The sequence below is a fragment of the Bacillus sp. JAS24-2 genome, from assembly GCF_008274905.1.
GTDB classification, from domain to species: domain Bacteria; phylum Bacillota; class Bacilli; order Bacillales; family Bacillaceae_G; genus Bacillus_A; species Bacillus_A cereus.
On the sequence record NZ_CP031068.1, the window covers coordinates 4060970 to 4176312 of the forward strand.

A 115343-nucleotide genomic window follows, 5' to 3' on the forward strand; every position below is an offset into this window, starting at 1 on the left:
ATCTAGAGAGGTAGAGGGACTGGCCCTGTGACGCCTCAGCAACCATTAACATTTTGTTAATAAGGTGCTAATTCCAGCAAATTGTGAAAGATTTGACAGATGAGAAGAAGACTCTATTCAAACCGAAAGCCTTCTTCTTAGAAGGCTTTTTTTATTTTATATTCACTTAATGTTTCAATTTAAAAAGGAGGAATTTTCACATGTCAACAATCGAAACAAAACTAGCACAAATCGGAAATCGTAGTGAAACTACAACTGGAACGGTTAATCCACCAGTTTATTTCTCAACCGCTTATCGCCACGAAGGAATTGGTAAATCTACTGGCTTTGACTATTCACGAACTGGCAATCCAACTCGCGGTCTTTTAGAACAGGCGATCGCAGACTTAGAATATGGCGAACAAGGTTATGCCTGTAGTTCAGGGATGGCGGCTGTTCTCCTCGTCCTTTCTCTATTCCGCTCTGGAGACGAACTTATTGTATCTGAAGATTTATACGGGGGAACGTATCGATTATTTTCTGAGCATGAAAAAAAGTGGAATGTTCGATGTAGATACGTAAATACACAGTCTATTAAACAAATTGAGCAAGCTATCACAACTGAAACGAAGGCTATTTTCATAGAAACTCCAACTAATCCATTAATGCAAGTTACTGATATTGCTGCTGTCGCAACTGTAGCGAAAAGGCACGGACTACTTCTTATTGTAGACAACACATTCTACACACCTTATATACAGCAACCATTAACAGAAGGTGCTGACATTGTACTTCATAGCGCAACGAAATATTTAGGGGGACATAACGATGTACTAAGCGGGCTTGTCGTTGCAAAAGGAAAGGAACTTTGCGAGGAAATCGCTCATTATCATAATGCATCAGGTGCAGTTTTAAGCCCATTTGACTCATGGTTATTAATTCGCGGTATGAAAACGTTAGCGCTTCGCATGAGACAACATGAAGAAAATGCGAAAGCAGTTGTTGCGTATTTAAATGATGAAGACGGGGTGACAGATGTATTTTATCCAGGAAGAGGCGGCATGATTTCATTCCGCCTTAAAGATGAAGCTTGGATTAATCCATTCTTACAATCTTTATCCTTAATTACATTTGCCGAAAGTCTTGGTGGTGTAGAAAGTTTAATGACTTATCCAGCAACGCAAACACATGCTGATATTCCTGAAGAAATTAGAACAGCAAACGGCGTATGCAATCGTCTTCTTCGATTCTCAGTTGGCATTGAAAATAGTAACGATTTAATTCAAGACTTAAAGCAAGCCATTAAACTCGTAAAAGAAGGTGTAAGAATATGAGCTATTCTATAGATACACTCTTACTACACAACCAATATAAACATGACTCGCAAACAGGCGCTGTGAACGTTCCTATTTATAACACATCAACTTTTCACCAGTTTGATGTAGATACGTTCGGAAAATATGACTATAGCAGGTCAGGAAATCCAACTCGTGAAGCTCTTGAAGATATCATTGCTTTATTAGAAGGCGGAACAAAAGGATTCGCCTTTGCATCAGGCATTGCAGCGATTTCCACTGCATTCCTCCTTCTTTCACAAGGTGATCACGTACTCATTTCAGAAGATGTGTACGGAGGCACTTACCGAGTGATAACTGAGGTACTCTCCCGTTACGGTGTTTCACATACATTTGTTGATATGACCAATTTAGAAGAAATAAAACAAAACATGAAACCAAATACAAAGCTCTTTTATGTAGAAACACCTTCTAACCCACTTTTAAAAGTGACAGATATTCGCGAGGTTTCTAAACTCGCAAAATCTATTGGCGCTCTTACTTTTGTTGATAATACATTTTTGACACCACTATTCCAAAAACCACTTGAACTTGGAGCTGATGTCGTTCTTCATAGTGCTACAAAATTTATTGCTGGTCATAGTGATGTTACTGCCGGATTAGCAGTAGTAAAAGATGCAGAACTCGCTCAAAAGCTTGGATTTTTACAAAATGCATTCGGTGCTATTTTAGGACCTCAAGATTGTTCTCTCGTACTTCGCGGTCTAAAAACATTGCACGTACGCCTCGAGCATTCAGCTAAAAATGCCAATAAAATCGCACATTATTTACAAGAGCACGCTAAAGTACAAAATGTCTATTATCCGGGATTACAAACACATCTCGGATTTGATATTCAACAATCTCAAGCAACATCAGCTGGAGCGGTCTTATCGTTTACTTTGCAGTCAGAAGATGCACTCCGCCAATTTTTATCAAAAGTAAAATTACCTGTTTTTGCAGTTAGTTTAGGAGCTGTAGAGTCAATTCTTTCTTATCCAGCAAAAATGTCACATGCAGCACTGTCGCAAGAAGCTCGTGATGAAAGAGGAATCTCTAATTCATTACTTCGGTTATCAGTCGGTCTTGAAAATGTTAACGATTTAATATCCGATTTTGAAAATGCCCTTTCTTATGTAGAAGAACCTGTAAATGCATAGAGAAAAAGAAGATATGAGATTAGGTTTTCATATCTTCTTTTTCTGCGTTTTAGTTATATTCATTTGAATTTCTTCTTTTCTTATAGTCCATAAAAAAATAAAAGTATATCATCTATTTCTAAATAATGGATTAATTGATATATTAAGAAATAAAAAGGGGTGAAAATAATGGATATTTGTTCAGATATTTTAATCGTTATCGATTTACAAAATGGCGTATGTTATAGCGAGGAGCATTTATTTGATTTACAGAACTTACTAACAAAAGTAAATAAAAGAATTTATTCATACAGAAAATTAAATAAACCAATCCTTTTTGTTCAACATTGTGATGATGATTTAGTACCCGAGAAAGAACTTTGGGCTATTCATACCGATCTAGATGTTCAAGAACAAGATTTTTTTGTAAGAAAAACACATGCAAATTCATTTTATAAAACAAACTTAAAAGAAATTTTAGATCAATTATCTGTAAATTGCATTGAATTTTGTGGCGCCCAAACAGAGTACTGTATGGATGCTACGATTAAGTTTGCCCACGGACTAGGATACGAAAACTTTATGGTACAGAAAACAACCTCTACGTTGAATAATCCTTTTATGTCCGCAAAAGAGACAATTGATTTTTATGAGAACATATGGAATCACAGGTTTTTAACGTTGCTAAAAGATGAATTTTAGAATAAATGACTAATGACTTGATCATCCTAAGATTTATCAGCCGTAAGCAAATATTTCATTATCACCATAAAGAAGCGAATTACATTCAGCTTCTTTTCTTTTAACCTGTTTTATATTCTATATATATCATTATAATTCCTTTGTCATATTATTTTAAAAATTTCGTATATTCATTTGAAAGAATAAGAAAATCATGATAAAATTGTGTTACAAATATATCTATATCTTTCAATTTTTAAAACGCATCGAAATTTTCACCCAAAAATGTCATTTTACAAAAACATGCTAATTTACCTATTTTATTTACATCAGGGTCTCTTTTCTTACAATTTCTTTACTTTAGGACTTTTTTTCTGCAACAACTATTTTCTTTTCTTTAAATTTTTGGTATGTATAGTATGGTATAATAGCTCACACGGAGGTGGAAAAGAACATGTTAGAAACCTTTCAAAAAGAATTAGAACTATATGAAAGTAATGCAGAATTATTAAAAGTGCTAGCTCATCCTGTTCGTTTATGTATCGTAAAAGGATTAATCGAGCGCGGTCCAAGCAACGTTTCTACAATGTATACTGGCTTAAACATGCCACAATCTACAATTTCACAGCATTTAGCAAAATTAAAAAGCGCTAAAATCGTTTCTAGTGAAAGAAAAGGATTGGAAATTTATTACAAAGTAGAGAATGAAACAATCATTCAACTCGTTCGCGTATTATTAGGTTAGGGACTAATAATCGAAGAAAAAGAACGTATTCTATATTTTTCATCTCATATCTTTAATATAAATATATATCATGAGAGGAAATATATAATACTACATAAGTCGTATTAAAAAACAAGACACAGTATATACTGTGTCTTGTTTTTTATATTGTTACATATCGATCCAAATGTAAATGTTGCATATCTTTTGTATGTATAACAACATCAAATGCACTCCCTACTCCTCCATTCAAAATCATAGAACGAACGGCTCGATTTTGTTTTTGCGTTTCAGAAAAAGGATTCATATCTTGATGGCTCGTAAGCTGTTCTAATATCCCTGCAGCTAACAAGAACTCAGATTGTTTCTTATGCCATACTGCACTCATTCCTTGCATACTAAACATCTCCTTTAGCTCGTCCCAATGAATATGAGTAGTAAGATCCATTTCACCTGGATGCGCTAGTGGGTTACGTATTAGCTTATGCTGATAATACCCTCGCAAACTTCCTTCACGGTGTGCTGGATGCATCCATTCTTCTTTTGTGTATCCGTAATCAACTGTAATACATATACCTTTTTGAAACCATTTCGCAATTTCTTTTATATACTCCTCCATCACAATTGGTACTTCAAAACGTTGCCCTTCAGCAATATGAATATTATATTTCAATAAATAGCGACCAATTCTTTTATCTAACGGCCTACATACTTCTGAAAGGTTTCCTTCCTCTGTATATGTAATACGTACTTCATACAACATACCATTTCTTTTCTCAATTATTTCAACAGGAAATGCATCAAACAACTCATTCGAAAAAAGAATTCCCTCGAAAGAATCTCCCATTTCACTATAGGAGGTATAGTACGATACATTAGAAAATGAGCCAAGGTGCTCCTGCTGTAATTTTCTATGAAAAGGGCTCACTTCAATCATTGAATAGTTTAAATCAATAAAGGTTTTTGGAGATAATTGCTTCCATTCTTGTAAAACATCATAGGCAAACTTCCCTGTTCCTCCGCCAATTTCACAAATATTCGGAGCAACTTCACCATTTTCAACAAGACGAATAAAAAGTTTAGCAAAAGTTTTTGCAAACACAGAGGATACGTTGCTACTTGTAAAAAAATCCCCTTGTCTTCCAATCTTTTCACGTTCTTTCATATAATATCCATGACCTTCTGTATACAATACAAGGTTCATATACGTACTATATGAAATTGAATAATCCTTTTCTTTCCCCATCCATTCTCTTAAAATGAGCTCCATTCCCATAATGACTCCTTATTGTAAAAACGGATTATTTTCTTTTTCAAAGCCAATGCTTGTTTCTGGACCATGTCCACATAAAACCGCTGTTTCATCTGGTAATACAAATAATTTCTCTTCAATACTTCCAATTAATTCAGCGAAACTTCCACCAGGTAAATCTGTTCTTCCAATGCTCATTTGGAACAATACATCTCCTGAGAATACAGCATTCGCCTCTTTACTATAATAAGAAATACTTCCTGGAGAATGTCCTGGTGTCTCAAAAATTTCAAAATTAAATGATCCAATTGTTAATGTACCTTCTGCATCAATAATATGATCCGCTGGTTTTGCTGTAATACTGCGGTTCATCATAAAAATTTGAGAGCCGTTTACAGTTGCATCTCCTAACCAATCTGCTTCTTCTTTATGTACGTACACAGGAATATGAAAAGTGTCTCTTACCGCATCAACAGCACCGATATGATCAAAGTGAGCATGTGTTAATAAAACAGCTAATGGTTTTAATTGTTCTTCTTGTAAATATGTAACGAGCTTTTCACCTTCATGACCAGGGTCAAAGATAATGCACTCTTTTTGATCGTTCATTAAAATATAAGCATTTGTTTGTAATGGGCCTAACGGCATTTGTATCCATTTCATATGAAAATCTCCTCCAGTTATTAAACTTACTTTTAATGATACAACATTTCTTTCTCTGAGGAAAAGAAAGGATGCTATCTCGACAATCATTTTTAAAACATGTACAATATAAAAGAGTAAATATTCCAAAAACTCATAATAAGAAATGGGTAGACAGAGGAGGATATTGTATGGGCCTTGTTATTATTTTTACACTTGTCACTCTGTTAGCTGTATTTGCTACGCTTAGAACACTTCGTGAAAAAAACTTTTTCGCGAGCGGCTTTGCAATTGCAACTGTACTCGTTTTCGGATGGTTTACGATCATGACTGTTCTATATAACGGGTATCCACCAGCAGCTTAATTCGTTTACACTTTATTCTTCATCGAGATTTCACACAAAAAGAGGAAGGGTTCCCCCTTCCTCTTTTCATATTTCACAACTTATATCATCTTCGCTTCGTATTTGTGCTTTTTTACAAGCCAAGCTCCTCCGATAACACCTGCATCATTACCAAGTGTTGCAATAGCTAACTTCGTGCTCTTTACAGCACGTGAGAAAGCGTATTGCTCGAAATAGCGTTGAATTGGTTCTAATAGCGCATCTCCAGCTTTAGACACGCCTCCACCAATAACAATTTTCTCTGGGTTCAATGTACTAGAAAGGTTCGCTACAGCTAATCCTAAATAAGAGGCTACTTTTTCTACTACTTCACCTGCTAATTCATCACCTTGTCCAAGTGCTTCAAAGACATCTTTTGATGTAATACGTCCTTCTTCAGCTAACATAGAACGCAACATGCTCTCTTTATTAGTCTCTTGTATTTTTTGCATAGCAACACGTACAATACCTGTCGCAGATGCTACTGTTTCTAAGCAACCAGACTTCCCGCAATTACATGGGAAAGCATTTTCTGTAACGACTGTAATATGTCCAATCTCACCAGCAGCACCACTCACGCCGTGTACAATCTCACCATTGGCGATTACACCACCACCAACGCCCGTACCAAGTGTCATACAGATTAAATCTTTTGCACCTTCACCAGCACCTTTCCACATTTCACCAAGCGCTGCTAAGTTTGCATCATTATCAATAACAACAGGTAATCCTGTTTCTACTTCTAATAAATCTTTTAGCGGATAGTTTTTCCATCCTAAATTAACCGCTTCATAAATCATTCCAGACGCCACATGTACAGGACCAGGAGCTCCCATACCAATACCAATTAACTTGCTCTTCAATTCGCCTAATTCTTCTAGCTTTTTATCAATTGCTTTCGCAACATCAAGTGTAATATGTTTTCCTTGCTCACCTGTATTCGTAGGGATTTCCCACTTATGTAAAATTTCACCGTACACATTAATAAATGCTAATTTAATCGTTGTACCACCAAGGTCAACACCAACTAACCATTTCTCTTCCATGTTGCTTACCTACCTTTATCTAATTCTTATTTAGCTCTTTTTGAATTTCTTGCTTCAATAAAAATAAAGCTGTTTGATAGTCTTGTGGATCGATTAGCTGTGATTGATTTAATTCACGCAATTCATCTTGCATTAATTGTAAATCTGCAATTCGATCTCCCGTATAAATAATCGTACCAAATTTCTTTAGCAATTGCTGAATATCATAAATAGATACCATTTCATCACCCTCTATGCTCACTTACTATAAAAAATTATAATAAGAAAACGTTCACATATTTTATTATAATCAAGAAGAAAAAGTCTCGTCAATTTTTATTTGTCTATACAAGCTTATTTGTAAGCAGTGTTCCTTTTTCTGTAATAATTTTTTCTATGTTTTTATCAAATGGCTCTACCGGAATGTGTTTTACCATTTGAAAATCATACGCTAATGACAGCGTTTTCCCTTTATAATGCACGAGATAACGATCATAATAGCCACCGCCGTACCCAATTCGCTCTCCTCGTTCTGTATAAGCTACGCCTGGGACAATTTGAAGATCAATTTCATCCATATTCACTTCTTCCGTAAGCCCGGGAATCGGTTCACGTAAATTCATATACACCGTTTCTAATTGATCAAAATTATTAATTTGCCGGAAGGACATCGTTCTTGTTCCTTTATTACACTTAGGAACTACAACTTTCTTTCCTTCTTCCCAAGCTTTTTCGATAATAGGATATGTATTCACTTCATTTTCCATTGAAAGAGTAATTCCAATTGTTTTAGCTTCAACCCACTCTTTTTGCGCATACAACGAAAATGCAATCTGTTCTGATAAAGTTGTATACTGTTCTTCTGATAAAGAATTCATGTGTTCTATTATTTGTTTACGCAAACGTACTTTCTCTGCTTTCACACATTCTCCCCCTTACAGTGACACTTTACTCTATGCTGATAGTGTATCACTTTTAACATAGGAATCGAATAAAAAAAGAAACAGTAGGAAAATATTCCTACTGCTTACTTTGTTTCACGGTGTAACGTAGACTTCTTGTCACGCTTGCAATACTTTTTAAGCTCGATACGCTCAGCGTTGTTACGTTTATTTTTCTTTGAGATATAGTTACGATCTCCGCATTCTGTACATGCTAGAGTAATATTCACACGCATTCTTATTTCCCTCCAGTACTAATAACTTAAATCAGACTATACTATAATACCACTTTTAAAATAAAAATTCTACACCTTTTGATATTGTCTAATTTTTTCTATAAGATTTTTCATATTTTCCCTTGCTATTACTGGGTTTCTAGCATGTGAATACACCAAAAATTTTGGTTGTTTTATGTCAGAAACGATATAAGACCACTCTTTTTCAGTATATTTGAACTGCACTCCTTCAAATATCCCTTCTCCCTTCCTTTCTATATCATCCAATAATTTCCTCATAATTTCCCCTTTTTCATTCCATGAACATACCACTTCATCATAAAGTAAATAGAGCGGAGGTGATTGCTCTACTATGCTGAGAAACGTTTTTCCTTGCAATGCTATTAGCTCGAATAATTTTCCAATCCGATATAAAATATCTCGCTTCCACCTCACTTGAAACGATTTTCTTTCATCCTGCGTATAAAATAGAAGATAACATTCTCCTAACTTCAAAGACATTGGGTAAATATTTCCTGTCGATTCGAGCAAGAAATCTGGAATATCTACCTCTTCAAAATCTGTACCTTGGTAAATATTACTATGTTTATCGTATAACTCGAAATGATTTCCTTTCTCCGAAAACATAAGAGCCATATTCGCTTTACTTGATTTCATCAAAGCTTTCACATGATCTTTTTGTTCGCTTGCATAAATCCATGTAACTGTACAACCAAGTCTTTGCAGAAAGAGCATAAGTAAATGTTGCAACGTATCATTTCTCTTATTAATAAGAAGATGAAACTTCTGCATCTGTATTTTCTCGATATCAATATGCTCCAATATAACTTCTATATACTCATTCATAGAAACATGAACGAGCTTATTACGCCCCATTTCTTTCTCCTGCACGTAATAAAACAATTCGGACATATATATTTGTTCTATCTCTTTTTGCTGCTTATACGTTAACGGCATGCCAGCTTGACCGTATAACTTTATAACAATCTCATTCTCATTCTCCACTTGAATGAAAACACCACCTGCACATTGCAAATGATGAACACTATATTGAAAAAGTGACTCGTTCATTTCTTTACATTCCATCGTATGAATCCCTATACCATGAATAGCATGTAAAAATAAATTTTTATAAGAGGTTGTTTCTATATTTTCTTGACTTCCAATTAATATACTTTCTCCTTTTTCAAAAAGAGAACCATACGCCATCGCAATCTTCACGATAAACTGGGGAGTAATTTCAACATTCCCTCTTCCTACAATGCGGCTTTTTTGTAACCACCCTGCACTCATTTCACTCTCTTGAATACCAGCCGCTCCTACTATCGAATGACTATCAATCGCCTTATAAGGCCATAGTTTTCCTTTTTGCTTAATTACCGTACTTCTCCCGATATGACAGTGATCCGCTACAACACTTTTTTGAAACAGTGTAACATCATCTTCAACTATTGTACGCTCTCCTATTGTCGTTTCTAATAGTTCACAATACTTCCCAATGTGGGCATTCGCAAAAACAATACTTTTTTGAAGATGAGAATAACTTGAAACGATACTATTTTTCCCAATAATAGAATATGGCTCAATTACAGCTCCTGTACCAATCTTTGCTCCTTCTCCAATAAAAGAGGGGCCATGAATTTTCGTCCCTTTACCAATCGTCACCCCTTCCCCCATCCATACCATAGGTAATACTTCTGTATAAGGAATAGGTACTTGTAACTTTTTCGTTAACAAATCAAATTGTGCTTGTCGATATTGATTAAATGTGCCGATATCTAACCAATAACCTTCTGACAAATATGCGAATAACAAATTTTTGTTTGCCAATAACGGAAACACATCATGACTGAAATCAAAAAATTGCCTAGGCGGTATGTAAGAAAAGATTTCTGGCTCCATAATATATATGCCTGTATTCACAACATTAGATACTACCTCATTCCAGCCCGGCTTTTCTATATATCGTGTAACCTCCTGGTTTTTATTCATTACAACCAATCCAAATGAGAGTGGATTTTCTACTTCTTTCACAAACATTGTTACCATTCTTTTCTTTTGTTCATGAAACCTAATTCCTTCTGATAATTGAAAGTCAGTTAATGCATCCCCGCTTATCACAACAAATGTTTCATCTAAAAATTGTTCTGCTTGTTTAATACTCCCTGCTGTGCCAAGCGGAGGAGAGTCTTCAAAATAATACAAGTTAACTCCCCATTTACTACCGTCACCAAAATATTGCTTAATGGTCGTACTCATATATTGAACAGTAATTGCAATTTCACGAATACCATGCTGACGTAATAACTCAATATTATATTCTAAAACTGGTTTTTCTAATAATGGTAACATCGGCTTTGGAGTATTACATGTTAATGGTCTAAGGCGTCTTCCTTTTCCTCCAGCTAAAATAACCCCCTTCATATACTTCAGCCTCCACTTATATAATGTTCAGTAACTCCATATACCATATGTATATTCCCTATCCCACATGAACTAGCAGCATAAACTTGATTAGTTAAACAAATCCTCATTTAGAAGACCATATAATTAAATTTCTCACCTATAAAAACGTATGTTTCAAACAACAAGAAAGCGCTTACTATAAATTGGTAAATAATACTTATTAACGACAAACATATATACTAATTTTTCCATTACATTATGATACATCTTATCATCATAAACTAAAGGAAACAACGAGCTTTTTTTGTCATGTTTTGACTAAAAAAAGCAGGTGATTTCTCATCACCTGCTTTTATTCCTACTCATTCAATAAATAATGCTTTCCTTTTACTAAATAAAAGACATTTTCAGCAATATTTGTAATATGATCTGCTACACGCTCAATATATCTCGCGACAAATGATAATTGTGTAATTTGCGTAATTGCTTCTGGTTGTTCCGGAACCGACGATATAAACTCACGAATTGCTTTTCCATATATTTCATCAACGGAATCATCCATTTCAGCAATTTGTTTCGCAAAAGTTAAATTTTCTTGTTCATATGCTTCTAACGCTAAATGCAACATCTCATTTGCAACCGCAAACATTTCATCCAGGTTGTGCAAACTAACAGCCACTTCTTTTTCCCCAAGACGAATTGTAGCCTTTGCAATATTAACAGCATGATCTGCAATACGCTCTAAATCTGTCGCTGTTTTAATTGAAATAAAAATCCTTCTTAAGTCACTTGCTACAGGTTGCTGCTTCGTAATGAGCATAAGCGCAAGATCGTTTATTTCCTCTTCTAAATTATCCATGCGGTAATCACCATCAATGACCTCTAACGCTTTCTCTACATCCCTTGTATGCAGACCTTCCATAGCCATCAATAAAGCCGCATTTGCTAATTCTCCAAGCTCGATCACCTTTTGCTGTAACGCTTTTAAATCACCTTGAAACTGTTCTCTTACCATTTTTCTTCCCCCTCAATATTATGTGCCATTATATAAAAGTGAAACTTTAATCAACCCTCATCAATCGGGATTTGATAGGCAGCAAGATCCCCTCCCTAACTTCTTTGCTTTCGCTAAATTTTAAGGTGGGGGTCTTACTGCCCGCAAATAGCGGGGTAAATCTCCTACATAGCCTCTTGCGCTTGTAATAAACCTTAAGATAAGGAGAAGTATTAGTTCTCTATTAACAGTAAGATAAAATAAGAAATGCCCTCTGTTAAGAGGGCATTTGCTCTTAGCTTTGAAACGATATCAACCAAAGCGACCTGTAATATAATCTTCTGTACGCTTATCTGAAGGAGTCGTAAATAATTTGTTTGTATCTGTATACTCCACAACTTCCCCGCTTAAGAAGAAAGCTGTTTTGTCTGAAATACGCGCTGCTTGTTGCATATTATGCGTTACGATAACAATACTAAAATCTTTCTTTAGCTCTTGAATTAATTCTTCTACTTTTAATGTTGAAATTGGGTCTAATGCCGATGTTGGCTCATCCATTAAAATAACGTCTGGCTCAATAGCTAAGCAGCGTGCGATGCATAGACGCTGTTGCTGTCCACCAGATAAACCGTATGCATTATCGTGCAAACGATCTTTTAACTCATCCCAAATCGCTGCTCCACGTAAACTTTTTTCAACAATTTCATCTAATGTCTTTTTGTCACGAATACCATGGATTTTTGGACCGTATGCTACATTCTCATAAATAGATTTTGGAAATGGATTTGGCTTTTGGAACACCATTCCTACATGCGTTCTTAATTCTTCAACTGGATATGATTTATCAAATATATTGCGTTCTCTATATTCAATTACACCTGTAGTTCGAACAATCGGTACTAATTCTACCATGCGATTTAATGTTTTTAAGTAAGTTGATTTACCACAGCCACTTGGACCGATAATGGCTGTAACTTCATTCTCATGAATACTTAAATTAATATCTTTTAAAGCATGGTCTTCCCCATACCATAAATTTAAGTTTTTCGTATCAAATACTACCTTCTTTGGCGCAGTCTCGATTTTCTCTTCGTTTTTCACCTGTACATTTACTACTGTTGCTACCATTTGAATTCCCCTTTCATCCACTTCCAACTTATTTTCGATTTCGTAACCATAAAACAAATATATTAATAAATAGCAACAAACCTAACAAAACAATCATCCCAGCTGCTGCTACATACTGAAATTCTTCTTGTGGCCTACTCATCCAATTAAAAATTTGAATTGGTAGAACTGTAAATCTATCAAACATACTAAATGGAACATAATTTGCAAACGCAAGTGCCCCAATAACTAATAGTGGTGCAGCTTCTCCAATTGCTCTTGATATCGCTAACGTACAGCCCGTTATAATCCCTGGGAAAGCATATGGCAATACAATTTGATACATCGTTTGCCACTTCGTAGCACCTAATCCGTAAGAACCCTCTAATAATACACTTGGTACTGATCGAATTGCTTCTTGACTCGCCACAACAACTGTTGGTAAAACGAGTAGACTCATCGTCAGTGCTGCTGCAACTATACTCTCTCCTAAATGAAGAGCATATACAAAAATAGTTAAACCAAGCAATCCAAATACAACGGATGGTACTCCTGCTAACGTTTGATTATTAATCTCTATTATTTTTTTAAATAGAGATTCCTTCGCATATTGCTCTAAATAAAGTGCTGTTCCAACTCCAAATATAAAAGAAACAGGTATAACAATACTCATAAATAATATTGTCCCTGACAAAGCTGCAGCAATACCAGCTTCTTTCGGATTACGTGAAGCGAAATTTGTAAAGAAATTTATTGAAAGATAACTTATACCTTTTTCAACAATTTGAAACAGTAACAAAAACAAAATTACCATTGAAAATAAAATTGCTATATAAAATAACAATTTGTAAATTCGATCTTTTAAAAAGCGTGATGCCATGTTTTTTTGTATTTTTTTATGATTCAACATTCGCATATTATGTCATCCTCCTAAAACGGCGCATAATAGACTGCGAAATGATGTTCATAATAAAGGTAAACAAAAATAACGTTGCACCTACAGCATACATGCTGTAATACGTAATCGTTCCATGCGGAGCATCACCTAAACTTACTTGCACAATATAGGCTGTTAACGTTTGAATAGAATGTGTCGGATCAAGCGATACATTCGGTGTGGATCCTGCTGCAATTACAACAATCATCGTTTCACCAATTGCACGAGAAGCCGCTAATATAATTGCTGCCATAATCCCTGTAAAAGCGGACGGAAACACCACTTGTTTTACCATTTCAAACCGCGTCGCTCCGAGTGCTAATGAAGCTTCTTTCGTCCCTTTCGCCACAGCTCTCATCGCGTCTTCAGATAGAGATGCAACTGTAGGCATCATCATAAATCCGATAACGATTCCTGGACTAATCGCATTAAAAAACTGCAAATCTGGTATAAGCCTTTGTAAAAGCGGCGTAACAATTGTTAATGCAAAAAAACCATATACAATTGTCGGGATACCTGCTAATAGCTCTAACATCGGCTTTAATATTTTCCGTGCACTATTTGAAGCATATTCGCTTAAAAATACGGCACACGCTAAACCGATAGGAATTGCTACAAACATAGCAATTGCAGTTATAAGGAACGTTCCACATATGAGTGGTAATATACCGAATTTAGGGTCTTCAAAAAATGGTAACCATTCTTTCTCCGTCAAAAAGGAGTATAATGATATTTTTTGAAAAAACATGATTGTTTCATTAGAGAGCGTAAAAACAATTCCAAGTGTCGTCACAATAGAAACGCTAGCAATTATTTTTAGTAATAAAGGCACTATTCGATTGATTCGCTGCGTTTTTTTTCTTTGTTTTGTATTTCTTTCAATCAAATGTTGTACAGAAAATGTAATTTGACTTTTGTCATTATGAGCCAAAGATGAAAACCCCTTTCCACCCTGACATTACCTTTTTATTTCTGTTAACATACGCAGCTGTTCATTGTATTTTTCTTTTCGTAATTTTACATACCCGACCTCTTCAGCGAGGTTACCGACATGCTGAATCATAAACTCAACATAGTTTGCTACATTCATTTTATTTCGGATAGATGCATTATTCACATAAGCAAGTAGCGGCCTAGATAACGGCTTATACTTACCTGATTGAATGGTCTCTTTCGTCGGAAATACACCATTTACTTTTATTGCTTTCACCTTATCTCGATTAGCCATATAATAAGCATATCCTACAAAAGCAATGGCATGTTTATCATTCATTACCCCTTGCATAATAACTTGATCATCTTCAGACAAAGAGACTTTTTTTACAATGCGATGATTTTGTAAGATGACATTTTGAAAATAATCATACGTACCAGAGTCTACGCCTGGTGCATAAAACTTCACTTGTTCACGTGGCCATGTTGAATGAATTTGTGACCATCGCTTCTCTCTTCCATCTTCACTCCAAAGTAGTCGTAACTCGTCTACTGACATATCGTCTACCCATGTATTATGGCGATTCACAACAATCGTAAGACCGTCGTTAGCAACCTCAAAAGGTGTGAACTGAATAGAGTTTTTCTTCATTTCATTTTTCTCGACTTGTTTCATTACTCTCGAAGCATTATTTATATCTACTTCTCCTTTACTGAAACGATTAAATCCTCCCCCAGTTCCAGAAATACTGATGGAAATTTTCACGTCTGGATGCACCTTTGTATATTCCTCCGCTACTGCTTCTATAATAGGAAAAACCGTTGAGGATCCATCAACTCTCACTTCTCCCTTATCATTTAAAGCAAATGCAGTAGACATTTCAAAACAGAGGAACCATATTGATAATACGAAAATCTTAATCGGTGTACGCATCCATTTCACGTGTTCTTCCTCCTAGAAGTAACCGAAAATAACAGGATTACAGATATAAGAATACTGCTAAACTATTAATTCGGTTTTAATTGTTTGTAAAAGTTTTGTAAAGTTCCACAAAAATCAACATACGATACAATTTTAATTCAGTAGTAGCTATTCATTTCCTCTGATGATTTCCCTATAAAATATTTATCCCCTATCCCACCATATACAAGTATCATTTATAGGGCCGCGTTTTTTAAATGTTGTATACTTGTCCACATTTATTACACGATATGCATAAACCATAAAAAAAAGCACACTATCTTTTCATATAGTGTGCTTTTTTACAACTTTTTTATTCATCATCTTGATCTTTGTTTTTATTGTCTTTATCATCTTTTGGAGCTTCACCATTTACTTCTTTGTTTTTCAAATCAAAGTAAGCGTCCATAATTTCACGACCAATATATCCATTAATACCAGTCTTATCATCATGTACCCATGGAACGACAACAGAGAATGCTACTTCTGGATCTTCAAGTGGCGCATAACCTACTAATGTTAAGTTATATGTTTCCACACGTTCACCTTTTGCATTTCTACCAATCTCTTTATCTCCACCATACACAGTTTGAGCTGTACCAGTTTTCCCAGCAGCTTTATATTTTGCACCTGTAAAGTACTTTGTAGCTGTACCACCTGAATCATTATACACTTGTCTAAATCCTTCTTGAACACGTTTAATTTGCGATTCTGGCATATCAATACGATTTAATACTTTCGGTTCCATAGATTGAACAACTTTCCCAACTTCATCTGGTTTCACTGCCGGTTGACGAATTTCTTTTACAACTTGTGGTTGCATACGATATCCACCATTGGCAATCGTCGAAATATATTGCGCTAATTGAAGCGGTGTATACGTATCATACTGTCCAATTGATAAATCTAGTAAGAAACCTGGTTGACTACTCTTACCCATCTGACCAGCAGATTCATTCGGTAAATCAATTCCTGTTTTTACACCAAGTCCAAACTGTCCGAAATAATAACGCATCGTATCAAATGCTTTTTGAGGTATATCTAACGTACCACCTCTCACATATGGAACACCGGCGATATTCATCGCTGTTTTAAACATATAAACGTTAGAAGACATTTTTAAAGCTGTAAGGTCATTAATGTATCCCATCGTTTTCCAAGACGACTTCGTAGGTGTACCTTTTAATTTAATTGGTTCATCCAATTGTACTGCCCCTGGTTGAATCGCACCAGTTTGATATCCAGTAAGTACTGTTGCACCTTTTACAGTTGACCCCATCGGATAAGAACTTGTCATGGTACCTAATGCAAAGTCATTTACTTTCGTTTGACCATCTTCGTTAACTAATTGTTTCCCCGCCATAGATAAAACTTCACCATTTTTTGGGTTCATCATTACAACAAATGCGCGATCTAAAAGAGGTTCACTTCCTTTAAACCTCATTAAATTCTTCGCAAGAATATCTTCCACGCGCTTTTGTAATTCCATATCAATTGTTAAGTTCAGGTCATTACCACTTTGTCCTTTTGATACATTAATCGTTTCTAAAATATTACCGTTTTTATCTGTAACATTTCTAACTTCTGCTTTCGTACCATGCAGGCTATCTTCATACTGTTGTTCAAGATAACTTTTTCCTACTCGGTCATTTCGATTGTAATCACGAACAAGATAGTAATCTAGTCTTTCTCTCGGTAAGCCTTCATCAGATGTCGACACCCCACCAAGTACACTTCGGAATAAATCATCGTACGTATATTTTCGCTCCCAATCAACATTCGTATCTACACCTGGTAATGCTGCTAGGTTTTCACTAATAATCGAATATTCCTTTTCTGTAGCATCCTTTTTAATAACTTGAGGTGTCATTGCATATCCGCCGTCCATCTTACTCTTAATCGCTAGTATTTCTAGATCTTTGGCGGATAATTGATTAATCTCTTCTTCTGTCACACGACTTCGCTGACGCTCGTCTAATTCTTTATCATCAATTTTTTTATCTTTAAACTCTTGACGATCTTTATTCGTAATTTTTTCTTTAGCTTCCTCTTTATGCATAGCAAGCCAATAATCTTTTTTATCGCGATCTGTTAATTTATCTGTCGGTACTTCAATCAAATCTGCTAGCTTTTTCGCTGTTTCTAAGCGATCCTCTGCAGTTGATCCTTTCATTTTTGTAAATGTAATAGTACGAATGGCTGCATTATCTACTACAGGTCGCCCATAACGGTCAAATATTTTCCCACGCGGTACAGGATTACTTATCGTTGAGTTTTCTTTCTTCTCCACTTCATTCTTATATTCTTCACCGCGAACAATTTGTACATATCCGAGCCTTACAATAACCGCGGAGAACATTAAAAACACGCAGAAAAACAACACGTTTAATCGAAAAGGAACGTGGGTCTTTTTCTTATTTTGCTTCTGCTTCTTGCTCATACAAACCCCCTCTACCAACAGCTATGTAATGTGAAAGGGACACCTTCATACAGGTGTCCTCACTGCTGTCTTACATCTTTTTCTATTCTAGCATAAAACAAACGAGAAGTTAACCTTCTGGTTCAGTTTGGTTTTGCGCGTTCCCTTGCGTTACAACACTTGTTTTACTCGCATTTCCCTCATCATATTTGACATTTTTAACTGCAAAATAAATAAGAAAATGTCCAGCACCTAAAATACATAATAAGTAAGGTAAACTTTTTTCAGGTGGAAAGAATAGTACAGCACATAAAAAACTTAAAATGGAACAGATTCTTCCGGCGTTTAACCATAACTCCCGAACAACGACATATTCCACACGCCATTCTCTCGCATTTTTTGCTCTACCAATTACGTCATATGTCATTGATCCGTACGGAACAAGTAAAATAGGGTATGCAATCGCAATACATGCTGCATAAATAAGTAATTTCGTGTATGTAACATTGAAAATAACTAAAAAGACGACAGCATATAAAATAATGCCTCCAAGTAAAATTGCTTTTTTTCGCCACTCTTTCTTTAACATACGAGCAACTAAGTAATAACATACAAAGGATACAGCAGAGTTCACTAAACTGTATTTCCCTAATGCGAACTCACTATTAGTTGCTAAATAAACATATACTGAAATGACAAAAATAAACGTTCCTTCTCTCAATCCTTGGAAAAAATGAGCTCGTGTAATCTTTCCCCAATTTTTATCAATCCGTCGTTCTTTCAATACTTGCACGATTTCATAACGCCCTTCACATTCTCTTTTAGATAAAAAGAAGCTTAAGACGATAGCAATTGCAAATAGAACTAATGAAAGAAAGAATATAACAGTATAACCACTCCATTTCTCCATACGTGAAATTGTGTATCCTGCTGCTATTGGTCCGATCATCCCAGAGAAGGATGTAAGAAGTCCAAGAAACCCATTAAAGAAATCTCTTGTTTCTGGTTCTGTAATTTCAAATGTCAATAAGTTAAAAGCCAACCAGTAAAAACCGTATCCTACTCCTAAAAGAGCCCCCATTAATAAAATATACTGAGAAGCACTTTTTCCTGCTACTAAGACAACGATAAAAAAAATTGCGAGCGTTCCTACCCCTATTCGTAATAAAATCGAGCGATCGATACGTTTCGCTAATTTCCCCCCTACAAGAAATGTGAGAGGCTGTAATACCACGCTTGCTAAATTATACAAGCCAAGATTCACATAATTTTGTGTTTGTTTCCATAAATAAATATTTACAAACGTATTCGATAAAGAAATTGCGAGCGTGTATAAACCTCCTATAAGGAGCAATAACACTAAATCCCGATTCACTTCAACGTCACCAATTATATGTTTCCATTTCATACACAACTCTCCTTTACTTCATGTTCTAGTCTTCCAAAGACAAGCCCAATTATGTAAAAGGAAAGCATAGAAAAAAGCTAGGGGCTCTCCCCTAGCTTTTTCTATATTTATTACAATTATTTTGCTTCTTGGTAACGTTTTTCAGCAGCGTTCCAATCTACAACGTTCCAGAATGCACCGATGTAGTCTGGACGACGGTTTTGGTAGTTTAAGTAGTAAGCATGCTCCCAAACATCTAAACCGATAACTGGCGTTTTACCTTCAGTTAAAGGAGAATCTTGGTTTGGAGTGCTTGTTACTTCTAACTCACCATTGTTTACTACTAACCAAGCCCAACCAGAACCGAAGCGAGTTGCGCCAGCTTTTGCGAATTCTTCTTTGAATGCATCGAAGCTACCGAATTTTGCTTCAATTGCAGTTGCAAGTTCACCTACAGGTTGTCCTCCGCCATTTGGAGATAGGATTGTCCAGAAGAATGTATGGTTAGCATGTCCGCCACCATTGTTACGTACTGCTGTACGGATTCCTTCTGGTACTTCGTTTAAGTTTGCAACTAATTCTTCTACGCTTTTGTCAGCTAATTCTGCATGACCTTCTAAAGCAGCGTTTAAGTTTGTAATGTACGTGTTGTGATGTTTTGTATGATGGATGTTCATTGTTTCTTTGTCAAAGTGAGGCTCTAAAGCATCATACGCATAAGGTAAATTTGGTAATTCGTGTTTTGCCATTGTTATATTCCTCCCAGTTTATGTATTGCCACTTAAGTGACATACAACTTCATTCTACCCTAATTGCCATAGGGTGCAAACAAATAAATCACATTGTCTTGCTATCATTAAAGTAGCAAAATTCCCACTTCTTTTCAATTAAAATGCTCATATATTCCGTAAAAAAAGCTTCCTTCTACAAGGAAGCTTCCTGCTAACATAATAAACATGTGAAATGGATATGGACCCTGTAGGACTCGAACCTACGACCGGACGGTTATGAGCCGTCTGCTCTAACCAGCTGAGCTAAGGGTCCACAATTATGTATGTAACAATATATCAAATAAAGGAATTCCTATCGGATATGCTCTTTAAGAAATGTAAGATAAATTTACCATATAGAAAAGAAAAGTGTCAATTGTATTTTTCTTATTTAAAAGAAGAAAGTTAATAAAAGAAATTTAGTTATCTCCACTATATGTAAATATAATATATCTTGAGATTCTCTAGATTACTACGTTACAATGATTTTATACATACATAAAGGAAGTGAATCTATGTCCATATTTACCCAATTCGTAAAAAGCATATACTCGCCTAAAGATATGGCGCTATTCCGTTTTCAAAAAATCGGTAAAACCATTTTGTATATTATGCTACTTTGCTTAATTACTACTATTCCAAGAACTTTTTTGTACGGTAGTTTTATCCAAGATGGTGTAAGCATGGTAAATCAAGTCATCGATAAAGATTTACCTGATTTTAAAATTGAAAATGGCGAACTAAAAGCCGATATTGATCAACCTATTGAAAAAGAAGAAGGAAATGCACTTTTCGTATTTGATCCAAATTCAACAGACCTAGAAAAATATCAAAATAAAACAGGTTTATTTGTTTTAAAAGATAAAGTAGTCTCTATGGGAAATGGTCAAATACAAACGTATTCTTATAACGATTTGTTAGGTGCATCTCTTGAGAAAAAAGATCTACAAGAATTTATTTCTTTATTCGATAATATTTATCCAATTTTATTATTTGTTATTGGATTCTTAGTGTACCTATTCCAATTATTCATCACTTTTGTAGGTGTGACTTTACTTGCGTTCATCGGTTCTGCTATGAGCGGTCAACGTAAACTATCCTATAAACAAGTTTGGACACTAACTGCATACAGCTACACAATCCCAACAATCTTCTTTATGATTATGGATGCATGTAAGATTGTCGTACCTGGATCAACATTCATCTATATCGCAGTTGTTTTAATTGTTCTGTACTTAACGATTAAAGAAGTTCCAAAACCGAAAGAAAAATAAGAACGAAAAAAAAATGCCTAAATAGGCATTTTTTTTTTGGACAAGCATATATTCCTAGCAAAGGAGTGAAGAATATGAAGAGATTAGGTATATTCCTATTCGTGCTTGTTCTCGGTTATATATTTTATTACGATATAAAAATCGGTACTTTACCGATGTTAAGTTCATATAAAAAAACAACTGCTGCTCAAACGATTAAAAAAGAAAACACAGACAGTCAACAAAATAAAGAGAACAAAACAGAAAAAGAAACGGATGTATCTTATAAAACAATTGAAGTAAAAACTGGTGAGACAGTTCTTTCTATTACAGAACAAATTAACAAGAAAAAAATTCCTTCCATAGAAAAAGTCATTGACGACTTTAAACAATTAAACAAAAGTACATCTGCTACAAAAATACAAATTGGAAAGTCTTATAAATTCCCCTTATATCGATAAGCTATCACTTAATCCTTGTCAATTACATAAAGGCGCTGATACAATAGTAAAAGTGAAACCGAGTACTTCGGTTTCTATAGCCCTATATCACGTATACTATCATTGATATGAGGGACTAAATAAGAAACTTCTTTTATAAGGAGAGCGATCTATTCGTGAATGAAATGACTCATCGTACAAAAACACGTCCAGTTAAAGTCGGTAATTTAACAATCGGCGGTAATAATGAATTAATTATACAAAGTATGACAACAACAAAAACACATGATGTTGAAGCAACAGTTGCTGAAATTAAGCGTTTAGAAGAAGCCGGCTGTCAAGTCGTCCGCGTTGCCGTTCCAGATGAACGCGCAGCAGATGCTATTGCTGATATAAAAAAACAAATCAACATTCCACTTGTTGCTGATATTCATTTTGATTATCGCCTTGCTTTAAAAGCAATTGAAGGCGGCATTGATAAAGTACGTATCAATCCAGGTAACATTGGTCGTCGCCATAAAGTAGAAGCTGTTGTAAATGCAGCAAAAGAGCGCGGTATTCCAATCCGTATTGGTGTAAACGCTGGTTCATTAGAGCGTCATATTTTAGAAAAGTATGGGTACCCAACTGCAGATGGTATGGTTGAGAGCGCGCTACATCATATTAAAATTTTAGAGGACCTAGATTTCCACGATATTATCGTATCTATGAAAGCCTCTGATGTTAACTTAGCAATTGAAGCATACGAGAAAGCTGCTCGTGCTTTTGATTATCCATTACATTTAGGTATTACAGAATCTGGAACATTGTTTGCCGGAACTGTAAAAAGTGCTGCTGGTCTTGGAGCAATCTTAAATAAAGGCATCGGAAATACACTACGTATTTCATTAAGTGCTGATCCAGTTGAAGAAGTAAAAGTTGCTCGTGAACTATTAAAATCATTCGGTCTTGCGTCTAACGCAGCAACACTTATCTCTTGTCCAACTTGTGGTCGTATTGAAATTGATTTAATTAGCATCGCTAACGAAGTGGAAGAATACATCTCTACACTTCAAGTACCAATTAAAGTTGCAGTACTTGGTTGCGCTGTAAATGGCCCTGGTGAAGCTCGTGAAGCTGATATCGGTATTGCCGGTGCACGTGGAGAGGGATTATTATTCCGTAAAGGGCAAGTCGTTCGTAAAGTACCAGAAGAAACAATGGTAGAAGAACTGAAAAAAGAAATCGACGTAATTGCTGCTGAAATGGCTGCTGAACGAGAAAAAGAAAAAGAGACACAAGAACAATAAAAAGAAGGTTGCCACAATATTTGTGAGCAACCTTCTTTTCTACGTAAAAAAGCTCGTCAGTTTAACCGACGAGCTTTTACTTTGCACATTTTGGACAACGACCATATATTTCAAACTTATGACCCGTTACTTCATAACCGGTAAAATCTTTATTCATAAAATCCATTGGGCAGGAAGTAATCTCTTTCGTTCCCCCACAATCCAAACAAATAAAATGATGATGATGTTCCATAATAGAACAAGTAAAACGAAAATGTTTTTCACCATTTAATTCCGTTTGTTCTAAAACACCAATCTCAGCAAAAACTGTTAAGTTACGATAAATCGTATCAAAACTAAGCCCCGGATAATCGTCCTTCATATGCTCTAAAACGTCTTTCGCAGTTAAATAACGATTATGTGCTGCAAATAATCTGAGCATCTCTTCTCTTTTTCCAGTATGTTTGTATCCTTTTTCTTTCATTAGGCGTAAAGCTTCTGTTAGATTCATACCTATCCCTACTTTATGCAGTTTTTTTCTTCTTCCATAAAATCGCACCGATTAAAATAAGAACTGCTATCATAACAATTGTACCACCTGGCGCTAGATCAAGTTGATACGAAGCAAACATTCCACCAATTACTGCAATTTCACCAAATAAAATGGAAAAGAAAATTGTTTGTTTAAATCCTTTAGCAATACGAATACTTGCTGCAACTGGTAACGTCATTAATGATGATACAAGAAGAACCCCCACTACACGCATTGATACTGCAATGACAAGAGCAACTAATATAATGAAAATAAAGTGAATCCATTTCGCTCTTAAACCAGTTGATACTGCGTATTCCTCATCAAATGATAATAGAAACAGCTCTTTATATAATAAAATAATTGTCGCAACAACAACAATTGCTACAATCCCAATAATAATTAAATCTGTACTTGTTACAGCACTGACACTACCAAATAAATAACTAAATAAGTCTGTGTTAAATCCATTTGCAAGTGAAATGAAAATAACTCCAACCCCCATACCTGCCGAAAGGATAATTGGAATTGCTAATTCTTGATAGTGCTTATATACAGTTCGTAACTTTTCGATTAGTAGCGCTCCACCAATCGAGAAAATCATCCCCATATATAAGGGGTTTAAAAACCCACCTGTAAAAATGGTTTTTTCAAGTAATAAACTTGCTGCAATACCCGATAACGTCACGTGACTTAATGCATCCGCAATAAGAGATAAACGACGAATAACAACAAACACACCAATTAGCGGTGCAACAAGTCCAATTAAAATACCTGCGTATAAAGAATTACGTAAAAAGTCATATTGTAAAAAATCTTGTATCATTATATCCTCCCGTGATGCTCATGTTCGTGTTCTAAACGATGAACATGATGTCCATATAAGACGGACATTTCTGCATCTTCTAACTCTCGGAACTTCTCTACATTTCCATGGAAATGTAGATGTTGGTTTAGGCATGCAACATGTGTTACTTTTTCAGTAACAGCTCCCATATCATGAGTAACAAGAATTAATGTGATCCCGAGCCTTTTGTTTAAATCCTCTAATATTTCGTAAAAACTTTCCACATTTTTCACATCGATTCCAACAGTAGGCTCGTCCAAAATAAGCAATTCAGGATCACTAACGAGCGCACGAGCAATAAATACACGCTGTTGCTGTCCACCAGAAAGCTCTCCAATGTTACGACCTTGAAACTCACTCATCCCTACATCAGCAATTGCTTTTTCTACCTTTTTCTTATCCTCTTTTGTGAAAAAGCGAAAAAGCCCTTTTTTCGAAACAAGTCCCATTGACACAACTTCAGAAACAGTTGCTGGAAAACCAGAATTGAAACTATTTGCCTTTTGGGATACATAACCAACTTTGTTCCATTCCTTAAACTTCTTACTATCAACGCCAAACACGCGAATGCTTCCTTCTTTTGGCTTTAAAACACCTAATAAACACTTAAGTAAAGTTGATTTACCTGAACCATTCGGTCCCACTAAACCTAAAAAAGCTCCCTTCGGAACTTGCAAATTAATATTTTCTAACACATTCCGATCTTCGTATCGGAATGTTAAACCTTCAATTTCTAATATATTATTCATAGCATCTCACCTATTTTAATTCAGAATGATTCCGATTTATATCTATTTGAATTATAGTACAGCTTATTATAGTTGTAAACCAATCTGCCTAAAATATATCTATTTTTTCAAGAAACCTTACTATTATAACAAAAAGCAGAGAAAAATTCTCTGCTTTCGAAAAATATTCCTATAAACTTTTTAGTGAATAGCCGATTTAAACTTACCACCATTTGTCTCTTGCGTGCTCATAATCGTAACAAACGCATTTTCATCAATTTCATGCACAATTGATTTTAACTTCGTCACTTCTAGACGCGTTACAACTGCATAAATAACTTCTTTTTCTTTATCCGTGTAACCACCTTTCGCTACAAGCTTTGTAGTTCCACGGCCAAGACGATGCAAAATCGCGTTTGATACTTCCTCATATTGATCAGATACAATTAAAACCGCCTTCGTTTCATCTAGCCCTTGAATTACTGTATCGATCGTTTTAAATGCGATATAGTACGTCATAACAGAATACATCGCTTGTTCCACACCAAACACAAATGCTGCCCATGCAAAAATAAATAAGTTCACAAACATTACGAATTCACCAACAGAGAACGGTAATTTCTTCGTTAATAAAATCCCCATAATTTCAGTTCCATCTAGCGATCCACCATGACGAATTACAAGTCCTACACCAAGACCTAAAATAAGACCACCAAACACTGTCGCTAAAATAGGTTCTGTTGTAAATGGTGGTACCGCATGTAACGTTGACTCAATGAAAGCTAATGCTACAATACCAAATGTCGAAGATAACATAAATGTTTTTCCAATTTGCTTATAACCGGAATACATAAATGGGATATTGAGAACAACGACTAAAGTAGAAAAACTTAACCACCAAATGTTAGGAGTAAGATAATCTAATATAAGAGAAATACCAATAATTCCACCATCAATAATTTTATTTGGCATTAAAAATAGTTCAATTGCTACCGCCGCGCATGCTGCTCCAAAAATAATCATAACTAAACGATAAATGAGATGAATAACACTTTCTTTTCGATGTTGCTTTTGCTCCATAAGTCCTCCCTTTACTCTTTTTCTGTAGTTTTGTCCTTATATTATAACATACGCTTCTTTTCCTCATGAAAAAAGAAACTCCATACGAATATGTACAAGCTATATGCTCATATATTTCGATAGAAGAACGCGTGAAGGAGGATAATAAGATGAACCTCATTAAACAAATTGTTAATAAAAAATTAAATCATATTTCTACAAAAGAGTTATTAAAATATAGCAAAGAATATGAAGTTCCCATTACAGCCGCACAAGCTGATCAAATCGTTTTACTTATGAAGGGTAAAAATATTAATATTTACGATAACAACGAGCGACTAGAGCTCTTAAAACAAATCGCAAAAGTAACTTCCCCTGCCACTGCCCAACAAGTAAATACATTATTTCAGCAACTACTAAAATAAGGAGGGGATTTCCCCCTCCTTATTGCGCTTTAATTTTTTCAAGAAGCCCTTCATCAAAAGTGCCGTTTTTCAGCATTTCGATTTCCAATTTGTATGGCGGCTTCTTATCTTTTTTATCTTCCCCTACATACGGTGTTTCAAGAATTTTTGGTACATGCATTAACTGTGGATGATGTACAATGTGATGCAATGCTTTATACCCAATGTGACCAAATCCAATGTTTTCATGACGGTCTTTTCCTGCTCCGCGTATATTTTTACTATCATTAATATGAAGTACTTGTAAACGATCTATACCAACGATCTTATCAAATTCGTTTAATACGCCGTCAAAGTCATTTACAATATCATATCCTGCATCGTGCGTATGACATGTATCAAAGCATACAGATAGCTTTTCATTATATTTTACACCATCAATAATTTTTGCAATTTCTTCAAAGCTACGACCGCATTCTGTTCCCTTTCCTGCCATCGTCTCTAACGCAATGTTAACCGTCTGTTCTGGCGTTAATACTTCATTAAGCCCTTTAATAATTTGTTGAATACCAGCATCCGCTCCAGCACCAACGTGCGCTCCTGGGTGAAGAACAATTTGTTTCGCTACACCTAATGCCGATGTTCTTTCAATTTCCATGCGAAGAAAGTCTACGCCTAATTGGAATGTTTCTGGCTTCGTCGTATTCCCAACATTAATAATATACGGCGCATGGACGATAATTTCCTCAATTCCGTTCAGCTCCATATGTGTTCTTCCTGCTTCTATGTTCAATTCTTCAATTGGTTTTCTTCGTGTATTTTGCGGTGCACCTGTATAAATCATAAACGTTGTTGCACCGTATGAAACAGCCTCTTCACTTGCTGCTAATAACATTTTCTTACCACTCATGGAAACATGAGATCCAATCTTTAACATACAATCACCTCTTCAATATACAATAGATATAATGATAGCATAATTTGTAGAAATATGTAGTGAATTGTTTGTTCACAAAAGATGCACTACACAAATTTATATGACTATTTATACAGACTATACTTTTCATTTAAATTAGCTGGATTAAGTGAAACTTTAATCAATACTTTTCTATCCATATTGATTACACCTCCCACAAATAGCGGGATAAAAAAAAGATAAGGGAAACCCCTTATCTTTTTTTATTGCCATATTTTTTCTTCACTTTGTCACGTTCTGTTGCAAGTTTACGTTTATAGTTTGGTTTTACTTTTTTCGGTTTTTTAATAACTTTCGTTGCCATAACATCAAGTTCGTCATTTGGTTTTTTACGGCTCTTACGACGACGACGCTCACCTAAATCGGCCCACTCATCTCCGCGTAAATCTACATGCTTGAACTCAATATGACGTTGTTTTTCTAAACTATCTAACGCTTCTTCGTTTGCTGGATCATATATCGTCACTGCAATACCAGAATGCCCCGCACGTGCTGTTCTTCCAACGCGGTGAACGAAGAAATCTAAATCTGATGGTAGCTCATAGTTAATAACATGGCTAATCCCTTCAATATCAATACCACGTGCTGCTAAATCAGTCGCAACAATATATTGGAATTCAAGGTCACGAATTTGTTTCATCATTTTTTTACGATCACGTGGTGATAAATCCCCGTGAATTCGTCCAACTTTTAAGCCGCGTTCCATTAATCCATCAGCAACTTGGTCTGCCATCTTTTTCGTATTCGTGAAAACAACTGCTAAATACGGTTTAAATTGAAGTAGCATTTTATGCACTAAATCAATTTTATTACGATGTTTAGAAGGCACTAAATAGTGTTCAATGTTTCCAGCTGCAACTTGTTTTGGATTGATATGAATATGCTCTGGATTCTCCATATACTTCTTCAGAAACGGTTTTAGTTTTTGAGGAATTGTTGCAGAGAAAACTAACATTTGCAAGTTTTTAGGCATGCGTGCTGCAATTTTATCTACATCATGAATGAATCCCATATCAAGCATTAAGTCTGCTTCATCGACAATAATCGTATTTGCTTTATGAACAAATAATGCTTGCTCTTCTACTAAATCTTTAATACGTCCTGGTGTTCCAACTACGATATGAGGTTGTTTTTTCAACTTTTCAATTGAGCGTTGTTTATCAGTTCCACCAATTAAACAACGTGCTGTAATCATTTGGTCTTCCGCACAAAACTTTGTTAATTTCACGATTTCTTCGTAAATTTGTTGTGCTAACTCACGAGTAGGCGCTGTAATAACAAGTTGTACTTCTTCACGACTTGCATTAATTCTGTTTAATGTAGGAAGTAAGTATGCATGTGTTTTCCCAGAACCTGTTTGGGATTGTCCAATTACACTTACACCTTTTTTCACGACCGGGAAAATTTTCTGCTGAATTCCTGTCGGCTCTGTAAAGCGTAGTTCACGAACTGCATCTATTAAAAATGGTTTAAAATCATACTGTGTAAAAGTTTGTTGTGTCATAAGTTACACCTTCTTTCTAAAATTTCTACTGCGCGCACAAATCAGTCAAGTCTACATTATATCGAAATCTACAAGTAAAATCCATCTTTAGTTTAGGTTTTCACTTCAAAAACTAACCTTCTTCCCTTTTATTGCATATTGTATGTGTATATACCTAACTGAAGAAAGGAGGATTTCTCACATGTTTCCGAAATCCCCTACAAGGCAAATGTATCCGAATCCAGGGCAACAACCTTATACACCATATCCAATTCCACAACTACCACCAATGGCACAAAAAAAGAAAGGTTTTCTTGCTAAGCTTTTTAAAAAACACGATCCAACCGAGCCTTTTATGCAAATGGTTCCACCTTACCGACAAATGGAAGGGCAACCGATGATGCATCAGCAACCACCACCGCCACAATATCAACAGCAATATCAGCAGCAATACCACCAACAATATCAGCAGCAACATCCACAATATCAACCATACATGCAGCAACACCCTGAGCAAATGATACCGCCTCAAATGTATGAATCAAATGAAACGCGCGGCGGCGCAACTACAGCTGCGGCAACAGCAAGCAGTGGCATCGGCAGTTTCTTTTCGAACTTAATTTCAAATCCCACTAATATGATAAACAACATCGAAAAAGTATCCCAAGTCGTTCAATCTGTAGGTCCTGTCGTCGAACAGTATGGTCCTATTATGCGTAGTCTACCAAGCATTGTTAAAATCCTCACCTCTGGAAAAAGTACGGAAGAAAATCAAACGGAAAATGTAACAGAGCCAGTTGAGGTAGAAAGTCCGCCTCCTGCACCTCAAAAAAAGAAACGAAAACGAAAGAAAATAGTGATTGAACCTGTAATAGAAAAAGAGTTACCGAAAGAACCAGTTCAACAAACAGCAACAAAACCAAAACTATATGTGTAACAATCCTTTGTTTTCTATCCACTCCTCCTTTATAATGTAAAAGACTATGCACAAAAGTATCCCTTGTTTAGAAGGAGAGGATTACTCATATGAAAATTGTTAAAATTTCCCCTCGTGGTTATTGCTACGGTGTTGTCGATGCAATGGTAATTGCACGTAATGCTGCATTAGATAAATCATTGCCGAGACCCATTTATATTTTAGGTATGATTGTTCACAATAAACATGTTACAGACGCTTTTGAAGAAGATGGAATCATCACATTAGACGGTCCAAGTCGCTTAGAAATTTTAGATAAAATTGATTCTGGTACTGTTATTTTCACAGCACACGGTGTTTCTCCAGAAGTTAAACAACGCGCAAAAGAAAAAGGTTTAACAACAATCGATGCCACTTGCCCAGATGTTACCAAGACGCATGACCTTATCGAAGCTAAGAAAGCGGAAGGGTATCATGTCATTTATATCGGTAAAAAAAATCATCCAGAGCCAGAAGGCGCAGTTGGTATTGCACCTGACATCGTTCACCTTATCGAAAGAGCCGATGATTTAAAAACATTAGAAATCCCAACAGATAAAATTTTAGTAACAAATCAAACAACGATGAGTCAATGGGATGTTCAACATTTAATGGAGGACATTCAAAAAAAATTCCCAACAGCAGAATTCCATAAAGAAATTTGTTTAGCTACTCAAGTTCGCCAAGAAGCTGTCGCTAAACAAGCTGATGTTGCAGACTTAACAATTGTTGTTGGTGATCCGAAAAGTAACAATTCAAATCGCTTAGCACAAGTATCACAAGAAATCGCGGGTACAAAAGCATATCGAGTTGCTGATGTAAGCGAAATTCAATTAGAGTGGCTACAAGGTGTAGAAAACGTAGCTGTTACAGCAGGTGCTTCTACTCCAACGCCAATTACGAAAGAAGTTATCGCTTTCTTAGAGCAATATGACCCAATGAATCCCGCTACATGGGAAAGAGTTCGAAAAGTACCGTTACAAAAAATATTACCTCGCGTGAAAGTGAAAAAAGAACAATAATAAAAACCGTTGCTTACATGAGCAACGGTTTTTATTTTTCTTATACAAATATAAATGGATCTGTATGTAACTGCGAAGCATGAATGTGTACATTGAGTTTCTTTGCATCCACTTTTTCTTGTAATTGCTTTTGCACACCTTGTTTCATTACTTTTTCAACATTATGTCCCGGGTCAACTATATTTAAACCGAGCATCATCGCATCATGAGCAACATGATAGTACATGTCACCAGTTACATATACATCTGCTCCTTTAAATTTCGCTTGGTTTATATATTTATTACCATCTCCACCAAGTACAGCTACTTTACGCACTTTATCATCTAACTTACCGACAACTCTTGCCCCATTCACGTCTAATGATTCTTTCACATGTTCTGCAAATTGACCAAGCGTCATTTCTTCTTGTAAGTATCCTATTTTCCCCAGGCCTAACATTTCACCTTTATTATCAAGCGGGTACACATCGTATGCTACTTCTTCATATGGATGTGCCGTTACCATTGCTTTAATCACTTTCCGCTGTAATGAAACTGGAATAATCGTTTCGATTCGCACTTCTTCTACACGTTCTAACTGTCCAGTTTCCCCGATATAAGGGTTTGTCCCCTCTTGAGGTACAAATGTGCCTGTACCCTCGCTACTAAACGTACAGTGGCTATAATTGCCGATATGACCAGCACCTGCGTCTCCTAATGCTTTCCTTACTTCTTCTGCATGAGTGACTGGCACAAACACAACAACTTTTTTCATTTCTTCTGCATATGTCGGTGCTAGAACTTCTGTATTTTGCAATCCTAACGCCTCAGCAAGTAAATCATTTACCCCGCCCTTAGCAACATCCACATTTGTATGCGCTGCATAGATTGCAATATCATTTTTAATACACTTTTCAATAATTTTCCCATACGCCTTATCTGTATGAATCGCTTTTAACGGGTTAAAAATTAAAGGATGATGAGCAATAATGACATTTGCCCCTAATTGAATTGCTTCATCCACAACTTCTTCCGTTACATCTAACGCAATCAATACGTGCTGCACGGGTTTATTAAGCGCTCCAATCTGCAGGCCAATCTTATCTCCTTCCATCGCCAAATGCTTCGGATACATACTTTCAAATAAAGAAATAATTTCATGGCCGTTTGGAATTTTACTCATGATAAAACCTCCCCTATCATTTTCATTTTCGCTTCTACTTCCCCACGCTTCGCTTTTGTTTCTTCAGAATCAGCCGCACGTTCCAACTGTTTTAAAATATTTTGGAAGTTTTTTAATTCTCCTTCCCATTTTTCAACGAAAGCCTCACTTTTTTCTTTTATTAAAAATGGTCCCATAAACAATTCAGCTTGTTTATTTTCAGAGTAAGGCGCTACAACATTTCCGCGCTCCCCTACTAAAATTTCGTAAATTTTCCCATCTTCTTTTACGATTTTTTCATGGATAAGCTCCCAACCATTCTCAATAAACCATTCACGAATATGATGCGCTGCAATATTCGGCTGTAAAATTAAACGTGTTACACCTTCTAATTTTTCTTTACCACTTTCTAAAATGTCACGAATTAACGCTCCGCCCATTCCGGCAACCGTAATTACATCTACTTCTCCTGGCGCTATAACAGCTAATCCATTCCCTTTACGCACATCTACTTTATCTTGTAAACCACTTTCAGCTACAGTTGCTTGCGCAGAGCGAAATGGTCCATCTACAACCTCTCCTGCAACTGCTTTTGTAGCAATATTATTTATAATTGTATAACACGGTAAATACGCATGATCCGATCCAATATCAGCAACTGTAGATCCTACTGGTATTTCACGTACAACTTCTTCTAATCGTTTTGAAAGCTTTACTTCATTCATGTATTTCCATTACTCCTTCTCTTGTCAGTCTGTCTCCATGATAATGAATTTACAGTAGTTGTTGCAAGCCCATAACAACAATTCACCGCTCTATCATTCATCGTATTTTAGAAAATATAGAAAAACAAGCCCTTTGCATAAGCAAAAGGCTTGTCATACGGAACTTTATTTTTTCTTCGATAACCAATCAGCTACTTTAGCGGCTTGATCAGCTGGAACTATATTGGCAGGCATATTGCCTTTTCCTTTCGAAAGAATTTCTTTAATTTCATCCTTTGAAAGTTTCCCACCAATTTTTTGTAAGTTAGGTCCAACTGCCCCTTGTAACTGATCACCATGGCAGCTCGTACAGCTTTGCTTCACAATATCCTCTGGCTTTGATGCTGTTTGTGCTGGCTTCCCGCCATTTTTTGCATCAGCTAACTCTTTAGATTTATTTAGCCCCTGAAATGAAAATACAAACATAACGATAATACCCAATGCTGCAATAAGAGCGAACGGAATCAGCGGATTACGTTTCATATCTCTTCTCCCCCCTCTATACCCCTAAATAGTTAGATGATTCAGTCATTTCCATTGTACTTGAAAACGCTCTATCAGAAAAGAGTAAACTACCACTTGTTAAAAATATTCCATAAATTCAGTTTATTGTTTTTTATTGTCATATCGCTTATTATTTCGATAATTATTAACGTTTCTCATCATATTTTTCGCTTTTCTACATATATTTTTGTATATAATAAACAAAATTAATCGAAAAATCGAAAAATGAGCATTTGCAAATCAAAAGACAATTCTGTAAAATAAATTACAAGAAATTGTAATCGTTGCCCATAGCTAAATTTTAACAAAAATTAACAAAATAAAAAAGTTTACTTCACAAAAGTGAAGTAAACTTAAAAAATAACCTATTCTAAGAAATCCTTAAGACGCTTACTACGGCTTGGATGTCTTAATTTGCGAAGTGCTTTTGCTTCAATTTGACGAATACGCTCTCTCGTTACGCCGAATACTTTCCCAACTTCTTCAAGCGTACGAGTTCGTCCATCATCTAAACCGAAACGAAGACGTAGAACATTTTCTTCACGATCTGTTAGTGTATCTAACACATCTTCTAATTGTTCTTTTAGCAATTCATAGGCTGCATGGTCCGCAGGCGATGTTGCTTCTTGGTCTTCAATAAAGTCACCTAAATGAGAGTCATCTTCTTCACCAATTGGTGTTTCAAGAGAAACTGGCTCCTGTGCAATTTTTAAGATTTCACGTACTTTTTCTGGAGCAAGATCCATTTCCTCACCAATCTCTTCAGGAGATGGTTCGCGACCTAAATCTTGTAATAATTGACGTTGTACACGAATTAACTTATTAATCGTTTCAACCATATGAACTGGAATACGAATTGTTCGCGCTTGGTCTGCAATGGCACGTGTAATAGCTTGGCGAATCCACCAAGTTGCATACGTACTAAATTTGAAACCTTTACGATAATCGAACTTTTCAACAGCTTTAATTAGACCCATATTACCTTCTTGAATTAAGTCTAAGAAAAGCATACCACGGCCTACATAGCGCTTTGCAATACTTACTACAAGACGTAAGTTTGCTTCTGCAAGACGACGTTTCGCTTCTTCATCGCCTTCTTCAATACGCGTTGCAAGTCGAATTTCTTCTTCTGCAGATAGTAAGTCTACACGACCAATTTCTTTTAAATACATACGAACAGGATCGTTGATTTTAACCCCAGGTGGTACACTTAAATCATTGAGGTCAAACTCTTCTTCTGTTTTTGTAATTTGGCGATTATTAGGGCCTTCTTCGTTGTCATTATCACCAACTAAATCAATGCCTTGTTCACCTAAATATTCATAGTATTCATCCATTTGATCGGATTCAATTTCAAATCCATTCATGCGTTCTGCAATCTCTTCATATGTAAGAACGCCACGTTTTTTTCCGAGCTCAGTGAGTTGTTCTTTCACTTGCTCAAGGGTCATTTCAGTTTCAATTTGTTTAGAACGAGCTGGTTTGTCAGCCATCTGTTCCCCTCCTTACGCGAGATACAAACATTCATTATACTAAAACTTTATCAAAAAAGCTATTTTCTCGCTTTTTGATTTTGTAAATATGCTACATAATATTTAGCAGCCTCTACAGGATCTGTTTTTTCCATTTGTTTCACTTTAAAGATAATTTCCATCTTTTCAAGTTTTTCCTGATGCCGTCTAAGCGTCTCCAAATGGCCTTGCAACACTTCTTCTGTGTATTCTGGATTAATAAATTCATCCGTCGAAATATCAGTGATAATATTTTTCAACTTTTCATCAGAGAGCCAACTTAAAAATGTTCCAACTGAAGGTTCATTTCCCTTTTCATAATATGCGTATAGTTCATATAAAATCCCTTTATGTTCTTCTGTATGAAAATCTTCTATATGGGATTCCATACGAACAGCTACTTCTGCACTTTGCAACATATGGTAAATAATTTCTCTTTCCGCTCTTTCAAAACCTGTTAACTTCGGTTTTGTTTGAACGACTTGAGACGGTTTAGCAACCTGCTTTATTTGTTTTTGCTGTACCTTTTGTTCTTTGCGATATTGGTGCAATTGGTTCAAAAGTGTTTCCATTGAATACGAAAATTCTTGCGATAATGACTTCAAATATGACTCTGCCTGCATCGCATCTTGTAACAACGATAACTCTTTTAAAACACTCTTCACATATTCTTCTTTGCCAGACTCATCTTGCAAATTTTTCCCTAAACGCAAATAATTTATTTTAAAACCAACAAAACTCACACTTGATTTCACAAGATTTTCAAAAGCAGTAGTCCCATATTGTTGCACATATTCATCAGGATCAAGCTTATCTGGCAAGGATGTGACTTTCACTTGGCAACCAACTTTTAGCAATAATTGCCCTGCTTTCATCGTCGCTTCTCGCCCTGCTTTATCACCATCATAGCAAAGAACAACAGTTTCAACGTTACGTCGCAGAAGTTTTGCTTGTTCTTCAGTTAAAGCTGTTCCCATTGTCGCAACAGCTTCTTCCACACCACTTTTTACCGCAGCTAGTACATCGGCATATCCTTCGAAAAGAACCACTTGCCCACGCTTTCTAATAAACGGTCTTGCTTGGTGGAAGTTATACAACAATTTACTTTTGTGAAAAATCGGTGTTTCAGGGCTATTTAAATATTTCGGAGTGTCATCTCCTAACGCCCTTCCACTAAACGCTATCACCTTACCTTGTAACGTATAGATCGGGAACATAACTCTTCCACGGAAGCGATCATAATGACTACCATCCTTCTCACTTCTTATTAGAAGGCCAGCTTGTTCCATACTAGACAGCGATAAACCTCTTTTTTGTAAAATTTTCGTCGCTGCATCCCAAGCAGGTGATGCATAACCAATTTCAAACTTCTCAATCATCTCTTTCGTAATACCACGGTTTAATAAATATGAAAGTGCTTCATTTCCCTCTTCCGTATTTACTAATAAATGATGATAATACTTTTTCAATAATTCATGAGCTTGTTGCATGATGACAGTGTCATCAGATATGTCTTCTTGTTGTCCTTGCCCTGATGTATACTCTGCAACCGCAATTCCATTTCTTTCGCCTAGCTTTTGAACAGCCTCGGTAAAAGCCAGTCCTTCCATTTTCATTAGAAAGGAAAATACATTTCCACCTTCTCCACATCCGAAGCAATGAAAAATTTGCTTATCAGATGAAACAGAGAATGAAGGAGAATTCTCACCATGAAATGGACAAAGGCCGAAATAGTTACGCCCCTGTTTTCTAAGTTGAACGTATTCACCAATGACTTCTACAATATCGGATGATGTCCGAATCTGTTCAACAACTTCTTCGGGAATTCTGTTCCCCATAACTCCATCTCCGTGTCGTATTTTGTATTCGATATAAATTAAAAAATTCCTTTATAATTCGACAATATTTTTCTAAACTTGTTAGAAAGTGTTGCCGATTACATTGTATAAACGATTTTGAACCTTTCCTATAGGTCCTTTATCTGCATAAATCGCATATACATACTTGCTATATAAAATTGTATACATTTGCTCATCTGTTACAAATGTATCTCTTAGAAACAATACATATACACCTTTTTATAAGAAGAGTAGCAAGCCACATATACTGTTTGATCTTGAGATTTGTAACTTTTTCATGTTGATCCATATAACGATCAACTCCATTTTGTTCAGTATCTACAAAGATCCAATTGCCTTGCTATTTCCTTAAAGGATGAGCATATGATGCGACAAACAAAATTCCGACATGAAATTCCGCTCCAACTTGCACAATTTCAGCCTTCACGGGATATACATCTACACCAACTAATATGTTGTTGATGCTTTGCATATTTCTGTATTCTACATCCCTTCTGCGAATCCTTCCATAATGTGCGTTTTCTTGTATAGATTTTGTCGATTTAACGTAATTACATGTCTTTTTCGTAAATCCTATCCCTAGTTTATTCTGAAAAATTAAAGTCTAAACGTAAAATATAGGTTTTTATCACAATTTTTTATTATAATATATTTTCTTCAACTACGCTACATATCCCTTTATTTTTTCATCTTACATTTCAGGATGACAAACTCACACCTTGAATATACTAAAAGACAAAGGAGTATAAGTATAACCATTACACTACAATCTATTACAAAATCCATAGGTATCATATTTCACACGAGCGAAAAAAGCACATTCACCTTTGGTAAATGTGCTAAAACATTTTTTGGTTTTGCACTGCATTCACAATAATATTTGCTGTTTCTTCAATCGCTTTATTCGATACATCGATTACTTGGCAATTTATTTTACTAATTACTTCCTCAAAATGATTAATTTCTTCTTGAATACGATTAATATTTGCATATGTTGCTCCATCACTTAATCCAAGTGATTTTAATCGTTCTTTTCGAATATGATTTAACTTATCTGGCGTAATTTTCAAACCGAAACATTTTTCTTTTGCCACTTGATATAGTTCTTCAGGTGGGTCAACTTCTGGCACGAGTGGTACATTCGCAACTTTCAAGCGTTTGTTATGAGCTAAATATTGGGAAAGTGGTGTTTTTGATGTACGCGAAACACCAATCAACACGATATCCGCTTTTAAAATACCTCGTGCATCTCTGCCGTCATCATACTTCACAGCAAACTCAATCGCTTCAATCTTTTTAAAGTATTCTTCATCTAACCTACGGACAACGCCTGGCTCATATCTCGGCACTTGCCCCGTAATTTCTTCAATTTGATCAATAAGAGGGCCGATAATATCGTATGCCTCTACCCCTTCTTTTGCAGCCTCTGTTACTAAATATTTGCGCATATCAGGCTTAACTAACGTAAAACATATAAGTGCTTGATTACTCTTAGCAATCGAAATCACTTCTTTTAGTGTCCCTGTATCTTCTACATATGGTACACGTCTAATATCAGGAGCAAACGGGAATTGCCCCATTGCTGCTCGAACAACCAAATCAGCCGTTTCCCCTACAGAGTCAGATACGACATATACGATTTTATTATCCATTACATTACCTCACTTTAAACAAATTACACTTATTCGTTATTTACTAAATTTACAAACGCACGTGTAATATTTGTTTTTGTAATTCGCCCAATCACTTCTAAACCTTGTTTCGTATCTTTTACAACTGGCATTGCATCAATCTGTCTTTCTATTAATTCCATCGCAATATCATATAAAGAATCCTCTCTACGACACATCGCAATGTTTGGCATCCTTGTCATGATAATATTAACCGGAAGAGAGGTTAAATCCTGCTTTCCTAAGCTCGCTCTTAATAAATCTTTACGAGACACAACACCAACTAATAGAGTCATCTGATCTACAACGAACAATGTACCAACGTCCTCTAAAAACATCGTACAAATTGCATCGTATACGGAAACATTTTTATCAATTACAACCGGTCTAGATTGATAATCTTGTACTTTAATTTTCTTAACAGCTTCAGATAATAGCTGCCCCCCAGTTTTACCCGTATAAAAATAACCTACGCGTGGACGTGCTTCTAAATAACCAGCCATCGTTAAAATTGCTAAGTCTGGTCTTAGCGTCGCACGTGTTAGACCCAATTGCGCTGCAATTGATTCCCCTGTAATAGGACCGTGATCTTTTACAATCTGAATGATATGTTCTTGCCGTTTATTCAGCTCTATGATAATCACCACCTTTAATGCACAACGAAAAAAGTTATACTATCTCTTAAATATTATATACTAAATATGCTATTCGAAAAAGAAAGTATGTAAAAAGGACCGTATACGGCCCAAAATTATATTTGAAACTTATCAAGTTGTTCTAAAAAACGTCTTGATTTCAAATAAATTCCGCAATATTCATCATAATATGTATTCAATACTAAACGCATTTGTTTTTTTGTGCTATCCTTTACCGATACATTTCCGAGCCTATGTAAATCGAAATGGAAGAAAAGACGTAATAATTTATGAACAGCTTCTCCTACCGGTATACGATACGGGTCTTGCTCTGCATGACGTGAGCACAGAAAACCGCCTTCCCTAACGGAGAAGGCGACAAAGTCTGTTTCTTGATGACAAATCGCACATGTATCAAAGTACGGGCGCATCCCTAATACCGGAAGCATTTTCGTTTGATAAATTAATGATAATACTTCTGGATCAACACCCTCACACATATAATGCAACGTTTGATATAACATTTCAAATAAATACGGATTATGTTTTTTATCTTCTGTTGCTTTATCAGTTAATTCAACAATAAATGATGCATAAGCAGTTAAAAATATGTCCTCGCGAATTTCTTTCATAGTTGAAATAATCTCGCCTTGTTGCAATGTTCCAAGCCCAGATCCCATTTGAATAAGAAACTGGCCATGTGTCATTAATTGCGACACAGATGCTAATCGGCTTTTCGGTTTTTTTGCCCCTCTTGCCATTGCACTTACCTTACCAAGTTCTCTTGAGAATATTGTAACAATCTTGTTCGTTTCTCCGTAATCTGTCGTACGGATAACGATGCCCTCAACTTTTTGAAACATGTTCGTCACCATCCAAGGTTTGAACAAAACGGGTCAAGAAATTGGAGAGTCTAGATGCGCTAGCTCCTCTTCATGTTGATCCATCTCATCGTTTACGTCTTTTTCCATTTCTTTCAAAAGCAAGTACGTTTCAATGCTTCCTGTTTTGGAGAAAAACTTCCAGGTAAAATCTAGCATAAGAATCCACCTTTCTCAATAAGCGTAGCCTATAAACCAATTTCCTTTGTTGTTATTAAATTGACCCATTTTGTCCATTTTCATGTGAGAAAAATTTTTCCTAATTTATCAAAGTTCATAAAAACCAATAATCAGTGGATGAACCAACCATCCACTGATTACAGCTTGACTCTATTTTAGTACTCATCCTCGCGGAAACCTAGGTCACGAAGCTGAGACATTTTATTACGCCAATCTTTTTGCACTTTTACCCATACTTCTAAAAATACTTTAGAACCAAGTAGCGCTTCAATATCAAAACGAGCTCGCTTACCAACTTCTTTTAACATTTTCCCTTGTTTTCCGATGATGATTCCTTTTTGTGATGCACGTTCAACAACAATCGTTGCATTTATATAAACTGCCCCGCCCTCACGCTTTTGAATCGCATCGATAACAACAGCCACAGAATGCGGCACTTCTTCACGTGTTAAATGTAGTACTTTCTCACGAATAAGCTCTGCAATAATAAATCTCTCCGGATGATCCGTTACTTGATTATCTGGATAGTATTGTGGTCCTTCTGGTAAATACTTTTTAATTGTTCCAATTAAAGCGTCCACATTATTACCGTCTAACGCAGAAATTGGTACAATTTCTGCAAACTCATGTAGTTTACGATATTGATCAATTAACTCTAGTAATTGCTCTGGATGAAGTTGGTCAATTTTATTAATAACTAAAAATACTGGTTGTTTCGTTTCTTTTAACTTCTCGATGATGAATTCTTCACCACGACCAAAGCCTTCGACAGCATTAACCATAAACAGAACGATATCAACTTCTTTTAATGTCGTTTGCGCCATCTTCACCATGAAGTCGCCTAGTTTATGTTTAGGTTTATGTATTCCTGGTGTATCAATGAAAATAACTTGTGCATCATTTTCTGTATATACACCTTGAATTTTATTACGAGTCGTTTGTGGCTTATCACTCATAATAGCAATTTTCTGGCCGATAATACGATTTAAAAATGTAGATTTCCCAACATTCGGTCTGCCAATAATAGAGACAAAACCTGATTTATAACCTTTTCTATTCATGTAAATCCTCCGCTAAAAATGCTCCTGGTAACAATTCTCCGACTGTCGTCTCTTGAACGTCACCATGTAAATTTGTTAAGTATACTTTCGTATCCTGTTTACATAATTCTACCATAACTTGTCGACATGCTCCACAAGGAGGTACTGGGCGCTTTGTATCTGCTACAACCGCAATGGCTACAAATTCTTTATCTCCTTCAGAAACCGCCTTAAATAAAGCTGTTCTTTCAGCACAATTACATAAGCCATATGATGCATTCTCAACATTACATCCACGATATACTTTTCCATCGCGCGTTAATAGTGCTGCACCTACTTGAAATTTAGAATATGGTACGTACGCTTGTTTACGCGCTTCGATTGCTTCTAGAATTAATTGTTTACTATTCATATTCCCGCATCCTTCCTGTTCACAGCTATGAAGAGGTACACTCTCTCATTAAAGCCCCTTACGGCACTTCCAAAGCTTAATAAAAGCTTCGGAATGCAACTATACCATATACGGTAAAAAGATAATAGCACCAATTATAACAGCTATAATTGCAAACAATAAAACCGCTCCTGCGGCAACATCCTTTGCAATTTTTGCAAATGGATGAATATCGGCAGTCGCTAAATCTACTGTTTTTTCCACAGCCGTATTTACCATTTCTAAACTCATTACACTCCCTATTACAATAAGTAATATCATCCACTCTGTTCTCGTAATATGGAAATAAAAGCCGCAGCATATAACAATGACTGCGGCTAAATAATGGATTTTCATATTTCGCTCATGACGAAAACAAAAGAATATACCAGCTATAGCATATCCAAAACTATCTATAAGTTTTCCTTTTTTCATCGTCCTAATCCAAAAGCTTCTAAAATTTCTTTTTGTCTTCCGAACATTTCTTTTTCATCTTCTTCTGTCATGTGATCATAACCAAGTAAATGTAAAAAGCCATGTAACGCCAAAAATCCAAGTTCACGATCGAAAGAATGTCCGTACTCTTCAGCTTGCTCTTTCGCCCTTGGAATAGAGATAATAAGATCACCTAACATGCGCGGCATCTCTGCACCAACAATCTCCATTTCTCCTTCTCCCATTTCTTCCATCGCAAAGGATATTACATCTGTAGGTTGATCTTTATCTCGGTAATCACGATTAATTTCTCTAATGCGCTCATTATCTACAAATGTCACCGATACCTCCGCACCATCCTCGATATTTTCCATTTGAGCTGCTTTTTCTAACACTTCACGAATTAAACTCATATACGCTTCTTTTACTTCTTCTGTTTCATCAATAAAATCAATTAACAAACTCATTCTTTCTCCTTTTCTTCCGGAAGTTCCGGATATGTAATACGCGAATGGAAAATACCATTTAACGTTTCACACAACGTTTTTCCAACGATTTGTAGTTCCTTAAACGTCAAATCACATTCACTAAATTGACCGTCTTGTAGTCGATCTTTAATAATACTTTGCACCAAATTATTAATTTGTTCTGGCGTTGGGTGATTCATAGAACGTACCGCAGCTTCTACACTATCAGCAATACCAACAATTGCCGATTCTTTCGAAGTTGCTTTTGAACCTGGATAACGGAACATCTCTTCTGTATATTTTTCTTTATCTTCTTTAATAGCTTTATAATAAAAATATTTCAGTAACGTTGTACCGTGATGTTGCCCAGCGATATCAATAATTTCTTGTGGAATATGATATTCTTCGAGCATTCTTACTCCATCCGTTACGTGAGCAATTATAATATCTTTACTTGTTACAGGATCTAATTTATCATGCGGGTTTTCAATTCCCATTTGGTTTTCAATAAAAAATTGCGGTTGTACTGTTTTTCCTACATCATGATAATATGCCCCTACACGCGCTAATACACCATTTGCCCCGACTGCTTCACAAGCAGCCTCAGAAAGATTCGCTACCATTACACTATGATGATATGTCCCTGGCGCTTCTAACAAAATTCTGCGTAAAAGCGGATGATTTGGACTTGATAGTTCCATAAGCTTCATGCTTGATACGATTCCAAGTCCACTTTCTAAATATGGTAAAATCCCCATAGCCAAAACGGATGATATAATCCCTGAAAGTGAAGCCATTAATAATTGCGTACCAATTTCAAGAGGCGAAAAATTCCCATTACGTAATAATAAGAGCGCCGCCAATACGACTACATTTAATACAGAAACGAGTATACCAGCTTGTAAAATCATTGTACGACGATTTTTTTCTCGCAAGAAAATACTAACCGATAATGAACTTAACAATACGTAAATCCCTACACTATAATTTAATGTACTCGTTACTCCTTCATTAAACATAATACTTCCGCATACAGAAAAAATCATACTCGTTAAAAAGACAAATCGATCACCAATCATTAGTTTTACAAGTATTGTTCCCATCGCAACTGGGACAACATATGCAATCCCCGCGTATTCAAGTTTTTGAAACAAACTAATGATTTTCATTAAGACGATTGTGATAGACAAAATTGTAATATACGCTAAAACATACGGTCTATCTTCTCTTTTTCTCTTTAAAAATAATTCAAATTGTTTATGCATAAAGTATAGTAACACACCAATGAGTACCGCTAATCCAACATAAGGTTGAAAGCCGTTCCCTTTTTCTAACAAACCAACTAATTTCAACTGATTATACACATCACTTGAAATTGTTTCACCTTCTCTAACAAGAACTTGTCCTTGAAGAATATAAACAGGTGGAACTAAATCTTCCTCTGCTTTTCTCTTCTCTTTCGTTAAGATCGGGTCATAAAAATAGTTTGCTGAAATTGCATATCTTCCTAGCGCCTTAATTGACTCTTTTAAACCATTATCAACATTAACACTATTCATCTCACTTACATATCGTTCTTTCGCATCTTTCAATTCGTCCATTTTAATATGCTCAGTCATGATACTATTAATCGCTGTGACCGCAGCATCTTTCGCTAATACTAATTGGCTCGAATCTGCATTAATCAAACTTAGTAAGTTTGAATCAGATAATTCTTTCGTTAAGTCAGCGGGTAGTTTCTTTTTTAACTTCTCCACTTTCTCAGCATCAGTCATCTTTTTTTGATCATCCGGTCCAACAGCTTTAATCTCTTGCACCACTTCATCCACTTTAGCAAAGACGTCATTCACAATATCAACTTTGTTTTGTTTATACTCACTTTTATATGTATATTGATCTTCAACTTTTGTAGCGGCTTCTTTTTTCTTTTTATCCGTTGTAACTTTATCTTCAATTTTTATAGGAGAATGGATTGTCTTTTTCGCAATAGAATACATATTAACATCTAATTGCTCTGGTTTTACATTATTCATAAGCGCAAAAAACAGCACTGCTCCTAATACAACGTAAGAAATCCAACTTAGTTTTTTCGAATGTTGTAAATTACGAAACCACTTAGAAATTTCTTGAGATCTTGACATGATTTCAATACCTTCTCCTCTCCAGAAATAAAGTGAAACTATTTATAGCTTTCATTTCTTCTACCAAACGATACTTTGAGGCAACATTTTATACACTAGTACCTATAGTTTATTTTCCTTATCTTTCATGATAGTAAAAAATATGACGTTCGCCAACCTTATCATACAAAAAGAAATGATCCTGACAAATAGGATCATTCCATTTTATCATATGCCTCAATAATACGTTGCACCAATGGATGTCTCACAACGTCCGTTTGTTCTAATGTAATAAATGACAGACCTGATACACCAGATAAAATATTAGCAGCTATAGATAGCCCTGATTTTACCCCTTTTGGCAAGTCTACTTGTGAAGGGTCCCCTGTAATAACCATTTTAGAACTAAAACCTAATCTTGTTAAAAACATTTTTATTTGAGCACCCGTTGTATTTTGAGCCTCATCTAAAATAACAAATGAATCATCAAGCGTACGCCCCCTCATATAAGCAAGCGGCGCGATTTCAATTACTCCTCGCTCCATCATACGCTGCGTATATTCTTGTCCAAGAATATCATGTAAGGCATCATATAATGGGCGTAAGTATGGATCTACCTTCTCTTTCAAATCCCCTGGTAAAAAACCTAAATTTTCTCCAGCTTCTACAGCAGGTCTTGTTAAAATAATTTTCTTTACATACCCTTGTTTTAAAGCCCTCACAGCCATTACTACAGCTAAGTATGTTTTTCCAGTTCCTGCAGGCCCTATCCCAAAGACAATATCATTCTTCTTCATCGCATGAATATATCGTCTTTGCCCCATTGTTTTTACACGAATGGATTTACCTTTTGCAGTCTTGAAAATTTCTTCTTCATATAACTCTTCAAATTGAGCAATTTTCCCTTGTTGTGCAAGCTGAATTGCATACGCAACATCTCTCTCTGAAATTGATATACTTTTACGAATTACAACAAGTAATTGCTGTAAGATTTTTTCTACGAGTGTCACCGTTTCAACTGCCCCAGATACATGAACAGTTTCTCCTCTAGTTACGATCGATACATTCAGTTCTCGTTCAATTACTTTTAAATGTGCATCATTGACTCCAAAAAGAGCGATTGCTTCGTTAGTATTTTCCAATTGTTGGTTCATTTCTACTAATTGTTCTGCCATTACTCAGTCTCCTTGAATATCGGATTCGGATATTGGTTGTGGCTCTGCAATATTTTCAACCACAGTATAATGCAATGTGACCTTTAGTTGACCCGCCTCAACCTCTTTACTCAAAATCTTATCACTTACAATCATAGCATGTTCATCCAATTTTTTCTTTAGTTCTTTTTCGGCCATCTCTTTCGCTACTTTCAGCGCTTGCTTTTCTGTATATTCTCGATTCGCTTCTTCCTCTTCTCTCACAACATCTTTTTCATATGCAATCGGCAGTGTAAAACCAAATAATTTCACATCATGCTTTACACTTTCAGTACGAGAGCGTTTATACTTATCATGCTGAAATCCCCATATTTTTATTTTCGTATCCCCAAATTTAAGAAAATGTTCATTGTATACATTACCAGTATACACTTGGAATTGCGTCTTTAACGGGACATCCACCTTAGATGTATACCACGTTTCTCCATACACAATACCTTTCGCTGAAACAATCGTCGGACTTTCCTCATTACCATATATTCCTGATACGAGAATCTGCCCTTTTTCTACATGATCATTTTTCAGTACAACCGGCTTTCCAACTTCTACGAACGTCTTTGTAATAATCGCTTCTTTTTTTGCTACTAAATTTTGCGGCCTTTGTTCCTTTTCTTTCTTCGGTTCGTTTTTTTCAACAATTTTAAAATGATACGTCGTTCCTCTTACTTCTAGTCCCGCCCAAGTAATGGCATTAATATTATCTGTCAAATGGCGTTGTACATCTTCTACATTCGGCATTTGAAATTGTAGTTTCCCTTTTTTAATACCCATTTTATCCAATTCTTTCATCAATATATATTCCGTTTCAGGTTTTGCTCCTGTAATTTCAATTTTCCAAACCATATTTGACATTGCAATCACACCAAAAAAGAAAATTAAAAAACCAATTAAAAATCCACTATTTTTAATTAAACGCTTATTCCAAAAAGGAAAACCATAACGTCCAATAAAATATAATTTACATTCATTTTTTCTATAAATTGGTTTTATTTTTTTCACATCGCGTAACAACATACAAAAAACTAACGTTTCATCAGCTATCTTTTTAACATCCCAAACTAATAAATTCCTCCGTACACATTCATTAACAAACCGTTCCGCTCCTCTACCTTCAATTCGCACTTTTACATATCCAAGCCACTTTATAAACCATTTATTTTTCATTTACCACCTTCACTACCTTTCTAAAAGTAGATATACTACTTTTTATTTGAAACATTAAAATAGCTCGTACTAAAATGAAACCGAGTAAAACTGTAATCAGTCTCTATCAACGGAACTTTTACAGGATAAAGAAGAAAAACTTCACAAATGGAAGTTTCACTTCAATCACCTTTTTTTTCATTTTCTAAAAATGTTACTTGCTCAATTATCCCTTCGAGCAAAAGCTCTTCTGGAAGAATCGTTTTAATAACAAAGGATTGTCCTTTAATTAATAATTGACCGTGTTTTAAAAGCAATCGCACTTCTTTATCTGAAAACACTAATAACCCCCGATGATTTTCTATATAAATATGTATTTGCCCAACAAGAGTAATCCGAGGTAGATCCATTAATACATCCACTGGTAGGTCTACTTGTTTTGTCAACCAATTTTTCATTTGTTCTAATTTCTTCATCTCGAAAGACCCCCTCTCATCCCATATATATGTATTTCTTCACAAGTGCCTATCGTGTTATAACGACTTCACTAACATAACTATATTCTGTAAGAGTTCATATCATGTTAATTAAAACAGTCGCTATATGAAATCATATTTGTCAGGACAATGATGGATCAGAGGATGTTACCTTTAATAATAGAAGTATTAATACAAGAATATGCGCCCCTACAGAATATCAGTACAAGTTACATTAAGAAATTGAGCCTAGCGAGAAGTTAGAAACTTGAAAAAAACTGTTACAATTCGTTCTGGATGTGACATACTGACCATAGAATAAGTAGTTGTCATTTATTGGACAAATGAGATAAAGTGAAACTTTAATCCCCCCTCACCAATCGGGCTGCCCGTTAATGAGGGATAAAATCAAAAAAAAAGAAAATTTCTCCACTCTGAATGTTACGTTGTAAGTAAGAATATTTTATAGATGGTTGTTATATGAATTTCAAAAAATATTAGGGTTCATTAAAAAATGAATTAATAAATGAGGAAATACGAAAGTAAATTGGCTTTAGTCAAGAAATTTCGAATGTTATAAAACAAATTATCGACAGTAATATCCGGCCATTTTATGCAACTGATGCAAAATCTAAAATAGTTAGAATCTCTTTCGTTACCTTTGAGGATTATGCTGAAGAGCAAGCTATAAAACTTCAATCTGATTTTCAGAAGGTTCGGTACTTAGCTTTTATTTGCGAAAGAAGTTTTAGTCAAGGAAGTAAGAATAGGTGTAGAATCGGAATTATACAAGGAAATAATAAATTGAAACTTTAACTAGAGGGGTTTCTATCACTTATAGAAACCCTTTTTAAGCAATATAGCGTTTCTCCTTAATAAGAACAATAAAAAAACGTCTCATACGAAATGAGACGTTTTTTTACGCTAATAGCTGGATAACCAGCTTATTCACAAGTGATCCGTCTGTTTTACCTTTTACTTTCGGCATAACAGCAGTCATCACCTTACCCATATCTGCTTTAGAAGTCGCACCAACTTCAGAAATAACTTGCTTGATTACATCAACTAGTTCTTCTTCAGTTAATTGCTCTGGCAAATATGCGCTTAAAATCTGAATTTCACTTTGCAGTTTATTAACAAGGTCTTCACGACCAGCTTTTTTAAATTCAAGGAGGGAGTCCTTATACTGTTTTACTTCACGAGCTAAAACTGTTATTTCCTCTTCTTCAGTAAGAGTATGTTGCAGTTTAATACCTTCATTTTGTAAAGCAGCCTTAACCATACGAATAACGGTTAATTTTTCTTTTTGTTTATTCTTCATCGCTTGTTTCATATCATCGTTTAAACGACCGAGAAGACTCATAACTTACACCCTCTCTTAGAATTTACGCTTTCTTGCCGCTTCAGATTTCTTCTTACGTTTTACACTTGGTTTTTCATAAAACTCGCGCTTTCTTGCTTCAGCAAGTGTACCAGTTTTAGAAACCGATCTTTTAAAACGGCGAAGTGCATCCTCCAAAGACTCGTTTTTACGAACGACTGTTTTTGACATTCTCTTTCCCTCCCTCCGAAACATCACACTTACATACTAACTTCAGCATGCAAAAAGAAACACTTCTTCAGCATGTCTTTTACGATTATAATACATTTTATCACTTCAGGTCAACTATTTGGCAGAATAAAAGAAGAATAGAAGCATTTCCTTTTCAAAAGTTATGCAAATAGCTAGTATCCTTTACTGATGAAGACAACTATATTTTTATCATTTCATCTTTTTTCATACAGGGATGCATGAAACGCCTCCCCACCTTATAGTACTTAACCGCTTCAAATAAAGAAAGCATGCAAACCGTTTCCGGTTGCACGCTCTTTTTATGCGCTAGCTGATTCTTTTTTTACATCATCTTCAAGAACACGAACAAATTGCGCTTCGTTATATGGATAACCAGCTTTCGTAATTTTCACTTTCACTAGCTTACCAATTAATTCTTCTGATCCTTCAAATACAATTTTCAAGTAGTTATCTGTATACCCTACATATAACCCTTCACGGTCGCCGTCTTTAAATTGCTCTTCTGGAATGATTTCAAGCACTTCACCTTCAAACGCTGATGCATATTCTTTCGCTAATTGATTAGATAGCTCAATTAAACGATGAACACGATCATTCTTCACATCTTCAGGAACTTGATCTTCCATGCGTGCTGCAGGTGTTCCTGTACGTTTTGAGTAAGGGAACACATGTAACTCAGAGAAGCGGTTCTCTTTAATGAAATTGTATGTTTCCATGAATTCTTCTTCTGTTTCACCTGGGAAACCAACGATTACGTCAGATGTAATCGCAAGGCCTGGTAACGCTTCTTTCAAACGATCTAAACGCTCTTGGAAGAACTCCATCGTATATTTACGACGCATACGTTTTAATACAGTATTAGAACCAGATTGCAACGGAATATGCAAGTGGCGTACAACTACTTCAGATTTATCTAACACTTCAATTACTTCATCTGAAATTTGACTCGCTTCAATAGAAGAAATACGAAGACGTTTTAATCCGCCTACTTCCGCTTCCATATCACGAAGTAATCCAGCTAAGTTATAATCTTTTATGTCTTCGCCGTATCCACCTGTATGAATACCCGTTAATACGATTTCTTTATAGCCTGCATCCACTAATTGTTGTGCTTGTTTAATAACTTCTTTTCCATCACGAGAACGCATTAAACCACGCGCCCAAGGAATGATACAGAATGTACAGAAGTTATTGCAACCCTCTTGTATTTTTAAAGACGCACGTGTACGATCCGTGAAATAAGGTACATCAAGTTCTTCGTACACACGTGTTTTCATAATATTACGGACAGCATTAATTGGTTGACGCTCTTTACGGAATTCTTCGATGTAACCTAACATCTTTTCACGATCCTGTGTACCAACTACAATATCTACACCCGGAATCGCCATAATTTCAGCTGGAGATGTTTGTGCATAACATCCCGTTACGCAAATAACTGCATCTGGATTTTGACGCACAGCACGTCTGATTACTTGACGGCTTTTTTTGTCCCCAGTATTCGTTACTGTACATGTGTTAATAACATATACATCAGCTTTCTTTTCATATTCTGTTCTTTCATAACCACCTTGTTTAAACAATTGCCAAATGGCTTCTGTTTCATAGTGGTTTACTTTACAACCTAACGTATGGAACGCAACAGTTGACATTGATCATCACCCCATCAATTCAAAATGATACGAAGCAGCACTTAACGCGTATAACGGCGCCGTTTCTGTTCTTAAAATTCTTGGTCCTAAACTACATGGTACAAATTTATGTTCACGAAGCGCTGTAATCTCTTCCTCAGCTAAACCGCCTTCTGGGCCAAATACAATCAATAGCTTTTGACCTGGTTTCATTGTCGTTAAAGCTTTCGCAAAATTAGATTTCTCACCTTGTTTTGCTTCCTCTTCGTAAGCAACAAGACAAACATCATACTCACCACTCATTGAAAGCAATTGCTTAAATGATGCCGGAGCATGTACTTCTGGAATTTCACTTCTATGTGATTGTTCCGCAGCTTCTTTCACAATTTTTCTTAAACGCTCAACTTTTTTATCAGCTTTTTTCGCATCCCATTTTACGATAGAGCGAGATGCTTGAAATGGTAAGAATGCAGCCGCCCCAAGCTCAGTTCCTTTTTGAAAAATTAACTCTAGCTTGTCTCCTTTTGGCAGTCCACTTGCAATCGTCACGAAAACAGGAAGTTCACTTGACGCCTCTACCCATTCTACAATAGCCGTATTAATAAATTCACTGGTAATTTCATCAATTGAACATACTGCTGTTTTTCCGTTTACACAGCAATAAATATGATCACCAGCTGACATACGCATCACTCTTGCGATATGATGTACGTCATCACCTACAATGCGAATACTTGTCTCATTTACATATTTCTCTTCTACAAAATAACGTTGCATATAATCACCTTAGTAGAGTTTCGTTCCTTTCGTAAGTCAACACTTACGAAAAGAACGAAACGTTATCATTTTTCATATAACAAACGGCAAGTCTCTCACCTTATAGTGAGAGACTCCCCTTTTCATTATAGACTAAAATCTATATTACGCATTTCGTGCAATAATTGCTACCCAATCTTCCATTCGTAACACTTCTTCAATTGTAAATCCAGCTTGTTCTAACGCCTCAGAAATTACTTTTTCCTTCGCAGCAATAATGCCCGATGTAATAAATAATCCACCTGACTTCACAACTCTTGCTGCATCTTCAGGGAATAATAGAATAATTTCTGCTAATAAGTTAGCTACGATTAAATCAACAGGACCTTCAATGCCTTCTAAAAGACTATTTTGTCCAACAGACACGATATCATCTGTTTTATTTAAACGTACATTCATTTCTGCACTTTCAACCGCAACCGGATCTAAATCATATGCTTGAACAGAAGACGCACCTAATTTTGCAGCCGCAATACTAAGTACACCAGAACCTGTTCCTACATCAATAATAGTGTCACCTGGCTGTACTGTTTTTTCTAAAGCACGGATACACATCGTTGTTGTCGGATGAGTTCCTGTACCAAACGCCATACCCGGGTCTAATTCAATGATTTTTTCATCAGGAGAAGATGGTGTATATTCTTCCCAAGTCGGTACGATTGTGAATGTATCAGAAATTTGTACTGGATGGTAATATTTTTTCCAAGCAGTAGCCCAATCTTCTTCATTGACTTCGTTAACGGTAATATTTCCAGTACCAATTTCGATGTCGTAAGATGGAAGCACATCAATAGATGATTTTACACCTGCAATCGTTTCATGTAAAGAATCCGTTTGCGGGAAATACGCTTTTATTAATACACCTTCCGCCGGATATTCATCTGGGTTCAATGCATAAATTTCACCATATTGTTGCTCGCGCTCTTTCGTTAACTCCGCTGGATCCTCAATCGCAACTCCACTAGCACCAGCTTCATGTAAAATATGAGAGACAGCTTCTACTGCTTCTTCTGTTGTATGAATACTAATTTCTGACCATTTCACAATTTACCAACTCCATTTTTTATTTCCATTATTCCCCTTTGAAAGCACGTTTAAGCTTTCCGAATAAACTATCATCCTGCTCTTCTTGTCCTGCAAATTCACGTAATAAATCTTTTTGCTGCGAAGTCAATTTCGTCGGTACAACAACACGAACGACTACATATTGATCTCCTTGGCCGTATCCACGTACGTTCGGAGCACCTTTTCCTTTTAAGCGGAATTCTGTTCCAGTTTGTGTTCCTGCTGGAATTTTCAGCTTCACTTTACCATGAACAGTAGGAACTTCCACTTCATCACCAAGCGCCATTTGCGCAAATGTTAATGGCATTTCGCAAATAATGTGATCTCCTTCACGCTCGAAGAATTCATGATTTCTTACATGAACGACAACATATAAGTCTCCTGCTGGTCCGCCATTTACGCCGGCTTCACCTTTTCCAGACACACGAATTTGTTGACCATTATCGATACCCGCTGGAATTTTAACATTGATTTTTTTACGTTTACGAACTTTACCTGAACCGTGACATGTCGTACATTTTTCTTTAATAATTTGTCCAGTTCCTGAACAATGACCACAAGCTTGACGGTTTACGATACGACCAAACGGTGTGTTTTGTTCTACACTCACTTGACCAGAGCCTGAACAATGTTTACATGTTTCTTTTGAAGTTCCTGGTTTTGCTCCACTACCTTTACAAGTATCACATGGATCTTCTACTGGAATTTCCACATTTAATTCCTTACCAAAAATAGCTTCTTCAAAATCTAAAGTGACTTGATATTGTAAGTCAGCACCTTGGCGCGGAGCATTTGGATCACGACGTCTGCCGCCGCCACCGCCAAAGAAAGAACTAAATATATCTTCAAAACCGAAGCCACCGCCGAAGTCTCCTCCGCCGCCAAATCCACCGAATCCTTGATTTGCACCAGCATGACCAAATTGATCGTACTGTGCACGCTTTTGATCATCACTTAACACTTCGTATGCTTCTTGTACTTCTTTAAACTTTTCAATTGCATTTTCTTCTTTGCTTACGTCTGGATGGTATTTTTTAGCCAAACGACGATACGCTTTTTTAATTTCATCTGTTGAAGCGCCCTTGCTAAGTCCAAGGACCTCATAATAGTCTCGTTTACTCATAAATTTACAACCCCCGAATCTTTCACATAAACGTAATTTTAACACCGAAAGAAAGTGCTTTGCAACAAAGTTTCCTCACTTACAGTATGCAAAGCGAAAAACTTAAGATTCTCACACATCGCTTCTCATTCGTGAAAAAAGCCAAAGTCAAGGCACGCTTGACTTTGACTTTTTGTCATCTTACTTATTATGTTTACAGTTGAATTACTTGTCTTCTTTTACTTCTTCAAACTCAGCGTCAACTACATTGTCTTTCTTTGCGCCAGCGTCTTGTGCACCTTGCGCACCTTCTGCTTGACCGGCAGCTGCTTGAGCCTGCTCGTATAATTTAACAGTTAATTGTTGTACGATTTCTTGTAAAGCATCTTTTTTCGCACGAATTTCTTCAAGCTCGTTTTTCTCAATTGCAGCTTGTAATGCTTCTTTCGCTTCTGTTGCTTTTGCAACTTCAGCTGCATCTACTTTACCTTCTAAATCTTTTACAACTTTGTCTGTTTGGAATACAAGTTGGTCAGCTTCGTTACGAAGTTCTACTTCTTCCTTACGTTTTTGGTCAGCGTCAGCATTTGCTTCCGCTTCTTGTACCATACGTTCTACTTCTTCATCAGAAAGACCTGAAGAAGATTGGATTGTAATAGCTTGCTCTTTGCTTGTTCCTAAGTCTTTCGCACGTACGTTAACGATACCGTTCGCATCAATATCGAATGTTACTTCGATTTGTGGAATACCACGTGGTGCTGGTGGAAGGTCAGTTAATTGGAAACGACCTAACGTTTTGTTGTCAGCTGACATTGGACGCTCACCTTGTAATACGTGAATGTCTACTGCTGGTTGATTATCAGCAGCTGTCGAGAATACTTGTGACTTACTTGTTGGAATTGTAGTGTTACGCTCGATTAATTTCGTGAACACGCCACCCATAGTTTCAATACCTAAAGAAAGTGGAGTTACGTCTAATAATAGAACGCCTTCTACATCACCAGTAAGTACGCCACCTTGAACTGCAGCACCTAATGCTACAACTTCATCAGGGTTTACACCTTTATATGGCTCTTTACCAGTTTCACGTTTAATAGCTTCTTGTACAGCTGGGATACGAGTAGATCCACCAACAAGAATAACTTTATCTAATTCGCTTGGAGCAAAACCAGCGTCTTTTAATGCACGACGAGTTGGCTCTAATGTTCTTTCAACAAGACCTGCTGAAAGCTCTTCGAATTTCGCTCTTGTTAACGTTAATTCTAAGTGTAATGGACCAGCAGCTCCAGCACTAATGAATGGTAATGAAATTTGAGTTTGTGTTACACCAGAAAGATCTTTTTTCGCTTTTTCAGCTGCATCTTTCAAGCGTTGAAGCGCCATTTTATCTTGGCTTAAATCAATGTTATTTTCTTTTTTGAACTCAGCTACTAAGTGATCGATGATAACTTGGTCAAAGTCATCGCCACCAAGACGGTTGTCACCAGCAGTTGAAATAACTTCGAATGTGCCGTCTGCTAACTCAAGGATAGATACGTCAAATGTACCGCCACCTAAGTCATATACTAAGATTTTTTGTTCTTCGTCTTGTTTTTCTAAACCGTAAGCAAGTGCTGCTGCTGTTGGCTCGTTAATAATACGCTCAACTTCTAAACCAGCGATACGACCAGCATCTTTCGTTGCTTGACGCTCTGCATCGTTGAAGTATGCAGGTACTGTAATAACAGCTTTCGTTACTGTTTCACCTAAGTATGCTTCAGCAGAAGCTTTTAAGTTTTGTAAAATGATTGCAGAAATTTCTTGAGGTGTATAATCTTTACCTTCAACTTCTACTTTGTAGTCTGTACCCATATGACGTTTAACAGACATGATTGTATTTGGGTTTGTAATTGCTTGGCGCTTTGCAACTTCCCCAACTTGACGTTCTTCATTTTTGAAAGCTACAACAGAAGGTGTTGTACGGTTTCCTTCTGGATTTGGGATAACCTTTGGTTCTCCACCTTCCATAACAGCTACACAAGAGTTTGTTGTACCTAAGTCAATACCGATAATTTTACTCATGGCGAATCCTCCTAGTTTTATGTAAATTATTGATTTACTTTTACCATTGATGGGCGAATCACACGGTCTTTTAGTTTATAACCTTTTTGGAATTCTTCCACAACCGCGTTTGATTCAAATTCACTATCTTCCACTTGCATAATAGCTTGGTGTTCATTAGGATCAAACTGTTTACCAACAGCTTCAATCACTTCCACACCTTCTTTAGTCAGCGCTTCTAACAATTGACGATGCACCATTTCCATACCTTGTAACAAGGATTTCGTTTGCTCATCAGTCGCTTCCACTTGCATTGCTCTTTCAAAATTATCAAGAGCTGGCAAGATGTCTGAAACTAGACTTTGTGCTCTATATTTTTCAGCAGCCTGTTTATCCATTTGGACACGGCGCTTATAATTTTCAAAATCAGCTTGTAGACGTAATGTGCGACCTTCCGTTTCCGTTAGTTTCGCTTGTAGCTCATCTACTTTTTCTTGTAAAAGAGCAGCCTCACTTTTTTCTTCTACAGTTTCTTCACTGTTTTCTGGCGTGACAGCTTCTTCAACTTGCGCTTCTTTTACTTCTTCTACCACTTGTTCGTTACGCTCTTCCACAATATTCACCTCCTTAAAAGGTATTAGGTATCATGCATAGCATGATTACCTAAGCATTATATATTACACACAGCAATGAAAATTTCATCACTTGAGCGAATGTATTACTCTCATTTACTTTTTAAGTCCATCAGTAAATTGTCTCGTAAATAACTGTAACAAACTAATTACACGAGAATATTGCATTCTCGTAGGACCTAAAATAGCAATTGTTCCAAGTTGCTCTTCGCCGATTGAATATGTTGCAGAAATTAAACTACAATCCTCCATAGCCGTCGAAGAGTTTTCCCTACCAATTTTCACTTGAATCCCGACTTGTTTATGACGCAAAATGTCATAAAATTCGGCTTCATTATCAATCATGGTAAGTAAAGATCTAACCTTTTGAATGTCATGGAACTCTGGCTGCGAAAGCATATTTGCTTTTCCTCCAAAGTATATCTTTTCCGATAACGGAACTTGAAATGTACCATCCAACATTTTTATTGCACTATCGTAATTATGAACATACCCACGTAAAACTGTAACAATCTCCTTAAAGATTTTATTATGAAGTTCTTCCATCGGTACGCCAGATAGCTTTTCATTTAAAATATTAACCATTTTTTCTAAATCTGATAAATCAACAGATTCCGGAACGGTAATCGTTTTACTTTGTACATGCCCTGTATCGGTTACAATAATAGCGACAGCAGTTTGACGATCAAGCGGCACAATTTGTACATTTTTAAGTTTATTTGTACTTAACTTCGGTCCAAGAACAATGGCCGTATAATTCGTAAGTTCTGATAAAATTTGAGCAGATTGTTGTGCAATTTTTTCCGCTTCAAAAATTCTTTCAGCAAATAAATCTTTAATTTGTACAATTTCAGCGTTCGGTAAGTTTTGCGGTGCTAAAAGATGGTCTACATAAAATCGGTAGCCTTTCTCAGAAGGAACACGTCCAGAAGAACTGTGCGTTTTTTCAATAAAACCTAATTCTTCTAAGTCCGCCATTTCATTTCGAATAGTAGCTGAACTAAATGTAATTTCATCTTTTTTAGCCAACGTTCTAGACCCAACGGGCTGCGCTGATCCAATAAAGTCATCAATAATTGTTTGTAAAATTAAGAGCTGACGTTCCGTAAGCATCTCATCATCACCTCTGTTAGCACTCTTTGTCTTTGAGTGCTAAATCTATTAATAACTTACCAAAATTGACATTCAATTGTCAACGGAAACGTCACGAAATAATGAAACTTTTTCACGCCTATGGAACATTTAATTAGTCAATCAAAAATGATTGGAATACTTCATTCCCTAATAATTTTCCTTTTCGCGTTAAACGCACATGTCCATCTTCCTCTTCAAGCAATCCCTGCTCTTGGTTGCTTTGTAACTGCTTCGCGAAAACTTGATCCATCTCTACATTAAATTTATTGCGGAACGCCGTTTTAGAAACACCTTTTGTTTTTCGAAGCCCTAAGAACAGCTCTTCTTCCATTCTTTCTTTCTCCGTCACTTTGTGAACATCTAAATACGGAAATCCTGTTTCATCAATTTTATTAAAATATTGCTTCAGCGGACCTACATTTTGAATACGTTCCCCGTTCACATAACTATGAGCTCCAGCTCCAAATCCATAATACTCTTCATTATTCCAGTATGTGAGATTATGTCTACTTTTATTGTCACCTTTTGAGAAATTACTAATTTCATACTGGTTATAACCGTGTTTCTCCATTTCATCCATTACTATTTCATACATTTTCGCTTCATGGTCTTCACCCGGAAGACGCAATTTCCCTTTGTTCATTAAGTTATAAAACACTGTTTTAGGTTCCACAATTAATGAATATGCAGAGAAATGTTGTACACCAAGCGTAAAAGCAATATCTAATGTTTCTTTTACATCTTCTATCGTCTGTCCTGGCAAAGCATAAATAATATCTACATTAATATTTTTAAATCCTACTTCCTGTGCTTCTCGAATCGCGAGGAATGCATCTTCCCTCGTATGCTTGCGCCCGATTTTCTCAAGCAGTTCATCACGGAACGTTTGCACACCAAAACTAATTCGATTCACTCCACCTTCTAGCAGTACATTCAACTTCTCTTTCGGCAGATCTCCTGGATTCGCTTCAAATGTTAATTCACAATTTGGGGCGAACGGACGCAAATGACGATTAATAATCTCGAGTAATTTTTTTGTCTGTTCCATATTTAACGCTGTCGGAGTTCCCCCGCCCACAAAAATCGTTTTTATACTATCAAACGGAACTTTTTGAACCGTATTTATTATTTCCTTCTCTAAATAATCTAAATATTGATCAACCGGTTGGCGTTCAATAAACACTTTATTAAAATCACAATAGTGACAAATGTGCTGACAAAACGGAATATGAATATATGCAGCTTGTACCAAATATAACTCCTACCTTTCTAAAAAGAAAACCTCCGCACTCCGGAGGGTTCTCTACTTCTCTAACGTATTACGAATTTGTTCCATTCGCATTTTTCCCCAATCATACATCATTTCAACGATCGGTAAAAGTGACATGCCTAGTTCCGTCATATAATACTCAACGCGAGGAGGAATTTCGGGATATACTGTCCGATCAACAATTCCATCTTCCATTAACTCTTTTAATTGGTTCGACAAAACTTTATGAGAAATGCTTGGGAATAACCGTTGTAATTCACTGAAACGATGTGGTCCTTCCACACCAAGATGCCACAGTATCACAACTTTCCACTTTCCACTAATAATAGAAAGCGTCAATTCCTTTTCACAATTAAAATTACCATTTTGTATTTTATCTTGAATATCTTTTCGAATATTTTCGGACATTAACAATCTCCTAACTCTATATGAACTAAAAAGCTCTCTCATTATTGTAAATGAGAGCTGCTCAGATGTCTAAAAAGTAATTATACAGAAAAAAGAAGCCGCACAAACGACTTCTTTTTTATTTCAAATATTAGTTGTCATCCATTTTCAGTACAGCCATAAATGCCTCTTGCGGTACTTCTACAGAACCAACAGACTTCATACGTTTTTTACCTTCTTTTTGCTTATCAAGAAGTTTACGCTTACGAGAAATGTCACCGCCGTAACATTTTGCAAGTACGTTTTTACGCATCGCTTTAATTGTAGAACGTGCTACAACTTTATTTCCGATAGTCGCCTGAATTGGCACTTCAAATTGTTGTCTCGGAATTAATTCTTTTAATTTCTCTACGATTACTTTACCACGGTCATACGCTGAATCACGGTGTACGATAAATGATAAAGCATCCACTTGTTCATTATTTAAAAGAATATCCATTTTCACAAGTTTAGATGGTTTATAGCCAATTAACTCGTAGTCAAATGATGCATACCCTTTCGTATTTGATTTCAATTGATCGAAGAAGTCATATACGATTTCTGATAACGGGATTTCATATGTTAATGTAACACGCGTTTCATCTAAATATTGCATATCAATAAACGTTCCACGTTTACCTTGGCAAATCTCCATTACAGCTCCAACATAGTCATTCGGAACCATAATTGAAGCCTTCACAAACGGCTCTTCTACACGATCGATAGACTGTGGATCTGGCATATTAGATGGGTTATCAACAATAACATCTTCACCGTTAGTTAAATAAACTTTATAAATAACGCTTGGCGCTGTTGTAATTAAGTCAATCTTAAATTCACGTTCAATACGTTCTTGAATGATTTCCATGTGAAGAAGCCCTAAGAAACCACAACGGAAACCAAATCCTAGCGCTTGAGATGTTTCTGGTTCAAACTCAAGAGCAGAATCGTTTAACTCTAATTTTTCTAATGCATCACGTAAATCGTTATAACGAGCAGAGTCAATTGGATACAGACCACAGAATACCATCGGATTTAACTTACGGTAACCTGCTAACGGCTCTGCAGCTGGACGTTTCGCATGTGTAATCGTATCACCAACACGTGTGTCACCAACATTTTTAATCGATGCTGCTAAGAAACCTACATCACCTACTGTTAACTCGTCACGTTGCGTAGTTTTCGGTGTAAATACACCTACTTCTGTTACTTCAAATTCTTTACCCGTTGCCATCATACGTACTTTATCGCCAACTTTTACTGTTCCATTTACAACACGGATATAAGCAATTACACCGCGGTACGGATCATATAAAGAGTCGAAAATCATACATTGTAATGGCTCTTCTGAATCACCCGAAGGAGCTGGTACTTTTTCAACAATTTGTTCTAAAATTTCTTCAATACCAATTCCAGCTTTCGCAGAAGCAAGTACCGCTTCTGATGCATCTAAACCAATTACATCTTCTACCTCTTGACGTACACGTTCTGGATCCGCACTTGGTAAGTCGATTTTATTAATAACTGGTAAAATTTCTAAATTGTTATCAAGCGCTAAGTATACGTTTGCTAACGTTTGCGCTTCAATACCTTGCGCTGCATCTACTACAAGAATCGCGCCTTCACAAGCCGCTAAACTACGAGATACTTCGTACGTAAAGTCGACATGTCCTGGTGTATCAATTAAATGAAGAATATACTCTTCACCATCTTTTGCTTTATAGTTTAATTGTACTGCGTTTAATTTGATTGTAATACCACGCTCACGCTCTAAATCCATAGAGTCAAGCAACTGAGCTTTCATTTCGCGTTGTGTTAACGCGTTTGTTTTCTCTAAAATACGGTCTGCTAACGTTGATTTTCCGTGGTCAATATGAGCAATAATAGAGAAATTACGAATTTTGGACTGTCTTTTTGCTCTTTCTTCTTTATTCATCTATGTTCTCAACTCCTAATAGTCTCGCCAATATACACTAGCACTGATTATATCAATAGAGCAACAAAGATTCAATGAAAACTCGTGCTGCTTACGATACAAATCATTCTATCTATATCTTATGCGAATAAACCATAAGAGACAAACCCTTTTCAAATTTTAAAACGGCTGTCTTACAAATCAGTAAAACAACCGCCTCCCATGTTACTCTTAGCTAAAAATTCCTTTTATTTTCCCAACAACTATATCTGTCCCGAACTTCGTCATTTCATAAGCTACACTTGCTACCGCCATCCCAATTCCTTCTACAACATTAAAACTTCTTAAACGTTCTAATTGCTGTTGTTTTTCTGAGGCCGAAAACGAGCTACCCAAAATTTCTGATTCAGCACCTGTACTTTCTGTCCCTGTCATATGAGCTATTTGTTCATATGACAATTGCTGATAGCCTTTCATACTTTTCAAACCATGGTTAGCAAGTGCCACTCCTGCTATCATCATAAGTAAACATAAAGCTACACTACATATACACAAAAGCGCAAAGCGACTCAAACCATAATCATCTGTTCCCCTCAATGTGTATATGCTCCCGTATTATCTTGATCAATTTGATGATGTAGCGCTGCATTTAAACCACTCGCTATTACATTCGCCATATCCTCAATAAAAGTATCTACTTCTTTTGGGGTTACCATTAAATTATGACCAAGAGGAGATAGCACTTCATAAATCAGCCTTCTTTTTTCTTCTTCTTCCAATGTACCAACAGCACCTAAAAACATATTTCTGCTCTTTTCATCCGGCATATCTTCTTCTGTTAATTTTTTCTTTTCTCCAAATGAAAATCCCGCTGGTAACAAAGATCGTGAAGGTTTATTTCCTTCTTTCATCTCTCGACCAAAATGTTTCAAAATAAAATCAATCGTATCACTTGTAATCGAAACAGCATCGACCACAGTCGGAACACCAATTGCGATAACAGGGATACCTAATGTGTCTTTACTTAGTTCTTTACGTTTATTCCCAACCCCCGATCCAGGATGGATTCCAGTATCAGAAATTTGTATCGTGCTATTTACTCGTTCAATAGAACGGGCAGCTAATGCATCAATTGCAATTACAAAGTCCGGGTTCGTCTTCTCAATAATTCCATAAATAACATCGCTCGTTTCGATTCCTGTAATCCCCATTACCCCCGGCCGAATTGCACTAACAGGCCTAAATCCTTCTTCTACACTTTCAGGCTGCAATTGAAACAAATGTCTCGTTACTAATACATTTTCTACAACTATCGGTCCAAGAGCATCTGGTGTTACATTCCAATTCCCAAGACCTACAATTAAACAGCTTGCTTCTTTTGTAACTCCAACCTCTTCTAAGAAACAAGAAAATTCTTTTGCAAAAATACGCTCCACTTTTTGTTGAAGTTCTGTATCTTGCTGACGTATCCCTTGTACTTCAAGTGTTAAATAATTTCCAGGTTTTTTCCCCATCGCTTCAGAGGCAGCTTCATCAATCGTTACTTTTGTAATTATAGTACCTTCTTCTTCTCTCTCTTTTACAATAACTCCCTGTATCCCTTTTTGTTCTTCTTGGCTTTCTTGCAACATTTGATGAGCTTCTACAGCAAGGTCAGTTCTAATGCTATATTTACTTAAATCTAATGGTTCTTTCATCGTATCTCCTCCGTAATTCATAGTAAATATCGTTAGATTTCCCAAAGTTATATAAGGTCATTCTTTCCTTTACGTGAAATTTCATGGATATACTATTGCAATTCTCTTCACCGTTTGATAGAATATCACTTGTTCTATGTAAGAATCGAGTCATTCGATTGCACCAGGGAGGTGAAAAGTATGGCAAACATCAAATCTGCTATCAAACGCGCTAAACTTAGCGAAGAGCGTCGTGCACATAACGCTTCTATCAAGTCTGACATGCGTTCTGCTGTTAAAACTGTAGAAGCTTTAGTTACTAATAACGATCTTGAAAATGCTAAAGAAGCTTTCAAAACTGCTTCTAAAAAACTTGACAAAGCAGCTCGTAAAGGTCTTATCCACCAAAACGCTGCAGCTCGTCAAAAATCTCGCTTAGCGAAACAAGTAAACGCGTAAGGCGTTTAAAAAACGATCCATTTGGATCGTTTTTTTATATACAAAAAAGTTCATACACTAAGTGCATGAACTTTTTTGTGTCATCACATATGATTTAATCGCATTAAGAAAAATTCGAGCACAAGCTTCTTATCCATCTTTCCCGTCTTCATACTATAATCAGCTTCCGCTAATTCTATAATCACTTTTTTTAATTCTTCAAAAGAGAAAAACTTCGTTTGATTCATTGCTAACTTTACACGATACGGATGTACACCAATATGAGACGCAATTTGATTTTGTCCATAACCACGTTGCTGTAGCTCTTTCACTTGATACAACAAGCGGAATTGACTCACTAATAACGCAAGCAATTTAATCGGCTCTTCCTGCTGCGTAAATAATCCATCCAAAATTTGCATTGCACCTGCAATATCTTTTTTCACCACTTTTTCTGTCAAAGCAAATACATTTTGCTCAACTGATTTTGGCACAAGCTCTGCAACAAGTTTCGTCGTAATCTCTCCGCCCATACCAACGTATAACGTTAACTTGTCCATTTCCTTCGCCAACATCGTTACATTACTTCCCACAAGCTCTAGCAACAAACTAACAGCCGCGTTATCAATATGCACATGCACTTCATCTGCACGAGCAACAATCCACTTCTGAACATCCTGTACTTGCATTGCATTCGCTTCTACTACATCTGCTGTTTTCTTTAATAGTTTTGTAATTTTTTTTCGCTCATCAAGTTTTTCGTAAGGCGCAACAAAAACAAGAATAGAAAATGGAGAAGGTTCACCAATGTATTCTTCTAAAATTTTTATATTTTGCTCTAACTTTTCTTTTTGCGAAGTCAAAAATAGCGGTGATTTTATTAACAGTACTTTCCGTTCTCCGAAGAAAGGAAGCGTACGCGCATCCTCAACCACATCTTCTAAATACGCTTCTTCTAAATCGTATGTCACAACATTAAACTCTCGATCTTCTTCTTCAAGTGCTTCTGTCGTAATAAGCTTTATCGTTTCATTTATAAAAAAAGCTTCCGTTCCATATATTAAATATAACGGAGCAAACTGTTTCTTTTTAATTTTTTTATGTATATCACTCATACTTTTTCCTACTCCCTAACTTGGCAATATATATTTATACTAATGCCCTAGCTTTTGTTTTACAAGTACAAAGGAACAGGCTTTATAACCCGTCCCTTTATTTATATTAAACGCCACGCAATAAGCCCCGGGTTTCTTATTGGTGTGCGGTAATCACCTTCCCTTTATTATTCGCAATAAAAATTTGAGTATAAGTGCCAACTGTTAACATGCTTGGAAACGAAAAACTCACATTACTTCATGATTTACAAGTAACAAAAAAGCTCGTTTTCTCTTCATATGGAAATTGTAGATTTTTTTCTGACAATATTTTATACTAAAGTGGAATGTTGGGGAGGGATTCTAAATGAATGATTTTGAACAAAACGTTCAAAGTAAACGCAATGACGCTATTGATTCAGGGGTAGGATTTATCGTCTCATTTGGTTTTTTCGCAACACTTTTCATCATTGCAACTGTTATTAAATTTATCGGTTCTTAAAGACTGCCACTTCATGGCAGTCTTCTCTTTTTCATCTATTATGTGTTTTATCATATGTGATTTTACTTTTAAAGGTTCCATTTTTCCCTTTAAAAACATAGGAAATAGCACCTTGCTTGTCCGTGCGCCATATCGCACTCCCCATCTTCTCAAAACGCTCTATCACTTCTTTATGCGGGTGTCCATACCTATTCTGCTTACCAACAGATATAATCGCTACACGAGGCTGTATGACGTTCAAAAAAGGCTCTATAGATGACGTATCACTCCCATGATGAGCAACTTTTAAAACATCTACTTGTAAATCTGGATATGCCTCTACTAAAATCTTTTCCCCTTCTTCTTCCAAATCGCCTGTAAATAGCCACTTCAACCCTCCAAATTTTGCCCATATTACAATTGAAGCGTTATTTTCACTTTTTTCTTTTCCTTTTGGAGCTAAAACAAAAAATTCCGCTTCATTTACACTCCAACTCTCCCCTTCCCCCACTTCAGTTATTTTCATTTCCTTTTCTAATGCCTGTTTCTTGACTACTTTTTCTAATACTGCATCTTTTCCCTTTCGGCCAAATACCACTTCTTTTACAGGTATATATGATAATAATTCTTGCGCAGCACCTATATGATCTGCATCTCCATGCGTTACGATTAATTTATCAATTGTTTTAATACCTTCTTTTTGTAAAAAGGGTATTAAAACATCATTTCCAACAGAAAATTCATGCTTTTTTTGTTGCCATTCTTCCTTATTCACACGAAGCGTTCCACCTGTATCAATAAGATAAATCCCTTTATCATACGGAAGGCGAATTAATATTGCATCACCTTGTCCAACATCAATAAATGTTACACTTCCGCTTCCTCTAAAATATGGATATATATAATGACATGTGCTAATAAAAAGAAATACACTCGCAACTATACAAACTATTTTTTTCGGCGCTCTCCGTTCCCAAACCATCAATATGCTGACAATACTCGCGCAATATACAGCTACAAGATTGAAGGGCGTTTCCCCGAAGATAAGCTGGGTAAATGGTAAACTTTCACAATAACTTAGAAAATCATTAGACATACTCAAGCCTATTGATAATACATCGGCAAATCCTTTTGCGAGAAACGGGACAATTGGCATACACAGTAAAATAATAATGCTACATGGTAATACAATGATAGATAAAAACGGAACGTATAAGAGATTGAGGAGAATGCTATATGGAGAAAAATAACCAAAGTGATATAACAAAATCGGAGTACTAACGAGCTGTGAAATGATAGAAATATAAATAGAATTCCGGATTACTCCGTTGCTACTTCCTAACAATAACGGAGCAGACAAAAGTAAAGCGAAGCTACCTACAAAAGAAAACTGAAATCCAATATTAAAAACAAGATAAGGGTCATATATAAGCATGCATATAGCTGTTACACTTAAAGCATCTAAACTAGACAAACGAATCGAGCACATAAAAGCAATCAACATCAAAACTCCTGTTATAGAAGCTCTTATAACAGAGGGTGACGCCCCTGCTAAAACCATATACAAAGGAATACAAACGATAAGGCAAATTGTTGCTACCTCCCTTGTCACACCGCTTCTTAGCAAAATAAAATATACTATCACCATTAACAATACAATGTGCGAACCTGAAATTGCTAACAAATGTACAAGACCAAATTGTTGATATTGCTCTTCCACTTCAAACGTCATTTGTTGTCTATCACCAAATATTAATGCATTCATAAAAGCACCTGATTGCTCTGGAAACATTTCTGTAACTTTCGAGATTGCTTGTTGCCTCAAAAGAAGAATCCATTGCGTGAGCGACAGTGATGTTTTATAGCATTCAGAAATATATGTAGCCTCAAATGTAAAATGAATATGTTGTTTGTATAAATAATCACGGTAATTAAAACCATGAAAATTCCGAGCTGTTTCCGGTTCTTTCCTCTCACCCTCGAATACACATGATATCCCTGCGTATAATTGTTGCATTTTTTTCTTTTCCAAGACTGATTTGATTCTATAACTTAACTGCACTATATTTTTATTCTGATCTTCAAATTGAAAAGATAGGCGATCCCCATTAACAAGCGGTGTATTTTGTATAACCCCTCTTGTAACTCCATAGGACTCCCCTAGAGGCTTATTCCACGTTTGAACATAGGAAGTGTATATAGCGCTACTAAAGTACGCTACAATACAAAAAATGAAGGTTTTACGCGAAGTGCGATATAAACAGAAGAAAACATTTAAAAAGAGGCAAAAAACTATCAATAAAAGTGACGATGAAAAGGCAATTGCAACCCCTATTATAAACGAGATTGCAACATACCCCCATTGTTCCTGCAACTTATACTCACTCCTTATAGCATCATTTTTGCTTTCGTGAATACATGCTGTAATTCTTCCATTGATAAATTATCTTTTTCTAAAGACGCAAATAATTCTTTCAACTCTGTATAACGTTTTTGCTCCTCTAATGCAGCAATATCATATTCTAGCGGAACGTGCTTCACTGTTACGTTCGCTTGTTCAAATAACTCTATGGCGTATGGATGATTTTTATAATCCTGTGCATAATAAACCGCTGTAATACCACTTTGAATAATTGCCTTACAACATTGTAAACAAGGGAAATGCGTAACGTAAATTTCTGCTTCCTCTGTTTTCGCACCAAACTTGGCACATTGTAATAAAGCATTCATTTCGGCATGAATTGTCCGAACACAATGATTATCGATTACGTAACAACCATCATCTATACAATGTACGCCACCTTTAATTGAACCATTATACCCACCAGCAATAATTCGTTTATCGCGAACGATTGTCGCTCCTACCGCAAGCCTTGTACATGTACTACGCAAAGATAGTAGATGGCTTTGCGTCATAAAATATTGATCCCATGAAATTCGTTCCATATTTTTCACCTACTTTTTTGTCTACTTGTAGTGTAGCGAAAGAAGAAAAACTTCGTCAATCTTTTACGGAATAATAATTTGACCTTTTATCTTTTCAAGAGACTTCGCACCAATCCCATCAATCTCTAATAAATCTTCTATTTTCTGAAACGGACCATGTTCTTCTCGATATTTCAAAATACTTTCTGCCTTTCGAGAGCCAATCCCTGTAATTTTTTCTAGTTGTTCTTTCGCCGCTGTATTTATTCGAATCTTGCCATCTTCCTTAGAAGAAGTAAGCACCCCTTGTTCTGACTCATTTTTACTCGGTATATAAAGAAGCATTTGATCTTGTACAATTTGTGCTAAATTTACTTTTTTCATATCTACTTCTGATAAAAAACCACCAGCCTTTTGAACCGCATCCTTTACGCGATCTCCTTCCTTCATTTCATATACCCCTTCTTTACTAACCGCTCCTTTCACATCAATTATAATTGTTCTTTTCTGTTCCTTTGTATCCGATATTTTCGGTTTACCCTTTTTTTCTATCTCCTTCTCTTGTACATTCATTGTAATAGGCGTTCGTTCTACATTCTGATTCGTTTTCCAAAAAACAAGAAAAAGTAAAGTTCCAATAATAGCTACTAAACCTAACCACTTTTTCGGAAAATCCCACATCATTTTACACCTCTAATCATAAATTTATAACATCATTCATATTGTTTAGGAGAAAGCTGTTACGAAGGAGGGATGAAACTTTGAACATAGGAATTATAGGGACAGGAAACATGGGAAATATACTAATCGATGCATTTTTAGAAACCCGTGCTGTCAAACCTTCTTGCCTTACAATCATTAATCGGACGCCCGCAAAAGCATATCATATAAAAGAAAAATACCCTTCTGTTCAGATAGCAAAAACAATCCCGGAAGTAATCGAACAATCACAACTTATTTTTATTTGTGTTAAGCCGATAGATATATACCCTATCCTAAAAAAATACGCTGAACATTTTTCTGATGAAACGTGCTTAGTTTCTATTACAAGTCCAATATCTCCATCACAATTAGAGACTCTCGTACCTTGCCACGTCGCGCGTATCATTCCAAGTATCACAAATCGCGCTCTCTCTGGCGCCTCACTATTTACATTTGGAGATAATTGCTCTGAAGAATGGCAACAAAAACTACTTCGTCTATTCAAAAACATTTCTACACCTCTTGTAATAAAAGAAGATATAACGCGCGTTTCATCTGATATAGCAAGTTGCGGTCCTGCTTTCTTTAGTTATTTACTACAATGCTTCATTAACGCTGCTGTAGATAAAACAAATATTACACACGAAGAGGCTACTACTTTAGTAAGTGAAATGGTCGTGGGGATGGGGAAATTACTTGAAAAAGAAATCTTCACATTACCTACCTTACAAGAAAAGGTTTGCGTGAAAGGCGGCGTTACTGGGGAAGGCATTCGGGTTTTAGAAGAACACGTTGGAGATATGTTCCATAAGTTAATCGAGCGAACACATGAAAAATTTGATGAAGATTTAGAATGCGTTGATCAGCAATTCAATAAACACACATAATAAATACGTCATTTTCATTCCAAATCCTTTTTATAAATACTTACTTTTTTACAATACATTTTCACTTCAACTACTATTCCCACACTTTACGCATACGATCTTTAGATTATGCTAGAACTAAAAATACATCTTCTTTATAAAACAAAAGCAACCTTCTCGGTTGCTTTTGTTTTTATCCGTTTTTCTTCGTCATGAAGAAAATACGCTCTGTTTGTTCTGTAACTTCAAGTCGCTCAAAATCACCTGTTACACGAAGCACTGTAAAACCTGCTTCTTCAAGCCATTTCGTTAACTCTTCCACTTGATATGCACGTTGCACGTGACATTCGTCAAACCGATGGTACACATCTTCTTCTGGATCTTGAACAAAGAATGTTAAATCATGCTCTACACTATTTGATTCTTCACCAGGGAAGCAATTCCAAATAAGAGATATTTCTTCTCCATTCACTGTATACGTTTCATTTTGAAATACATGATGTATTTTATATAAAGAGTGTACATCAAATAAAAACAAACCATCTTGACGTAAATGGTGAAATACTCTTCTAAATGTTTCTTGTACTCCATCTTCTTGCAATACATAATTTAATGAATCACAAAAAATCGTTACACAGTCAAACTCACCCGGAACATCAAGCTCGCGCATATCTTGTTGGTAAAAAGGAATAAAATGCCCTTCTCCGCCTAGTTTTTGCTGAGCGACTGTTAACATTTCTTCTGAAAGATCGACACCTATTAAATCGTAACCCTTTTGCACAAGCGGCAGGGTTACATTACCTGTACCGCATGCTACATCAAGAATTTTTGCCTCTTTCATACCTGCCTGCTGTAAACTTCCCTCTGTAAATTCCACCCATTTATCATAAGGGACATCATTCATTAGTTCGTCGTACAACAATGCAAATTGTTCGTATTTCATTGGCCTAACTCTTCTGTAATATCTTCACGTGGCACATCGCCCCATAGACGCTCTAAATTATAGTGATTACGCTCATCTTTATGGAATACATGAGCAACTACATCTCCAAGATCAACTAATACCCAACGTGCTTCGTCAAACCCTTCCATACGTTGTACGTCGATTTGGAACTCATGTGCTTTTGATTTAATTTCACGTGCAATTGCTTGCACTTGTTTATCTGAATTTCCGTGACAAATAATGAAATAATCTGCAATTGGTGAAATACCTTGCATATTTAGGACAACCATATCTTCTGCTCTCTTATCATCAGCTGCTTTTGCCGCTAATACTAATAATTCTTTATCGTTCATTTACTCATTTCCTCCTTGATAACTGCATTGTATGTTTGGAATGTTAATGGATAAATCGTCTGATCTTTTTCCATTAAAAATTGAATTGTTCTCTTTAACGCAAATAATAGGGCTTGATTTATATCCGTATATGCGAGTTTACGAGCCTCTTCCACTCCTGGAAACTTTCGCCCAGGTTCAATGTAATCAGCTACATAAATCACTTTATCTAACATCGTCATATTCTCATGACCACTTGTATGATATGTAATAGCTTGCAAAATTTCAGAATCCGTAATGCCTACTTCTTTTTCTACTAAGTATGCCCCAACAGGTGCATGCCATAACTCTTTGTTATAGCAAAGTAAATCTTTCGGCAAATCTTCACGTTTAATAATCTCTTCCATTTCTGAAATTGCTCTACATTTCGCATAATCATGGAATATAGCTGCCATCTCTGCTTTTTTCTCGTCCACACCGTATAACTTAGCAAGCTCAATCGCTGTCTCCATTACACCAATTGTGTGTATATAACGTTTTTCATGCATTTGTTGTTTGACAATATGCAGTGCATTCTCACGATTCATACAACCCATTCCTCTCGATATATACCTGTACTTTTTCAGGAAGTAAATATTTACACGTTTTCTTCTCTTTATATCTCTCACGTAATAAGGATGAAGAAACTGCAAATTCCGGAATTTCCACTGTAGTAATCTTATATGGTGTATGCAATGTATACCCAGGTCTTGCAACTCCAACAAACGTTACAAGATTAAGTAAAGCTTCAATGTTATACCACTTCGGTAAATATTCAACCATATCCCCACCAATAATAAAGTGAAACTGCACATCCGGATACTTCTTCATCAATTGTAACATAGTGTCATACGTATAAGATGGGCCCTTCCTACTTAGCTCTTCTAAACAAATAGAAAAGTGTTCTTCTGCCTCAGTCGCGAGCTCTAACATATGTAAACGACTTTCTACACTTGTAATATTCCGCCCTTGTTTATGTGGGGGAATCTGGTTTGGCAAGAACCATACTTCTTCCAAGTTCAAAGCGTGATATACTTCATTTGCAATTAGCAAATGTCCATAGTGAGGCGGATCAAATGTACCGCCAATGATGCCAATTTTCCTCAAAAGAAACGCCCCTTCCTTTTATATACAGCAACTCTCCTCGGTTAGAAATGAAGAGAGTTGCTATTAATAAAAGTTCAATTGGTTTCGCTCTCTACATCATTACGCATCAGCGATAAAAATAGCCCATGCTAATCTTTTTATCGAGGAAGCTTAATTTGTTTATTTTCTCTTGATTCTTTGTATAAAACGATTGTGCTTCCAATTACTTGAACGATTTCAGCACGTGCACCTTTTGCAAGTTCTTCCGCAACCTCACGGCGATCAAATTCACAGTTTTGTAATACACTTACTTTAAATAACTCACGAGCTTCTAAAGTATCTGCAATTTGTTTAATCATATTTTCATTTACTCCGCCTTTTCCTACTTGAAAAATTGGTGTTAAATGATGTGCTTGTGCACGTAAAAATCTTTTTTGTTTTCCTGTTAACATATATGTTAGCCTCCAAGCTTTTCTATAACTAATTGTTTCATTCTCTCGATATTTGGCGTGCGTCCTGTCCACATTTCAAATGCAAGTGCTCCTTGATAAACAAACATATCAATACCATTTTGAATGATTGCACCTTGCTCTTTTGCCTCACATAAAATTTTCGTTTGAAATGGATTATAAATTATATCTGATACAATCGTTCCTTTTTTTAACGAACAAATTTGTAATGGCGTATATTCTACGTGCGGATGCATACCTATCGTTGTCGTCTGAATGATAATATCATAATTTCCTTGTTCTTCTGTCGCTTTTTCTAACGACAAAGCAACAGAATTAACATCGGCCGTACGTGCAGCAATAAGTTCCTTCGCCTTATTTACTGTACGATTAGCTACATCAATATCTTTTACACCTACATCAGCAAGAGAAAAATAAATAGCTCGGCTAGCACCACCTGAACCAAGTAACAAAATACGTTTCCCTTGAAGTGGTTCATTACTAATTGACTGCAGCGCTCGAACAAAACCAATCCCGTCTGTGTTATAGCCAATTAATCTTCCATCCTTATGAACCACTGTATTTACTGCACCGATTTTCCTTGCCAATGGGTCAATCTCATCCAAATACTCCATAATAGCAACCTTGTGCGGAGTTGTTACATTAAATCCTGAAATACCTAATGCTTTTAAACCTCTTACTGCTTCCCCTAGCAATTCCTCTTCAACAAGGAACGCATGATAATGGGCATCCATATTCAAGTGTTCAAATGCATCATTATGCATAACGGGTGATAATGAATGTCCAATTGGATTTCCGATTACACCATATAATTGTTTCATAAATCCCTCTCCATATTAAATTAAAGATTTACGTAGTGAAACACTTACTCCTTTTGGTACGTGTGCAACAATTTTTGCTCCTGGTTCGTTCACAGTAACCCATCCTAATCCAGAGAATACAACATCCGTTTTAGGTTCACGAATATTAAATTCGTATTTCACTAGCTCAGGCATATTTGCTAATTCTTCTGGCGTTGGTGGGCTTAGTAAATCCCCGGCATGATTTTTATATAATTCATCTGCTTTCTCAAGCTTTGTACGATGGATTGTTAAGCGATTCGAGAAGTGACAAGTAAATGCACGACGACCACCACTTACATAATCAAAACGTGCCAATCCACTAAAGAATAACGTTTGTTCTTCATTTAATTGGAATACCATCGGCTTAATTTCTTTTGTTGGTGTAATAAGCTTTAAGCTTTGCTTTCCAACATAATGAGCCATTTGGTGGTGGTTAATAATACCTGGCGTATCATATAAAGAAGACTCTTCGTCCAATGGAATATCAATTAAATCCAGTGTTGTTCCTGGGAAATGAGATGTTGTAATTACATTTTCAGTCTCATCACTAAATTCTTTAATCATACGATTAATAAATGTCGATTTCCCTACATTCGTACATCCAACAACATAAACATCTTTGCCGCCGCGATAATACTCAATAGCATCTGCTAGTTCAGCAATTCCTTGTCCCTTCGCTGCACTAATTAAAAAGACATCTTCTGGTTTTAATCCTAGCTGCTTTGCACTATAGCGCATCCAATGTTTTACTTTATCATGTTTTACTGACTTTGGAATTAAATCAGCTTTATTTCCAACAAGTAATACTTTATTATTCCCTACGAAACGATGTAAGCCAGGTAACCAGCTACCATTAAAATCAAAAATATCTACAATTTTGACTACTAATGCATCTGATTTTCCAATTCCATTTAAAATGCGTAGGAAGTCATCATCTGTTAACGATACATCTTGAATTTCATTGTAATGCTTCAAGCGAAAACAACGTTGACAAATGACTTGTTCTTTCTCTAAAGATGAGGCAGGAGCATACCCCACTTCGTTTTTATTTTCTGTTTGAATTTCTACACCGCAACCAATACATTTAATTGTTTCAGTCAAACTTTATTCCTCCCAGTTAATTAAACCTTTTTTCTTCATATTTTTCATAATTCTTCGTTCAATTTTTCGATTAAAGCGCGTTACTAATCCGTCCGTTTGTGCTACCGGTACAACTAAAATTGTATGAAGGCCTACTCGGTTTCCACCAAGCACGTCAGTCAGTAACTGATCTCCAATTACTACAACTTCATCTGGCTGCAAACGCATCTCTTGTATCGCACGCTTAAATGCGCGAACAAATGGTTTACGTGCACTATGAATAAATGGAATACCTAATGGATCAGCAAAATCTTTCACACGTTGCTCATTATTATTTGAAACGACCGTTACTTGAATGCCTTGCTCTTTCATTTCCAAGAACCATTTTTCAAGTTGCGGCGTTGCATTGGGACGATCCCATTCAATTAAAGTGTTATCTAAGTCAGTAATAACGCCTTTAATCCCACGTTTTTTTAAATCTTCTGGTTGAACATGATATACATTTTTCACATATTCATTTGGTAAAAATAGTTTCAATTTCTTTCACCTCTTTGAGGATTTTTCATAAAATTTTTCGACAACATTTTTCGATATATAACCTGTGGATAAAATTGTACACATTTTCCACATTAATTTTTCAGTTAATTTGGAATTTACTAACAAACTATACACACTTTATCCACCTAGGTATGTGGATAACCACTCGTTTGTGACTGTCATATTTTTTTGGTACATTAAATGCATCAACGAATCAATCCTTATATTATTAGGAGGTGACTCACCTTGAAAACAAAACATATGGAACAGTTATCCACTGAGTTACTCACTGAGTCTTATTATAAAGCAAAAGAACTAAAATTAAATCCCGACTTCATTTTACTTATAAAACAAGAAATCATTAGACGCTCATTAGAGGACAAGCTTGTCAAATCATCTTGATTACATATAAAGTGAAAGTTTAATCAGCCCTTACCAATCAAACAGTTACAGGATAAATTATTAGATGCCCTGTAAAAAGAGCCATCCTACGATGGCTCTCGAATAAACAAGTACTCCCATCTAGGGGATTTCATCATTAAGTATCTTTGCCCATAACTCTTACTTACGGTTATAAAAGCTTTTCTTTATTTATGAGCTAAGCGAGTAGCTATTTTTTCACCAAGACGAAGCTCTTGTCCACTCTTTAATTCCTGCACTACTTCTATCATATCTTTTTCAAACAATAACACAACTGTTGAACCAAATGTAAAGTATGCCATTTCTTCACCTTTTTGAACAGTGTCTCTCTCATGCAAAAGCTCAATACTATTAACAAACATAGCACCTACTTTTACAAGAGCCATATGCTCGCCATCACTGCTTACTTCTGTAACAGAACGATAATTTTTTGACAGTGGTTCTTTCCCGTATTCCATACCAGCTGCATTTACCGGATATGATTTTCTACCGAGTACAAATCTTTCAGTCACAGAACCAGAAAGCGGACTATGAATGCGATGATAATGACTTGGACTCAAATAAATTACCATATATGTACCGCCTGCATATCGCGTTGCACGTTCTTCATTACCTAGCATATCCACAATTGAATAGCGCTTTCCTTTTATATCAAATGTTTTTGTATCCTCAATAGGACCATGATCTGCAAAAACACCATCAACAGGACTAACAATACTCGATGCATCTGTATCAATACTACGCTTTCCTTCTTTTAGCTTACGCGTAAATAATTCATGCAATGTTCTATATTCCTTCAAACCCTTTTCCATCTCATCTTGATTAATTTGAAAAACTTTCGCGTACGATGGAATAATGATAGAGCTCAAACGAGATTGTGCAAATTTACGTAATATATAAGAAGTAAAGCGACCATTTGTAAGTTCTATCATAAGTCGATATAATGTACGTCGCAAATTGCGAAACCCCCTAATCAGTCTATAACTTTAGTTTTCCCTTCTTTTCTTTCTATATCATATGTAAAATTGGTTCTTATTCCCACATATCATATAAAGTAGCCTTATTATATATACAGAAAACTAAGTATGGTATTATTCTTAAATTATTTAGCACCTTCTAATATTACAGATAGAATCCGTCATTTTCAACAGTGAACATGTATTTCTTCTTAGCATAACGCGTTTTCTTTTCTTATTTACAATAAAAAAAGCAGCCCATTTTAAATATGGCTGCTTCTAATACACTTTACTCTTTCGCTTTTTTCTCTTTCTCTGCCCTTACAAACTCGTGGAACATTTTCATTAAAGCACGCTTTTCAATCCGTGATACGTAGCTTCTAGAAATACCAAGCGCCTTAGCGATTTCCCGCTGTGTTTTCTCCTTATCTAGCCCAAGTCCAAAACGTTTCACAATCACTTCTTTTTCTCTTTCGTCTAAAATATCGATATACTCTTTAATTTTTTCTAACTCCATACTAAGCTGAATCATATCAATTACATCTTCAGACTCTGATTTTAATATATCAATAAGCGATATTTCATTGCCCTCTTTATCTTGCCCGATCGGATCATGAAGTGAAACATCTTTTTTCGTTTTCTTTAGTACACGTAAATGCATCAAAATTTCATTTTCAATACAGCGTGCTGCATACGTCGCAAGCTTCGTTCCCTTTCCTGCAGAATAGCTCTCGATCGCTTTAATGAGCCCGATCGTACCAATTGAAATTAAATCTTCTGCATCTTCTCCTGTGTTCTCAAATTTTTTAACGATATGAGCTACAAGCCGTAAATTATGTTCAATTAAAAGATTTCTCGCTTGAGCATCACCTTGCTCCATTAACTCTAAGTACTTTCTCTCATCATCTGATGATAACGGCTGCGGGAACGCATTGTTCTTCACATAAGAAACAAAGACAAACACTTCTCGAACCATATATCCAATTGCGGCGAATAGACTCAAACCTTTCACCTCCGCCAAAATAGTGGTCTTTATTATGTGTATGTGGGCGTGAGGTTGTTTGTGTCTGTACAGTTTATTTATAAAACTCAACACTTCTAACATTTAAAATATTTTATCGTTATATTATAATTAAATAAAATTGTTATTTATATATGAATATGCTATTAAAGGGGACACTATTCATGATTACATTAGAACGATTATTAAATGTAACAATTTATTTAGGGGTATTTTTACTTTTCATTTCGTTCATTACTTTTGTTATTAAAAGAGGGCCTGATTTATTATTTTTTCAATTTGGAATTTCTTTATTTTTTGGAGCTCAAATTATAACTGGAATAAAATTTTTTCATAACTATGGTTTCTCCTTTCACTCAAAACTAGAACTACTTATCTTTATTTTCTATGTAATTGGAATTATTACATGTATACTATTATTCTTTCACTTTCAAAATCCGTATCGAATTTTTTTATTAATCTGTAGTTGTTTATTTTTAACTGGATCCAATTATTACTTTAAAGAAACATTAAATTTTAGTAAAAAAATTCCAAATCAAAACAAAACTTTTTTAAGTACACAAGATGACTCTTTTCCAAAAGAAGTTCGTAAATTTTCAGAGGATTACAACAACATAATAAGAAATGATTTTTATGAAATACCGATGATTCCTACTGAATTACAGATTACAAGCAAAAAAGATTCTTCCCATAGTACATCTTACTTAGTTGAACTTCATAATAGCGAGAATGAAATTACTGATGACTCTGTACAATTAACTCCATCAGACCGTTTTTATGTGCTGTTAAATAAACAAAAAACAAAAATATCAAAAATAGTATATGAAGGGCAGAATTTTTTCACATTTACAGTCACACTAAAGGCTCTTAATTTACAGCAAGAACCAGAAATTCATAATATGTTTTTAGAAATAGATAAACGTAGAGCGATGAATCTTCTTAATTTTGAAATTAAAGCCCATACTAAAGAATGGAAAGTAATATTTAAAAGTGATAGTTCTTATTCCAATCTTCCTATCACATTTACTTTTGAAAAACGAACAGGCAAAGTATAAAAATAAAAAGAGTTATTTTTTCTTTGAAAAATAACTCTTTTTATTTTACTTACTCCAAATCTTTCTCCCCGCTTGGGCATCAATATAACGAATTTCCCGCCTACAATCAAAAGGTTCTTTATGTTTTTCATCTGTCGTTTGTTTGTAAAGTAGTTTGTATTTCGTTTCCTCTGCATCATGATCTAAAGACCATTCTAATTTAACTCGGATAGCCTCTCTGTATATTTCTAACGCTTTTTCTTTAGTTACTTTTGGTGTTATTTCGTATGTGAGCAATTCTTTTATAAAGTTGCTAGACTCCCCCGAGTAGTGCATAACAGCACCATTTTCTGCATTGATGTTAATCATAAATTGGTTATACTCTGCCGGAATATCATTTATATATACAGAAAAGATAAATCTTTCAATCCCATCTTCTGCTTCTTCACGTTCCTCCCAAAGACGCAGATATTGTGTGATATCTGGAATAACTCGTTCTAAAAATTGAAGTGCTTTTTGTAAACATTCCTCTCTAGACAGTATTTGCTTTACTTCTTTATCATCTGTCAGTTTTATAAAACCAGTTAATTCATTGGTTAATTTATCAATTTTAACGCTAACTAAATTATTATATTTCAACATCGGTAAATGCTTTTTAAAGAATTCATTCATTAAATATGGATTCTTTTCTTCTTTCTGTTTTTGTAATTCCTCTTTCGGAACAAATTTCATCCTTATTTCATCATCATTTTCTGTCTCATCTACTTTTGTAAAACCTTCTTTATTCCAGTCAAATAATTCGAATACTTCACCTCGTTCGTTACCTTTTTTCGATTTTTCAACAGCTACAGCCGAAGGCAATTTATAATGATCTGGTCCAAATAAATCTTTACCTGTACTTGCATCAATAAACGCATGACTAGGCTCTGGTTCATATACAAGATGGTACCCTTTTACTTCTTCCCCGTTTTCATACTCACATGAAGAGTATGTTAAATCTATAAATACAAGTCTCATATCTTGTCTAGCTTTCAAATTTTCTAAAACGATATTCTCCTCAACAATTTCACTTGGCCATAACGGTTTTTTCTCTATAGCTTTTTGTCCATTGTAATGAAAATGCACAACATTACCTGAAGAGTGCACTCGCACAACGCACCCTGTATTCGGCAATGGATAGCTATTCACTTCTTGCATATAATTTACTTCTTTCCAACCGCGCCTGTCGTCCTTAACCGTTACATATGTATAGAATTCATATCCTTCTTTTGTATATTTTTTCAAGAACGCATTTGCAATCTCTCTTGCCTTCTTCTCCTCTATCGCTTCCTTGCCACTTGAAAAAGAATTTTCATCATCTATCTTAAATTCAATTAAATTACCAGTATGTCTATTTAATGTAATTTGTATCTGTTTCTCCTCATCATCTTTATGTGCCCACCACAATAAATGATACGGGTCATCAACCCCTTCTTGATCATCTACAACAAGACTATATTCATCTGGAATATTAATAATATGAGCCACTTGCTCTTTTCTTTCTTTATCTTTTTGATTCATCATACCGCTCCCTTTATTACAATTTAAGGTAATTATAACAAACAAAACCAAAGAACTATAAAAAAAGACTAGAGATATCTCTAGTCTTCTACTTCGTTTCACGATGTAACGTTACTCGCTTTAATCGTGGACAATATTTTTTTAATTCGATGCGTTCTGGATTGTTTCGTTTATTTTTTTTAGAAATGTAATTACGATCACCGCACTCCGTACAAGCTAATGTAATATTTACACGCATATTTAATTCTCCTTTCTTTCAAAAATCGCAACTAAAACGTAATGATTACGATTTATATATTATAAAACTTCATTCCATTTGTCAATTGCAAAAACAAGAAGATTCCATTTAGAATCCCCTTGTTTTTATAGTTAAATAAATTTTCTCCCGCATTAACGGGCAGTAAGACCCCCACTGATTAAAAGTTTCACTTTATTAAAACGATTCGTATGTAACAAACTCACTAATCGGCTTTCGATATCCTCGTGGGCGAGTTTTAGTCGTATCACTTTTTCCTATCGTAATCATTAAAACAGGTACTATATGCTCCGGCATATTTAATTCACTTTGTACTGCTTTTTCATCGAAACCAATCATTGGACATGTATCATAGCCATAATATTTAGCTGCGTACATAAAAGTCATCGCGCTTAACGAAGCATTTCTAATCGCTTCATCCTCCATGAAACGCTCTCCTTTTCCTTCATATAAACCTTTCGTTTGCCTAATTGTATCTTCATATTCACATTCATCAATCATTTTTAAAACTTTCATACCGAAGTAAATATTTTCAACATTTTGGTATGCTTTTTTATCACCACAAACGAGCACTACCGCTGATGCACTCGATACTTTATATTGACCGAAAGCTAATTCTTTTAATCTTTCTTTTCGCTCTTGATCACGAATTACAACATAATGTGTGTGCTGCAAATTATAGCAAGATGGAGAAAGCTTAGTTAACTCAAATATTTTTTTAAAATCCTCATCAGGGATTTCTATACCTTGTATAAATTTCATTGCAGAACGTCTAGCAATTGCTAATTCTTCAAAGTTCACCATATATCCTCCTCGATAACTGTAAATTTAAATATACATTAATTTATACAAATAGATAAATCAAATAAAAACACTTTAAATCCGAATAATAATTATGATTAACAGCAAAAAAGACAAAAAGCTGAAACAATTAGTTCATACGAAATTCACACGAATCTATTACTATAGAAACTGTACATAGTGAACTTATTAACAATCACGTTTATTTATATAAAATCTTACTCGAAAGGAGTTGAAAGTATGAAAACTAAATATCGCTTTATGATCTCATCATTTGCTGCTTGCGCTTATATGATTTGGTATTTAGTATAATAACGACCTCACTTGCAAATAGGAAAAGGTGTGTATATAAATGGAATATAATCAATCAACAGTTAACTACTGGAAAGCTTTTGTATTACCATATACATTTGCTTTAGAAGAGTTAAAAACTAAATTTGAAATTATGAACCGGGAAGCTCAATTTCTAGAGGATTACAACCCGTTTGAACATATAAAAACAAGACTAAAACAACCTGAAAGTATTATTAAAAAACTAGAGCGCAAAAGCTTATTACCAACAGTTGAAAATGCTCAAACACATTTACAAGATATTATTGGTATTCGTATTACATGTTGCTTCGTAGAAGATATCTATCATTTGAAAGAAGTCATTCAAAAACGCGAAGATATGGAAGTCATAGAAGTAAAAGATTATATCGCTAACCCAAAACGAAACGGATATAAAAGTTTACACATGATCATTAAATACCCTTTATCACTAAATTCTGGTACAAAAGATGTATTTGCAGAAATTCAGTTACGTACACTGGCAATGGACTTTTGGGCAAGTTTAGAACACAAACTTTATTATAAATATGAAGGGAAAATACCGGAGTATTTAAAAGATGAACTACATGATGCAGCAATGAAAGCTGAAGATCTGGATAATAAAATGGCCACAATTCGTCAAGATATTGATGATATTGAGGCATGTTCAAATCAAATTATGCTACCACTATAAAAAAAGGTTCTCGCCAATGAGAACCTTTTTTCTATCATTTTTGGGAAGTACGACTCCACACTTATTAAAGTTTCACGTTATTTTTTCTCTATTGTTCGAACCTCTTCAATCTTCCATTTATCCTCTTCTTTTCCAAGGGCATACTGTACTTTCTTTTGAAGAGTAATACTGTCGTCTACTTCCTTTTCTTTCGTTTCAACAATAACATACCCTACTTTACTAACTTTCATATCTATATGTTCCAATTCAATTTTCTTATTTCCCTTTTGAAATGCGGCTTCTTTTTGTGTTTTTAAGTCTTCAGCACTAGGCATCTTCTTTGAAAATAACTCCATATGTTCTGCAAGATTTTTTTCATTGGTCGTTCGCACAAATGTATGAATAACATCTTGAATAGATTTCTCTTCTTCTTTTGTTATTTGTACCTTTTCCTCAGTTTTTTTAGTAGTAGATTTTTGTGCTACATTATTCTCTTCTTGTTGACATCCAACTAGTAATACTACAAATGCTAGAAGGAATCTTAATTTCGCAAATATTTTTTTCATATTTCCAACTCCTAAAAAGAAAAGCGAGGCAGTTCGCCTCACTTTCGCTCTTAATTAGCGTCTTCCTTTATTCGGATCACCGCCACCAACAATATCAAAGACACGTTTCGCTATATTTGTATTCTCTTGAACGCCAGAGAACAAGTATTTACCTGGACCAAATGCATACACGTTCACATCTTCCCCTGTATGTCCACCTGTTGTCCAGCCTGTAACCGAGCGCTTATTGAAAATATCTTCAATTGCATTATCAATCTTTGTTACATCTTTTGACGGAGCTATATCATTTACAGCTTGAATTTCTTCTGGAGTTAATTGTAAATCAATATACTTTTTCAATGTTTCTTCTACATTTGCACCTTTTGCAATCTCATTTGCCATAAAGTCTGGTGTGCGTTTTGCAGCTTTAATTGGATCTACTTTAAAGTTATACTCGCCATTGGCACCTAAAGATAAGCCACCAGTAGCGTGATCTGCCGTTGCAACAACTAACGTATTTTTATCTTTTTTCGCAAACTCAATCGCTGCTTTGAAAGCTTTTTCGAAGTCTTCCATTTCACTCATTGCACCAACAATATCATTATCATGTCCAGCCCAGTCGATTTGACTTCCTTCCACCATTAAGAAGAAACCATTTTTATTTTTGTTCAAACGCTCAATTGCTGCATTAGTCATTTCTTCTAATGAAGGTGTTTTCTCATTGCGGTCAATCATTTTATCTAATCCACCTGGTGCAAATAAACCAAGAATTTGATCATTTTTATCATTTAACAATTGATCTCGATCCGTTACATAGCTATAACCAGATTTCTTAAACTCTTCTGTAAGATTACGATCTTTTCTAACAAAGTTCTTTACGCCGCCGCCAAGCATAACATCTACCTTATGCTTCCCTTTAATTTTCTCATCAAAATAATCATTTGCAATTGCGTCCATATTTTTACGGCTAATGTCATGCGCACCGAAAGCAGCTGGTGTTGCATGTGTAATTTCAGAAGTTGCAACGAGTCCCGTTGATTTCCCTTTTTCTTTCGCTTGCTCAAGAACTGTTTTCACTTCCGCTTTATCATTATCAACTGCAATTGCAGCATTATATGTTTTAATTCCTGCTGACATAGCTGTTGCTGCCGATGCAGAGTCTGTAATATTTTCATGTTCATCTTCTGGGTATGTTTTTTGTGTTCCTACAAGATGCTTATCAAATTCTGTAGATTCCATTTCAAAGGTTTTGGGATTATCTTTCATATAACGGTGAGCCGTCATATATGAAGGACCCATACCATCCCCAATTAATACGATAACATTTTTAATCTTTGCATTGCTTCCGTTCTCATCTGCATTAACCTCACTAGAACGAGTAAAATTCCATGTTGCTACCGAAGTAACTGCTAATGATGCCACAACTGCAAATGGCCATGCTTTTTTCACAAACTTTTTCACTGTCTTGTCCCCCTAATTAGGTTATTCATTTCCCACTATCAAATTTAATGGAAGACTATTAAGAGAAAATTAGCTGTATGTAAATTTTTTGTTAACTTATGTAAATATCAGTTATAATTTGTATAAGTTTGTCTTTTTGTATCAATCATTCCGCCCTTTACAATTTAAATATAAACAAGTTGGATTTCATTTAACGTAAATCTCTTTTTTTACATTTTGACTCTATGTTTATGAAAATAAATAGAAATGCGGTGAGCCTTTATGAAAATAGTAAAGCTAAATGAATCTTTTATTTTTGAATTACTTAATCTTTGCAAATCTGTTGGATGGTTACACGATGAAATTTTTATGAAAAAACAATTCGAAATGTATCTTTCTATCGGCACACTTGTAGGTTACATTCATGAAAACAAACTCATTGCGACTGGAGGAGTATTTCCCTTTACAAGTAACTTCGCTTCCATTGGTATGTTAATCGTTCACCCTAATTTTCAAGGACGCGGAATAGGGCGCATGTTGCTAAATCATTGCTTGGAACAAATTCATCCAAAACAACCCATTGCACTTATTGCGACAAAAGCTGGCGAACCTCTATACACATCATGCGGATTTCAAACAGCAACAACGATTCATCGTTTTGAAAAGCAAACTATTAAGACGTACCCTTCTCACTTACAACAAGTACAAGAAGAAGACCTTATATTTCTTACTTCTCTGGATCAAATTGCAACTGGTATGAATCGTTCTCTACTTTACTCTTTGCTATTACCAAGGGCCGTACACTCTTTTAAAATTGAAAGAAATAACTGTATAGAAGCTTTTTCATTATGCATACAAAAGGGCAATATATTATGTATCAATCCACTTATCGCCAAGCAAGAAGAAGATGCTATCCAATTATTAAAAAAGATATGTGAATGTTGGAATGGTATAGTACGAATTGATGTTCCACACTCACAATTTACATTTCGTCAATTTCTTCAAACAGAAAATTTCCAAGAAATGCTCCTTTCACCTCTTATGATAAAAAATGGTAGCCAACTTCCTGGAAATCGTAATATGCTATTTGCTATGATAGATACAGCGTTATGTTAGAAAGGAGACACCTAATTGAAGCGATTTAGCTATTTTATGGTAGGTTGTCTTACTCTTACACTATTAGTAGGATGTAGTGCAGCAGAAAAGCCAGTAGAACAAGTAAAACAAGTTAAAAATACAATTACAGCGAAACTAGCTACCGAGGAAAAAATGGTAGAAATAGATGGTCAAACCATTTACTTTAAAAAGATTGGTAATGAAAAACCACCTTTACTTATGATTCATGGCTTTGGAGGATCATCAGATGGTTTTCAAAAGATTTACTCCGATTTAGCAAAAGATCATACAATTATTTCTGTAGATGCTTTAGGATTCGGGCGCTCATCTAAGCCAATGGATTTTTATTATTCTTTTCCAACTCATGCAAATTTGTATTATAAATTAATGAAAAAACTAGGGTATGATTCATTCGCAATACTGGGGCATTCCATGGGGGGAGAAATTTCTCTAAATTTAACATATTTATATCCTGAAGCAGTTACTCACCTTATTTTAACTGATGCTACAGGTGGCCCTCATACATTCGTTAATAAACAAGGCTCACCAAAACCACAATTGTCGACTGATTTAAATGCCGTTTCTTCTATTACAGATTATGATGAAAGCAAAGTGAAATTCAAACGTAATGATGAAGAGCATTATAATAAAATGAAATTATGGCCTAGACGTCTTAAAATTAATGCAAATGAAATAAAACAGCCAACTTTAATTATATGGGGCAGAAATGATAGTAGCGTTTCCTGGAAAGAAGGAGAAACGTATCATCAATTCTTAAAAAATAGCACTTTACATATTATTGAAAAAGGTTATCATGCACCATTTCGCCAAGAACCACAAGAATTTGTCGGGTATGTAAAAGATTTCTTTAAGAACAATCCGATTAAAGTTGAAAAATAACATAAACGGGTATCTCAAAATGAGATACCCGTTTTCATATATTAAGCAGCTTGCTTTTGGCGTTTTGGAGTTTTTGATCCTAATACTTTCGGGATAACGAAGCCATCCATTCCAAATTTCCCAGCGTTCATACCGGAAACAAGAACAAACATAGATAAGATAACCATCTCAGGGTTCACACCAATTGACCCACTAAACATATAGGAAAAGTTCATTACAAGACCAAAAAAGACCGCTGTTTTTGTTAAACAGCCTACAATTAAACCAATTCCGACTAAAATTTCTCCCCATGTTACAAGTGTATTAAACAAATCTACATTTGGAATTGCAAATTCTTGTAAGAATGATGCCCACCAAGATTGAACAGCCGGTTGTGCACCTTTAGATTTTTCAATTGCCCCTTGCAAATAACCTGTTGCATCGAATCCTTTTCCTTGTAGTTTACCGATTCCAGCCATTAACCATGTGTAACCAAGATATACTCGAATTACTGCTAATGCAAAAGAAACTGCTTTGTTTTCTCTTAAAAATTGAATAACCATATCTTCCTCCTAAAGTTGTAATTAAGTTAGTTACAGATAATATAATAACATTAGTTACTTATTTTTCAAACGTTAATTATGAATAATCTGTGACATGCGTATGAAACATTAAAAACTAACGTTTATATAGTAACTTTTATTACCTGTAAAAACTTGAACATATCATACCACAAGTGATAACCATTTTCATTGAAAAAAATGTAAAAAAAATGTGAGTTAAATGTGAAACACGTTTATTCGAATATAGAATAAACGTGTTTCACACTAATTATAGAATCGAAATGTATGTGTCTCCTCATCAATTAAACTCGCTTCTTGTAACGCTTCTTCTAACGTTTTCCCATGGTTAATAACCCCATAAAATAAGCGTATAGTAAACATAAGTGCTGCATTTCCATCTACATAATCAATCGATCCAATATATGATTTCGCACCACTATGTAAAAAAGATTTTGCTAGATTTTGCTCCCCTAACGTACACCCGCTATTTACAATATGTGTATTATGCAATTTTGCATATTTATAAATTTCTTCTGTACCAAAATACCCTCTCGGTTCATCTTGTTCATATACTTCTTCGCCTAACTCTTCCATGACAAACTTCCCTTCTTCACCATGAAAGCAAAAAATAATATAATTAATATTGTTAAATAAGTTCTTTCCAGAAAGAACTTCCACAAAATCTTTCGGTCTACCAATCCAATATGTCACAACCCTTGCACCAAAATATTCAAGAGATGCTCGAATTGATTGCGCTTCTAAATCCGAATTAAAACCAACTACTAATGCAATATTCAACATACAACCCCCATCCTATAATCAGCCCTTATCAATCAGAATTTTATGGGATAAATCCATTTCATATATGCCCGTTTCTTTCAAAAAATCTGATCTAGTTAAAACGACTTTCTGTAAATATTGCCTATATGCTGTAATTGTTCCATCGTGAGATACAATGCAAATTCTTTCAGCACCCAGTTCATAACACCAAAGAAGAAATTCATCTACTATTTGCTGAAAACTATTCTCTGAAATAGTGTTTATACCTTCCTTCCATAACTGATTATTTGAGCTTTTCTCTATCGAAAAATGCGGAAATAACTTTGTTATCATTCCCTGATCTACTATATAATCGCACGGTAATGTTTTCGCTCCTTCTCGATAAGGAAAAATACGTGGGGATACATATGGATGGACTAGTTTTTGACAAGCAACTTTCGCACTCCATATTGTCGCCGTTTGCAAAGTTCTAAGTGTAGGACTAACAATTAATATATCCGCTTCTTGTAATGATATATCACGTTGAAGTAATTTAGCTTGAGCCTTTCCTACTCTCGTCAATGGTGGGTCAAACACTTGTAAACTTTCTGGTAAATCCGTTGTATGTTCACCTTCACCATGCCGAACAAAAACGATTTTCATATTCAGCCTCCTCTTACTATAAAATCCTCACACATATTTCTTCCCTATTGCATTCTTTATTCCTGCTGTATAAAAACCGATATGTAAAAAACATTTGACACTAATCTTTGTAAAATATTACAATATTACATGTAAAATACTTTTTACACCGAAAGGAGAATTACATATATGAAATGGATAATTGTCTTTATTGGAATGATTGTATGGGGATATATAAACGGCTTCTTTAGTAGTGATCAAACTGCTAATCCCTGGATTACAGATGATGAACGTGAAACAAAAATTAAACAAAAAGCAATTACGGCAAGCTGGTCCGGTGTTTTTATGTTTTGTACCATTAGCCTCTTAAATAAATGGTTAGGTTTAAGCACAAACGATAAATCACCGTACTTACCAGACCCTATCGCAGCTATTTTAAAGGAAAATGTAGAGTTACAAGTTTTACTCATGCTATTTGTTATGTATGGAATATTTTACTTACATTATCGAAGAAAATTAAGTGCCTAACTTCTAACTCATGATTATCCTCCTAAATGGTTATAGTAATTAGGACGAAATGAAAGGAGCGATAGAAAAATGAGTAACTCGAATGAATTTTTAGATACACTACATGAAAAACAAGCAAAAGATGAACAAAATAGAAAGCGCCAAGGGAACGGAAACCCAGCGAAAAAAAAGCCAAATAAAACGCATAAATAACAATAAAAAACTGCCTAAAATGATCTTTTAGGCAGTTTTTTATTGTTATTTCACCGAGATGACATTTTCCCAATTCCATTTCTCATAATACCACGCTGGTACATCTATATTTTCAATCCACTTCTTTTCCTGTTTCCCATCTTTATGAGCAAGCCATACATCCGCTTTCTTACGGTCTGAACGTATCCAAATTAATTGATTACTCTTCTTCATGAAGATCGGGTGGTAATCCCCTTGCTTGTTCTTTTTCTTTGTGATTTGATGCTGTGCATTACTTGTACTATCGACCTCATACAAAGATGGTAGTGGCCTTTTTTCTGGTGGAGTTTCTATCCCTGCCTCCTTTGCTCGTGAAACGATAATTATTCTATCGTTCTTCCATACAAAATCCCAATCAACATATCCTTTCGGCGTAAATATGTTCTGCTGAAGTGCTGGCAATTCCTTTACTTTTAAATGCTTATTTTCTAATGCAACTCTTCCGCTCCCTTCAATATAAGCTAATATATTTTTTGATGGTGCCCATTGAAACCATTGTGCGTTTAGTAACATTTGATCTACTTTTTCAAACCGACTGCCATCTGCACGAACTAAGCAAAGCGTATTACTATCAGCTGACCATGAAGCTGTCGGTACTGCTAAAAATGAAATCCACTTTTGATCTGGTGACCACTTAAAGCCACTTGCTACTAGCGCTAGGAAATCATCATGTTCATTTGGCAATGCATACAAATGCTTCATTTTGTGAGGATTCATATGTGCATCTTTTTGCACTTCATATAGCTGAGCCCCTGTCCATCCTGTTGGAAGTAAGTGCGCTTCAGAGGATACAAGAAAGTTCTTTCCATCGGGGTACCATGCATAATCCCCTACACCAGCCGATACATTTTCAAAATCTGCATTCTTTTTTTCTACATCAAATGTATTTAATGTACCTGTAAATATAAATGCAATTATATTTTCTGTTGGTGACCATTGATAATTCGATGCTTCTGAGTGAAACGGCGTAACTTTCTTTCCATCTTTCAGCCGATATAACTCAAGAATATTTTGTTTCTTCCCTTTTACATATGCCAGCCATTCTCCATCATGTGACCACTTTGGCCCTGTTATGTTCTCTCCTTTTGTAAGTTGTTTTTCTTTCCCCTCAACTTTAATCCAAAGGTTATGATGACGAATAAAAGCAACTTTCACACTATTATTTTCTGCGCTAGTAATAGTGATAGAACACAAAAACATAAACAACACTACACTACCACTTACTATTAGCCTTTTCATACCATCACTCCATTTCCCTCATAGCATTCCTCACTTTCTTCCTACAATATGTGAAAAATATCGATTCGACATAATCAGAAAAAATTTCCCAAGAAATTTTCAATTCATAGAGGATTGGTATGAATTATGTCGAAAGTATAGTTTCGCCAACATTTATATTTATAAGTTATAACTAAAATGCAAGATTTCGTTTCTGAATATTGGCACTTTTTATTAGGGGGAGTATCAATGAAAAAAACTACATCTACACTATTAAGCATGGCGCTTGTCTTTTCTAGTTTTGGAGCTTTAAGCGCTCATGCTGAATCACTACAAAAGGAGAAGCAATTTAGTCCACAATTAAAAACAACGATTGAACAGTGGGGAGAACATAAAATTGCTCAAAATGTTGAAACGAAAACAACAAAAGAAATATCAGTAATTGTAGAATTGCAACATGCACCTCTCGCTGCTCAAAGTAATATTCAGCATGCTCCAGATTTACAACATAGTAATGCTCAGTCTTATCATGCTGAGCTAAAAAAAGCACAAGAAGATACGACCAAGAAAATAAAAGAAAAAGCACCTGGTGCAAAAATTAAAGAAGTGTATAATACGTTATTTTCCGGATTCTCTATTTCAGTTCCTGGAGATCAAATTACCTCTCTTGCCTCTTTACCTGAAGTAAAAGCAGTCTATCCGAACTTAACATATAAATTGCATGAAACATCAAAAAGTACTACTAACGAAGAAGCACCAAATATCGGTGGACCGACAATTGGTGCACCTGAAGCGTGGAATTTAAAAGATCCATCTGGCAAACCGCTTGATGGAAAAGGCATGAAAGTAGCCATTATCGACTCTGGCGTAGACTATACACACCCTGACTTAAAGGCAAATTATATCGGTGGATATGACACGGTTGATGAAGATAGCGATCCAATGGATGGTAACGTACATGGTACTCATGTAGCTGGAATTATTGCGGGTAATGGAAAAATTAAAGGCGTTGCTCCAAACGCTTCTATTCTAGCCTATCGTGTAATGAATGACGGTGGAACTGGTACAACAGATGATATTATCCAAGGGATTGAGCGAGCGATTCAAGATGGTGCGGATATGTTAAACCTCTCCCTTGGGCAAGATTTAAATGTACCTGATCAGCCTGTAACATTAACGTTAGAACGAGCAGCGAAACTTGGTGTTACTACTGTCGTTTCAAATGGAAATGACGGACCAAAACCTTGGTCTGTTGATGCTCCCGGTAACGCAAGTAGTGTCATTTCTGTTGGAGCATCTACGGTTTCTATCCCGTTTCCAACATTCCAAGTAGCTGGTTCCAGCAAAACATATCAAGGGTTACCGTTATCAAAATCCGATTTTCCAATAGGAAATGATTCCCCTCTTGTATATGTTGGTTATGGCAATCCAAGTGATTATGCAAAACAAGATGTGAAAGGGAAATTCGCACTTATTTTACAAGGTACTTCTAGTACATTAGTAAAAGCAGAACAAGCGAAGCAAGCTGGGGCACTTGGTGTGTTATTAATCTCTAACGAAAAAGAAATTAATATGATGCCGGAATATTTTTCACGTGAACATCTGGCTATCCCAGTAATGCAATTATCAAATACAAATGGGGAAGAATTAAAAACTTTAATCACAAAACGAAAGAAAAATATAAAAATTGGACAACCAAAGCAAACAGAACTTATCGGTAACTTTAGTTCAAGAGGACCATCACAAGGAAGTTGGCTAATAAAGCCTGATGTTGTTGCACCTGGAGTACAAATTACTAGTACAGTACCGCGAGGCGGCTATGAATCGCATAACGGAACAAGTATGGCTGCTCCGCAAGTAGCTGGAGCGGTTGCCCTCTTGCGTCAAATGCATCCGGATTGGACGACAGAACAATTGAAAGCGGCTCTTGCTAACAATGCAAAAACATTACATGATGTCAATGAAAATACATACCCTGTTATGGCACAAGGATCTGGTTTAATTAACATTCCGAAAGCAGCTCAAACAAATGTATTAGTAAAACCTAACAATGTCAGCTTTGGTCTTATTAAGCCAAATAGCGGAAAAGTAAAACTGACGCAAAATGTTACATTACAAAACCTTTCTAGTAAAAAGAAAAGTTTTTCAACTCGTGTGGAATTACTAGATGCCAACACAAAAACAAAAGTAAAAGCTTCTGTCCCTTCATCGATTAGCATACAACCGAATAGTAGTACCGAAAAACCATTTACTATCACGGTAGATAGCTCACTACCACAAGGTGTGTATACTGGAAATGTATATGTAAAAGAACAAGGGCAAAAGAAGAAATTCGAATTCCATTCACATTTAGTATCGATCCTAAAGATTATAAACGTATCGATGGACTTGAAATTATTAATTCTACTTTTAGCCCAAATGGCGACCACGTACTAGATGATAATCTCATCAACTACTATTTAGTTGCGCCTGTGGATGATGTAACATTACATGCAAATTTAGTTACAAAAGAACGTGTAACGTATCAAGGGATTATCCATCAAGCTAAAAATGCAACTCCTGGATGCAAACCTTTCAAATGGAATGGTACAAAAGCAGATGGCACTCCTTTAGCTGACGGGCTATATCAAATCGAAGCAGTTGCTTCTAATTCTGGTGGAGAAACAAAACAAACAGCTGCTGTATTTCTTGATCGAACTGCACCTAAGTTAACACACGAAGTTGACCAAGAAAATCTCGTAATTAGAGGAAAAGTTGATGATATTCTACTAGATTGGATGTCAGAATCTGGTTGGATAGCACCTGGTATTCCAGTGAGAATGCAATATGAAATTAACGGAAATGGTGTATGGGAACAGGCATTCCTGAACCCTTGGGAGAAAAGCTATGACATTTATTTCGATCGCACTCAATTACACGAAGAAAAAAATACTATTCACATTGTAGCAACTGATGCAGCTGGCAATACCTCTAATTTAACTGTTAATTTAGAAGTGAAATAAAGTGAAGCCTTAATCAGTAGAGATTTTGTTCATCCCCACTGATTATTAGCCTTCACCAATCGGGGGTTACGGGCAGTTATTCTCCCACCGAATTTTGAGGTAGGAATTTTACTGCTCATTAACACGGGATAAAAAATTTTTGTTGACAATTTTTTTAATATAGTTTTATAATACAAAACATAGTTTAGTTTAACGAATTATATATCGGCTTTGAAGGAATGCTAGTAGCGACTTATATCACTGTCCCAGAGAACTGATGGTTGGTGCGAATCAGTACATATACAAGCGTGAATTACAATTCTGGAGCTTCTTTCCCGTAATGCTTTTTATGCATGAAGAGAAAGACGGATCTTTCCGTTATCGTAAAGTGAGTGGTAAACAATTAGTTGTTTACAAATAGGGTGGTACCGCGATTTTTATCGTCCCTATCGGATTTTCCGATAGGGACTTTTTTGCATCCATCCTCTTACACAATTTCATATATACGCGTTGAAAGAATCGCAGTAGTATCTTATATCCCTGTTACAGAGAGCTAATGGTCGGTGGAAATTAGCACATATATAAGTATGAATTACAATTCTGGAGCTTCTTTTTCGTAGTGCTTTTATGCATGAAGGAAAAGACGGAATTTTTCCGTTATCATTAATTGAGATGTAAGTATATTTTCACTTACAAATAGGGTGGTACCGCGATTCTTTCGCCCCTATCGGATTTTCCGATAGGGGCTTTTTCTATTTATCACAGAAACATATGTTAAATAATTCCGAATCTTATGATAAAATTTTATAAGCGCTTACAAAAAATGAAAGGGGGTGATACAAGCTATACGAAATCGATATTCAATTTTATTGAAAAAAAGGAGGATGTCTAAATGACAAAGAAAACAGAAATTCCATCGCATTTAAAACCATTTGTATCCACACAACATTATGATCAATACACACCGGTGAATCACGCTGTGTGGCGTTACATTATGAGACAAAATCATAGCTTCTTAAAAGACGTTGCTCATCCAGCCTATGTGAACGGACTACAATCATCTGGTATTAATATAGATGCAATTCCAAAAGTAGAAGAAATGAATGAGTGTTTGGCACCAAGCGGCTGGGGCGCTGTAACAATTGACGGACTTATTCCTGGCGTAGCATTCTTCGATTTTCAAGGACACGGATTACTACCGATTGCAACAGATATCCGGAAAGTAGAAAATATCGAGTACACACCAGCTCCAGATATCGTACATGAAGCCGCAGGACACGCACCGATTTTACTTGATCCTACATATGCAAAATATGTGAAACGTTTTGGGCAAATTGGTGCAAAAGCTTTCTCTACAAAAGAAGAACATGATGCATTTGAAGCTGTTCGTACATTAACGATAGTAAAAGAAAGCCCTACTTCTACTCCTGATGAAGTTAAGGCTGCTGAAAATGCTGTAATTGAAAAACAAAAGTTAGTTTCTGGTTTATCGGAAGCTGAACAAATTTCACGTCTTTTCTGGTGGACAGTAGAATATGGATTGATCGGAAATATAGATGATCCAAAGATATATGGTGCTGGTCTCCTTTCTTCTGTTGGTGAAAGCAAACATTGCTTAACAGACGCTGTAGAAAAGGTTCCATTTTCTATCGAAGCATGTACAGGGACAACTTATGACGTAACAAAAATGCAACCACAACTATTTGTTTGTGAATCCTTTGAAGAATTAACAGATGCGCTTGAAACATTTTCTAAAACAATGGCCTTTAAAACAGGTGGAAAAGAAGGTTTAGAAAAAGCAATTCGCTCTGAGAACTATGCAACAGCTGAGCTAAATAGTGGATTACAAATTACAGGTACATTTAGCGAGACAATTGAAAACGATGCAGGTGAATTAATTTACATGCGAACAAATTCGCCAACGGCATTAGCGCTTCATAATAAACAGTTAGCGAATCATTCTACTTCTGTACACAGTGACGGATTTGGAACACCGATTGGATTACTTACTGAAAATATTGCATTAGAAAATTGTACAGACGAACAACTACAATCATTAGGAATTAAAATTGGAACTATCGCTGAGTTTACTTTTGCAAGTGGTATTCATGTAAAAGGAACAGTAACAGATATTGTGAAAAATGATAAGAAAATTGCTCTTATTTCCTTTATCGATTGCACAGTTACTTATAACGCCCGCGTTTTATTTGATGCTTCATGGGGCGCATTTGATATGGCTGTTGGCTCACAAATCACTTCAGTATTCCCAGGTGCCGCAGATGCAGCAGCATTTTTCCCAATGGATGAAGAAGTTCAAGAAATTCCTGCTCCGCTTGTACTGAATGAACTCGAGCGTATGTATCAAACAGTTCGAGATATTCGAAGTGAGGGGATTTTACACGACGCGCATATCGATCAATTAGTAGCAATCCAAGAAGTATTAAATAAATTTTATGCGAAAGAATGGTTGCTGCGCCTTGAAGTATTAGAGTTACTTTTAGAGCATAACAAAGGGCATGAAACATCTGCAGCATTACTACATCAACTTTCTACTTTCACAACTGACGAAGCTGTAACACGCCTTATTAACAATGGTCTTGCGTTACTTCCAATAAAGGATGTGAAAAATGATGCTAAGATTAACTGAAGAAGAAGTTCACGAGGAATTATTGAAGGTAGATAAATGGATGGTAAAAGATGAGAAATGGATTGAACGAAAATATATGTTTTCCGACTACTTAAAAGGAGTCGAATTTGTCTCTGAAGCCGCCAAACTATCAGAAGAACATAATCACCATCCATTTATCCTTATCCAGTATAAAGCAGTTATTATTACTTTGTCATCTTGGAATGCAAAAGGTTTAACGAAACTAGATTTTGAGCTTGCAAAACAATTTGATGAACTATTTTTACAAAACGAAAATGCAATTATAAGAAAATAAAAAAGAGAAGCCTTTTTAGGCTTCTCCTTTTATTTGGAAATGGATACAATGTCCAAATGGATCCTCGACTTGTAATATTCCATCTTTGTACGTAGCAATCTTACCAATATTTTTTAAGCTTTCACATACTTGCTCTTTTTGTTTTTCATCCGCTAATACAATTGTGAAATATTTCAAACCAACAGAACCTGGCATTTGCGGTGGTACCCCTTCACCTTGCCATGTATTTAAACCGATATGGTGATGATAGCCACCTGCTGATACGAACAACGCTCCATTACGAGCTGGGATTGTTACTTCAAAACCAAGACCATCAACATAGAAACGTTTCGCTTCCTCTAAATCAGCTACATGGAAATGAATATGCCCCATCACAGTACCAGCTGGAAATCCACTCCATGTACTTCCTTGCTGCAATAATTCTTCACCAGCTAACGGGTTACTAACAAATGGGAGCTCTCCATTCTCATCACGCCAAACTTCTTTTTGTCGATCATGATAAATTTCAATCCCGTTTCCATCTGGATCAGCTAAATAAAGAGCTTCACTAAAGTAATGATCGGCCCCGCCATGTAGTGGATATACCATTTCTACAAGATGACGAAGAACATTCGCTAAATCCTGCCTACTTGGTAATAAAATTGCGTAATGATATAACCCTGTTCTTCCTCTTTGCTTCGGAAAAGCTTCTTTCTTTTCTTCAATGATAAGAAGTGGTTCATCATTTTCATTCCCAAATGTAACGACTGCTTTTTCTTCTTTTAGCACCTTCATACTTAGTACTTCCGTATAAAACTCTAGTGATTTCTTTACATTAGATACGTATAAATGAACAACATCCAGTGTTGTATCGGGATGAAGTTGAAAACTCATCTTGTTAGCCCCCCATTTAAATTAGTTCTTCTTTGACATTTTTTCTTTTAAGAAATTATCTACAAAACCATCAGCTTTTGCAACAAATAAGTATGCACCCATTGCTAATAATGCAAGTTCTAATTCGAAACCAGGATTTTTTCCATCTCCCAATAAACCAGCTGACCATTTCACTTTTACGATTGCTCCAACCATAACAAGTGCAAATAATAATCCAATATATCTTACACCTAAACCTAGAATTAATAATAGGCCTCCAACTAATTCAAATGTTGCTACACCGTATGCAAGTCCTCCTGGTAAACCAATGCTTGTAAACCACCCTGCAATATTGTCAATTCCTGATTGGAATTTTGTTAAACCGTGCATGAAGAATGTTACCCCTAACACGATACGAATAATTAAGTTACCAATATGTTGATTCATTTCTTTCTCTCCTTTATAGTTTTCTTATACAAAACTTTTATTCACATTACAAAACATACACTAATTTTTTTTATTCGTCAATTCATTTTCACTGGGAAAAAATATATTTTTTTTGCTATGATACAAATAGTTGTTTACAAAAAGGAGCTTGATTTTATGAATATTGGTTCTGCAATACGTGAAATTCGTCAACGTAGAGGCATAACAATCGCACAAATTTGTGAGGGAACAGGTCTTTCTAAAGGATTTATGAGTCAGGTTGAAAATAATAAAACATCACCATCTATCTCAACTTTAGAAACGATCTCCAATTTTTTAAACGTTCCCCTTCCCTATTTATTGTTAGAGCAAAAAGATCGATTAAAAATTGTCAAAAAAGAAGAACGGAAATACAGTGTATACGGCAAAGATGAGCAAAGAATTGAACATGTTGCGGAGCAAGGGGGCCTTCGCCTATCTTTAGTAGAAATCCCTACTGGATTCCCGAAAGAAAACTCACCAAATGCCCATGAAGGGGAAGAATGTCACCTTGTATTACGCGGAAAACTAGAAGTTCAGCACGGTGAAGATATTGCAATTGTAGAAGAAGGTGATTCTTTCTCATGGAATGCATGCGTTCCTCATATTGTTCGTAATATAGGAGAAGAAACTGCATTACTACTCATCTCTAGTTATGCGGAAAATCGAAAACGTGTTTACTAAATAATAAAAAAGAAGCCTGCTAAACAGGCTTCTTTTTTATCCCCTTATAATTCCATAACTTGTCCCCACTAGTACAGTCTTTTCGTGTTGATTGCGATAAACTGACTCGATTGAAACTTTTTTATAGCCTTCCATTTGCTCAACATTTGTTAAAGTTAATTCACAAGTGATTGTATCTCCTGTGAAAACTGGTCTAATAAACTCACTTACTAATTCTCTTGCTATGTAATGTAATTCTTCGCCTACTTTCGTTCCAATGCTAGCAGTCAATAAACCATGGACCATTAATCTTCCATTTTCATCATATTCCACATGGTGTCTACCTTTATCTCCGGTAATATTTGCAAATTCAAACACCTCTTCCTCAGTAAATCTTCTTTCATATTTAAATACATCCCCAACTTTTATACTCATTTTTATCCCCCTAATAATAAACAGAATTTTCTTTTATTTTATCATAAAATGTGCCTCAATCCATTCTCTATTATCAAATCCTCAAAATTACCTCGCTAAACTTTTACTTTTCATTCATTTATCGGTGACCATCTCTTTTCGCGACTTGATATCCATAATACGCACATGTTCCATTTCTCGATAGCTCTCTAACTTCAAATCCACAGCTTCTATAAAAATCAAAATTGTTCGCAGAAGTATGTGCAAACCAGTCACCATGTGGTAGCTTTTGCAAACAAAGAGCGACAAGTTTCTTACCTAATCCCTTCCCTCTATATTCACATTTCACAACTAAATTTACTATGTTCGCGACCATGATTCCATCAGAAATGACTCTAACCATGGCAATCATCTCTTCTTCATCCCAAATTGTGAATGCCCATGTTGAATTTTCAAATGCTATCGTGAATTTTTCAATTTGCCAAGAAGGGATATTATCATTGCTCCAACCGGCATCTTCGAATAAAGTCTTAATTGCATATGCAGGTACACCATTCGTCCCCTCACGAATAATAAGTCCATTATGATAAATGTACATGTAATCCCCCCTTTATTTTTATATACCATTCTTCAAAAAATGCAATTAACCTTTTTTCATCCAACGCGCCTAATGGAATAAACGAGAACATCCATCCCATGAAATGAAGTTGTTTTCTCATAACTAAGCCCCGTTTTTCTAGCAACAAAGATTGAGGCGGGGTGGTCCGGATTAATAAGAGAAATCAATTTATTCATTCGTAACGCTTGGAAGCCATAGTCTCGAAATGCTGCCGCTGCTTCTCTCGCATAGCCTTTTCCCCAATACTGAGGTAATAACCAATAACCAATTTCAATTTCCTCTTTTCCATCTATCTGCTGCTTTACTAATCCTGCATGACCAATCCGTATCCCCGTTTCCTTTTCAATTAATACAAATAAACCGAGGCCGTTTTTATAGCTAGGAATTACCCACTCTTCCAAACTTTTTTTACATTGCATATATGTTTTTAAATTCCCATTTCCAATATAGCGCATTACTTTTTCGTTTCCCCATAGTGAAGCGTAGAACTGTAAATCATCCATTGTATATTTACGAATTTGTAAACGGTCTGTATGAAACATTCCTTCACTCCTTTCTACTAATTTCTTCTTAATTTCACAATCATATTTTGTATGCACAATAAGTGTTACCATTTATTGTAAATGAATCAACCACATAACACAGAATATTCAATCTTATAGAAACAAAAAAAGCAGTAGACAAATATTGTCCACTGCATCCATATCATAACTAGCATAAAGAAAACTACAATTGAGGGGGGTGTAGGATTTTCAAATATACTAGATACTTATCCCGTTCTAACGGGCGGTAAACTTTCCAATTGTTTCAAGTGAAAAGTTTACCGCACATAAGAACTTCCTTCGTTCATTAAGATAGTATTGCTAAATAATCATATACACGCTTAGATTTCTCTCCACCCATTCGTGCATGTTGAAGAAGAGAAATACCATGAGGACCAGATGCGCGCAATGCTTCTGGTTGAGCTACTAAAATAGCTTGTACAACTTCTAATTCACCAAGCATAGCTGCTGCAAAAATATCCATCCGAGCACCCTTTTCTAGTAAATAAAGAGCAATATCTTTACGACCTACATGTGCCGATGCGCCTAACGCACTTTCCCAATCTGATCCACCCCAATTATAAGAGGCGTGAAGTAAGCTTGGTGATTCAACCAATAGCTCTTGTACTTTCTCTAAATCCCCGTGAGCTGCCATAACAAATTCTCTTACTAATTCAATGGTAATACGCTCTTCTGTTTGCATCGCTCTTCTCCCCTTTTAGAAATTCGTTTCGGTGTAAAAAAAGGCTTGTCACTTCCCTGAAAAATATCTACATCTATGCCAAATACATGTTGAAACATTTCATGGCATAGTACTTCTTCTGGTATACCATCATACTGAACTTTTCCTCGCTTTAATACAAGTAAACGATCGCTATATTGAGCAGCTTGGTTAATGTCATGTAAAACCATTATAATTGTCATTCCAAACTCCTCATTTAATCGTTTCACAAGTTCCATTACTTCCAACTGGTGAACGATATCTAAAAAGGTTGTTGGTTCATCCAATAATAAGACATTTGTACGTTGCGCTAGCGTCATCGCAATCCAAGCACGTTGCCGTTCCCCTCCTGATAAAGAATGTAAAAGACGATATTCATACCCTTCAAGATTTGTAACAGACAATGCCCAATCAACAATTTCTTCATCTTCTTTATTTAAGTGGCTACTCCATGATTTATGTGGACCTCTTCCGAACTCAATTAGTTCTTTCACTGTTAAATCTAATTGATGATCATGCATTTGTGGTAACATTGCTAATTGCTTCGCTACATCAGCACTCTTCATCATATGAATATTTTTCCCATCTAAAATGATGTCCCCTTCGCTTTGTTTCAGTAGCCTTGCTATTAAACGAAGCAAAGTAGATTTTCCCGATCCATTCGGACCAATTAAACTAACGATTTCTCCAGCCTTAATATGTACATTCATATTTTGCATTTGAAATCTTTCAGAGTGTGCGTAAAACACTTTGTTAACGGAAATCACTTTGTTTTCCTCCTCTATGAATTAAATATAAGAAGAACGGACCACCTAAGAAGGACAGTAAAATACCAACAGGCAATTCGATTGGGTCAAACCAACTTCGAGCTATTGCATCCGCAAAAACAAGTAATACCCCGCCGCCAAGGCATGATAAAGGTAGCAAATATCTATAATCATTTCCAACTAATAAACGTAGCATATGTGGTACGACAAGACCGACAAATCCAATAAGACCAGACACACTTACTGCAATTCCAGCTAATAATGTACTTACTACGATTAAATAAAACCGACTTTTTTCCACGTTATGTCCTAATAACTTTGCCATTTCATCTCCAAGCATTAACACTCGAATATGCTTAATACCAAAGAAAGCTAATATAATGGCGAATATTGCATAATAAATAATCATATTTAAATGTGCCCAACTTACACCACCAATACCACCCGCTAGCCACGGTAACACCGATTGTACTTTGTCACTATGTAATAACATTAATGCTGACGTTGCTGCACCAATTAATGCATTGATCGACACCCCTACTAAGACGATTTTTGAAGGTGGTGCCCCTTTTTGCCATGATAAAGCATAAATAACCATCGCTGTTATGAAAGATCCTAAAAACGCCCCTAGTGGTAAAAAAGCTAGATGCTGTGGGAATAAAATCATGATGACAATTGCTACAAGGCCTGCCCCAGATGAAACTCCGATAATACCAGGATCTGCAAGAGGGTTTCTCATAACTCCTTGTAGCAGTGTACCAGATGCAGCTAAACATGTTCCTACTATAAACCCAATGAGCACTCTCGGTATGCGAAGATCCCATACAATTCGATGAACTGTCGAACCTTCATCTTGTATACCCGTTAGAATATCTCGTACAGAAAAGGATAAACTTCCTGCGAAAAGACCGTAAAAGAGACCTAGGATTGTTAATACAACTAAAGTAACTGCTATTATCCATCTTTTTTTCGCAAAAGGATGTTCCTTTTCTCTTACTACTTCACTACTTTCCATAGTATCATTTCCTTACATCTTGTATACTTTTATACATAAAGTCCATTGCTTCTGTAACTTTTGTACCAGGATTAGATCCAAATAAATCAGGTGGCAAAATAACTACGCGGTTTTGTTTTACTGCCTCTAAATTTTTCCACGCTTCATTTTTCATCATTTCGCCTTCGAATGCTTTTTTCACACTTTTTGGATCTCCGTGTGTAATTAAATAAATCACATCTGGATTCGCCTCAATAATACGTTCTACACTTAGCTGTGCATATTGCGGATATTCTTTCGTTTCTGGAAAATCAGAAGCAATATTTTTTCCGCCTGTTTTTTCTAAAATATCACCTGATAAAGATGTTGGTAATGCCGCTAAATAAGTTCCTGGTGCGCCATACACTAGCAATGCTTTCGCATCGCTCTTTTTCTCATATTTCTTCATTTGATCATTCATTTTTTGATTAATTTCTTTTGCTTTATCTTCTTTCTTCATTACCGTTCCATATAATTCAATATTTTTTTGAATATCTTGTACAGAATTCGCAGAAGAAATGATAACTTGCGTTCCTTGTCCTTCAACCGTTGGCACATTCTTTTGGAATCCATTGTTAGCAACAAGTACATCGGGCTTTAAACTAGCAATTTGCTCAAAATTCGGTTGATGTGCATTCCCAATTACTTGTGCTTTCTTTAGCTCATCTGGAAGAGTTAATTTCGTATCCGGGCGACCTACTATTTTTCCACCTAAAGCATGAATAATATCCATGTCCCCCATACTTAATGTTGCAAAACTTTCTGGCACTTTATCGAATGTTACCTTTCTTCCTGATAGGTCGGTAATTTCGATTTTCTCTTTTCCTTTTTCTGTTTTGGTTGCAGACGCTTTTTCGTCCCCTTTGGCACTGCAACCTATTAACAAGAAAAAAATAGATAAAATCGCTGTAAATAGCGTAATAGATTTTTTCATTCCTTCACCTCTAATTGATAATGATAATCATTAACTACTATTCTACTTTAATTGATAAGGATTATCATTGTCAACACGAAACGCATATATTTTCCTACAAAAAAACAAAAAGCGCGACAAAAAGATTTTTTCTTTTCGCTGCGCTCTAGTTAACAATATTATTCACATTCATTTTCCTCTAGCTGGTCACGCATCACTTTCACACGCTGAAAGAAAAAGAACGATAAGCTTAAAAATATAACGATGCTCCCCATCATAACAAAAAATTGGATTGTCTCTTTTGCTCCACTCGGAATCAATAAGCCAACCATTAACAATGTACTTACAGCGAGAAGCATTTGTCCAAACCGAGTATAATCTTCTATTTTTCCTTTTAATTCTTTCATTATATTCTCACTCCTCCATTTCACTGTATCATATTCTATGAAACTGAAAGACCAGTAAATACAGCCATTCTGGGAGATGTTTTCCAATAAAAAAAGAGCCGCTTTTACTGCGGCTCTTTTTTTATCATTATTCACCTTTATATGCTTCCATATAAATTTCTTTCAGCTCTGAAATAAGCGGTAACTTTGGATTAGCAGTTGTACATTGATCTTCAAAAGCTCTTTCTGCTAATACTCCAACAACCTCTTCAAATTGCTCTTTATCGACTCCTTGTCCCGCAATACTCATATTAATATTTAAGCTTTTTCCAAGCTCAATAATTGCTTGGACGAGTGATTCCACCCCTTCTGCTGCCGAACTTGCTGGAAGCCCGAGCATTCTCGCTATATGTGCATATCTTTCATCTGCCACAAAGTGCTCATATTTTGGGAACAATGCGTGTTTTCTTGGCTTAATAGCATTATAGCGGACTACGTGCGGCATTAGAATGGCATTTGCGCGTCCGTGCGGAATATGGAATTCTGGTCCAATCTTATGTGCTAAGCTGTGATTAATACCGAGGAAAGCATTTGCAAATGCCATCCCTGCAATTGCAGAAGCGTTATGCATTTTTTCTCTTGCTTCTTCATCATTTCCATCTTTATATGCTCTCGGTAAATATTTGAATACGAGATCAATAGCTTTTAATGCTAATCCATCTGTATAGTCATTTGCCATAACAGACACATACGCCTCAATTGCATGTGTTAAAACATCCATACCAGTATCTGCTGTTACATGTGGTGGTACTGTCATTACAAATTGTGGATCAACAATTGCTACATCTGGTGTTAATTCATAATCTGCGAGCGGATACTTTATATTATTTTTCTTATCTGTAATAACCGCAAATGGTGTCACTTCTGATCCCGTTCCTGATGTCGTTGGAATCGCAACAAACTGCGCCTTATTTCCTAATTCCGGATATTTACATGTACGTTTTCTTATATCTAAAAATTTCTGTTTAATACCATAGAATGTCGTTTCTGGATGCTCATAGAATAACCACATTCCTTTTGCTGCATCCATAGCTGAACCACCACCAAGTGCGATAATTACATCTGGCTTAAAACTTTTCATCATTTCCGCACCTTTGAAAACAGTTTCATCTGATGGATCTGGTTCGACCTCAAAGAAAACTTCAACTTTCACATCATTTGCATGCTTGTTTAAATAGTGCGCGACTGTATCGACATAGCCATGTTCAACCATTCCGGGGTCCGTTACAATAAATGCACGTGAAATGTTAGGCATATTTGCTAAATAAGCTGTAGCATGTTTTTCAAAATAAATTTTTGGTGGCAGTTTGAACCACTGCATATTCTTTTTTCTATTTGCCAGCCTTTTTATATTTAATAAATGAGTCGCTGTTACATTTTGGGAAACTGAATTCTTTCCGTATGAACCACAACCAAGTGTAAGTGATGGAATAAATCCATTATATATATCCCCTATTCCACCTTGTGATGAAGGTGCATTTACAATGAGACGGCAAGCTTTCATACGTAACCCAAATTGCTTTTGCACATCTTTATTTGTAGAATGGATAACTGCTGAATGTCCTAAACCACCGAGGTTCAACATTTCTTCGCAATATGTAAATCCTTCTTCTAATGAATTTGCCTTCACACAAGCTAATACTGGACTCAGTTTCTCACGGGATAACGGATATGCTGCTCCGATACCTTGAATTTCAGCTACAAGCATTTTTGTATGTCCAGGAACAGTGATCCCAACTAAATCGGCAATATACTGTGCTGATTTCCCTACAATATCACTATTTACTGCACATGTATTTTCATTTATAACGAGCTTTTCTAATTTTTTTCTTTCTTCTTCTGTTACAAAGTAACAACTGTTTTCAATCATTTCTGTTTTAACATCATCATAAATTTCTTTATCGACAATGATTGCTTGTTCCGATGCACAAATCATACCGTTATCAAATGTTTTTGATAAAATCAAATCATTAACAGCTCGTTTTACATGTGCTGATTTTTCTATATAACACGGTACATTACCAGGACCAACGCCTAACGCTGGTTTTCCAGTAGAGTAAGCTGACTTCACCATACCAGCGCCTCCAGTTGCTAGAACGAGTGCTACACCATCATGGTTCATCAATTGTTTCGTCGCTTCAACAGACGGTCTTTCAATCCATTGAATACAGTGTTTTGGTGCACCAGCTTTCATCGCTGCATCATATACGGTTTTCGCTGCTGCCACAGAACATTTTTGTGCGGAAGGATGAAATGCGAAAATAATTGGATTTCTTGTTTTTATCGCAATTAACGCTTTAAACATTGTTGTCGACGTTGGATTCGTTACTGGTGTTACTCCAGCTACTACACCGACAGGTTCCGCGATTTCTATTATTTCTTCATGAGGATCTTCGTGAATAATCCCTACCGTTTTATCTTGCTTTATACTATGCCAAATATATTCAGTGGCAAAAATATTTTTAATGCATTTGTCTTCATATACACCACGGCCAGTTTCTTCAACTGCCAATTTTGCTAGCGGCATATGTTGATCAACACCTGCTAATGCCATTTCATGAACAATGTTGTCAATTTCCTCTTGTGTAAAACTTTCTAATGCTTGTAAAGCTTGTTGACCATTATTAACTAGCGTATCAATCATCTTTTTTACTTCCTGCATTTCATTTACAACTTTCTCTTTGACTACCATGTGAATTTCCTCCTATTCTACTATTACGGTCCTTATATGTCCCTGTAGGTCAAAATAAGTCCCAAATAACACAAAAAAATAGAGATGCTTTCCTACATGAATTTCATTGTTTGTGAAAAGTTTCACAAGTTTGTTCGTGAGTAACGTTTCCTGAATTCAATATACATGAAATCATTTCGTTTGTGTATGTCTATTTTGTGAAATATTTCACAAAAAGACGTAATAAAAAAACGCACTGCTAATATAGAGCAGTGCATTTTTTATTATGCTAGCGCTTGTGCTAAATCTTCAATTAAATCTTCACCATCTTCAATACCGACAGAAATACGAATTAATGTATCTGTAATTCCTAATTCTTTGCGGCGATCAGCTGGGATTGATGCATGTGTCATTTGAGATGGAATAGAAATTAAACTTTCTACCGCTCCTAAGCTTTCAGCAAGTGTAAAGTATTGTAGTTTCTCAAGTACTTTATTTAATGTTTCTTCACTATCTACATCAAATGAGATAATAGCACCAAACCCGTTTGCTTGTTCTGTTGCTAATTCGTGATTTTGATGTGATTCAAGACCTGGGTAATATACTTTATTTACTTTTGGATGATTATTTAAGAACTCAGCAATAGCACGTGAATTCGTTTCATGTTCTTCCATACGAATTCCTAATGTTTTTAAACCGCGAAGTAGTAAGAAGCTATCTTGTGGCCCAAGAATACCTCCTGTTGAGTTTTGTACAAAGTGAAGATCTTCTGCTAGTTGTGGGCTATTTACAACTACTAAACCTGCAACTACATCACTATGACCTCCTAAATATTTCGTTGCACTATGAAGCACAATATCTGCTCCTAAAGAAATCGGCGACTGCCAATATGGCGTCATGAATGTGTTATCAATAATTGTTAATAGGTCTTTCTCTTTAGCAAGAGTAGATATTTTCTTAATATCAGTAATTTTTAGTAGTGGGTTCGTTGGTGTTTCCACATAAATTGCTTTCGTATTTGGACGAATCGCTTCTTCAACTTCCTCTAAGTTTGTTGTATCTACAAATGTATGCTCAATACCGAAACGGTTTAATACTTTCGTAATAACGCGGTATGTTCCGCCATAAACATCATCTGTTAAAATAACGTGGTCACCTTTTGAGAACAACATAATTGTCGCTGTAATAGCAGCCATTCCTGAACCAAATGCAAATCCAGCATGCCCATTTTCTAATACAGCAATCATTTCTTCTAAAGCTGCACGTGTTGGGTTACCTGTACGTGAATATTCATATCCTTGATGCTTACCAACTGCTTCTTGTTTGTACGTACTTGTTTGATAAATCGGTACGTTTACAGATCCAGTTGAAGGTTCTCCTATGCGAATACCATGAATTAACTTTGTCTTTGCTCTCATTTTTTATTCCCATCCTTTGTATATGTCTTTACTTAAATAGCGCTCACTGCTATCAGGAAAAATCGTTATAATATTTGTACCTGGTGCTGCCTTCTCGGCCTCAAGTAAGCTCGCATGAAATGCTGCTCCTGAAGAGCTCCCAACGAGAAGTCCTTCTTTTTGCGCTAATTCTTTCACTCGTAAAAATGCATTTCGATCAGAAATCGTATGAATTTCATCAAAATAAGATGTCTTCAAAAATGGCGGGATAAATTCCAGTCCAATTCCTTCGGTCTCATGTGAACCAGCCTTACCACCATTTAAAATAGATCCTTCTGGCTCTACGATAACTGTTTTAATATCTATATTTTTTTCTTTCAAATAAGATGCAGTCCCCATAAACGTACCGCCAGTTCCTGCTCCAGCAACAAATATGTTAATCTCTCCATTCAATGCGTCCCACAGTTCAGGTCCTAGTGTTTTAAAATATGCACGAGGATTTGCCTCATTTGCGAACTGACTTGGAGAGTATGAATTCGGTAGTTCATTTACTAACTCTTTTGCTTTAGCAATTGCACCGGTCATTCCTTGCTCAGTCGGTGTATGCACGACCGTTGCACCTAGTGCTTTCATTAATTCTTGTTTTTCAATACTAAATTTCTCTGGTACACAAACAATAACACGTAAATCATGTTCTAATGCTGCAAGTGCCAGTCCAATACCAGTATTCCCAGCAGTCGGTTCAATAATTGTTCCACCCTGGGTCACAAGCCCTTTTTCTAGCGCATCTTCGATTAATTCTCTTCCTAAACGATCCTTAACGCTTCCGCCTGGGTTATAAAATTCAAGCTTTGCAAATAAACGGACTCCTTTCGGAAGTGAAAAACGAGTAATTTCTACAATTGGTGTATGACCAATTAACTCATGAACTCCACGATATACATTCATCGTGTTCTCCCCCTTGTTTGCCAATAAAGAAAAGGCAACTGTATGTATTTTCTTTATATGAGACAGTTGCCTTTTTGTTACATTACTTTAACTCTTCTAACACTTTTACGATAAAGTTTGTAGAATGAAGAGCTGCTTGATCTAAAAACTGATCAAATGAAACATTTGATTCTTTACCAGCAATATCAGAAAGTGCGCGAATGATAACAAACGGAATTTCATATTGGTGGCATACTTGTGCAACAGCTGCTGCTTCCATTTCTACCGCATAAAGATTTTCAAATTTATCACGGATGGCTGCAACGCGGTTCGGATCACTCATAAATGAATCACCTGTTGCAATCATACCTTTTACAACTTGAATATTTTCTTCAGCCTGCATACATTTCTCAGCTAATGCAACTAACGCCTCATCAGCTTTAAATCCAGGCGGCATTCCTGGTACTTGACCATATTCATAGTTAAATGCTGTTACATCTACGTCATGGTGACGAACTTCAGTGGAAATAACTACATCACCAACGTTTAGAGAATGATGGAATCCACCAGCTGAACCAGTATTAATTACTTTTTCAGGCTTATATTTTTCTAATAAAATTGTCGTTGACATCGCTGCGTTTACTTTACCAATACCAGACTTTAACAAGATTACTTCATGCCCTGCTAATAGCCCTTTCGTAAATTCACAACCTGCAACCGTTTCTGTCTCTGCTTGTTCTAATTTGTCACGTAAAATACGTACTTCTTCTTCCATTGCTCCAATTACAGCAATTCTCAATCTAATCCCTCTTTCTATTGCTTAGTTGCCTCCATTACCCAAACGAAATGATTTAATCTCGTGAACGTTACATGGAAGCCATTGTTTTCAAAAATAGTCTGCATAACTGGAATACGTGTATAGTATTCCGTTTGCAAATCGTTTGCTAACTGGTGGAAACCTCTTTGTTTTGCTGTTTCAACAGTTTTATCATATGCATCTTGATCTGCAAATATCGTATCAGCAAACACTATTTTACCACCTTTGTTTAGCAATTGACTATACTTCGCAATCGCTACATTTTTTTCATCATCTGTTAAATGATGAAATGCATAGGTGCTTACAATGGTATCAATTGAATTTGGAACTTCAAACGAAAGAAAATCACCGTCTGTAATTGAAAATTCTTTTGGCAATTTCTCTTTTGCAATCATGCGCATTTCACGCGACGGTTCTATACCGTAAACTGTGCGGCCAGCAAGTAATAATTTATTTGTTAAATTACCTGTACCGACACCAAATTCTAATACATTACCAAATGACTTGTTAACTACATCCTCTAGAATGTCCTCATAATGGGCGAAAACTTCTTTATATTGTATATCTTCGCCTTGTACAAATGAGTCGTACGTATGAGCCCACTCATCAAATAAACCATTAAATTCTGTACCCATAAAAATTCCCCTTTTTCTTATCGGTTTTATCAGTATGATATTCCCTCTTTCTAAAAATGTCAATTGAAATGTACATGGTATTTCCTTCTTTTCTTTGTTACACTATAGTTGATTACATAGGAGAGGGGCCGTCTTCATGTCATTTACCTTTGAAATGTTAGAAGATAAAGTAGAGTTTTTTGAAGCGGGAGACTTAGCTTCTTTAGAACGAAAAATTAGTGAACAAATTGATAATAATAAAGCACTTATGCTTGAAATTCATCACATCTCACATCAAATGGTTATGGATCCTGAAAGCAAAAGACCGTATTATAGCGCGGTTGTTCATTTTAAATTAAAGAAATTGCGTTAACAAAAAAGAGAAGCTCCTAAGGAGCCTCTCTTTTTTAGTTTAAAGTTTGAACAAGTACTGGTTTCCAGCCCTCATTGTCTACCCAATCAATATTTACATAATATCTTTTCCCACTTTGCTTATCTTGAACATCACCATAAGCTTTGCTCTTTCCAGTTTTGTCTCTTCCAACAAAATGGAATACTAATTGCTCTTTCGGTACTTCAACACCTGCAGCAATTGCACTTTGCATCTCATTCCAATCTGATGAACCCTGTTTAAACGTCATCGCTGGTGATGAACCTTGTTCTGTTCCTACAGCTTTCCAAGAAGGTTTTGTATACGCCTCTTTTGCCTTAGATACAGTTTTCTCAGCTGATACTTTCTCGTTAGCTTTCGCTTCTTCTTCAGCTTTTTTCTGTTCTTCTTCAGCCTTTAGCTTCTCTTCTTCAGCTTTTTTCTTAGCTTCTGCTTGCTCTTGTTCTTTTTCTTTTTTCTTAGCAGATTCTTTATCTTCTGATTTTCCAGCTTTCTCATTCTTTGTTGTTTGTTGAGAGACTTTCTTATCAGTAGAAGATGCTTGCTCTTTCGTACTAGGAACGAACAATTGATATGCTACAATAGCTACTAATAGTAATACAATAGCGATTGCAATATTTAAAACACCGTTTTGACGACGTTTTTGTTGTTTCTGTTGGAATCTTGATCCTCCTGCCATTCTCCAAACCTCCATGCAGTTTTTCCTAATTGCTATTGTAACATTAAATCTAGAAAGGTTGAACATTTACAATGATATTTTCATGAAATGAAGACATTTCACTATAAATTGCAAGATTACTTTTCATTCTCCAATTGATAGATTGCTCCTACCATATCTTTAAAAATAGGTGTAACTTTATTCACTTTGCTATCAGTCTCTAGATCAACAACAACTAAAGCATATCTTGGATTCTCATACGGAAAATAACCTGCAAACCAGCGATTCACCCTCGTCCCTTTCCCTGTTTGCGCTGTCCCGGATTTTCCAGCGACACTTAGTGGCAACGAACGGAATGCCGTTCCTGTTCCTTTCTCCCTTGTTACAACGCCTCTTAATAACTTTTGTAATGTTTTCACTGTTTCATACGAAAGCTGTTTTCCATTTAACGTATGGCTCTCAAATGTAAAAAAATCCGCTCCATTTTTATATACTATTTTTTCAACTGCTTTCACTTCCATCTTTTCTCCATTCCTCGCAATCGTCGCCATCATATTTGCAATTGCTAGAGGTGATATACGTACATCTTTCTGTCCAATTGCTGTTTGTTCTACCGCTTTTTTACTATTTTTATTTTCTTCATTCCCCCAAATAGTAGTACCCTTTTCTTCTGGCATTTGCTCAAAATGAGGTGTATGAAATACAGAACCTTTCCATCCAACCTTTTCATTTGCTCCTAAAGCTGCTACGTATGTTTCTAGCACCGTCTTATCCTTTTGTAATAGCTCGTTACCTAACTCGGAAAATGTCCTGTTACAGCTCCTAGCAAAGCTCTCTTTAAAGTTAAGTGTACCCATCCTAACTTGCGGGTCGTTTTCACCGTATAAATCTTTATTACAGTTAAATGTCCGATTAAACAAATTTACTTTTTGATCAATGACTGCAGCTGCAACTACTGTTTTAAAAACAGAGCCTGGAAAATGTGGCGTTAACATTTGATTTTCAAGTGTAGTTTTATATAAATTCTCATCCCTTACTTGTAAAGACGGCTTACTAGCCATCGCTAATATTTCATTTGTCTTTACATCAAGTAATACTAGTCCCCCCTTCTTTATTTCGTTCGCTTCAATCACTTCTTCTGCTTTTTGCTGCAACTCTTTATGTAAAGTAGTTTGAATCCTAACTGGATAAAATGGATTTCCTGGTGAAGTGTATTTCGCTTGCTTTCCGAAAATTGGTTCTCCTTGCCGATCTACTTGATATAATACTTTTGCCTCTCCATCAGTCAATAGAAATTCATCAAATGATTGCTGTAATCCTGAAATACCTATCGGCGTTTGTTTTGAGATTCTTTTCAATTCTCCATATCGCTTTTGAAACTCCCTTTCGTTCTCCCCTACATCACCAATTAAATGATTTATCTCTCCAGTTTGTTTTAATCGCACTTCAGCTGCTACAATACCTAATACATGTAATTCATTTACCTTCTCCATCTGCTCTCGTGTCACTCGAAATGGAGCAGTTTCTCCTTGTAGTGTAAATGCATTTTTATTATTTTTCATTTGTCTTCTAATCTCTTGTCTCGACACACCAATGATATGCGCGATTTTCTCTAACATGTCATTTTTTATTTGTAAAAATGGAAAAATAATTAAAACAGGATATTTTTCCTCACCTATTTTTTTACCATTACGATCTATAAACTGCCCACGTCCATCGTCTACTGTAATGGATTGTGTGCGTTGCGTAACACTTTTTTCAATTAAATTTATTTTGCGATCAGTAAATGATTCTGTATCTATAATTTGAATTTGGATTAAACGACAAAGCAATACAAACATAACGCTCATAAAACAAATTAAAACAATTGTAATTCTCCGTTTTATTTTCATAAAAAACACCTCGTCTATTGTAGTTTAGACGAGGTACTATTTTATTTATACAATCTCCAAAACAAAAACAGATATTATATAAGGCTATTATTGTTTCTTTGGCTTCTCTAAAAATTTCATAAGAAGCGATCTAAATTCAGTTTCATTCACTCCAGTGTTTTTAGCAACTTCAATTACAGTGGTTGTTACATTAGCCGCTATTTTTAAATAATCCTTACTAAGATTATCCATTTCATTTCTTTTTTCTTTTGCATTCTCAACTGTTACAGAATCAATACAAGTAATCATCTTATCTACAATATGTAAATAATTATTTTGTGCATCTATTATTTTTTGAATATCATCTTTATTACTTACTTTCGATTGTTTTAAATATGTATATGCTTGATTCACTTCATCTTTTAAAATTTTATCATTATTCTTCGCCTGTTCTTGTAACATATTCTTCATATCATCTATTGTTTTTTGATCCATCGAATCTCGCAATAAATAATCTGGATTCCCAATTGCGTAATCATACTTAATCGTTACATCTTGAAATATTTTCATGACAATTGCTAATTGATACGCTACATCAAAATCATTAAATTCCTTTTTATCTTGTGGATTTTCTAAGGCTTTTGAACTCTCAGTTGCTTTAATATCCTTTTTTTCTTCTTGCTTCACTTTTTCTCCCTTTGATGATGTAGTTTCTTCATTCGTTCCGCATGCAGCAAGTCCTAATATGGAGATACTACAAACCAATCCTGTAAAGATTTTATGTTTCATAATTAGCCCCTTTTCCCTTTTAAAACCTATGGTCTCTAATTATGATATCAAAGCTTAAAGTGTTTTTTTGACATTTTTTGTCGAATCACTCTAAGGTTTACACAATTTTTTTCATTCTACAGAAAAAAAAGATTCTCCCGATAGGAGAATCTTTTTTTTATTTTACAGAGACAATCTCTACTTGCATTTCTCCGCCTGGTGTTTGGATTGTTACTTTCTCACCAATTTGCTTACCTAATAAGCTTTTTGCGATTGGAGAATCGTTAGAAATTCTTCCTTCGAATGGATCAGCTTCCGCGCTACCTACGATTGTATACGCTTCTTCATCTCCGTTTGGTAATTCTTTAAATGTTACTGTTTTACCTAATGTAACAACAGTAGATACTTCGCCAGTATCTTTAATGATAACTGCGTTACGAATCATATTTTCTAATTGTGTAATACGTCCTTCTACGAACGCTTGCTCATCTTTCGCTGCATCGTACTCAGAGTTCTCAGAAAGATCCCCGAAGCTACGTGCGATTTTAATACGTTCTACTACTTCTTTACGTCTTACTGTTTTTAATTGCTCAAGTTCGTTCTCTAGTTTTTGCTTACCCTCTTGCGTCATAGGGTATGTTTTTTCTGTTGACATATTTTCCACTCCTTTTATATACCAATCCCCCGAAAAAAAAGAGGAGTTCCATATGAAAACTCCTCCGCTTCCATTGTTAGCGGAGGTTTCTAGTACCCTTGCACTAGCGGAGTTGTCACATACAACCCCGTATTTCCAATTCTTCTTTATATAAAGAAGATATGTATGGAAAGTTGATATAAATATGCCCTCACCTATATATAGATGAGGTTGCATGTTTCATTGTATTCGATAAGAAGGGAAAAAATCCCTTCCTACCGTATATCTTTTACTATGCTATTACAAATTTACTTTTTGTTCAAGAATTGTTGAAATTTTTGTCACCATAATATCAATTGCAACGTGGTTTTGTCCACCTTCAGGGATAATAATATCCGCAAATTTCTTAGAAGGCTCAATAAATTGATTGTGCATTGGACGTACAACATTTACGTACTGATCAATAACTGAATCCATCGTACGACCGCGCTCTTTAATATCACGTTGCATGCGGCGCAGAATACGAAGGTCAGCATCCGTATCAACGAATAATTTAATGTCCATTAACTCGCAAAGACGTGGGTCTTCTAAAATAAGAATTCCTTCTAAAATAATTACATCTTTCGGCTCAACCGGAATAATTTCTTCTGAACGCGTATGCAATGTATAGTCATATACAGGCTTATCAATTTGCTCATATGCAAGCAACTGCTGCAAATGTTCAATTAACAGATCATTATCAAACGCAAGCGGATGATCATAATTTGTTTTTAAACGCTCTTCCATTGGTAAATGGCTTTGATCTTTGTAATAATAATCTTGCTCTAAGATTAAAATAGAATGACCTTTAAAATGGTCAAAAATCGCTTTCGTTACACTCGTTTTACCTGATCCCGAACCACCAGCAATTCCAATTACAACAGGCTTATTCGTCCCCATTCGACTATCACTCTTTCTTATTGAAGTATGCTTTTGCGCATCATATTATTCACATACACTCGTTGATCCACTTTGAATTTCACGATTTGCAACGGATGTCTCGCTGCATCTAATTCGTTTCCATCCTCATCCCAAATTTTCTCCACCGTTTGCGTAAAGTTTTCTATTTCTGGTCCAAAGAACTCCACTTCATGTCCTGGTTTGAAATGATTACGTTGCTCAATCGTTACGATGCCCGTTTCTTCATTATAATCTAACACTAAACCAGCAAAATCATACGTTGTTTTCTTACTATGATTTCCAAACATTTGCTCTTGATGTCCTGGAACCCCTTCAAAGAATGCAGGAGCTGTATCACGATTTGCACATTTATCAAGCTCATCTAACCATTCTTGTTTAAACTCAAAGTTATCTGGATCCGCACAATACGCATCAATTACTTTACGATATACAGTTGCTACAGTCGCTACGTAATGGATTGATTTCATACGTCCTTCTACCTTTAAGCTATCGATTCCGATTTCAATCATTTTTGGAATTGATAA

The 115343-nt window shown here is 35.7% G+C and carries 122 protein-coding genes, 1 tRNA gene, 1 pseudogene, 1 riboswitch and 2 other annotated features (2 of these 127 running past the window's edge); of the genes and pseudogenes, 26 read left to right on the plus strand and 98 right to left on the minus strand.

All coding sequences use genetic code 11. From position 1 onward, the window contains the following. Positions 1–106, plus strand: a riboswitch (SAM riboswitch); it begins 5 nt to the left of the window's first position. Positions 107–200: 94 nt separating this feature from the next. From metI to DN407_RS21095, 4 genes are all read left to right on the plus strand, one after another. After that, on the plus strand, positions 201–1313 hold the full coding sequence (metI, locus tag DN407_RS21080) for a cystathionine gamma-synthase/O-acetylhomoserine thiolyase (protein ID WP_000103889.1): 1113 nt from the start codon (positions 201–203) through the stop codon (positions 1311–1313). After that, on the plus strand, positions 1310–2473 hold the full coding sequence (gene metC, locus DN407_RS21085) for a cystathionine beta-lyase (protein ID WP_000122301.1): 1164 nt from the start codon (positions 1310–1312) through the stop codon (positions 2471–2473). The genes metI and metC overlap by 4 nt, the downstream gene beginning before the upstream one ends. A gap of 168 nt (positions 2474–2641) precedes the next feature. Continuing rightward, positions 2642–3154, plus strand: coding sequence for a cysteine hydrolase family protein (locus tag DN407_RS21090; protein WP_000350341.1), 513 nt, complete (start codon positions 2642–2644; stop codon positions 3152–3154). Positions 3155–3587: 433 nt separating this feature from the next. After that, positions 3588–3878, plus strand: coding sequence for an ArsR/SmtB family transcription factor (locus DN407_RS21095; protein ID WP_000894377.1), 291 nt, complete (start codon positions 3588–3590; stop codon positions 3876–3878). 142 nt (positions 3879–4020) lie between these two features. On the opposite strand, the gene DN407_RS21100 is transcribed toward DN407_RS21095, so the two are convergent. Further along, positions 4021–5133 carry a class I SAM-dependent methyltransferase gene (locus tag DN407_RS21100; protein WP_000525139.1) on the minus strand — a complete coding sequence of 371 codons (1113 nt, stop codon included), beginning with the start codon at positions 5131–5133 and terminating at the stop codon, positions 4021–4023. Positions 5134–5142: 9 nt separating this feature from the next. Continuing rightward, entirely contained in the window at positions 5143–5772 is a 630-nt protein-coding gene (locus tag DN407_RS21105) for an MBL fold metallo-hydrolase (protein WP_000871233.1), read from the minus strand. 170 nt (positions 5773–5942) lie between these two features. Here DN407_RS21105 and DN407_RS21110 point away from each other — a divergent pair, with 170 nt between their 5' ends. Further along, positions 5943–6116: a DUF2759 domain-containing protein gene (locus DN407_RS21110; protein ID WP_000524852.1), complete on the plus strand. Its 174-nt coding sequence runs from the start codon at positions 5943–5945 to the stop codon at positions 6114–6116. Between the two features lie 80 nt (positions 6117–6196). On the opposite strand, the gene glcK is transcribed toward DN407_RS21110, so the two are convergent. The 14 genes from glcK to DN407_RS21180 all read right to left on the minus strand — a co-directional run bounded on the left by glcK (position 6197) and on the right by DN407_RS21180 (position 20524). Then, complete coding sequence (gene glcK / locus DN407_RS21115) at positions 6197–7180, minus strand: glucokinase (protein ID WP_000391701.1); 984 nt, start codon at positions 7178–7180, stop codon at positions 6197–6199. A gap of 19 nt (positions 7181–7199) precedes the next feature. Continuing rightward, positions 7200–7400: a YqgQ family protein gene (locus DN407_RS21120; protein ID WP_000253699.1), complete on the minus strand. Its 201-nt coding sequence runs from the start codon at positions 7398–7400 to the stop codon at positions 7200–7202. 103 nt (positions 7401–7503) lie between these two features. Then, a complete protein-coding gene (locus tag DN407_RS21125; RefSeq protein WP_000642751.1) occupies positions 7504–8082 on the minus strand; it encodes a 5-formyltetrahydrofolate cyclo-ligase in 579 nt (192 codons plus the stop codon). A gap of 104 nt (positions 8083–8186) precedes the next feature. Then, positions 8187–8336, minus strand: coding sequence for a 50S ribosomal protein L33 (gene rpmG / locus DN407_RS21130; RefSeq protein ID WP_001265616.1), 150 nt, complete (start codon positions 8334–8336; stop codon positions 8187–8189). Between the two features lie 69 nt (positions 8337–8405). Then, positions 8406–10760, minus strand: coding sequence for a sugar phosphate nucleotidyltransferase (locus DN407_RS21135; protein ID WP_000679343.1), 2355 nt, complete (start codon positions 10758–10760; stop codon positions 8406–8408). 340 nt (positions 10761–11100) lie between these two features. Continuing rightward, positions 11101–11757, minus strand: a complete 657-nt coding sequence (phoU, locus tag DN407_RS21140) for a phosphate signaling complex protein PhoU (protein ID WP_000251243.1) — start codon at positions 11755–11757, stop codon at positions 11101–11103. A 291-nt stretch (positions 11758–12048) separates the two neighbouring features. Then, entirely contained in the window at positions 12049–12864 is an 816-nt protein-coding gene (gene pstB / locus DN407_RS21145; protein ID WP_000226681.1) for a phosphate ABC transporter ATP-binding protein, read from the minus strand. Positions 12865–12892: 28 nt separating this feature from the next. Beyond that, a complete protein-coding gene (pstA, locus tag DN407_RS21150; protein ID WP_001242564.1) occupies positions 12893–13759 on the minus strand; it encodes a phosphate ABC transporter permease PstA in 867 nt (288 codons plus the stop codon). 1 nt (position 13760) lies between these two features. Beyond that, positions 13761–14711, minus strand: coding sequence for a phosphate ABC transporter permease subunit PstC (gene pstC, locus DN407_RS21155; protein ID WP_000940912.1), 951 nt, complete (start codon positions 14709–14711; stop codon positions 13761–13763). Between the two features lie 27 nt (positions 14712–14738). Next, on the minus strand, positions 14739–15656 hold the full coding sequence (locus tag DN407_RS21160; protein ID WP_000871817.1) for a PstS family phosphate ABC transporter substrate-binding protein: 918 nt from the start codon (positions 15654–15656) through the stop codon (positions 14739–14741). Positions 15657–15987: 331 nt separating this feature from the next. Further along, complete coding sequence (locus tag DN407_RS21165) at positions 15988–18114, minus strand: peptidoglycan D,D-transpeptidase FtsI family protein (protein ID WP_000038982.1); 2127 nt, start codon at positions 18112–18114, stop codon at positions 15988–15990. A 109-nt stretch (positions 18115–18223) separates the two neighbouring features. Next, positions 18224–19501 carry an MFS transporter gene (locus DN407_RS21170; RefSeq protein ID WP_000871383.1) on the minus strand — a complete coding sequence of 426 codons (1278 nt, stop codon included), beginning with the start codon at positions 19499–19501 and terminating at the stop codon, positions 18224–18226. Positions 19502–19617: 116 nt separating this feature from the next. Further along, positions 19618–20229, minus strand: coding sequence for a superoxide dismutase [Mn] (gene sodA, locus DN407_RS21175; RefSeq protein ID WP_001052035.1), 612 nt, complete (start codon positions 20227–20229; stop codon positions 19618–19620). Positions 20230–20450: 221 nt separating this feature from the next. Further along, a tRNA-Ile gene (locus DN407_RS21180) sits at positions 20451–20524 on the minus strand. Between the two features lie 241 nt (positions 20525–20765). Between DN407_RS21180 and yqgB the strand changes: the two genes are divergently transcribed. The 3 genes from yqgB (at position 20766) to ispG (ending at position 23232) form a co-directional block, all read left to right on the plus strand. Further along, positions 20766–21524 (plus strand): protein YqgB, encoded by a 759-nt coding sequence (gene yqgB, locus DN407_RS21185; RefSeq protein WP_000021899.1) that lies wholly within the window; start codon positions 20766–20768, stop codon positions 21522–21524. 74 nt (positions 21525–21598) lie between these two features. Beyond that, positions 21599–21964, plus strand: a complete 366-nt coding sequence (gene yqfZ / locus DN407_RS21190) for a protein YqfZ (RefSeq protein ID WP_000825417.1) — start codon at positions 21599–21601, stop codon at positions 21962–21964. A 164-nt stretch (positions 21965–22128) separates the two neighbouring features. Beyond that, on the plus strand, positions 22129–23232 hold the full coding sequence (ispG, locus tag DN407_RS21195; RefSeq protein ID WP_153577907.1) for a flavodoxin-dependent (E)-4-hydroxy-3-methylbut-2-enyl-diphosphate synthase: 1104 nt from the start codon (positions 22129–22131) through the stop codon (positions 23230–23232). Positions 23233–23308: 76 nt separating this feature from the next. On the opposite strand, the gene DN407_RS21200 is transcribed toward ispG, so the two are convergent. The 4 genes from DN407_RS21200 to DN407_RS21215 form a co-directional block, all read right to left on the minus strand. Continuing rightward, positions 23309–23722: a Fur family transcriptional regulator gene (locus tag DN407_RS21200; protein ID WP_001054516.1), complete on the minus strand. Its 414-nt coding sequence runs from the start codon at positions 23720–23722 to the stop codon at positions 23309–23311. Between the two features lie 13 nt (positions 23723–23735). Then, positions 23736–24569 carry a metal ABC transporter permease gene (locus DN407_RS21205; RefSeq protein WP_000613815.1) on the minus strand — a complete coding sequence of 278 codons (834 nt, stop codon included), beginning with the start codon at positions 24567–24569 and terminating at the stop codon, positions 23736–23738. Next, a complete protein-coding gene (locus DN407_RS21210; RefSeq protein ID WP_001059662.1) occupies positions 24569–25339 on the minus strand; it encodes a metal ABC transporter ATP-binding protein in 771 nt (256 codons plus the stop codon). The genes DN407_RS21205 and DN407_RS21210 overlap by 1 nt, the downstream gene beginning before the upstream one ends. Positions 25340–25519: 180 nt before the next feature. Next, the gene (locus DN407_RS21215) at positions 25520–26398 is read right to left on the minus strand and encodes a YitT family protein (RefSeq protein ID WP_000435963.1); all 879 of its coding nucleotides are present in this window, start codon (positions 26396–26398) and stop codon (positions 25520–25522) included. A gap of 149 nt (positions 26399–26547) precedes the next feature. Here DN407_RS21215 and DN407_RS21220 point away from each other — a divergent pair, with 149 nt between their 5' ends. Further along, positions 26548–26802 (plus strand): DUF2624 domain-containing protein, encoded by a 255-nt coding sequence (locus DN407_RS21220; RefSeq protein ID WP_001048954.1) that lies wholly within the window; start codon positions 26548–26550, stop codon positions 26800–26802. 19 nt (positions 26803–26821) lie between these two features. Here DN407_RS21220 and DN407_RS21225 read toward each other — a convergent pair whose 3' ends face one another. Continuing rightward, on the minus strand, positions 26822–27718 hold the full coding sequence (locus DN407_RS21225; protein WP_149216621.1) for a deoxyribonuclease IV: 897 nt from the start codon (positions 27716–27718) through the stop codon (positions 26822–26824). A gap of 232 nt (positions 27719–27950) precedes the next feature. Next, the gene (locus tag DN407_RS21230) at positions 27951–29261 is read right to left on the minus strand and encodes a DEAD/DEAH box helicase (RefSeq protein WP_000194015.1); all 1311 of its coding nucleotides are present in this window, start codon (positions 29259–29261) and stop codon (positions 27951–27953) included. 181 nt (positions 29262–29442) lie between these two features. Between DN407_RS21230 and vrrA the strand changes: the two genes are divergently transcribed. Beyond that, the gene (gene vrrA / locus DN407_RS21235) at positions 29443–30177 is read left to right on the plus strand and encodes a VrrA/YqfQ family protein (protein WP_000484170.1); all 735 of its coding nucleotides are present in this window, start codon (positions 29443–29445) and stop codon (positions 30175–30177) included. 89 nt (positions 30178–30266) lie between these two features. Further along, complete coding sequence (locus DN407_RS21240; protein ID WP_000706659.1) at positions 30267–31217, plus strand: 4-hydroxy-3-methylbut-2-enyl diphosphate reductase; 951 nt, start codon at positions 30267–30269, stop codon at positions 31215–31217. A gap of 40 nt (positions 31218–31257) precedes the next feature. Here DN407_RS21240 and DN407_RS21245 read toward each other — a convergent pair whose 3' ends face one another. From DN407_RS21245 to gpr, 32 genes are all read right to left on the minus strand, one after another. Then, positions 31258–32379: a Nif3-like dinuclear metal center hexameric protein gene (locus tag DN407_RS21245; protein ID WP_098508171.1), complete on the minus strand. Its 1122-nt coding sequence runs from the start codon at positions 32377–32379 to the stop codon at positions 31258–31260. After that, complete coding sequence (locus tag DN407_RS21250; protein ID WP_001006544.1) at positions 32376–33083, minus strand: tRNA (adenine(22)-N(1))-methyltransferase; 708 nt, start codon at positions 33081–33083, stop codon at positions 32376–32378. Before DN407_RS21250 ends, DN407_RS21245 begins: the two co-directional genes overlap by 4 nt. 165 nt (positions 33084–33248) lie before the next feature. Further along, on the minus strand, positions 33249–33605 hold the full coding sequence (cccA, locus tag DN407_RS21255) for a cytochrome c550 (RefSeq protein WP_000828141.1): 357 nt from the start codon (positions 33603–33605) through the stop codon (positions 33249–33251). A 386-nt stretch (positions 33606–33991) separates the two neighbouring features. Beyond that, positions 33992–35119, minus strand: a complete 1128-nt coding sequence (gene rpoD / locus DN407_RS21260) for an RNA polymerase sigma factor RpoD (RefSeq protein WP_000764066.1) — start codon at positions 35117–35119, stop codon at positions 33992–33994. 59 nt (positions 35120–35178) lie between these two features. Next, a complete protein-coding gene (gene dnaG, locus DN407_RS21265; RefSeq protein ID WP_000528221.1) occupies positions 35179–36975 on the minus strand; it encodes a DNA primase in 1797 nt (598 codons plus the stop codon). Positions 36976–37056: 81 nt separating this feature from the next. Next, the gene (locus DN407_RS31695) at positions 37057–37200 is read right to left on the minus strand and encodes a hypothetical protein (protein ID WP_000479733.1); all 144 of its coding nucleotides are present in this window, start codon (positions 37198–37200) and stop codon (positions 37057–37059) included. Positions 37201–37835: 635 nt separating this feature from the next. Then, positions 37836–38648 carry a pyruvate, water dikinase regulatory protein gene (locus DN407_RS21270; protein ID WP_000368937.1) on the minus strand — a complete coding sequence of 271 codons (813 nt, stop codon included), beginning with the start codon at positions 38646–38648 and terminating at the stop codon, positions 37836–37838. Between the two features lie 29 nt (positions 38649–38677). Next, positions 38678–39310: a transcriptional regulator CcpN gene (gene ccpN / locus DN407_RS21275; protein ID WP_000583756.1), complete on the minus strand. Its 633-nt coding sequence runs from the start codon at positions 39308–39310 to the stop codon at positions 38678–38680. 107 nt (positions 39311–39417) lie between these two features. Beyond that, positions 39418–40164, minus strand: coding sequence for a DNA repair protein RecO (gene recO / locus DN407_RS21280; RefSeq protein ID WP_000487013.1), 747 nt, complete (start codon positions 40162–40164; stop codon positions 39418–39420). A 33-nt stretch (positions 40165–40197) separates the two neighbouring features. Further along, positions 40198–40341, minus strand: a complete 144-nt coding sequence (locus tag DN407_RS21285) for a YqzL family protein (RefSeq protein WP_000883924.1) — start codon at positions 40339–40341, stop codon at positions 40198–40200. Between the two features lie 176 nt (positions 40342–40517). Further along, positions 40518–41423 (minus strand): GTPase Era, encoded by a 906-nt coding sequence (era, locus tag DN407_RS21290; protein ID WP_001080229.1) that lies wholly within the window; start codon positions 41421–41423, stop codon positions 40518–40520. Continuing rightward, positions 41416–41814, minus strand: a complete 399-nt coding sequence (locus tag DN407_RS21295; protein WP_001086282.1) for a cytidine deaminase — start codon at positions 41812–41814, stop codon at positions 41416–41418. The genes era and DN407_RS21295 overlap by 8 nt, the downstream gene beginning before the upstream one ends. Before the next feature lie 99 nt (positions 41815–41913). Further along, a complete protein-coding gene (locus DN407_RS21300) occupies positions 41914–42267 on the minus strand; it encodes a diacylglycerol kinase family protein (RefSeq protein ID WP_000715469.1) in 354 nt (117 codons plus the stop codon). Then, entirely contained in the window at positions 42264–42734 is a 471-nt protein-coding gene (gene ybeY / locus DN407_RS21305; RefSeq protein ID WP_000054679.1) for an rRNA maturation RNase YbeY, read from the minus strand. Before ybeY ends, DN407_RS21300 begins: the two co-directional genes overlap by 4 nt. After that, positions 42731–44875, minus strand: a complete 2145-nt coding sequence (locus tag DN407_RS21310) for an HD family phosphohydrolase (protein ID WP_000091514.1) — start codon at positions 44873–44875, stop codon at positions 42731–42733. The genes ybeY and DN407_RS21310 overlap by 4 nt, the downstream gene beginning before the upstream one ends. Before the next feature lie 194 nt (positions 44876–45069). Next, the gene (locus DN407_RS21315; protein ID WP_000840520.1) at positions 45070–46029 is read right to left on the minus strand and encodes a PhoH family protein; all 960 of its coding nucleotides are present in this window, start codon (positions 46027–46029) and stop codon (positions 45070–45072) included. A gap of 3 nt (positions 46030–46032) precedes the next feature. Next, the gene (gene yqfD, locus DN407_RS21320) at positions 46033–47232 is read right to left on the minus strand and encodes a sporulation protein YqfD (protein ID WP_000792499.1); all 1200 of its coding nucleotides are present in this window, start codon (positions 47230–47232) and stop codon (positions 46033–46035) included. Positions 47233–47393: 161 nt separating this feature from the next. After that, complete coding sequence (yqfC, locus tag DN407_RS21325; RefSeq protein WP_000732269.1) at positions 47394–47687, minus strand: sporulation protein YqfC; 294 nt, start codon at positions 47685–47687, stop codon at positions 47394–47396. 919 nt (positions 47688–48606) lie between these two features. Beyond that, positions 48607–49050 (minus strand): GatB/YqeY domain-containing protein, encoded by a 444-nt coding sequence (locus DN407_RS21335; protein WP_000054562.1) that lies wholly within the window; start codon positions 49048–49050, stop codon positions 48607–48609. A gap of 15 nt (positions 49051–49065) precedes the next feature. Further along, on the minus strand, positions 49066–49239 hold the full coding sequence (gene rpsU / locus DN407_RS21340) for a 30S ribosomal protein S21 (RefSeq protein WP_000048061.1): 174 nt from the start codon (positions 49237–49239) through the stop codon (positions 49066–49068). Positions 49240–49559: 320 nt separating this feature from the next. After that, on the minus strand, positions 49560–50912 hold the full coding sequence (mtaB, locus tag DN407_RS21345) for a tRNA (N(6)-L-threonylcarbamoyladenosine(37)-C(2))-methylthiotransferase MtaB (protein ID WP_000108679.1): 1353 nt from the start codon (positions 50910–50912) through the stop codon (positions 49560–49562). 6 nt (positions 50913–50918) lie between these two features. After that, positions 50919–51668, minus strand: coding sequence for a 16S rRNA (uracil(1498)-N(3))-methyltransferase (locus tag DN407_RS21350; RefSeq protein WP_001190159.1), 750 nt, complete (start codon positions 51666–51668; stop codon positions 50919–50921). A gap of 144 nt (positions 51669–51812) precedes the next feature. Further along, positions 51813–52751 (minus strand): 50S ribosomal protein L11 methyltransferase, encoded by a 939-nt coding sequence (prmA, locus tag DN407_RS21355; RefSeq protein ID WP_000872103.1) that lies wholly within the window; start codon positions 52749–52751, stop codon positions 51813–51815. A gap of 28 nt (positions 52752–52779) precedes the next feature. Then, positions 52780–53895: a molecular chaperone DnaJ gene (dnaJ, locus tag DN407_RS21360; protein ID WP_000043947.1), complete on the minus strand. Its 1116-nt coding sequence runs from the start codon at positions 53893–53895 to the stop codon at positions 52780–52782. Between the two features lie 204 nt (positions 53896–54099). Further along, on the minus strand, positions 54100–55935 hold the full coding sequence (gene dnaK / locus DN407_RS21365) for a chaperone protein DnaK (protein ID WP_000034700.1): 1836 nt from the start codon (positions 55933–55935) through the stop codon (positions 54100–54102). Positions 55936–55961: 26 nt separating this feature from the next. Then, entirely contained in the window at positions 55962–56528 is a 567-nt protein-coding gene (grpE, locus tag DN407_RS21370; protein WP_000392711.1) for a nucleotide exchange factor GrpE, read from the minus strand. 114 nt (positions 56529–56642) lie between these two features. Next, entirely contained in the window at positions 56643–57659 is a 1017-nt protein-coding gene (gene hrcA / locus DN407_RS21375; RefSeq protein WP_000954941.1) for a heat-inducible transcriptional repressor HrcA, read from the minus strand. Positions 57660–57792: 133 nt separating this feature from the next. Continuing rightward, on the minus strand, positions 57793–58932 hold the full coding sequence (hemW, locus tag DN407_RS21380) for a radical SAM family heme chaperone HemW (protein ID WP_000249427.1): 1140 nt from the start codon (positions 58930–58932) through the stop codon (positions 57793–57795). Positions 58933–58983: 51 nt separating this feature from the next. Then, positions 58984–59358 carry a winged helix-turn-helix transcriptional regulator gene (locus DN407_RS21385; protein ID WP_001293539.1) on the minus strand — a complete coding sequence of 125 codons (375 nt, stop codon included), beginning with the start codon at positions 59356–59358 and terminating at the stop codon, positions 58984–58986. Between the two features lie 130 nt (positions 59359–59488). Next, a complete protein-coding gene (gene lepA, locus DN407_RS21390; RefSeq protein WP_001030951.1) occupies positions 59489–61312 on the minus strand; it encodes an elongation factor 4 in 1824 nt (607 codons plus the stop codon). Positions 61313–61522: 210 nt separating this feature from the next. Further along, positions 61523–61888 carry a YqxA family protein gene (locus DN407_RS21395; protein ID WP_001215034.1) on the minus strand — a complete coding sequence of 122 codons (366 nt, stop codon included), beginning with the start codon at positions 61886–61888 and terminating at the stop codon, positions 61523–61525. Next, positions 61885–62988, minus strand: coding sequence for a GPR endopeptidase (gene gpr / locus DN407_RS21400; RefSeq protein ID WP_000662616.1), 1104 nt, complete (start codon positions 62986–62988; stop codon positions 61885–61887). The genes DN407_RS21395 and gpr overlap by 4 nt, the downstream gene beginning before the upstream one ends. A gap of 180 nt (positions 62989–63168) precedes the next feature. On the opposite strand from gpr, the gene rpsT reads away from it, so the two are divergent. Then, entirely contained in the window at positions 63169–63426 is a 258-nt protein-coding gene (rpsT, locus tag DN407_RS21405; protein WP_001274011.1) for a 30S ribosomal protein S20, read from the plus strand. Between the two features lie 83 nt (positions 63427–63509). On the opposite strand, the gene holA is transcribed toward rpsT, so the two are convergent. Beyond that, the gene (gene holA, locus DN407_RS21410; RefSeq protein WP_001279908.1) at positions 63510–64520 is read right to left on the minus strand and encodes a DNA polymerase III subunit delta; all 1011 of its coding nucleotides are present in this window, start codon (positions 64518–64520) and stop codon (positions 63510–63512) included. 346 nt (positions 64521–64866) lie between these two features. On the opposite strand from holA, the gene DN407_RS21415 reads away from it, so the two are divergent. Then, a complete protein-coding gene (locus DN407_RS21415; protein WP_000997609.1) occupies positions 64867–65001 on the plus strand; it encodes a YqzM family protein in 135 nt (44 codons plus the stop codon). Between the two features lie 31 nt (positions 65002–65032). On the opposite strand, the gene DN407_RS21420 is transcribed toward DN407_RS21415, so the two are convergent. From DN407_RS21420 to DN407_RS21430, 3 genes are all read right to left on the minus strand, one after another. Further along, on the minus strand, positions 65033–67354 hold the full coding sequence (locus DN407_RS21420) for a DNA internalization-related competence protein ComEC/Rec2 (RefSeq protein WP_097796374.1): 2322 nt from the start codon (positions 67352–67354) through the stop codon (positions 65033–65035). A 14-nt stretch (positions 67355–67368) separates the two neighbouring features. Further along, positions 67369–67926: a ComE operon protein 2 gene (locus DN407_RS21425; protein ID WP_000439773.1), complete on the minus strand. Its 558-nt coding sequence runs from the start codon at positions 67924–67926 to the stop codon at positions 67369–67371. Positions 67927–67989: 63 nt separating this feature from the next. After that, positions 67990–68589: a helix-hairpin-helix domain-containing protein gene (locus DN407_RS21430; protein ID WP_000989929.1), complete on the minus strand. Its 600-nt coding sequence runs from the start codon at positions 68587–68589 to the stop codon at positions 67990–67992. Between the two features lie 77 nt (positions 68590–68666). Between DN407_RS21430 and comER the strand changes: the two genes are divergently transcribed. Beyond that, positions 68667–69494, plus strand: coding sequence for a late competence protein ComER (gene comER, locus DN407_RS21435; RefSeq protein WP_001020560.1), 828 nt, complete (start codon positions 68667–68669; stop codon positions 69492–69494). Between the two features lie 172 nt (positions 69495–69666). Here comER and DN407_RS21440 read toward each other — a convergent pair whose 3' ends face one another. The 8 genes from DN407_RS21440 to DN407_RS21475 all read right to left on the minus strand — a co-directional run bounded on the left by DN407_RS21440 (position 69667) and on the right by DN407_RS21475 (position 74802). Beyond that, positions 69667–70416 (minus strand): class I SAM-dependent methyltransferase, encoded by a 750-nt coding sequence (locus DN407_RS21440; RefSeq protein WP_149216622.1) that lies wholly within the window; start codon positions 70414–70416, stop codon positions 69667–69669. After that, positions 70413–70769 carry a ribosome silencing factor gene (gene rsfS, locus DN407_RS21445; protein WP_000998193.1) on the minus strand — a complete coding sequence of 119 codons (357 nt, stop codon included), beginning with the start codon at positions 70767–70769 and terminating at the stop codon, positions 70413–70415. The genes DN407_RS21440 and rsfS overlap by 4 nt, the downstream gene beginning before the upstream one ends. Beyond that, positions 70766–71335, minus strand: a complete 570-nt coding sequence (gene yqeK, locus DN407_RS21450; RefSeq protein WP_001078477.1) for a bis(5'-nucleosyl)-tetraphosphatase (symmetrical) YqeK — start codon at positions 71333–71335, stop codon at positions 70766–70768. Before yqeK ends, rsfS begins: the two co-directional genes overlap by 4 nt. After that, a complete protein-coding gene (gene nadD, locus DN407_RS21455; RefSeq protein WP_149216623.1) occupies positions 71325–71894 on the minus strand; it encodes a nicotinate-nucleotide adenylyltransferase in 570 nt (189 codons plus the stop codon). Before nadD ends, yqeK begins: the two co-directional genes overlap by 11 nt. 137 nt (positions 71895–72031) lie before the next feature. Beyond that, positions 72032–72325 carry a ribosome assembly RNA-binding protein YhbY gene (gene yhbY / locus DN407_RS21460; protein WP_000955224.1) on the minus strand — a complete coding sequence of 98 codons (294 nt, stop codon included), beginning with the start codon at positions 72323–72325 and terminating at the stop codon, positions 72032–72034. A 5-nt stretch (positions 72326–72330) separates the two neighbouring features. Next, positions 72331–73164: a shikimate dehydrogenase gene (gene aroE / locus DN407_RS21465; protein ID WP_000812073.1), complete on the minus strand. Its 834-nt coding sequence runs from the start codon at positions 73162–73164 to the stop codon at positions 72331–72333. Between the two features lie 15 nt (positions 73165–73179). Next, the gene (gene yqeH / locus DN407_RS21470; protein ID WP_000140799.1) at positions 73180–74286 is read right to left on the minus strand and encodes a ribosome biogenesis GTPase YqeH; all 1107 of its coding nucleotides are present in this window, start codon (positions 74284–74286) and stop codon (positions 73180–73182) included. A gap of 3 nt (positions 74287–74289) precedes the next feature. Then, entirely contained in the window at positions 74290–74802 is a 513-nt protein-coding gene (locus tag DN407_RS21475) for a YqeG family HAD IIIA-type phosphatase (protein ID WP_000765314.1), read from the minus strand. Between the two features lie 246 nt (positions 74803–75048). On the opposite strand from DN407_RS21475, the gene sda reads away from it, so the two are divergent. After that, positions 75049–75204, plus strand: coding sequence for a sporulation histidine kinase inhibitor Sda (gene sda / locus DN407_RS21480; protein WP_000850094.1), 156 nt, complete (start codon positions 75049–75051; stop codon positions 75202–75204). A 185-nt stretch (positions 75205–75389) separates the two neighbouring features. On the opposite strand, the gene DN407_RS21485 is transcribed toward sda, so the two are convergent. Next, positions 75390–76178, minus strand: a complete 789-nt coding sequence (locus DN407_RS21485) for a phosphatidylserine decarboxylase (RefSeq protein WP_001255000.1) — start codon at positions 76176–76178, stop codon at positions 75390–75392. Positions 76179–76467: 289 nt separating this feature from the next. Further along, positions 76468–77181, minus strand: coding sequence for an RNA polymerase sporulation sigma factor SigK (gene sigK / locus DN407_RS21490; RefSeq protein ID WP_000051382.1), 714 nt, complete (start codon positions 77179–77181; stop codon positions 76468–76470). Between the two features lie 152 nt (positions 77182–77333). Between sigK and DN407_RS21495 the strand changes: the two genes are divergently transcribed. Beyond that, positions 77334–78254, plus strand: coding sequence for a hypothetical protein (locus DN407_RS21495; RefSeq protein ID WP_080024551.1), 921 nt, complete (start codon positions 77334–77336; stop codon positions 78252–78254). A gap of 45 nt (positions 78255–78299) precedes the next feature. On the opposite strand, the gene DN407_RS21500 is transcribed toward DN407_RS21495, so the two are convergent. The 3 genes from DN407_RS21500 to DN407_RS21510 form a co-directional block, all read right to left on the minus strand. Further along, positions 78300–79793, minus strand: coding sequence for a YcdB/YcdC domain-containing protein (locus DN407_RS21500; protein ID WP_149216624.1), 1494 nt, complete (start codon positions 79791–79793; stop codon positions 78300–78302). An 88-nt stretch (positions 79794–79881) separates the two neighbouring features. Beyond that, positions 79882–80031: a 50S ribosomal protein L33 gene (rpmG, locus tag DN407_RS21505; protein ID WP_001265617.1), complete on the minus strand. Its 150-nt coding sequence runs from the start codon at positions 80029–80031 to the stop codon at positions 79882–79884. Positions 80032–80226: 195 nt separating this feature from the next. After that, the gene (locus DN407_RS21510; RefSeq protein ID WP_000245978.1) at positions 80227–80853 is read right to left on the minus strand and encodes a nitroreductase family protein; all 627 of its coding nucleotides are present in this window, start codon (positions 80851–80853) and stop codon (positions 80227–80229) included. A 349-nt stretch (positions 80854–81202) separates the two neighbouring features. Here DN407_RS21510 and DN407_RS21515 point away from each other — a divergent pair, with 349 nt between their 5' ends. Beyond that, positions 81203–81853: a GTP pyrophosphokinase gene (locus tag DN407_RS21515; RefSeq protein WP_000456230.1), complete on the plus strand. Its 651-nt coding sequence runs from the start codon at positions 81203–81205 to the stop codon at positions 81851–81853. Positions 81854–81930: 77 nt separating this feature from the next. Here DN407_RS21515 and DN407_RS21520 read toward each other — a convergent pair whose 3' ends face one another. Continuing rightward, positions 81931–82398, minus strand: coding sequence for a hypothetical protein (locus DN407_RS21520; protein WP_000717905.1), 468 nt, complete (start codon positions 82396–82398; stop codon positions 81931–81933). A gap of 54 nt (positions 82399–82452) precedes the next feature. Next, positions 82453–83838, minus strand: a complete 1386-nt coding sequence (locus tag DN407_RS21525; RefSeq protein ID WP_000714912.1) for an alkaline phosphatase — start codon at positions 83836–83838, stop codon at positions 82453–82455. Between the two features lie 261 nt (positions 83839–84099). Between DN407_RS21525 and DN407_RS21530 the strand changes: the two genes are divergently transcribed. Continuing rightward, positions 84100–84933, plus strand: a complete 834-nt coding sequence (locus DN407_RS21530) for a GNAT family N-acetyltransferase (RefSeq protein ID WP_097856084.1) — start codon at positions 84100–84102, stop codon at positions 84931–84933. 15 nt (positions 84934–84948) lie between these two features. After that, on the plus strand, positions 84949–85833 hold the full coding sequence (locus DN407_RS21535; RefSeq protein WP_000819810.1) for an alpha/beta fold hydrolase: 885 nt from the start codon (positions 84949–84951) through the stop codon (positions 85831–85833). 41 nt (positions 85834–85874) lie between these two features. On the opposite strand, the gene DN407_RS21540 is transcribed toward DN407_RS21535, so the two are convergent. From DN407_RS21540 to DN407_RS21550, 3 genes are all read right to left on the minus strand, one after another. Then, positions 85875–86375 (minus strand): DoxX family protein, encoded by a 501-nt coding sequence (locus DN407_RS21540; RefSeq protein ID WP_000236592.1) that lies wholly within the window; start codon positions 86373–86375, stop codon positions 85875–85877. Between the two features lie 264 nt (positions 86376–86639). After that, a complete protein-coding gene (locus tag DN407_RS21545) occupies positions 86640–87176 on the minus strand; it encodes a delta-aminolevulinic acid dehydratase (protein WP_097856083.1) in 537 nt (178 codons plus the stop codon). Between the two features lie 18 nt (positions 87177–87194). Next, entirely contained in the window at positions 87195–87797 is a 603-nt protein-coding gene (locus tag DN407_RS21550; protein WP_000706246.1) for a histidine phosphatase family protein, read from the minus strand. A 168-nt stretch (positions 87798–87965) separates the two neighbouring features. Here DN407_RS21550 and DN407_RS21555 point away from each other — a divergent pair, with 168 nt between their 5' ends. Then, complete coding sequence (locus DN407_RS21555; protein WP_000871153.1) at positions 87966–88304, plus strand: hypothetical protein; 339 nt, start codon at positions 87966–87968, stop codon at positions 88302–88304. A 69-nt stretch (positions 88305–88373) separates the two neighbouring features. After that, the gene (locus DN407_RS21560) at positions 88374–88496 is read left to right on the plus strand and encodes a DUF4023 domain-containing protein (RefSeq protein ID WP_000071866.1); all 123 of its coding nucleotides are present in this window, start codon (positions 88374–88376) and stop codon (positions 88494–88496) included. Between the two features lie 45 nt (positions 88497–88541). On the opposite strand, the gene DN407_RS21565 is transcribed toward DN407_RS21560, so the two are convergent. Further along, complete coding sequence (locus tag DN407_RS21565) at positions 88542–89774, minus strand: TolB family protein (RefSeq protein ID WP_149216625.1); 1233 nt, start codon at positions 89772–89774, stop codon at positions 88542–88544. A 228-nt stretch (positions 89775–90002) separates the two neighbouring features. On the opposite strand from DN407_RS21565, the pseudogene DN407_RS32700 reads away from it, so the two are divergent. The 3 genes and pseudogenes from DN407_RS32700 to DN407_RS21580 all read left to right on the plus strand — a co-directional run bounded on the left by DN407_RS32700 (position 90003) and on the right by DN407_RS21580 (position 95676). After that, positions 90003–92755 (plus strand): annotated as a pseudogene (locus DN407_RS32700) (S8 family serine peptidase). A 201-nt stretch (positions 92756–92956) separates the two neighbouring features. Next, positions 92957–93185, plus strand: a binding site (T-box leader). A 50-nt stretch (positions 93186–93235) separates the two neighbouring features. Next, positions 93236–93463: a binding site (T-box leader), on the plus strand. 163 nt (positions 93464–93626) lie between these two features. Continuing rightward, a complete protein-coding gene (locus DN407_RS21575; RefSeq protein ID WP_000163184.1) occupies positions 93627–95381 on the plus strand; it encodes an aromatic amino acid hydroxylase in 1755 nt (584 codons plus the stop codon). After that, a complete protein-coding gene (locus DN407_RS21580; RefSeq protein ID WP_000979538.1) occupies positions 95362–95676 on the plus strand; it encodes a 4a-hydroxytetrahydrobiopterin dehydratase in 315 nt (104 codons plus the stop codon). Before DN407_RS21575 ends, DN407_RS21580 begins: the two co-directional genes overlap by 20 nt. A 15-nt stretch (positions 95677–95691) precedes the next feature. Here the strand turns inward: DN407_RS21580 and DN407_RS21585 are convergent, their stop codons facing one another. Then, a complete protein-coding gene (locus DN407_RS21585; RefSeq protein WP_000009844.1) occupies positions 95692–96549 on the minus strand; it encodes a VOC family protein in 858 nt (285 codons plus the stop codon). Between the two features lie 21 nt (positions 96550–96570). Beyond that, a complete protein-coding gene (locus DN407_RS21590; protein ID WP_001071553.1) occupies positions 96571–96975 on the minus strand; it encodes a DoxX family protein in 405 nt (134 codons plus the stop codon). A 156-nt stretch (positions 96976–97131) separates the two neighbouring features. On the opposite strand from DN407_RS21590, the gene DN407_RS21595 reads away from it, so the two are divergent. After that, the gene (locus DN407_RS21595) at positions 97132–97677 is read left to right on the plus strand and encodes a helix-turn-helix domain-containing protein (RefSeq protein WP_001020693.1); all 546 of its coding nucleotides are present in this window, start codon (positions 97132–97134) and stop codon (positions 97675–97677) included. A gap of 36 nt (positions 97678–97713) precedes the next feature. On the opposite strand, the gene DN407_RS21600 is transcribed toward DN407_RS21595, so the two are convergent. The 13 genes from DN407_RS21600 to DN407_RS21665 form a co-directional block, all read right to left on the minus strand. Further along, positions 97714–98091: a hotdog family protein gene (locus tag DN407_RS21600; RefSeq protein ID WP_000025015.1), complete on the minus strand. Its 378-nt coding sequence runs from the start codon at positions 98089–98091 to the stop codon at positions 97714–97716. Between the two features lie 118 nt (positions 98092–98209). Then, positions 98210–98668: a GNAT family N-acetyltransferase gene (locus DN407_RS21605; RefSeq protein WP_000276114.1), complete on the minus strand. Its 459-nt coding sequence runs from the start codon at positions 98666–98668 to the stop codon at positions 98210–98212. A gap of 56 nt (positions 98669–98724) precedes the next feature. Beyond that, entirely contained in the window at positions 98725–99303 is a 579-nt protein-coding gene (locus DN407_RS21610; RefSeq protein ID WP_000258037.1) for a GNAT family N-acetyltransferase, read from the minus strand. A gap of 235 nt (positions 99304–99538) precedes the next feature. Next, positions 99539–99934 (minus strand): ankyrin repeat domain-containing protein, encoded by a 396-nt coding sequence (locus DN407_RS21615; RefSeq protein WP_001192763.1) that lies wholly within the window; start codon positions 99932–99934, stop codon positions 99539–99541. Continuing rightward, on the minus strand, positions 99901–100719 hold the full coding sequence (locus DN407_RS21620; RefSeq protein WP_097861436.1) for an ABC transporter ATP-binding protein: 819 nt from the start codon (positions 100717–100719) through the stop codon (positions 99901–99903). The genes DN407_RS21615 and DN407_RS21620 overlap by 34 nt, the downstream gene beginning before the upstream one ends. After that, positions 100706–101734: a FecCD family ABC transporter permease gene (locus DN407_RS21625; protein WP_000445963.1), complete on the minus strand. Its 1029-nt coding sequence runs from the start codon at positions 101732–101734 to the stop codon at positions 100706–100708. Before DN407_RS21625 ends, DN407_RS21620 begins: the two co-directional genes overlap by 14 nt. A gap of 4 nt (positions 101735–101738) precedes the next feature. Beyond that, positions 101739–102686, minus strand: coding sequence for an ABC transporter substrate-binding protein (locus DN407_RS21630; protein ID WP_000748453.1), 948 nt, complete (start codon positions 102684–102686; stop codon positions 101739–101741). A gap of 158 nt (positions 102687–102844) precedes the next feature. Further along, positions 102845–103072, minus strand: coding sequence for a YrhC family protein (locus DN407_RS21640; protein WP_000661265.1), 228 nt, complete (start codon positions 103070–103072; stop codon positions 102845–102847). Positions 103073–103199: 127 nt separating this feature from the next. Then, complete coding sequence (adhE, locus tag DN407_RS21645) at positions 103200–105803, minus strand: bifunctional acetaldehyde-CoA/alcohol dehydrogenase (protein ID WP_048567733.1); 2604 nt, start codon at positions 105801–105803, stop codon at positions 103200–103202. Between the two features lie 263 nt (positions 105804–106066). Further along, the gene (locus DN407_RS21650) at positions 106067–107200 is read right to left on the minus strand and encodes a bifunctional cystathionine gamma-lyase/homocysteine desulfhydrase (protein WP_001201908.1); all 1134 of its coding nucleotides are present in this window, start codon (positions 107198–107200) and stop codon (positions 106067–106069) included. A gap of 3 nt (positions 107201–107203) precedes the next feature. Further along, on the minus strand, positions 107204–108127 hold the full coding sequence (locus tag DN407_RS21655) for an O-acetylserine dependent cystathionine beta-synthase (protein WP_149216626.1): 924 nt from the start codon (positions 108125–108127) through the stop codon (positions 107204–107206). Between the two features lie 82 nt (positions 108128–108209). Further along, positions 108210–108905, minus strand: coding sequence for a 5'-methylthioadenosine/S-adenosylhomocysteine nucleosidase (mtnN, locus tag DN407_RS21660; protein WP_001217024.1), 696 nt, complete (start codon positions 108903–108905; stop codon positions 108210–108212). Positions 108906–108919: 14 nt separating this feature from the next. Further along, positions 108920–109558 (minus strand): class I SAM-dependent methyltransferase, encoded by a 639-nt coding sequence (locus DN407_RS21665; protein ID WP_000536315.1) that lies wholly within the window; start codon positions 109556–109558, stop codon positions 108920–108922. Positions 109559–109694: 136 nt separating this feature from the next. Here DN407_RS21665 and DN407_RS21670 point away from each other — a divergent pair, with 136 nt between their 5' ends. Next, positions 109695–109910, plus strand: a complete 216-nt coding sequence (locus DN407_RS21670; protein ID WP_149216627.1) for a YrzA family protein — start codon at positions 109695–109697, stop codon at positions 109908–109910. Between the two features lie 34 nt (positions 109911–109944). Here the strand turns inward: DN407_RS21670 and DN407_RS21675 are convergent, their stop codons facing one another. From DN407_RS21675 to DN407_RS21700, 6 genes are all read right to left on the minus strand, one after another. After that, positions 109945–110607 carry a YrrS family protein gene (locus DN407_RS21675; RefSeq protein WP_000897099.1) on the minus strand — a complete coding sequence of 221 codons (663 nt, stop codon included), beginning with the start codon at positions 110605–110607 and terminating at the stop codon, positions 109945–109947. Between the two features lie 116 nt (positions 110608–110723). Further along, entirely contained in the window at positions 110724–112478 is a 1755-nt protein-coding gene (locus DN407_RS21680; protein ID WP_000695156.1) for a peptidoglycan D,D-transpeptidase FtsI family protein, read from the minus strand. A gap of 87 nt (positions 112479–112565) precedes the next feature. After that, complete coding sequence (locus tag DN407_RS21685; protein ID WP_000680878.1) at positions 112566–113246, minus strand: hypothetical protein; 681 nt, start codon at positions 113244–113246, stop codon at positions 112566–112568. A gap of 157 nt (positions 113247–113403) precedes the next feature. Then, entirely contained in the window at positions 113404–113880 is a 477-nt protein-coding gene (greA, locus tag DN407_RS21690; protein ID WP_000102591.1) for a transcription elongation factor GreA, read from the minus strand. 279 nt (positions 113881–114159) lie between these two features. Beyond that, complete coding sequence (gene udk / locus DN407_RS21695) at positions 114160–114798, minus strand: uridine kinase (protein ID WP_149216628.1); 639 nt, start codon at positions 114796–114798, stop codon at positions 114160–114162. A 17-nt stretch (positions 114799–114815) separates the two neighbouring features. After that, a protein-coding gene (locus DN407_RS21700; RefSeq protein WP_000217974.1) for a peptidase U32 family protein crosses the window boundary here: on the minus strand, positions 114816–115343 show its end. Its footprint extends 753 nt past the window's final position; the window shows 528 of its 1281 coding nt (coding positions 754–1281); the start codon falls outside the window, past its right edge; its stop codon occupies positions 114816–114818.

What these genes read in the sequence shown, in the direction of transcription:
- pstB (WP_000226681.1), bottom strand. Translation starts at nt 12,864, where the DNA reads ATGGTAGCAACAGTAGTAAATGTACAGGTGAAAAACGAAGAGAAAATC.
- DN407_RS21520 (WP_000717905.1), bottom strand. Translation starts at nt 82,398, where the DNA reads ATGAAAAAAATATTTGCGAAATTAAGATTCCTTCTAGCATTTGTAGTA.
- DN407_RS21615 (WP_001192763.1), bottom strand. Translation starts at nt 99,934, where the DNA reads ATGCAAACAGAAGAGCGTATTACCATTGAATTAGTAAGAGAATTTGTT.
- rsfS (WP_000998193.1), bottom strand. Translation starts at nt 70,769, where the DNA reads ATGAACGATAAAGAATTATTAGTATTAGCGGCAAAAGCAGCTGATGAT.
- DN407_RS21385 (WP_001293539.1), bottom strand. Translation starts at nt 59,358, where the DNA reads ATGTCCGAAAATATTCGAAAAGATATTCAAGATAAAATACAAAATGGT.
- rpmG (WP_001265616.1), bottom strand. Translation starts at nt 8,336, where the DNA reads ATGCGTGTGAATATTACTCTAGCATGTACAGAATGCGGAGATCGTAAC.
- ybeY (WP_000054679.1), bottom strand. Translation starts at nt 42,734, where the DNA reads ATGAGTTTGTTAATTGATTTTATTGATGAAACAGAAGAAGTAAAAGAA.
- DN407_RS21625 (WP_000445963.1), bottom strand. Translation starts at nt 101,734, where the DNA reads ATGGAAAGTAGTGAAGTAGTAAGAGAAAAGGAACATCCTTTTGCGAAA.
- DN407_RS21590 (WP_001071553.1), bottom strand. Translation starts at nt 96,975, where the DNA reads ATGAATCAACATATTGGTAACTTAATTATTCGTATCGTGTTAGGGGTA.
- dnaG (WP_000528221.1), bottom strand. Translation starts at nt 36,975, where the DNA reads ATGGGGAACAGAATTCCCGAAGAAGTTGTTGAACAGATTCGGACATCA.
- pstA (WP_001242564.1), bottom strand. Translation starts at nt 13,759, where the DNA reads ATGCGAATGTTGAATCATAAAAAAATACAAAAAAACATGGCATCACGC.
- aroE (WP_000812073.1), bottom strand. Translation starts at nt 73,164, where the DNA reads ATGAAACAATTATATGGTGTAATCGGAAATCCAATTGGACATTCATTA.
- yqfC (WP_000732269.1), bottom strand. Translation starts at nt 47,687, where the DNA reads ATGAAGAAATTAGAACAAATGAAAAATTGGTTGACAAAACAAGTAGAC.
- DN407_RS21135 (WP_000679343.1), bottom strand. Translation starts at nt 10,760, where the DNA reads ATGAAGGGGGTTATTTTAGCTGGAGGAAAAGGAAGACGCCTTAGACCA.
- DN407_RS21120 (WP_000253699.1), bottom strand. Translation starts at nt 7,400, where the DNA reads ATGGTATCTATTTATGATATTCAGCAATTGCTAAAGAAATTTGGTACG.
- DN407_RS21165 (WP_000038982.1), bottom strand. Translation starts at nt 18,114, where the DNA reads ATGAGCAAGAAGCAGAAGCAAAATAAGAAAAAGACCCACGTTCCTTTT.
- vrrA (WP_000484170.1), top strand. Translation starts at nt 29,443, where the DNA reads ATGTTTCCGAAATCCCCTACAAGGCAAATGTATCCGAATCCAGGGCAA.
- DN407_RS21205 (WP_000613815.1), bottom strand. Translation starts at nt 24,569, where the DNA reads ATGATACAAGATTTTTTACAATATGACTTTTTACGTAATTCTTTATAC.
- DN407_RS21510 (WP_000245978.1), bottom strand. Translation starts at nt 80,853, where the DNA reads ATGGTGAACTTTGAAGAATTAGCAATTGCTAGACGTTCTGCAATGAAA.
- DN407_RS21515 (WP_000456230.1), top strand. Translation starts at nt 81,203, where the DNA reads ATGGAATATAATCAATCAACAGTTAACTACTGGAAAGCTTTTGTATTA.
- DN407_RS21675 (WP_000897099.1), bottom strand. Translation starts at nt 110,607, where the DNA reads ATGGCAGGAGGATCAAGATTCCAACAGAAACAACAAAAACGTCGTCAA.
- DN407_RS21680 (WP_000695156.1), bottom strand. Translation starts at nt 112,478, where the DNA reads ATGAAAATAAAACGGAGAATTACAATTGTTTTAATTTGTTTTATGAGC.
- DN407_RS21585 (WP_000009844.1), bottom strand. Translation starts at nt 96,549, where the DNA reads ATGAGTTTTCAACTTCATCCCGATACAACACTGGATGTTGTTCATTTA.
- rpoD (WP_000764066.1), bottom strand. Translation starts at nt 35,119, where the DNA reads ATGGCTGACAAACCAGCTCGTTCTAAACAAATTGAAACTGAAATGACC.
- DN407_RS21220 (WP_001048954.1), top strand. Translation starts at nt 26,548, where the DNA reads ATGAACCTCATTAAACAAATTGTTAATAAAAAATTAAATCATATTTCT.
- yqfZ (WP_000825417.1), top strand. Translation starts at nt 21,599, where the DNA reads ATGAAGAGATTAGGTATATTCCTATTCGTGCTTGTTCTCGGTTATATA.
- DN407_RS21270 (WP_000368937.1), bottom strand. Translation starts at nt 38,648, where the DNA reads ATGGATAATAAAATCGTATATGTCGTATCTGACTCTGTAGGGGAAACG.
- DN407_RS21415 (WP_000997609.1), top strand. Translation starts at nt 64,867, where the DNA reads ATGAATGATTTTGAACAAAACGTTCAAAGTAAACGCAATGACGCTATT.
- ispG (WP_153577907.1), top strand. Translation starts at nt 22,129, where the DNA reads ATGACTCATCGTACAAAAACACGTCCAGTTAAAGTCGGTAATTTAACA.
- greA (WP_000102591.1), bottom strand. Translation starts at nt 113,880, where the DNA reads ATGTCAACAGAAAAAACATACCCTATGACGCAAGAGGGTAAGCAAAAA.
- DN407_RS21430 (WP_000989929.1), bottom strand. Translation starts at nt 68,589, where the DNA reads ATGATGTGGGATTTTCCGAAAAAGTGGTTAGGTTTAGTAGCTATTATT.
- DN407_RS21110 (WP_000524852.1), top strand. Translation starts at nt 5,943, where the DNA reads ATGGGCCTTGTTATTATTTTTACACTTGTCACTCTGTTAGCTGTATTT.
- DN407_RS21315 (WP_000840520.1), bottom strand. Translation starts at nt 46,029, where the DNA reads ATGGCAGAACAATTAGTAGAAATGAACCAACAATTGGAAAATACTAAC.
- cccA (WP_000828141.1), bottom strand. Translation starts at nt 33,605, where the DNA reads ATGAAACGTAATCCGCTGATTCCGTTCGCTCTTATTGCAGCATTGGGT.
- yhbY (WP_000955224.1), bottom strand. Translation starts at nt 72,325, where the DNA reads ATGTTAACAGGAAAACAAAAAAGATTTTTACGTGCACAAGCACATCAT.
- metC (WP_000122301.1), top strand. Translation starts at nt 1,310, where the DNA reads ATGAGCTATTCTATAGATACACTCTTACTACACAACCAATATAAACAT.
- era (WP_001080229.1), bottom strand. Translation starts at nt 41,423, where the DNA reads ATGAATAGAAAAGGTTATAAATCAGGTTTTGTCTCTATTATTGGCAGA.
- metI (WP_000103889.1), top strand. Translation starts at nt 201, where the DNA reads ATGTCAACAATCGAAACAAAACTAGCACAAATCGGAAATCGTAGTGAA.
- holA (WP_001279908.1), bottom strand. Translation starts at nt 64,520, where the DNA reads ATGAGTGATATACATAAAAAAATTAAAAAGAAACAGTTTGCTCCGTTA.
- DN407_RS21250 (WP_001006544.1), bottom strand. Translation starts at nt 33,083, where the DNA reads ATGAATGAAGTAAAGCTTTCAAAACGATTAGAAGAAGTTGTACGTGAA.
- phoU (WP_000251243.1), bottom strand. Translation starts at nt 11,757, where the DNA reads ATGGTAAGAGAACAGTTTCAAGGTGATTTAAAAGCGTTACAGCAAAAG.
- DN407_RS21595 (WP_001020693.1), top strand. Translation starts at nt 97,132, where the DNA reads ATGAATATTGGTTCTGCAATACGTGAAATTCGTCAACGTAGAGGCATA.
- DN407_RS21310 (WP_000091514.1), bottom strand. Translation starts at nt 44,875, where the DNA reads ATGTCAAGATCTCAAGAAATTTCTAAGTGGTTTCGTAATTTACAACAT.
- DN407_RS21090 (WP_000350341.1), top strand. Translation starts at nt 2,642, where the DNA reads ATGGATATTTGTTCAGATATTTTAATCGTTATCGATTTACAAAATGGC.
- hrcA (WP_000954941.1), bottom strand. Translation starts at nt 57,659, where the DNA reads ATGCTTACGGAACGTCAGCTCTTAATTTTACAAACAATTATTGATGAC.
- DN407_RS21105 (WP_000871233.1), bottom strand. Translation starts at nt 5,772, where the DNA reads ATGAAATGGATACAAATGCCGTTAGGCCCATTACAAACAAATGCTTAT.
- DN407_RS21425 (WP_000439773.1), bottom strand. Translation starts at nt 67,926, where the DNA reads ATGGAACGAATTTCATGGGATCAATATTTTATGACGCAAAGCCATCTA.
- DN407_RS21610 (WP_000258037.1), bottom strand. Translation starts at nt 99,303, where the DNA reads ATGGTAACACTTATTGTGCATACAAAATATGATTGTGAAATTAAGAAG.
- recO (WP_000487013.1), bottom strand. Translation starts at nt 40,164, where the DNA reads ATGTTTCAAAAAGTTGAGGGCATCGTTATCCGTACGACAGATTACGGA.
- DN407_RS21245 (WP_098508171.1), bottom strand. Translation starts at nt 32,379, where the DNA reads ATGAGTAAAATTCCAAACGGCCATGAAATTATTTCTTTATTTGAAAGT.
- DN407_RS21500 (WP_149216624.1), bottom strand. Translation starts at nt 79,793, where the DNA reads ATGAATCAAAAAGATAAAGAAAGAAAAGAGCAAGTGGCTCATATTATT.
- DN407_RS21550 (WP_000706246.1), bottom strand. Translation starts at nt 87,797, where the DNA reads ATGAAAATCGTTTTTGTTCGGCATGGTGAAGGTGAACATACAACGGAT.
- dnaJ (WP_000043947.1), bottom strand. Translation starts at nt 53,895, where the DNA reads ATGAGTAAACGAGACTATTATGAGGTCCTTGGACTTAGCAAGGGCGCT.
- DN407_RS21210 (WP_001059662.1), bottom strand. Translation starts at nt 25,339, where the DNA reads ATGAATAATATATTAGAAATTGAAGGTTTAACATTCCGATACGAAGAT.
- sodA (WP_001052035.1), bottom strand. Translation starts at nt 20,229, where the DNA reads ATGGCAAAACACGAATTACCAAATTTACCTTATGCGTATGATGCTTTA.
- DN407_RS21335 (WP_000054562.1), bottom strand. Translation starts at nt 49,050, where the DNA reads ATGAGTCTTCTCGGTCGTTTAAACGATGATATGAAACAAGCGATGAAG.
- rpsU (WP_000048061.1), bottom strand. Translation starts at nt 49,239, where the DNA reads ATGTCAAAAACAGTCGTTCGTAAAAACGAGTCTTTGGAGGATGCACTT.
- DN407_RS21295 (WP_001086282.1), bottom strand. Translation starts at nt 41,814, where the DNA reads ATGAATAGTAAACAATTAATTCTAGAAGCAATCGAAGCGCGTAAACAA.
- yqeK (WP_001078477.1), bottom strand. Translation starts at nt 71,335, where the DNA reads ATGAATCGTGAGAATGCACTGCATATTGTCAAACAACAAATGCATGAA.
- DN407_RS21100 (WP_000525139.1), bottom strand. Translation starts at nt 5,133, where the DNA reads ATGGGAATGGAGCTCATTTTAAGAGAATGGATGGGGAAAGAAAAGGAT.
- DN407_RS21565 (WP_149216625.1), bottom strand. Translation starts at nt 89,774, where the DNA reads ATGAAAAGGCTAATAGTAAGTGGTAGTGTAGTGTTGTTTATGTTTTTG.
- DN407_RS21530 (WP_097856084.1), top strand. Translation starts at nt 84,100, where the DNA reads ATGAAAATAGTAAAGCTAAATGAATCTTTTATTTTTGAATTACTTAAT.
- mtaB (WP_000108679.1), bottom strand. Translation starts at nt 50,912, where the DNA reads ATGTCAACTGTTGCGTTCCATACGTTAGGTTGTAAAGTAAACCACTAT.
- dnaK (WP_000034700.1), bottom strand. Translation starts at nt 55,935, where the DNA reads ATGAGTAAAATTATCGGTATTGACTTAGGTACAACAAACTCTTGTGTA.
- DN407_RS21545 (WP_097856083.1), bottom strand. Translation starts at nt 87,176, where the DNA reads ATGTTGAATATTGCATTAGTAGTTGGTTTTAATTCGGATTTAGAAGCG.
- DN407_RS21350 (WP_001190159.1), bottom strand. Translation starts at nt 51,668, where the DNA reads ATGCAACGTTATTTTGTAGAAGAGAAATATGTAAATGAGACAAGTATT.
- DN407_RS21560 (WP_000071866.1), top strand. Translation starts at nt 88,374, where the DNA reads ATGAGTAACTCGAATGAATTTTTAGATACACTACATGAAAAACAAGCA.
- DN407_RS21630 (WP_000748453.1), bottom strand. Translation starts at nt 102,686, where the DNA reads ATGAAAAAATCTATTACGCTATTTACAGCGATTTTATCTATTTTTTTC.
- DN407_RS21095 (WP_000894377.1), top strand. Translation starts at nt 3,588, where the DNA reads ATGTTAGAAACCTTTCAAAAAGAATTAGAACTATATGAAAGTAATGCA.
- DN407_RS21650 (WP_001201908.1), bottom strand. Translation starts at nt 107,200, where the DNA reads ATGAGAGCAAAGACAAAGTTAATTCATGGTATTCGCATAGGAGAACCT.
- DN407_RS21655 (WP_149216626.1), bottom strand. Translation starts at nt 108,127, where the DNA reads ATGAATGTATATCGTGGAGTTCATGAGTTAATTGGTCATACACCAATT.
- DN407_RS21580 (WP_000979538.1), top strand. Translation starts at nt 95,362, where the DNA reads ATGATGCTAAGATTAACTGAAGAAGAAGTTCACGAGGAATTATTGAAG.
- adhE (WP_048567733.1), bottom strand. Translation starts at nt 105,803, where the DNA reads ATGGTAGTCAAAGAGAAAGTTGTAAATGAAATGCAGGAAGTAAAAAAG.
- rpsT (WP_001274011.1), top strand. Translation starts at nt 63,169, where the DNA reads ATGGCAAACATCAAATCTGCTATCAAACGCGCTAAACTTAGCGAAGAG.
- DN407_RS21540 (WP_000236592.1), bottom strand. Translation starts at nt 86,375, where the DNA reads ATGGTTATTCAATTTTTAAGAGAAAACAAAGCAGTTTCTTTTGCATTA.
- DN407_RS21600 (WP_000025015.1), bottom strand. Translation starts at nt 98,091, where the DNA reads ATGAGTATAAAAGTTGGGGATGTATTTAAATATGAAAGAAGATTTACT.
- DN407_RS21215 (WP_000435963.1), bottom strand. Translation starts at nt 26,398, where the DNA reads ATGGAGCAAAAGCAACATCGAAAAGAAAGTGTTATTCATCTCATTTAT.
- DN407_RS21495 (WP_080024551.1), top strand. Translation starts at nt 77,334, where the DNA reads ATGAATATGCTATTAAAGGGGACACTATTCATGATTACATTAGAACGA.
- DN407_RS21300 (WP_000715469.1), bottom strand. Translation starts at nt 42,267, where the DNA reads ATGAAAAAAGGAAAACTTATAGATAGTTTTGGATATGCTATAGCTGGT.
- glcK (WP_000391701.1), bottom strand. Translation starts at nt 7,180, where the DNA reads ATGGAAGAGAAATGGTTAGTTGGTGTTGACCTTGGTGGTACAACGATT.
- DN407_RS21665 (WP_000536315.1), bottom strand. Translation starts at nt 109,558, where the DNA reads ATGGGTACAGAATTTAATGGTTTATTTGATGAGTGGGCTCATACGTAC.
- yqfD (WP_000792499.1), bottom strand. Translation starts at nt 47,232, where the DNA reads ATGAAAAATAAATGGTTTATAAAGTGGCTTGGATATGTAAAAGTGCGA.
- DN407_RS21285 (WP_000883924.1), bottom strand. Translation starts at nt 40,341, where the DNA reads ATGCTAGATTTTACCTGGAAGTTTTTCTCCAAAACAGGAAGCATTGAA.
- gpr (WP_000662616.1), bottom strand. Translation starts at nt 62,988, where the DNA reads ATGAAAGAACCATTAGATTTAAGTAAATATAGCATTAGAACTGACCTT.
- DN407_RS21555 (WP_000871153.1), top strand. Translation starts at nt 87,966, where the DNA reads ATGAAATGGATAATTGTCTTTATTGGAATGATTGTATGGGGATATATA.
- DN407_RS21605 (WP_000276114.1), bottom strand. Translation starts at nt 98,668, where the DNA reads ATGTACATTTATCATAATGGACTTATTATTCGTGAGGGGACGAATGGT.
- lepA (WP_001030951.1), bottom strand. Translation starts at nt 61,312, where the DNA reads ATGAATAAAGAAGAAAGAGCAAAAAGACAGTCCAAAATTCGTAATTTC.
- DN407_RS21575 (WP_000163184.1), top strand. Translation starts at nt 93,627, where the DNA reads ATGACAAAGAAAACAGAAATTCCATCGCATTTAAAACCATTTGTATCC.
- rpmG (WP_001265617.1), bottom strand. Translation starts at nt 80,031, where the DNA reads ATGCGTGTAAATATTACATTAGCTTGTACGGAGTGCGGTGATCGTAAT.
- DN407_RS21670 (WP_149216627.1), top strand. Translation starts at nt 109,695, where the DNA reads ATGTCATTTACCTTTGAAATGTTAGAAGATAAAGTAGAGTTTTTTGAA.
- DN407_RS21640 (WP_000661265.1), bottom strand. Translation starts at nt 103,072, where the DNA reads ATGAAAGAATTAAAAGGAAAAATAGAAGATTATACTCGGTTTGGACAA.
- yqgB (WP_000021899.1), top strand. Translation starts at nt 20,766, where the DNA reads ATGTCCATATTTACCCAATTCGTAAAAAGCATATACTCGCCTAAAGAT.
- DN407_RS21440 (WP_149216622.1), bottom strand. Translation starts at nt 70,416, where the DNA reads ATGAAATACGAACAATTTGCATTGTTGTACGACGAACTAATGAATGAT.
- DN407_RS21200 (WP_001054516.1), bottom strand. Translation starts at nt 23,722, where the DNA reads ATGAATCTAACAGAAGCTTTACGCCTAATGAAAGAAAAAGGATACAAA.
- DN407_RS21685 (WP_000680878.1), bottom strand. Translation starts at nt 113,246, where the DNA reads ATGAAACATAAAATCTTTACAGGATTGGTTTGTAGTATCTCCATATTA.
- DN407_RS21170 (WP_000871383.1), bottom strand. Translation starts at nt 19,501, where the DNA reads ATGAAATGGAAACATATAATTGGTGACGTTGAAGTGAATCGGGATTTA.
- udk (WP_149216628.1), bottom strand. Translation starts at nt 114,798, where the DNA reads ATGGGGACGAATAAGCCTGTTGTAATTGGAATTGCTGGTGGTTCGGGA.
- DN407_RS21225 (WP_149216621.1), bottom strand. Translation starts at nt 27,718, where the DNA reads ATGTTAAAGATTGGATCTCATGTTTCCATGAGTGGTAAGAAAATGTTA.
- DN407_RS21240 (WP_000706659.1), top strand. Translation starts at nt 30,267, where the DNA reads ATGAAAATTGTTAAAATTTCCCCTCGTGGTTATTGCTACGGTGTTGTC.
- DN407_RS21230 (WP_000194015.1), bottom strand. Translation starts at nt 29,261, where the DNA reads ATGACACAACAAACTTTTACACAGTATGATTTTAAACCATTTTTAATA.